The 97,356-nt window shown below is 71.8% G+C and carries 93 protein-coding genes and 1 pseudogene (1 of these 94 cut by a window edge); 62 read left to right on the top strand and 32 right to left on the bottom strand.

What is annotated here, in order from left to right:
- Positions 1 to 117: 117 nt before the first annotated feature.
- Together FB453_RS34100 and FB453_RS34095 are read right to left on the bottom strand one after the other, a co-directional pair.
- Entirely contained in the window at positions 118 to 651 is a 534-nt protein-coding gene (locus FB453_RS34100) for an NUDIX hydrolase (RefSeq protein WP_186718127.1), read from the bottom strand.
- A 41-nt stretch (positions 652 to 692) separates the two neighbouring features.
- Positions 693 to 2,051: an NsdA family TPR-like regulatory protein gene (locus FB453_RS34095; RefSeq protein WP_186718124.1), complete on the bottom strand. Its 1,359-nt coding sequence runs from the start codon at positions 2,049 to 2,051 to the stop codon at positions 693 to 695.
- A 434-nt stretch (positions 2,052 to 2,485) separates the two neighbouring features.
- Here FB453_RS34095 and FB453_RS08585 point away from each other — a divergent pair, with 434 nt between their 5' ends.
- The gene (locus FB453_RS08585; RefSeq protein ID WP_486480215.1) at positions 2,486 to 3,652 is read left to right on the top strand and encodes a helix-turn-helix domain-containing protein; all 1,167 of its coding nucleotides are present in this window, start codon (positions 2,486 to 2,488) and stop codon (positions 3,650 to 3,652) included.
- 70 nt (positions 3,653 to 3,722) lie between these two features.
- Here the strand turns inward: FB453_RS08585 and FB453_RS08580 are convergent, their stop codons facing one another.
- On the bottom strand, positions 3,723 to 4,172 hold the full coding sequence (locus tag FB453_RS08580; protein ID WP_145788900.1) for a hypothetical protein: 450 nt from the start codon (positions 4,170 to 4,172) through the stop codon (positions 3,723 to 3,725).
- Positions 4,173 to 4,319: 147 nt separating this feature from the next.
- On the opposite strand from FB453_RS08580, the gene FB453_RS08575 reads away from it, so the two are divergent.
- Complete coding sequence (locus tag FB453_RS08575) at positions 4,320 to 5,516, top strand: epoxide hydrolase family protein (RefSeq protein ID WP_145788898.1); 1,197 nt, start codon at positions 4,320 to 4,322, stop codon at positions 5,514 to 5,516.
- Positions 5,517 to 5,520: 4 nt separating this feature from the next.
- Here the strand turns inward: FB453_RS08575 and FB453_RS08570 are convergent, their stop codons facing one another.
- The gene (locus FB453_RS08570; RefSeq protein ID WP_145788895.1) at positions 5,521 to 6,387 is read right to left on the bottom strand and encodes a metallophosphoesterase family protein; all 867 of its coding nucleotides are present in this window, start codon (positions 6,385 to 6,387) and stop codon (positions 5,521 to 5,523) included.
- Positions 6,388 to 6,526: 139 nt separating this feature from the next.
- On the opposite strand from FB453_RS08570, the gene FB453_RS08565 reads away from it, so the two are divergent.
- A complete protein-coding gene (locus FB453_RS08565) occupies positions 6,527 to 7,378 on the top strand; it encodes an alpha/beta fold hydrolase (protein ID WP_145788893.1) in 852 nt (283 codons plus the stop codon).
- Between the two features lie 89 nt (positions 7,379 to 7,467).
- Here FB453_RS08565 and FB453_RS08560 read toward each other — a convergent pair whose 3' ends face one another.
- From FB453_RS08560 to FB453_RS08545, 4 genes are all read right to left on the bottom strand, one after another.
- Positions 7,468 to 8,484, bottom strand: a complete 1,017-nt coding sequence (locus FB453_RS08560; protein WP_145788891.1) for a methyltransferase — start codon at positions 8,482 to 8,484, stop codon at positions 7,468 to 7,470.
- Positions 8,485 to 8,526: 42 nt separating this feature from the next.
- Complete coding sequence (locus FB453_RS08555; RefSeq protein ID WP_486480208.1) at positions 8,527 to 8,826, bottom strand: hypothetical protein; 300 nt, start codon at positions 8,824 to 8,826, stop codon at positions 8,527 to 8,529.
- 104 nt (positions 8,827 to 8,930) lie between these two features.
- Positions 8,931 to 9,476: a GNAT family N-acetyltransferase gene (locus FB453_RS08550; protein WP_486480207.1), complete on the bottom strand. Its 546-nt coding sequence runs from the start codon at positions 9,474 to 9,476 to the stop codon at positions 8,931 to 8,933.
- 38 nt (positions 9,477 to 9,514) lie between these two features.
- Positions 9,515 to 9,925, bottom strand: a complete 411-nt coding sequence (locus FB453_RS08545; protein ID WP_145788886.1) for a hypothetical protein — start codon at positions 9,923 to 9,925, stop codon at positions 9,515 to 9,517.
- A gap of 312 nt (positions 9,926 to 10,237) precedes the next feature.
- Here FB453_RS08545 and FB453_RS08540 point away from each other — a divergent pair, with 312 nt between their 5' ends.
- The 6 genes from FB453_RS08540 to FB453_RS08515 are packed head-to-tail and all read left to right on the top strand — an operon-like array spanning position 10,238 to position 14,848.
- Positions 10,238 to 10,540 carry an urease subunit gamma gene (locus FB453_RS08540; protein WP_145788996.1) on the top strand — a complete coding sequence of 101 codons (303 nt, stop codon included), beginning with the start codon at positions 10,238 to 10,240 and terminating at the stop codon, positions 10,538 to 10,540.
- Entirely contained in the window at positions 10,537 to 10,884 is a 348-nt protein-coding gene (locus tag FB453_RS08535) for an urease subunit beta (RefSeq protein ID WP_145788885.1), read from the top strand. Before FB453_RS08540 ends, FB453_RS08535 begins: the two co-directional genes overlap by 4 nt.
- On the top strand, positions 10,881 to 12,584 hold the full coding sequence (locus tag FB453_RS08530; protein WP_145788884.1) for an urease subunit alpha: 1,704 nt from the start codon (positions 10,881 to 10,883) through the stop codon (positions 12,582 to 12,584). Before FB453_RS08535 ends, FB453_RS08530 begins: the two co-directional genes overlap by 4 nt.
- The gene (locus tag FB453_RS08525) at positions 12,584 to 13,360 is read left to right on the top strand and encodes an urease accessory UreF family protein (protein ID WP_145788883.1); all 777 of its coding nucleotides are present in this window, start codon (positions 12,584 to 12,586) and stop codon (positions 13,358 to 13,360) included. The genes FB453_RS08530 and FB453_RS08525 overlap by 1 nt, the downstream gene beginning before the upstream one ends.
- Complete coding sequence (ureG, locus tag FB453_RS08520) at positions 13,350 to 14,132, top strand: urease accessory protein UreG (protein WP_249037860.1); 783 nt, start codon at positions 13,350 to 13,352, stop codon at positions 14,130 to 14,132. The genes FB453_RS08525 and ureG overlap by 11 nt, the downstream gene beginning before the upstream one ends.
- The gene (locus tag FB453_RS08515; protein WP_145788882.1) at positions 14,132 to 14,848 is read left to right on the top strand and encodes an urease accessory protein UreD; all 717 of its coding nucleotides are present in this window, start codon (positions 14,132 to 14,134) and stop codon (positions 14,846 to 14,848) included. The genes ureG and FB453_RS08515 overlap by 1 nt, the downstream gene beginning before the upstream one ends.
- A 400-nt stretch (positions 14,849 to 15,248) precedes the next feature.
- Here the strand turns inward: FB453_RS08515 and FB453_RS34815 are convergent, their stop codons facing one another.
- Positions 15,249 to 15,872 carry a MarR family winged helix-turn-helix transcriptional regulator gene (locus FB453_RS34815; RefSeq protein ID WP_486480206.1) on the bottom strand — a complete coding sequence of 208 codons (624 nt, stop codon included), beginning with the start codon at positions 15,870 to 15,872 and terminating at the stop codon, positions 15,249 to 15,251.
- 96 nt (positions 15,873 to 15,968) lie between these two features.
- On the opposite strand from FB453_RS34815, the gene FB453_RS08500 reads away from it, so the two are divergent.
- The 6 genes from FB453_RS08500 to urtE all read left to right on the top strand — a co-directional run bounded on the left by FB453_RS08500 (position 15,969) and on the right by urtE (position 22,329).
- Positions 15,969 to 17,051: a substrate-binding domain-containing protein gene (locus tag FB453_RS08500; RefSeq protein WP_145788881.1), complete on the top strand. Its 1,083-nt coding sequence runs from the start codon at positions 15,969 to 15,971 to the stop codon at positions 17,049 to 17,051.
- A gap of 421 nt (positions 17,052 to 17,472) precedes the next feature.
- Complete coding sequence (urtA, locus tag FB453_RS08495) at positions 17,473 to 18,717, top strand: urea ABC transporter substrate-binding protein (RefSeq protein ID WP_186718122.1); 1,245 nt, start codon at positions 17,473 to 17,475, stop codon at positions 18,715 to 18,717.
- Positions 18,718 to 18,792: 75 nt separating this feature from the next.
- Positions 18,793 to 19,680, top strand: coding sequence for an urea ABC transporter permease subunit UrtB (gene urtB / locus FB453_RS08490; protein WP_145788880.1), 888 nt, complete (start codon positions 18,793 to 18,795; stop codon positions 19,678 to 19,680).
- On the top strand, positions 19,677 to 20,864 hold the full coding sequence (gene urtC / locus FB453_RS08485) for an urea ABC transporter permease subunit UrtC (RefSeq protein ID WP_145788879.1): 1,188 nt from the start codon (positions 19,677 to 19,679) through the stop codon (positions 20,862 to 20,864). The genes urtB and urtC overlap by 4 nt, the downstream gene beginning before the upstream one ends.
- Positions 20,861 to 21,637 (top strand): urea ABC transporter ATP-binding protein UrtD, encoded by a 777-nt coding sequence (urtD, locus tag FB453_RS08480; protein ID WP_145788878.1) that lies wholly within the window; start codon positions 20,861 to 20,863, stop codon positions 21,635 to 21,637. The genes urtC and urtD overlap by 4 nt, the downstream gene beginning before the upstream one ends.
- Positions 21,634 to 22,329 carry an urea ABC transporter ATP-binding subunit UrtE gene (urtE, locus tag FB453_RS08475; RefSeq protein ID WP_225855394.1) on the top strand — a complete coding sequence of 232 codons (696 nt, stop codon included), beginning with the start codon at positions 21,634 to 21,636 and terminating at the stop codon, positions 22,327 to 22,329. Before urtD ends, urtE begins: the two co-directional genes overlap by 4 nt.
- Before the next feature lie 15 nt (positions 22,330 to 22,344).
- Here the strand turns inward: urtE and FB453_RS08470 are convergent, their stop codons facing one another.
- Entirely contained in the window at positions 22,345 to 23,220 is an 876-nt protein-coding gene (locus tag FB453_RS08470) for an alpha/beta fold hydrolase (protein ID WP_145788877.1), read from the bottom strand.
- Between the two features lie 90 nt (positions 23,221 to 23,310).
- The gene (locus tag FB453_RS08465; protein WP_145788876.1) at positions 23,311 to 24,345 is read right to left on the bottom strand and encodes a LacI family DNA-binding transcriptional regulator; all 1,035 of its coding nucleotides are present in this window, start codon (positions 24,343 to 24,345) and stop codon (positions 23,311 to 23,313) included.
- A gap of 133 nt (positions 24,346 to 24,478) precedes the next feature.
- On the opposite strand from FB453_RS08465, the gene FB453_RS08460 reads away from it, so the two are divergent.
- The 4 genes from FB453_RS08460 (at position 24,479) to FB453_RS08445 (ending at position 28,871) form a co-directional block, all read left to right on the top strand.
- Positions 24,479 to 25,426, top strand: coding sequence for a LamG-like jellyroll fold domain-containing protein (locus tag FB453_RS08460; protein WP_186718120.1), 948 nt, complete (start codon positions 24,479 to 24,481; stop codon positions 25,424 to 25,426).
- A 37-nt stretch (positions 25,427 to 25,463) separates the two neighbouring features.
- A complete protein-coding gene (locus FB453_RS08455; protein ID WP_145788874.1) occupies positions 25,464 to 27,566 on the top strand; it encodes a PQQ-dependent sugar dehydrogenase in 2,103 nt (700 codons plus the stop codon).
- A 101-nt stretch (positions 27,567 to 27,667) separates the two neighbouring features.
- Entirely contained in the window at positions 27,668 to 28,138 is a 471-nt protein-coding gene (locus FB453_RS08450; RefSeq protein ID WP_112589888.1) for a molybdenum cofactor biosysynthesis protein, read from the top strand.
- 205 nt (positions 28,139 to 28,343) lie between these two features.
- Positions 28,344 to 28,871 (top strand): SUKH-4 family immunity protein, encoded by a 528-nt coding sequence (locus FB453_RS08445; RefSeq protein WP_145788873.1) that lies wholly within the window; start codon positions 28,344 to 28,346, stop codon positions 28,869 to 28,871.
- 1 nt (position 28,872) lies between these two features.
- On the opposite strand, the gene FB453_RS08440 is transcribed toward FB453_RS08445, so the two are convergent.
- From FB453_RS08440 to FB453_RS08430, 3 genes are all read right to left on the bottom strand, one after another.
- On the bottom strand, positions 28,873 to 29,250 hold the full coding sequence (locus FB453_RS08440; RefSeq protein ID WP_145788871.1) for a nuclear transport factor 2 family protein: 378 nt from the start codon (positions 29,248 to 29,250) through the stop codon (positions 28,873 to 28,875).
- Between the two features lie 105 nt (positions 29,251 to 29,355).
- Positions 29,356 to 29,922 (bottom strand): ATP-binding protein, encoded by a 567-nt coding sequence (locus FB453_RS08435; protein ID WP_486480205.1) that lies wholly within the window; start codon positions 29,920 to 29,922, stop codon positions 29,356 to 29,358.
- 81 nt (positions 29,923 to 30,003) lie between these two features.
- A complete protein-coding gene (locus tag FB453_RS08430; RefSeq protein ID WP_112725061.1) occupies positions 30,004 to 30,336 on the bottom strand; it encodes a nuclear transport factor 2 family protein in 333 nt (110 codons plus the stop codon).
- 180 nt (positions 30,337 to 30,516) lie between these two features.
- Between FB453_RS08430 and FB453_RS08425 the strand changes: the two genes are divergently transcribed.
- Together FB453_RS08425 and FB453_RS08420 are read left to right on the top strand one after the other, a co-directional pair.
- The gene (locus tag FB453_RS08425) at positions 30,517 to 30,903 is read left to right on the top strand and encodes a DUF2267 domain-containing protein (protein ID WP_145788869.1); all 387 of its coding nucleotides are present in this window, start codon (positions 30,517 to 30,519) and stop codon (positions 30,901 to 30,903) included.
- A 172-nt stretch (positions 30,904 to 31,075) separates the two neighbouring features.
- The gene (locus FB453_RS08420; protein WP_486480214.1) at positions 31,076 to 32,035 is read left to right on the top strand and encodes a hypothetical protein; all 960 of its coding nucleotides are present in this window, start codon (positions 31,076 to 31,078) and stop codon (positions 32,033 to 32,035) included.
- A gap of 74 nt (positions 32,036 to 32,109) precedes the next feature.
- Here FB453_RS08420 and FB453_RS08415 read toward each other — a convergent pair whose 3' ends face one another.
- Together FB453_RS08415 and FB453_RS08410 are read right to left on the bottom strand one after the other, a co-directional pair.
- Complete coding sequence (locus FB453_RS08415) at positions 32,110 to 34,515, bottom strand: ricin-type beta-trefoil lectin domain protein (protein WP_145788866.1); 2,406 nt, start codon at positions 34,513 to 34,515, stop codon at positions 32,110 to 32,112.
- A 248-nt stretch (positions 34,516 to 34,763) separates the two neighbouring features.
- Positions 34,764 to 35,627 carry a copper resistance protein CopC gene (locus FB453_RS08410; RefSeq protein WP_145788864.1) on the bottom strand — a complete coding sequence of 288 codons (864 nt, stop codon included), beginning with the start codon at positions 35,625 to 35,627 and terminating at the stop codon, positions 34,764 to 34,766.
- 103 nt (positions 35,628 to 35,730) lie between these two features.
- Between FB453_RS08410 and FB453_RS08405 the strand changes: the two genes are divergently transcribed.
- Genes FB453_RS08405 through FB453_RS08395 form a run of 3 tightly spaced genes read left to right on the top strand, consistent with a single transcriptional unit; the run spans position 35,731 to position 38,358 of the window.
- Positions 35,731 to 36,207 (top strand): cupredoxin domain-containing protein, encoded by a 477-nt coding sequence (locus FB453_RS08405; RefSeq protein WP_145788862.1) that lies wholly within the window; start codon positions 35,731 to 35,733, stop codon positions 36,205 to 36,207.
- A 5-nt stretch (positions 36,208 to 36,212) separates the two neighbouring features.
- Positions 36,213 to 37,553: a hypothetical protein gene (locus tag FB453_RS08400; RefSeq protein WP_145788860.1), complete on the top strand. Its 1,341-nt coding sequence runs from the start codon at positions 36,213 to 36,215 to the stop codon at positions 37,551 to 37,553.
- A gap of 37 nt (positions 37,554 to 37,590) precedes the next feature.
- Complete coding sequence (locus FB453_RS08395) at positions 37,591 to 38,358, top strand: nucleotidyltransferase domain-containing protein (RefSeq protein ID WP_145788859.1); 768 nt, start codon at positions 37,591 to 37,593, stop codon at positions 38,356 to 38,358.
- A gap of 26 nt (positions 38,359 to 38,384) precedes the next feature.
- Here the strand turns inward: FB453_RS08395 and FB453_RS08390 are convergent, their stop codons facing one another.
- On the bottom strand, positions 38,385 to 39,779 hold the full coding sequence (locus FB453_RS08390; RefSeq protein WP_145788857.1) for an FAD-dependent oxidoreductase: 1,395 nt from the start codon (positions 39,777 to 39,779) through the stop codon (positions 38,385 to 38,387).
- 184 nt (positions 39,780 to 39,963) lie between these two features.
- Here FB453_RS08390 and FB453_RS08385 point away from each other — a divergent pair, with 184 nt between their 5' ends.
- Positions 39,964 to 40,437: a hypothetical protein gene (locus tag FB453_RS08385; protein WP_145788855.1), complete on the top strand. Its 474-nt coding sequence runs from the start codon at positions 39,964 to 39,966 to the stop codon at positions 40,435 to 40,437.
- An 86-nt stretch (positions 40,438 to 40,523) separates the two neighbouring features.
- Here FB453_RS08385 and FB453_RS08380 read toward each other — a convergent pair whose 3' ends face one another.
- Positions 40,524 to 42,236, bottom strand: a complete 1,713-nt coding sequence (locus tag FB453_RS08380) for a hypothetical protein (protein ID WP_145788853.1) — start codon at positions 42,234 to 42,236, stop codon at positions 40,524 to 40,526.
- Between the two features lie 269 nt (positions 42,237 to 42,505).
- Positions 42,506 to 44,080: a bifunctional NAD(P)/FAD-dependent oxidoreductase/class I SAM-dependent methyltransferase gene (locus FB453_RS08375; protein ID WP_145788851.1), complete on the bottom strand. Its 1,575-nt coding sequence runs from the start codon at positions 44,078 to 44,080 to the stop codon at positions 42,506 to 42,508.
- A 78-nt stretch (positions 44,081 to 44,158) separates the two neighbouring features.
- Here FB453_RS08375 and FB453_RS08370 point away from each other — a divergent pair, with 78 nt between their 5' ends.
- The 15 genes and pseudogenes from FB453_RS08370 to FB453_RS08300 all read left to right on the top strand — a co-directional run bounded on the left by FB453_RS08370 (position 44,159) and on the right by FB453_RS08300 (position 58,532).
- Positions 44,159 to 44,755, top strand: a complete 597-nt coding sequence (locus tag FB453_RS08370; RefSeq protein WP_112623276.1) for a helix-turn-helix domain-containing protein — start codon at positions 44,159 to 44,161, stop codon at positions 44,753 to 44,755.
- 54 nt (positions 44,756 to 44,809) lie between these two features.
- The gene (locus FB453_RS08365; RefSeq protein ID WP_145788850.1) at positions 44,810 to 45,673 is read left to right on the top strand and encodes an alpha/beta hydrolase; all 864 of its coding nucleotides are present in this window, start codon (positions 44,810 to 44,812) and stop codon (positions 45,671 to 45,673) included.
- Between the two features lie 9 nt (positions 45,674 to 45,682).
- Positions 45,683 to 46,348: pseudogene (locus FB453_RS08360) on the top strand (hypothetical protein); the annotation flags it as partial.
- A 1,064-nt stretch (positions 46,349 to 47,412) separates the two neighbouring features.
- Positions 47,413 to 48,396, top strand: coding sequence for a zinc-dependent alcohol dehydrogenase (locus tag FB453_RS08355; protein WP_112589925.1), 984 nt, complete (start codon positions 47,413 to 47,415; stop codon positions 48,394 to 48,396).
- 2 nt (positions 48,397 to 48,398) lie between these two features.
- Complete coding sequence (locus FB453_RS08350; RefSeq protein ID WP_112590267.1) at positions 48,399 to 48,797, top strand: 6-pyruvoyl trahydropterin synthase family protein; 399 nt, start codon at positions 48,399 to 48,401, stop codon at positions 48,795 to 48,797.
- On the top strand, positions 48,794 to 49,840 hold the full coding sequence (locus tag FB453_RS08345) for a glycosyltransferase family 4 protein (RefSeq protein ID WP_145788848.1): 1,047 nt from the start codon (positions 48,794 to 48,796) through the stop codon (positions 49,838 to 49,840). The genes FB453_RS08350 and FB453_RS08345 overlap by 4 nt, the downstream gene beginning before the upstream one ends.
- The gene (locus FB453_RS08340) at positions 49,837 to 50,655 is read left to right on the top strand and encodes a class I SAM-dependent methyltransferase (RefSeq protein ID WP_145788846.1); all 819 of its coding nucleotides are present in this window, start codon (positions 49,837 to 49,839) and stop codon (positions 50,653 to 50,655) included. The genes FB453_RS08345 and FB453_RS08340 overlap by 4 nt, the downstream gene beginning before the upstream one ends.
- A 66-nt stretch (positions 50,656 to 50,721) precedes the next feature.
- On the top strand, positions 50,722 to 51,660 hold the full coding sequence (locus FB453_RS08335; protein WP_112725072.1) for a lysylphosphatidylglycerol synthase transmembrane domain-containing protein: 939 nt from the start codon (positions 50,722 to 50,724) through the stop codon (positions 51,658 to 51,660).
- Between the two features lie 59 nt (positions 51,661 to 51,719).
- Positions 51,720 to 52,412, top strand: coding sequence for a GTP cyclohydrolase II (locus tag FB453_RS08330; RefSeq protein ID WP_145788845.1), 693 nt, complete (start codon positions 51,720 to 51,722; stop codon positions 52,410 to 52,412).
- Positions 52,409 to 53,128 (top strand): RibD family protein, encoded by a 720-nt coding sequence (locus tag FB453_RS08325; RefSeq protein WP_112589937.1) that lies wholly within the window; start codon positions 52,409 to 52,411, stop codon positions 53,126 to 53,128. Before FB453_RS08330 ends, FB453_RS08325 begins: the two co-directional genes overlap by 4 nt.
- A gap of 125 nt (positions 53,129 to 53,253) precedes the next feature.
- Positions 53,254 to 53,805, top strand: coding sequence for a DinB family protein (locus tag FB453_RS08320; RefSeq protein ID WP_145788843.1), 552 nt, complete (start codon positions 53,254 to 53,256; stop codon positions 53,803 to 53,805).
- 42 nt (positions 53,806 to 53,847) lie between these two features.
- Positions 53,848 to 54,660 (top strand): TetR/AcrR family transcriptional regulator C-terminal domain-containing protein, encoded by an 813-nt coding sequence (locus tag FB453_RS08315; RefSeq protein ID WP_145788841.1) that lies wholly within the window; start codon positions 53,848 to 53,850, stop codon positions 54,658 to 54,660.
- A 10-nt stretch (positions 54,661 to 54,670) separates the two neighbouring features.
- The gene (locus FB453_RS08310; RefSeq protein WP_222431331.1) at positions 54,671 to 55,129 is read left to right on the top strand and encodes a GNAT family N-acetyltransferase; all 459 of its coding nucleotides are present in this window, start codon (positions 54,671 to 54,673) and stop codon (positions 55,127 to 55,129) included.
- 102 nt (positions 55,130 to 55,231) lie between these two features.
- Complete coding sequence (locus FB453_RS08305) at positions 55,232 to 57,922, top strand: Hsp70 family protein (protein ID WP_145788837.1); 2,691 nt, start codon at positions 55,232 to 55,234, stop codon at positions 57,920 to 57,922.
- Positions 57,923 to 57,959: 37 nt separating this feature from the next.
- On the top strand, positions 57,960 to 58,532 hold the full coding sequence (locus FB453_RS08300; RefSeq protein WP_145788835.1) for a nucleosidase: 573 nt from the start codon (positions 57,960 to 57,962) through the stop codon (positions 58,530 to 58,532).
- 10 nt (positions 58,533 to 58,542) lie between these two features.
- On the opposite strand, the gene FB453_RS08295 is transcribed toward FB453_RS08300, so the two are convergent.
- Complete coding sequence (locus FB453_RS08295; protein ID WP_145788833.1) at positions 58,543 to 59,727, bottom strand: low temperature requirement protein A; 1,185 nt, start codon at positions 59,725 to 59,727, stop codon at positions 58,543 to 58,545.
- 121 nt (positions 59,728 to 59,848) lie between these two features.
- On the bottom strand, positions 59,849 to 61,030 hold the full coding sequence (locus FB453_RS08290) for a low temperature requirement protein A (protein WP_145788831.1): 1,182 nt from the start codon (positions 61,028 to 61,030) through the stop codon (positions 59,849 to 59,851).
- A gap of 172 nt (positions 61,031 to 61,202) precedes the next feature.
- Here FB453_RS08290 and FB453_RS08285 point away from each other — a divergent pair, with 172 nt between their 5' ends.
- From FB453_RS08285 to FB453_RS08270, 4 genes are all read left to right on the top strand, one after another.
- Complete coding sequence (locus tag FB453_RS08285; RefSeq protein WP_145788829.1) at positions 61,203 to 62,066, top strand: trypsin-like serine protease; 864 nt, start codon at positions 61,203 to 61,205, stop codon at positions 62,064 to 62,066.
- A gap of 94 nt (positions 62,067 to 62,160) precedes the next feature.
- Complete coding sequence (locus tag FB453_RS08280; protein WP_145788828.1) at positions 62,161 to 63,186, top strand: sugar kinase; 1,026 nt, start codon at positions 62,161 to 62,163, stop codon at positions 63,184 to 63,186.
- A 67-nt stretch (positions 63,187 to 63,253) separates the two neighbouring features.
- Positions 63,254 to 63,862, top strand: coding sequence for a bifunctional 4-hydroxy-2-oxoglutarate aldolase/2-dehydro-3-deoxy-phosphogluconate aldolase (locus tag FB453_RS08275; RefSeq protein ID WP_145788826.1), 609 nt, complete (start codon positions 63,254 to 63,256; stop codon positions 63,860 to 63,862).
- Between the two features lie 273 nt (positions 63,863 to 64,135).
- A complete protein-coding gene (locus FB453_RS08270) occupies positions 64,136 to 67,846 on the top strand; it encodes a S8 family serine peptidase (RefSeq protein ID WP_145788824.1) in 3,711 nt (1,236 codons plus the stop codon).
- 60 nt (positions 67,847 to 67,906) lie between these two features.
- Here FB453_RS08270 and FB453_RS08265 read toward each other — a convergent pair whose 3' ends face one another.
- The 4 genes from FB453_RS08265 to FB453_RS08250 are packed head-to-tail and all read right to left on the bottom strand — an operon-like array spanning position 67,907 to position 72,958.
- The gene (locus tag FB453_RS08265) at positions 67,907 to 69,970 is read right to left on the bottom strand and encodes a penicillin acylase family protein (protein WP_145788822.1); all 2,064 of its coding nucleotides are present in this window, start codon (positions 69,968 to 69,970) and stop codon (positions 67,907 to 67,909) included.
- On the bottom strand, positions 69,967 to 70,791 hold the full coding sequence (locus FB453_RS08260; protein ID WP_145788821.1) for an ABC transporter ATP-binding protein: 825 nt from the start codon (positions 70,789 to 70,791) through the stop codon (positions 69,967 to 69,969). The genes FB453_RS08265 and FB453_RS08260 overlap by 4 nt, the downstream gene beginning before the upstream one ends.
- Before the next feature lie 29 nt (positions 70,792 to 70,820).
- A complete protein-coding gene (locus FB453_RS08255; protein WP_145788819.1) occupies positions 70,821 to 71,849 on the bottom strand; it encodes an iron chelate uptake ABC transporter family permease subunit in 1,029 nt (342 codons plus the stop codon).
- The gene (locus FB453_RS08250; RefSeq protein ID WP_486480204.1) at positions 71,846 to 72,958 is read right to left on the bottom strand and encodes a FecCD family ABC transporter permease; all 1,113 of its coding nucleotides are present in this window, start codon (positions 72,956 to 72,958) and stop codon (positions 71,846 to 71,848) included. The genes FB453_RS08255 and FB453_RS08250 overlap by 4 nt, the downstream gene beginning before the upstream one ends.
- 73 nt (positions 72,959 to 73,031) lie before the next feature.
- Between FB453_RS08250 and FB453_RS08245 the strand changes: the two genes are divergently transcribed.
- The 7 genes from FB453_RS08245 (at position 73,032) to FB453_RS08215 (ending at position 80,918) form a co-directional block, all read left to right on the top strand.
- Entirely contained in the window at positions 73,032 to 74,063 is a 1,032-nt protein-coding gene (locus FB453_RS08245; RefSeq protein ID WP_145788817.1) for an ABC transporter substrate-binding protein, read from the top strand.
- Positions 74,064 to 74,067: 4 nt separating this feature from the next.
- Positions 74,068 to 74,928, top strand: a complete 861-nt coding sequence (locus FB453_RS08240) for a siderophore-interacting protein (RefSeq protein ID WP_145788814.1) — start codon at positions 74,068 to 74,070, stop codon at positions 74,926 to 74,928.
- 98 nt (positions 74,929 to 75,026) lie between these two features.
- Positions 75,027 to 76,565, top strand: coding sequence for a pyridoxal phosphate-dependent decarboxylase family protein (locus FB453_RS08235; RefSeq protein ID WP_145788812.1), 1,539 nt, complete (start codon positions 75,027 to 75,029; stop codon positions 76,563 to 76,565).
- 62 nt (positions 76,566 to 76,627) lie between these two features.
- Positions 76,628 to 77,905 carry a lysine N(6)-hydroxylase/L-ornithine N(5)-oxygenase family protein gene (locus FB453_RS08230; RefSeq protein ID WP_145788990.1) on the top strand — a complete coding sequence of 426 codons (1,278 nt, stop codon included), beginning with the start codon at positions 76,628 to 76,630 and terminating at the stop codon, positions 77,903 to 77,905.
- Entirely contained in the window at positions 77,902 to 78,525 is a 624-nt protein-coding gene (locus tag FB453_RS08225) for a GNAT family N-acetyltransferase (RefSeq protein WP_145788810.1), read from the top strand. The genes FB453_RS08230 and FB453_RS08225 overlap by 4 nt, the downstream gene beginning before the upstream one ends.
- A complete protein-coding gene (locus tag FB453_RS08220) occupies positions 78,522 to 80,369 on the top strand; it encodes an IucA/IucC family protein (protein ID WP_186718118.1) in 1,848 nt (615 codons plus the stop codon). Before FB453_RS08225 ends, FB453_RS08220 begins: the two co-directional genes overlap by 4 nt.
- Positions 80,370 to 80,417: 48 nt before the next feature.
- Positions 80,418 to 80,918, top strand: a complete 501-nt coding sequence (locus FB453_RS08215; protein ID WP_145788796.1) for an anthrone oxygenase family protein — start codon at positions 80,418 to 80,420, stop codon at positions 80,916 to 80,918.
- Positions 80,919 to 80,952: 34 nt separating this feature from the next.
- Here the strand turns inward: FB453_RS08215 and FB453_RS08210 are convergent, their stop codons facing one another.
- Complete coding sequence (locus FB453_RS08210; protein ID WP_145788794.1) at positions 80,953 to 81,426, bottom strand: MarR family winged helix-turn-helix transcriptional regulator; 474 nt, start codon at positions 81,424 to 81,426, stop codon at positions 80,953 to 80,955.
- 137 nt (positions 81,427 to 81,563) lie between these two features.
- On the opposite strand from FB453_RS08210, the gene FB453_RS08205 reads away from it, so the two are divergent.
- On the top strand, positions 81,564 to 82,124 hold the full coding sequence (locus FB453_RS08205; protein ID WP_145788792.1) for an NAD(P)H-dependent oxidoreductase: 561 nt from the start codon (positions 81,564 to 81,566) through the stop codon (positions 82,122 to 82,124).
- Between the two features lie 74 nt (positions 82,125 to 82,198).
- Here the strand turns inward: FB453_RS08205 and FB453_RS08200 are convergent, their stop codons facing one another.
- Positions 82,199 to 83,137 (bottom strand): SDR family NAD(P)-dependent oxidoreductase, encoded by a 939-nt coding sequence (locus tag FB453_RS08200; protein ID WP_145788790.1) that lies wholly within the window; start codon positions 83,135 to 83,137, stop codon positions 82,199 to 82,201.
- A gap of 152 nt (positions 83,138 to 83,289) precedes the next feature.
- On the opposite strand from FB453_RS08200, the gene FB453_RS08195 reads away from it, so the two are divergent.
- A complete protein-coding gene (locus FB453_RS08195; RefSeq protein ID WP_145788789.1) occupies positions 83,290 to 84,195 on the top strand; it encodes a LysR family transcriptional regulator in 906 nt (301 codons plus the stop codon).
- Positions 84,196 to 84,211: 16 nt separating this feature from the next.
- Here FB453_RS08195 and FB453_RS08190 read toward each other — a convergent pair whose 3' ends face one another.
- On the bottom strand, positions 84,212 to 85,120 hold the full coding sequence (locus tag FB453_RS08190; protein ID WP_145788986.1) for an RNA polymerase sigma-70 factor: 909 nt from the start codon (positions 85,118 to 85,120) through the stop codon (positions 84,212 to 84,214).
- Between the two features lie 5 nt (positions 85,121 to 85,125).
- Entirely contained in the window at positions 85,126 to 86,328 is a 1,203-nt protein-coding gene (locus tag FB453_RS08185; RefSeq protein WP_145788786.1) for an FAD-dependent oxidoreductase, read from the bottom strand.
- 125 nt (positions 86,329 to 86,453) lie between these two features.
- On the opposite strand from FB453_RS08185, the gene FB453_RS08180 reads away from it, so the two are divergent.
- The gene (locus FB453_RS08180; RefSeq protein ID WP_145788785.1) at positions 86,454 to 87,764 is read left to right on the top strand and encodes an MFS transporter; all 1,311 of its coding nucleotides are present in this window, start codon (positions 86,454 to 86,456) and stop codon (positions 87,762 to 87,764) included.
- A gap of 19 nt (positions 87,765 to 87,783) precedes the next feature.
- Here FB453_RS08180 and FB453_RS08175 read toward each other — a convergent pair whose 3' ends face one another.
- Positions 87,784 to 88,269: a GNAT family N-acetyltransferase gene (locus FB453_RS08175; RefSeq protein WP_145788783.1), complete on the bottom strand. Its 486-nt coding sequence runs from the start codon at positions 88,267 to 88,269 to the stop codon at positions 87,784 to 87,786.
- A 134-nt stretch (positions 88,270 to 88,403) separates the two neighbouring features.
- Here FB453_RS08175 and FB453_RS08170 point away from each other — a divergent pair, with 134 nt between their 5' ends.
- A complete protein-coding gene (locus FB453_RS08170) occupies positions 88,404 to 89,066 on the top strand; it encodes a fasciclin domain-containing protein (RefSeq protein ID WP_145788782.1) in 663 nt (220 codons plus the stop codon).
- A gap of 52 nt (positions 89,067 to 89,118) precedes the next feature.
- On the opposite strand, the gene FB453_RS08165 is transcribed toward FB453_RS08170, so the two are convergent.
- On the bottom strand, positions 89,119 to 90,138 hold the full coding sequence (locus tag FB453_RS08165; protein WP_186718116.1) for an aminoglycoside phosphotransferase family protein: 1,020 nt from the start codon (positions 90,136 to 90,138) through the stop codon (positions 89,119 to 89,121).
- The gene (locus FB453_RS08160; protein ID WP_145788779.1) at positions 90,135 to 91,208 is read right to left on the bottom strand and encodes a LacI family DNA-binding transcriptional regulator; all 1,074 of its coding nucleotides are present in this window, start codon (positions 91,206 to 91,208) and stop codon (positions 90,135 to 90,137) included. The genes FB453_RS08165 and FB453_RS08160 overlap by 4 nt, the downstream gene beginning before the upstream one ends.
- A 93-nt stretch (positions 91,209 to 91,301) precedes the next feature.
- On the opposite strand from FB453_RS08160, the gene FB453_RS08155 reads away from it, so the two are divergent.
- The 7 genes from FB453_RS08155 to FB453_RS08125 all read left to right on the top strand — a co-directional run.
- Positions 91,302 to 91,646: a cupin domain-containing protein gene (locus FB453_RS08155; protein WP_091398731.1), complete on the top strand. Its 345-nt coding sequence runs from the start codon at positions 91,302 to 91,304 to the stop codon at positions 91,644 to 91,646.
- Positions 91,639 to 92,355, top strand: coding sequence for a cupin domain-containing protein (locus FB453_RS08150; protein WP_145788777.1), 717 nt, complete (start codon positions 91,639 to 91,641; stop codon positions 92,353 to 92,355). The genes FB453_RS08155 and FB453_RS08150 overlap by 8 nt, the downstream gene beginning before the upstream one ends.
- 167 nt (positions 92,356 to 92,522) lie before the next feature.
- Entirely contained in the window at positions 92,523 to 93,494 is a 972-nt protein-coding gene (locus FB453_RS08145; RefSeq protein WP_222431330.1) for an ABC transporter permease, read from the top strand.
- 23 nt (positions 93,495 to 93,517) lie between these two features.
- Positions 93,518 to 94,522, top strand: coding sequence for an ABC transporter substrate-binding protein (locus FB453_RS08140; RefSeq protein ID WP_145788775.1), 1,005 nt, complete (start codon positions 93,518 to 93,520; stop codon positions 94,520 to 94,522).
- Positions 94,523 to 94,565: 43 nt separating this feature from the next.
- Positions 94,566 to 95,321 (top strand): ABC transporter ATP-binding protein, encoded by a 756-nt coding sequence (locus tag FB453_RS08135; protein WP_425271069.1) that lies wholly within the window; start codon positions 94,566 to 94,568, stop codon positions 95,319 to 95,321.
- 38 nt (positions 95,322 to 95,359) lie between these two features.
- Positions 95,360 to 96,511: a Gfo/Idh/MocA family protein gene (locus FB453_RS08130; protein ID WP_112602452.1), complete on the top strand. Its 1,152-nt coding sequence runs from the start codon at positions 95,360 to 95,362 to the stop codon at positions 96,509 to 96,511.
- On the top strand, positions 96,508 to 97,356 hold the 5' portion of the coding sequence (locus tag FB453_RS08125; protein WP_145788774.1) for a dihydrodipicolinate synthase family protein. Its footprint extends 303 nt past the window's final position; only the first 849 of its 1,152 coding nucleotides appear in the window; it begins with the start codon at positions 96,508 to 96,510; the stop codon falls past the right edge of the window. The genes FB453_RS08130 and FB453_RS08125 overlap by 4 nt, the downstream gene beginning before the upstream one ends.

Below are 97,356 nucleotides of genomic sequence, written 5' to 3'. Positions count from 1 at the left end.
GATCACCGCCCACGCCTCGTCAGTCAGTTCACCACGACGTACCACCGACACATCGTCAACGATCAACCACACAAGATCGACAGGACATGCCCTAGTCGACCGGGACGACGGATGCGTTCAAGCAGTCTGCGGCCGAGGCCCTGCTTCCTGTTTTGCCTGATCAACGGAAGGTGGGACGACCGAGCCGCCAGCAAAGTACAGCGGAAAGTGCAGGTCACGGGCGTTCGTCGCCGCCTGAACTCGTGTGGCGACGTTGTCGGGAAGACGCTGCTCGGCCTCTCGGGGCGAGAAGAAGGCTACCTCCTCCAACTCTTGCCCGGCTAGGACGAGACCATCGAGGTTGGCGATGGACCCGCAGTCGAACGTGAAGCTGACAATCGCACGCGGCCGCTGCCCGGCGGGCGGTGCCCAGTCCACTACGAGAAGGTCACTTACCACCACAGAGATCCCCAACTCCTCTCGGATCTCCCGGGCGCAGGCGTCATGTGGGTACTCGCCCTCGTCGATGTAGCCGCCGGGGAAGGCCCAGTGGTCGCGGTACGTGGGTTTGACGAGCAGCACGTTGCCGGCCGGGTCGGTGATGAAGGCTGCGGCGGCGGCGTAGAAGGAAGCCAGGTTGGCGTACCACGTGGCGGGCTCCGTCCAGGTCACCTCGGTGACGCTAGCGGACAGGTCCAGGTGGGGCTCTCGCGCTATGCGGCTGTTGGCAGGGGCGCGAGGCTTTGCAGGACTTCTTTGACCTGCGGCGACGTCTGCTGAGGGCTGAGCGTTGCAGTCAGTTCGCAGACGCGCTGTTGAACGCGCGCCGAATGGATGCCCGAAGCGTGCTGCGCCAATTTCCGACCCCAGTTGCAGGCGGCGTCGGTGTTCCCAGCGCGGGCGTGAGTCACGGCGATGAGAGCGGTGTGCAGGGCACGCGTCCGGGTGTTCTCGCTGGCTAGGGTGAGAGCGTCGGAAGCGTGGTCGAGGGCCTGCGAATAAAGATGTAGGTCGCCGAGGCACCTTAGTGCGGCGCCGGCGAGGTGGGCCGGGCTGAAGTAGGTGACCCAGCGTGGGCCGGGGGCTGCGTCTGTGCGGTCGAGAGCACGCTCGGCTCTGGCGAGCGCGAGTTGGCAGCCACGTCGCTCGCCTGACTGCCCGTACACGGTGGCGGCAGTGGCGTGCAGCCGAACGAGGACGGCGGCGGGCGCACGCCCCGCCCCGTCGATGGCCGCTTCGGCGAGCCGGGCCGCATCCCGGGAGTGGCCCAGGTGCACGGCCTGGGTAGCGAGGTTGGCCAGCAGGTGAGCGCCGTACAGGCGGTCATCGGCGGCCTTGGCGAGCCGCAAGGCGACGGTGACGTGTTGTTGGGCAATGGCATGGTCGCCCGCGTCGTACGACATGAAGGCGAGTTGCCCGCAAAGTGTCGCTGCTGCGCGCATGAGGTCGCGTCCTACGGCTTCGGTGTAGGTGCCGTGCAGCATGGGTGCGACCTGGCGTACGAGGAAGTCGGCCATGAGCGCCCGGCTGCGCGTAGAGCCGCTGCCATGACGTCGGTCGAGGCCGGTGAAGTGGTCCGCCAGCGCGTACAGCGACTGGACGTCGGTGAAGGTGATTTGCTGTCGGCCGCTCCTGCTGACGGTCACGTCGCTCCGGTCATACCGCCAACTGAGTGCCGCCTGTAGGGCTTTACCGCTGTCGAACGGCCCGCTGACCTGTGAGTTGAGGTGCTTGGCGAGCCTCGTCCAGATCTGCTCGGCGGTATCGATCGCGCCGTCGACGGACGCGGGGTAGACGCACGTTCCGACGCTGTCGGCCGCACCGAAGCCCAGCTCCGTGACGGCGACGGAGCGACCGAGCTTGCGGGTTAGGGTCTCGGCCATGGTCGCCTGGACGTGCTCGCCTGGCCGGCGACCCCGCAACCACCAGTAGACGCTGGCAGCGTCGTAGCGCCAAGCGCCCTCGTTGCGCCCGGCGTGGTTGAGCTGCCGAGCGAAGGCGGCGTGGGCGTTGCCGTAGCCGGCGGCAAGCAGCAGCCCTTCGAATGCTGCGTTCGTCACCGGTCGCGCCATGGTTCCACCTCCAGGTATTAGCCAACTACAACTAGTGACGAGCCTATGGGTTGATGCGGTCCTATAGGGACCTGCGCAACCCCGCGCAACCCACTTCCTGACCAGCGCAATCGCACGCATTGCTTGCCATCTGGTCCGTCGATCGGCAACCGGCTTCGGTGATTGCAGGAGTCCTGGGTGCCGGCGATGTCCAAGCGTCGCGCGCCGACTAACGGAGGTGGTGGGAATGCACGGCGACGAGCCGACGAGCAGAGGCGAGCAGTGTGAGGCGGCCGAGCGGGAGGCTGCCAAACAGCGCCTCCTGGCCCAGGCCGAGGCGGAGCGCGTACCCGTAGACGACACGACCCGCGCGGTCCCGGACCGGCGGTGGCGGCGTGACCAACGATGACCTGCCGATCGGCCGCCGCGTGGCGAGCTGGCGGGTGCGACGGTCGATGACGCAGCAAATGCTGGCCGACCGGTTGCGGAGGTCGAAGAGCTGGGTGGACAAGGTGGAGCGGGGAGTGCGCGCCCTGGACCGGTACTCGGTGATCCAGGAACTGGCTCACGTCCTGCGGGTCGACCCGGAGGTGCTGCTCGGCCAGCAGCGCAGCACCCCGGCGGGCACGCCGGACGGGGTGGACGACATTCGGGCCGCTCTCGCCCGCTACGACCCGCAAGGCCCACAGCAAACGACGGAAGAAGTGAGAAGGCAGGTCGGGTACGCCTGGCTGAGCTACCAGCACGCGCACTACGGGCAGTTGGTGCGGGTGTTTCCGGGCCTACTCGGCACTGCCCAGTCGACGCGATCACCGGAGTTGCTGGTGCAGACGTACCGGATCACCTCGTCGCTGCTGGTGAAGCTCGGCGAGGCCGACCTCGGTTGGTTGGCCGCCGATCGGGCGATGTCCGCCGCCGGCGACGACCCGATCCTGGCGGCAACGGCAGCCATCTCGGTAGGCCAAGCGCTCCGCGCGCAAGACCGAGCCCGGCTGGCCCTGGCCGCGCTGCTCCCCGCCGCCAACCGCGTCCTTCCACCCTCATCCCATTCCGGTGATCAAGAGGTCAGCGGGACCTTTGGAGATCAAACCGCCCCCAAACCTCTTGATCACCGGGTTCAGGGCGACCGCCGGGAGTGGGCGGTGGGTGGGACGCTGCTGCTTCAGGCCGCCCTCGCCGCCGCTGGATGCGGCGAGAGTCGCCGCGCTGACGAGCTGATCGACCGGGCTGCGGGCGTCGCCACCAGCCTGAGGGGGTACGACGACACGCACCGCACCAACTTCGGGGCGGTCGCCGTGGAGTTGGCGCGGGTGCTGGTGGCGGCGCAACGGGGTGAGGCCGTCGAGGCGCTACGAAGGCATTCGACCGTCGTGCGGCGGGAGGGGTGGCGGCGGCTGCCGGCCGAGTATCGGGGCGCGTACCTGGTTGACGTCGCTCAGGCGTACCTCCAGGTGGGTGACCTGCGTGGTGCTGCTCGCGCCCTGGTCGACGCGGACAGCGTCGCGCCGGCTGAGGTTCGGTGCCGGCCGTCGGCGCGTACCCTGATCGCCGATGTTGCCCGCGCGCAGCCGGCGCCGGCCGGCGTCGCGCGACTGGCCATGTTGGTCGGCCTCACCCGCTGACGGACGAGCGCCGGCGCAGGTCGTCCGTGCACGACGGTGGCCGCTCCGAAGCCAACTGATCCCGGCAGCGTCAGTGCTCCCAGAGGTCCTCGGTGCGGAAGTACCTGGCGGTGAACGTCTCTTCCAAGGAGCCGGTGTCGGTCTCATCTGTCCACCAACCTGGCCAGACGTCGACACCGGAAGGTTCGCTGATGGTCGTCAGGACGGTGGAGCACCGGTGGCAGCGCCGAGGTGCCGAGTCCCGGAACCTCCCGCCGCAGTCGCATCGCCGTAACCGCGCCTCAAGTGCCGCCATCAGCGTGGGGTAGGTCCTGTCCTCGGAAGGGAGCGCGTCGGCGATGGTCCTGAACGTCTTGTCGTAGTAACCGACATCTACCCGCATCGGGCAGCTGTCGCAGTAGAGGAAATGGCAGTCAAGAAACGGCGAGTGGTCGAGGCGGTAAAGGCCTTCGTGGCACTCCGGACAGGCCACTTCCTCGCCATTCAGCCAGTTGTCGTCGACTTCGTCCGGTTGGCTCACCGGTTGATCATCCCATGGGTGTGACGCGCAGTCGCGTCGGCGATTCGCGTTTTGGTCCGGGTGGCGCCGGTCCGCTGTGAGACTGGGCGAGTGCCGGCACCGTCGGTGCATCGGCAGTGGCCGACTCGACTTGGCGAGGTGGGGAAGATGTCCAACGACACCGAAATTCGTCCCTTCCGGCTCGACACACCGGAGGACGTGATCGCCGACCTGCGTCGCCGGATTGCGGCTACCCGCTGGCCCACTCGCGAGTTGGTCACCGATCGCTCGCAGGGTGTCCAGCTGGCGACGATCCAGGAGTTGGCCCGCTATTGGATGACCGACTACGACTGGCGTGCGTGCGAGACGAAGCTGAATTCGCTGCCGCAGTACACGACGAACATCGACGGCGTCGAGATTCACTTCATCCACGTGCGATCGCAGCATGAGAGCGCCCTGCCGCTGATCATGACGCACGGCTGGCCGGGCTCGGTCGTCGAGTTGCTCGGGGCCGTCGGCCCGCTGACCGACCCGACGGCGCACGGCGGCACCCCCGAGGACGCGTTCCACCTGGTGCTGCCGTCGTTGCCGGGCTACGGCTTCTCCGGCGAGCCGACCGAGCTTGGCTGGGATTCCGCGCGGATGGCACAGGCGTGGGCGAAACTCATGGACCGCCTCGGTTACCCGCGCTACGTCGCACAGGGTGGCGACGTCGGCGCCGCCGTCACGGACGCCATGGGGCGCCAAGCACCCGAAGGGCTGCTCGGCATCCACGTGAACCTGCTCGCCGGGGCGATCGGCATGAAGGACCAGCTGCCGACAAATTCCGAGCAGGAACGCGCCGCGCTCGACGCGCTCAACCTGTTCGCCATGGACGGCTTCGGCTACTTCCTGGAGCAGTCCACTCGCCCGCAGACGATCGGCTATTCGCTGCTTGACTCACCTGTCGGGTTGGCGGCCTGGATGCTCGACCACGACACGGACAGCTACTACAAGATCTCCCGCGCGTTCCTCGACGGTGAGCCGGCCGGCGGTCTCACCCGGGACAGCATCCTCGACAACATCACGCTGTACTGGTTGACGGGTACCGGCGCCTCGTCCGCCCGGTGGTACTGGGAGTTCGGCCGGTTTCAAGCCGCGGCTCAGGCGGCCGGTCAGGCTCCGCCGCCGGTCACGGTGCCGGTCGGCTTCACCACGTTCCCCGGCGAGATCTGGGCCGCTCCGCGTAGCTGGGCCGAGGCGGTCTACCCCGGCATCGCGTACTTCAACGAGGCTGACCGCGGCGGGCACTTCGCGGCGTGGGAGGAACCGGAACTCTTCTCCGCCGAGGTGCGGGCCGCGTTCCGGGCACTGCGGAAATCCTGAGACCTCAACCGCTGACGGACGAGCGTCGGCGCCTGTCGTCCGCCGGGTGGATCGTGCGCACCGGGTCGGGCACCGGCCCCCGGGGCTGCCACTCGCGGGGGTAGCCGAGGGAGACCTCCTCGAAACGCACCCCGTCGTGGAACGTGGTGCGGGGGATGTGCAGGTGCCCGTACACCACTGTGGCGGCGTCGAAGCGTAGGTGCCAGTCGCTGGTGCGGACGGTGCCGCACCACTGGGCGAAGAGCGGGTACCGCAGGACGTCGGTGGGTTCCCGCACCAGCGGGTAGTGGTTGACCAGCACCGTCGGCAGGGTCGGGTCGCGTTCGGCCAGCCGGCGTTCGGTCTCGATGATCCGCGCGTCGCACCACGCCTCGCGGCTCGGGTACGGGTCGGGGTGCAGCAGCGCCTCGTCGGTGCACACCACCCCGGCCGCGTACGCCAGGGCCAGCGACTCCTCCTGGGTGCGCGCCTCGGGCACCCGGAACGTGTAGTCGTAGAGCACGAAGAGCGGGGCGATGGTGGCCGGGCCGCCGTCGCCGTCCCATACCGGGTACGGATCCTCCGGGGTGAGCACCCCCAGTCGCTGGCACATCCGCACCAGCTCGCGGTAGCGCTCCTCGCCGCGCAACGTGACCGGGTCGCGCGGTGGTGTCCACAGCTCGTGGTTGCCCGGTGCCCAGACGACCCGGGCGAAGCGGCTGCTCAGTAGCCCGAGCGCCCACTCGATGTCGGCGAACCGGTCGGCGACGTCGCCGGCGACGAGCAGCCAGTCGCCGTCGTTGTCCGGGTGCAGTTCCTGCACGAAGGCGCGGTTCTGCGGATGCCCGACGTGCAGGTCGCTGACGGCCCGCAATCGGGGCGGAAGGCTCACGCTCCGAGGCTAGGCCGTCGCGGCCCGATCGGAACACCCCGTCCGTGCCTTCTGGGCGAATCCGCCGGCCCGCATATCCGGCGACCCGACGGGAAAGCGCGGGGGGTCCGACAGCCCGAGACCGGAGCAGGAGACAAACATGCCTTTTATTACCGTGGGGACGGAAAATTCCGCGCCCATCGACCTGTACTACGAGGATCACGGTTCCGGTAAGCCGGTGGTGCTGATCCACGGCTTCCCGTTCAACGGCGCGACCTGGGAGAAGGAGACACGGGCGCTGCAGAACGCCGGATACCGGACGATCACCTACGATCGCCGCGGTAACGGTAACTCCGCCCAGCCGGCCTTCGGGTACGACTACAACACGTTCGCGGCGGACCTGGACGTGTTGATGACCGAGCTGGACCTGAACGAGGTGACCCTGATCGGTCACTCGATGGGCACCGGCGAGGTGGTCCGTTACCTGGGCAACTACGGCTCCCAGCGGGTAAGCCGGGCCGTGCTGCTCAGCCCGCTGCAACCGATGCTGGCCAAGGCGGACGACAACCCGGAGGGCGTCGACCGGAGCCTGTTCAAGGGCTTCCAGGACGCCATCATCAAGGACCGGTTCGCCTACCTGACGTCCTTCTGCGACGCGTTCTTCAACCCGGACCAGAACATGGGCAAGCGGGTCAGCGAAGAGGCGTACCGCGCGCACTGGCAGATCGGCGCGATGGCCTCCGGCAAGGCCACCCACGACAGTGTGGACGCCTGGCAGGAAGACTTCCGTCCGGACCTGCCGAAGATCAACATTCCGGTGTTGATCGTGCAGGGTGACCAGGACCGGGTGCTGCCGTATCCGGTGACCGGTCAGCGGCTCGGGCCGATGATGCCGACCGGCACGCTCATCACGCTCAAGGGCGCGCCGCACGGTATCCCGTGGACCCATGCCGACGAGATCAACAAGGCGATCATGGACTTCATGAAGCAGCCGGCCAAGGCTCGCGCCTGATCCGTTCCGGTAGCCGATCGGACGCCCGCGCCGCGAGGCGCCGCGACACCCGGCCCACGGTTCGCACCGGGGCCGGGTGTCGTCGTCGGTCAGGCCCGCCGGGCCACCACCGCGCCGTTGGCGCCCGGCGCGTCGAACGGCACGGTACGCACGTCCACGAAGCCGGCGTCGGTGAGCCAGGCCGCGTACTCGGCACCCGAGTAGTTCCGGCCGCCCTCGGTCTCGACCAGCATGTTCATCCCCATCAGGGCTGCCTCCGGCGGTCCGGTGCGTTCGTCGTTGAGCAGCAGTTCGCAGACGACGATCGCCCCGCCGGGCGGCAACGCCGCGTGGCACCGGGCCAGCAATGCCCGGTTCGTCGGCTCGTCCCAGTCATGCAGGATCATGCTGAGCAGGATGACGTCGTGCCCGTCCGGCAGCGCCGGGTCGGCGAGGAAGTCACCGCCCACCGCGTCGATCCGCCCGGTCAGGCCGGCCTCCGCGATACGCTCCCGGGCCCGGACGCAGACGTGCGGCAGGTCCAGGACCGTAGCCCGCAGCTCGGGCAGGCGTCGGCAGAACTCGATCGGGAACGCGCCCGCTCCGCCGCCGACGTCGAGCAGCCGCCGGTGCGCGGAGAAGTCGTACGCGTCGGCCAACGCGCTGGCGGTGAAGCTGGACGTGGAGAACATCGCGTCCCAGAACTGCGCCAGCATGGCCGGGTCGGCGGTGTCGAACATCGACTGTTGGGCCTCCGGGTCCCAGGTCAACGGCCGATCCGTGCGCAGGGCCTCGCCGATGCGGTGCCAGGGCAGGTAGGTGCGCAGGTCTGAGTAGCGGACCTGCGCACCGAAGTAGTACGGGCGACCCTCGACCAGGAACTGCTCGGCCAACTCGGAGTTGCGGTAACCGTCGCCGGTCTTCTCCAACAGGCCGAGCGACGCACTGGCGGCCAGCAACAGGTCCGCGGGCCGGTCGGGCAGCCCGAACTCGGCGGCGGCCTGCTCGACGGTCATCGTCCGCCCGCCGGCGAGCCGGGTGAACAGACCAAGTTCGACGCCGGCCGCGAGGGTCTTGAACCCCCACACACCGGCCACCAGACGCATGAGGGGAGTCGGGGTGATCACCACGACATGAGATCACACATCCGATGTTTCCACGATGGACGGTCACGCCCGGATCAGCGTCACCAACCCCGCGGCCACCAGCACCCCGGCCCAGAGTCGATCGACGTTGAACCAGGCCCGGCGCAGTACACCCACGCCGAACACCTGGTAGACCAGCAGCGCCACGGCCAGGGCGACGCCGAGCATGGCCACTGTGTGCACGCCGGCCGCCGCGAGGCCGGACAGCGCACCCAATGGCGCGGCTACCGCAGCTTCGCCGACCTCAAGGGCAGGACGGTGGCCCTCAACAAGGGGTCCAACGTGCACCTGGCTGCTGGTGCGGAACATGACGTTGAAGGACATCCAGACCGCCGATCACGTCGACATCCCCTTCAGCCGGGCGTCGGAGCCTCAACCCGTCGTGGCCCGCTGACCGGCCGACCCGCGGCAACCGGCGCCACGGCCGCTTACAGGTCCATCGCGTAGACCCGGACCTGGCGGCCGGTGTCCGGCTGCACGGTCTCGCGCTCCAGCGACATGCCCAGCTTGACCATCACCCGCGCGGACGCCTCGTTGCCGACGACGTGGATGCTGACCAGCCGCCGCAGGTCGAGCTCGGCACGAGTGTGGGCGACAACGGCCCGGGCCGCCTCGGTGGCCAGGCCCCGACCCCAGTACGCGCGGCCGAGCCGCCAGCCGATCTCCACGGCCGGCATGATCTCGGGCAGGAAGGTCGGCACCGCCAGTCCGGTGAAGCCGGCCAGTTCGCCGGTCTCTCTGATCTCCACCGCGTACAGGCCGAAGCCGTGCTCGTCCCAGTGCCGCTGATAGGTGGCCAGACGCTCGGCGGTCGCGGCCCGATCCAGGGTGCGGCCGTCATGGATGTAGCGCATCACCTCGGTCTGCGCGTTGACCGCGGCGAACCCGTTCAGATCATCGCTTCGCCAGCGGCGCAACAGCAGCCGCGGAGTCGTGAGGGACGTGGCATCAGGGGAGCTTGTCAGGTCAGGCACGTCCCCTTCTAGCATGTCGGCGCCCACGGCGCGATGGGTTATCTCGAGGCGGCTCGGCCGGCGAACCGCTGGCCGATCCGCCGCCCCGCGAGGCTCACCACCGTGCTGCCGGCCGCCATTCCGACCAGCACCAGAATCGCCCCGACTGCCCACAATCCGCTGTCGTCGGTCCCGGCGGCCCGCCACGACCAGACCGCCGTGAACGCCACAGTCATCACCGGCGCCACCAGCCACGGACTGAGCCGCGTCCCGGCGAGCGCGGCCAGCAGCACGAGCGTCAGCACGCAGCCGATCACCTGCCACGGCTCGTAGGGCCCGCTGCTCGCGCCGGTCTGCGCGTCGACCGTGTACCGGGTGTCCCAACCCAGCCAGAGGATCCACGCCCCGACCGTGGCCGCCGCCAGGAACAGAACACCGAGCAGTGCGCGGGTACCCCTCGTCGCCGTCATCCGGTGATCATGCCCTGCCTGCTGCTCCACGGGAACACGTCCCGGTAGCCGACAAGATCCCTGATGGACTGTTGCCTCGGTCGGTGGCGATCCTCTACGGTCTGCTCAGCGGTGGGCGGTGCGGTCCGCATCCGACCCGACACCGCCGGTTGCCCGTCGTGTGGGCCGGGATGGTGGAGTCCCGGATCGCCCTGTCGGCGGTGACCCGGCGGTCGTGTGACTCCCAGCTCGTCCCCTCGGGTCCTGTAGCCCGGGTGGCTCCGCGTGGAGCCGATCGCGAGCCGGGGCACGCCGACCCACCGGGAGAGCCCCGTGTTCCTCAGCCCGCACGAGCAGGACCGCCTGCTCGTCCACGTCGCGGCCGATGTCGCCCGCGCCCGCCGCGAACGCGGCCTGCGCCTCAACTACCCCGAAGCCGTCGCGGTGATCACCGCGTTCCTCCTCGAAGGGGCCCGCGACGGGCGGTCGGTGGTCGACCTGATGTCGGCCGGCCGGACTGTGCTCGGCCGCGACGACGTCCAGGACGGCATCCCCGAGCTGCTGAGGGAGGTGCAGGTGGAGGCGACGTTCCCGGACGGCAGCAAGCTCGTGACGGTGCACCACCCGATCCCGTGATCCCCGGGGAGATCCTGCCGGCGGCGGACCCGGTCGAGATCAACGTGGGTCGCCCGGTGACCACACTGCTCGTGGTCAACACCGCCGACCGCCCGGTGCAGGTCGGCTCGCACTACCACTTCGCCGAAGCCAACCCGGCGCTGTCGTTCGACCGGGGCGCGGCCTGGGGTCAACGGCTCGCCGTTCCGGCCGGCACCTCCGTCCGGTTCGAGCCGGGCATCAACCGCAGCGTCGACCTCGTGCCACTCGGCGGCGCACGCGTCGTGCCGGGCCTGCGCGCAGAGTGCGCGGGGCCGTTGGACCCGCCGCCGCACGCGGTCACGGCCGACGGGTCGCCGCGGTGAGCGCCGTGCGGCGGGACCGCTACATCGACCTGTACGGGCCGACGACCGGTGACCGGATCCGACTGGCCGACACCAACCTGCTGATCGAGGTGGAGACCGACCACTGCGTGGGCGGCGACGAGGCGGTCTTCGGCGGCGGGAAGGTGATCCGCGAGTCGATGGGGCAGTCCCGTGCCACCCGCGCCGAGGGCGCGCTGGACACCGTCATCACCGGCGCGGTGGTGCTCGACCACTGGGGCGTGGTCAAGGCCGACGTGGGGCTGCGCGACGGACGCATCGTGGCGCTCGGCCGGGCCGGCAACCCGGACACCATGCCCGGTGTCCACCCCGATCTGGTGATCGGCCCGTCGACCGAGGTGATCGCGGGCAACGGGCGGATCCTCACCGCCGGGGCTGTCGACACCCACGTGCACTTCATCTGCCCGCAGATCGTCACCGAGGCGCTGGCCAGCGGCATCACCACGATGGTCGGCGGCGGCACCGGGCCGGCCGAGGGGACCCGCGCGACAACTGTCACCCCGAACGCCTGGCACCTGGCCCGGATGCACGAGGCGCTGGACACGATGCCGGTCAACGTGCTGCTGCTCGGCAAGGGCAACACCGTGTCCAGCGAGGCGCTGTGGGAACAGCTCCGGGCCGGTGCGGGCGGTTTCAAGCTGCACGAGGACTGGGGCACCACACCGGCGGCGATCGACGCCTGCCTGCGGGTGGCGGACGCGTCCGGTGTCCAGGTGTCGATCCACACCGACACCCTCAACGAGGCCGGGTTCGTCGCCGACACCCTGCGGGCGATCGGTGGACGGGCGATCCACTCGTACCACACCGAGGGAGCCGGTGGCGGACACGCACCGGACATCATCACCGTTGCCAGCGAACCGAACGTGCTGCCGTCGTCGACCAACCCGACCCGGCCGTACACCGCCAACACCCTGGCCGAGCACCTGGACATGTTGATGGTCTGCCACCACCTCAACCCGTCCGTGCCGGAGGACCTGGCCTTCGCCGAGAGCCGGATCCGACCGTCCACGATGGCCGCCGAGGACCTGCTGCACGACCTCGGCGCGATCTCGATCATCGGCTCCGACGCGCAGGCGATGGGCCGGGTCGGCGAGGTGATCATGCGGACCTGGCAGAGCGCCCACGTGATGAAGGACCGGGTCGGCGCGCTGCCGGGCGACGGGCCCGCCGACAACCACCGGGCCCGACGGTACGTGGCGAAATACACCATCTGCGCCGCGATGGCCAACGGGCTGGAACAGGAGATCGGCTCGGTCGAGCCGGGCAAGCTCGCCGACCTGGTGCTCTGGGACCCGGCATTCTTCGGCGTACGACCGCACCTGGTGCTCAAGGGCGGCATGATCGCGTACGCCCAGATGGGCGACGCCAATGCCTCGATCCCGACACCGCAGCCGATGCTGCCGAGGCCGATGTTCGGGGCGTACGGCGCGGCGGCGGCCGCCACCAGCCTGGCCTTCGTGGCCCCGGCGGCCCTCGACGCCGGGCTCCGACTGGACGTGCGTCGCCGGGTGGTGCCGGTGAGCGACGTACGGTCACGGGGCAAGGCCGACCTGCCGGAGAACAACGCGATGCCGCGCATCGAGGTGGACCCGGACACCTTCACGGTGCGGATCGACGGGCAGGTGGTGGAGCCGGACCCGGTGACCCGGCTGCCGATGGCCCAGCGGTACTTCCTGTTCTGATGGCGACGCCGAGCCTGCTGTTGTTGTTGGCCGACGGACGCTTCCCGGCCGGGGCCCACGCGCACTCCGGTGGTCTGGAGGCTGCCGTCGCCGCCGGCCGGGTCACCGACCTGGCGTCGTTGGAGGCGTTCCTGGCCGGACGACTGGCCACCGCCGGTTTGGTCGGCGCGGCGTTCGCGGCGGCCGCACACCGGGCGGCGATGCCCGAGACGGTCGGCTCGGCGCACCCGGCCCGGTCCGCCCGGCCATCGGAGGCGCCGGCCGGGTCTGCCGCTCGGCCGGACGCGCCGGCCGGGTCTGCCGCCCGGTCGGAGGCGCTGGCTCGGCTCGACGCGGAGCTGGACGCGCGTACCGCCGCGCCGGCGTTGCGGGCGGTCTCGCGCCGGCAGGGCCGGGCGCTGCTACGTGCCGGCCGGACCATCTGGCCGGACGCCCCGTTCGCCGACCTGCCCGCGACGCCCGCTGGCGCACACCAACCGCTGGTGCTCGGGCTGCTCTGCGCCGCGGCCGGGCTGTCCCGCGTCGAGACCGCAACGATCGCCGCGTACGGGACGCTGACCGGGGCGGCCAGCGCCGGCGTACGTCTCCTCGGCCTCGACCCGTACCAGGTCCAGGCCCTGCTGGTCGGCCTGGCCGACGCCTGCGACGGCACGGCCGCCGACGCGGCGCGGGCCGCCGATGACCCACCGGAGCGGCTGCCGGCCGCCGCCGCTCCACTCGCCGACATCCATGCCGAAATCCATGCCACCTGGGAGGTGCGTCTCTTTGCGTCCTGACACCGTTGTGCCGAGCGCTGTGCCCGCCGTCGAACTGATCACGCCGCCGGCCACCCCACCCCACGACGAGACCGTTCCGCACACCCATCCGGAGCCGGGGGTGGACCCCCATCCGCCGTTGGCGCGTGCCGGCCGTGCCCTGCGGGTCGGCATCGGCGGCCCGGTCGGTTCGGGCAAGACGGCCCTGGTGGCCGCGCTCTGCCGTGCCTTCGCCGACGAGTTGCGGCTCGGCGTGGTGACCAACGACATCTACACGACCGAGGACGCCGACTTCCTCCGGCGGGCCGGCGTGCTGGACCCGGCCCGGATCCGCGCGGTGGAGACCGGTTGTTGCCCACACACAGCGATCCGCGACGACATCGGCGCCAATCTGGACGCCATCGACGAACTGGCCGAGGCGGTCGGCCCGTTGGACCTGGTCCTCGTGGAGAGCGGTGGGGACAACCTGACCGCGACCTTCAGTCGAGGGCTGGTCGACCGGCAGATCTTCGTGGTCGACGTGGCGGGCGGGGACAAGGTGCCCCGCAAGGGCGGGCCGGGGGTCACCGCCGCCGACCTTCTCGTGATCAACAAGACCGACCTGGCGCCGATGGTGGGCGCCGACCTCGCCGTCATGGATCGTGACGCGCGGGCGCGGCGCGGCGACCTCCCGACCCTCTTCCTGTCCATCGTGGGAGACCCCACGGCAACGTCGGTCGCGGACTGGATCCGGCACGAGCTGGCCCACCACGCCGCCCTGCACCCACTGGCCGTGCCGGTCGGCCCGGCCTGATGCGAGCGCTCGCTCGGCTGGTCGCCCGGAGCGACGGCCGGGGCGGCACGGCCCTGGTCGAGTTGCACGGCGAAACACCGTTGCTGCTGCGCCAGACCCCGACCGACGGGGGTGTCGCCACTGTGCACCTCGTCGGCGGGGCGGCCGGGCCGCTCGCCGGCGACGATCTGCGCCTGCAGATCGAGGTCGGACCGGGCGCGGCGGTCCGGGTGCACAGCGTCGCCGCGTCGATCGCCCTACCCGGTCGCGCGGGTGCCGTCTCCCGAATGGCGGTGCGGGCGGTCGTGCACACCGGCGCCACGCTGCACTGGCTTCCGGAACAGTTGGTCGCGGCGGCCGGCTGCGCGCACCTCGCCGAGTCCCGGATCGAGCTGGCCGCCGGTGCGAGCCTGCGGTGGCGCGACGAGCTGATCTGCGGCCGGTACGGCGAGGCGCCCGGCGGCGCCGTCGTGCACACCCAGGTCGACTACGCGGGTCGACCACTGCTGCGCCAGTCCCTCGCGGTGGGGCCGCACGCGCCGGGCTGGGCCGGCCCGGCGGTGCTCGGCGGCGCTCCGGCCACCGGATCACTGCTGGTGGTCGACCCGTCGCAACCCGCCCAACCTCCGACGGCCGAGGGCAGCGTCGCCCGGTTACCGCTGGTCGGCGGCCCAGCGACACTGTGGACCGCTACCGCTCCCGATGCGCACACCCTGCGCGCCCACTTGACGCCCTAGCAAGACCGACGCAGGTCGTCGTGCGGGCCAGCAACTCTGTGGGGCCGGTGGTCGTGTGGCGCCGGTCGTCGTGCGGGGCTGGCGGTCGTGAGGGCTGGCCATCGTGGGTGGTGTCCGCTGTGGTGGGGGTCCGCCCGGCGGCACTTCCGCTCACGAAGGTTATACCTGTGAGTCATATTTGTGCCTCAGAGGTATATCGCTCTCCGGGGCGGTATACCTCTGATGCAACCCGGGCGACGGTCGGGACTTCGGCCCGGCGTGCCGGCCCGGCGTGCCGGTCCGGCGCGACGACTGCCGCTGTCCTGCAGGCGGTCGGGCGCGACCTGAGTGAACAGTTGCCGTCCGACGTTGCCCGGCCGGCCTACCGGTCGGCCCAGCAACGCCTTGCCCGCAGCGGCCGCTAGTGGTGGGGGCCACCGGCGGCGCGAGCATCGACGCGATCGTCGCGGAGGGCGGGGTCCTGGCGGAGGGCGGGATCGTCGCGGCGGGCGGGGTCGAGGCGGCCGATCAGGTCGTCGAGCTGACTCACCAAATCGGCGGCCGGTGGCACATCCGGGTTGCTGCTCTCCGCGGCGCCGAGCCCTGCGCTGCCGAGCCCTGCGTTGCCCAGCCCCGCAGTGCCCAGTCCCGCGCTGCCGAGTCCCGCGCTGCCGAGTCCCGCGCTGCCCAGTTCGGCGATGCTGGCTCGGACTCGTTCGTCCAGGCGGGCGTGCTCGCGGCGGCCCCGAGCGGTCAGGTACGCCCGGATGCGTCGGCGGTCGATCGGATCGATCCGGCGGAAGACAAGGTTGCGGTCGACGAGCTGGTCGACCAGCTTGGTGAGGGTGCCCGGCGGCAGTGACGCCTCGACGGACACCTCGCTCATCGGGTGACCCTGGCCGTCGGCGAGCAGGCAGAGCACCCGCCACGCCCCGATGCTGATCGCGTCGGCGGCCAGAACGGCGCCCAGCCGGCGGGAGAGCAGCCGTTCGGCGCGGGTGAGCGAGCGCAGCAGGTCGGCTGGCGCCCCGGGCACGTCTGACATGAAACTCCCTGGTCCGGTGGCCCTGTCATGGTAGCGAGTCGTCCCGGTCAGTGGTGAGTGCTGGTCTTCCGTCGTGGGCCGGACAATCATGTGCTCATGTCCGCGCCGGCACCGCCGTGGCTGACCGTCGACCGTGCCGTGGTCAGCATCGCGTTGGTCTACCCGATGCGCGGGCCGGCCGGCATGTTCGGCCCCACCTGTGAGCTCTGTGCGCAGCTCGCGGTCGAGGAGATCAATCGGTGCGGTGGCGTGCTGGGCCGGGAGGTTCGGCTGGTGCCGGTCGACGGTGGCGCACCGCCGGCCGAGGTGGCGGCCGAGGTCGAGGCGTTGGTGTCGGTGGGGGCCGTGCAGGGGGTGACGGGGTGGCACATCTCCTCGGTGCGCCAGGCGTTGGCGCCCCGCGTCGCGCACCGGGTGCCGTACGTCTACACCGCACTCTACGAGGGCGGCGAACGTACCGAAGGGGTCTTCCTGACCAGCGAGACACCCGATGCCCAACTGTGGCCCGCGATGCGGCTGCTCGCCGGGGAGCAGGGCGTGCGCCGCTGGTTCGTGGTGGGCAACGACTACGTGTGGCCGCGCCGTACGTCGCGGGCGGCCCAGCGGTACGCGCTGCGCGGCGGTGGGCAGGTGGTGGGCCGGCACTTCCTGCCGTTGGACGCGCACGACTTCACCGAGGTCCTGCGCCGCATCGAGCACAGTGATGCGGACGCGGTGTTGATGCTGCTGGTCGGTTCCGATGCGGTGCGGTTCAACCGCGCGTTCGCCCGATCCGGCCTGGATCAGCGCTGCCTGCGGCTGAGCACCCTGATGGACGAGAACATGCTGCTGGCCAGCGGTGCCGGCGCGACCCGGAGGCTGTACAGCACGGCGGGTTTCTTCGCCGGGCTGGTCACCCAGGAGAATCTCGACTTCCACGGCGAGTTCGCGCGGCGCTTCGGGGTGGAGGCGCCGCCGCTGGGCAGCCTGGGGGAGTCCTGCTACGAGGGCGTCATGCTGCTCGCCGCGCTGATCGGCCAGGCCCGCACCCTCGACGTGCGGGCCATCGAGACGGCCGCCGACACGGTCGCGTACCAGGGGCCGCGTGGGCGGTTGCGGCTGCGCCAGCGGCACGTCCGGCAGCGCATCTACCTGGCCGAGGCCGACGGGCTCGACTTCACAGTGCTCGCCCAGCTCTGAACCGGGCACTGCCAGTCGGCCCGTCCGACCCTTGACAGCGCCACCCGACACCGCCCTAAGATGCTTCCTGGGTGAAGTATCCGGCCACGGGGCCAGATCTCACCATTGCGTGCCCACCGTCGGCGGATTCGTCCGTCGGCCATTGTGGTGGCACCTATTCTGCGTCTTTCCCAACGGCCGACACCGTTTCCTCCCCAACGGTGTCGGCCGTTTTTCGTGCGCGCCCCGACGGTCCCTCGGAAACAGTCAATTAAGGACCGGGAAACACCCACGCAATCATGTCGGTCGACGCTTTCGGTGCCCATATCCGATCCGGTGCCCTGCGCGGCGTCCACCCGTCGACCTTGGTATCGCCCACGTCAGCTCAATCGGACCGCACCGACCGTCCTAACGCCACTTGAGTGCACCGCAGGGAGAGTAGATGTCATTATTCCGGGGCCGCCGCATCCTGGCGGGTGCCATGACCCTGGTCGCCGCGGCCGCGATGACCGCGTGCGGCAGCAAGACCACCGACGAGGGTGGCGCGACCGGCGTGACCGCCGACGTCTCCGGCGACACCGTCAAGGTGGGCCTGCTCAACTCGCTCTCCGGGACCATGGCGATCAGCGAGGTCACCGTCCGCGACTCCATCATGCTCGCCGTCGAAGAGATCAACGCTGCCGGCGGCGTCCTCGGCAAGAAGATCCAGCCGGTCGGCGAGGACGGCGCCTCGGACTGGCCCACCTTCGCGGAGAAGGCCGAGAAGCTCATCTCCGAGGACCGGGTGGCAGTTGTCTTCGGCTGTTGGACGTCGGCCAGCCGCAAGGCGGTCAAGCCGGTGTTCGAGAAGAACAAGGCGTTGCTGTTCTACCCGGTGCAGTACGAGGGACTTGAGCAGTCGCCCTACATCTTCTACACCGGAGCGACGACCAACCAGCAGATCGTTCCCGGGCTCGACTACCTCAAGTCGCAGGGCGCGAAGTCGGTCTATCTGGTCGGTAGCGACTACGTCTTTCCCCGTACCGCCAACAAAATCATCAAGGCGTACGCGGCCGCGAACGGGATGACCGTGCTGGGTGAGGATTACGCGCCGCTGGGCTCCACCGAGTTCGGCACCATCGTCAACAAGGTCAAATCGTCCGGCGCGGACGCGGTTTTCAACACGCTCAACGGCGACAGCAACGTGGCCTTCTTCAAGGAGTACAAGTCCGCGGGCCTGAGCGCCGCCGCGATGCCGGTGGTGTCGGTGTCCATCGCCGAGGAAGAGGTCAAGGGCATCGGCACCCAGTACCTGGAGGGCCAGTTGACGGCCTGGAACTACTACCAGACCACCCCGGGCGCGGCGAACTCGAAGTTCGTGGCCGCGTACAAGGCGAAGTACGGCGCGGACAAGCCGACCAGCGATCCGATGGAGGCCGCGTACGTCGGCGTGCACCTGTGGAAGGCGATGGTCGAGAAGGCCGGCGCCTTCGACGTGGAGAAGGTCCGCTCCGCCTCGGACGGGATCACCTTCGACGCGCCGGAGGGTCTGGTCACCGTCGACGGCAAGACCCAGCACATCGCCAAGACCGCCCGGATCGGCAAGATCGGCGCGGACGGCCTGATCACCGAGGTGTGGAACTCCGGCAAGCCGGTTGCCCCGGACCCGTACCTCAAGACCTACCCGTGGGCGAGCGGCCTGAGCTGACGACGCCGGCCCGGGCGGAACGCGTTGCCGCGCGCTCCGCCCGGGCCACCCGACCAGCAGTTCGGAGTACCCACCGTGACAGTCCTCTTCGGTCAACTCTTCACCGGCATCAGCATCGGCGCGGTGCTGCTGCTCATCGCGCTCGGCCTCGCGCTGACCTTCGGCCAGATGAACGTGATCAACATGGCGCACGGTGAGTTCATCATGGCCGGCGCGTACACCACCTACGTTCTGCAACAGAGCATCACCGGCGCCGGCCTGTCGCTGGTGGTCGCGCTGCCGGTGGCGTTCGTGGTCGCCGGCACCATGGGTGTCCTGCTGGAGGTGCTGCTCATCCGCCGGCTCTACGCCCGGCCACTGGACACCCTGCTGGTCACCTGGGGTGTGTCACTGATCCTGCAACAACTGGCCCGGGACATCTTCGGCAGCCCGAACGTGCAGACCCGCGCGCCCGAGCTGCTCACCGGCAACGTGGCGCTGCCCGGCGGGCTGACCATCGCCAACAACCGGCTGTTCATCCTGGCCCTGGCGCTGGCCGCCGTCGCGGCGCTCACCCTGGCGCTACGCCTCACCCCGCTCGGGCGGCGTATCCGCGCTGTGGTGCAGAACCGCGACCTCGCCGCCGTGTCCGGCATCGCCACCTCCCGGGTCGACCGGACGACCTTCTTCCTCGGCTCCGGCCTGGCCGGGCTCGCCGGGGTGGCCCTCACCCTGCTCGGCCCGATCGGCCCGACCATGGGCACCAACCTGATCATCGACGCCTTCCTGGTCGTCGTGGTCGGCGGGATCGGCCAGTTCAAGGGCAGCGTGATCGTCGCCTTCGCCCTCGGCGTGCTCCAGGCCACCGGGGAGTACCTCACCACCCTCAGCGTCGCCAAGGTGATCGTGTTCGTGGCGATCGTCGCGTTCCTCCAGTGGCGGCCACAGGGCCTGTTCACCCTGCGGACCAGGAGCCTCGCATGACCGCCGTCACCCCCGCGCCACCGAGCACCGCCGTCCGCCAGGCGCCTGCCGGCCCCGTACCACCGGGTCGGCCCGCCGGCCGCTCGCGGCTACGGACCCTGGCCGGCTTCGCATTCGGCGCGGCGCTGCTGTTCGCCGTCGCCCCGCTGGTGTTGTCGGACTTCCGGTTGGCGTTGCTCGCCAAGTACCTCTGCGTCGCCATGGTCGCTGTCGGCATCGGGATCGCCTGGGGCCGGGGTGGGATGCTCACCCTGGGTCAGGGCGTCTTCTTCGGCCTCGGCGGCTACGCGATGGCCATGCACCTCAAGCTCGCCGACGCGGGCCCGGGTGGGATGCCCGACTTCATGCAGCTGTACGGGCAACTCGACGAGCTGCCGCTGTGGTGGCGGCCGTTCGCCAGCCCGTGGTTCGCGCTGCCCGCGACGGTGCTGCTGCCGATGGCGGTCGCCTTCGGGCTCGGCTCGCTGGTCTTCCATCGCCGGGTGCGCGGCGCGTACTTCGCCATCCTCAGTCAGGCGCTCGCCGCGGCGATGGTGATCCTGCTGATCGGCCAGCAGGGCACCACGGGTGGCACCAACGGGCTCACCGACATCAAGGGCTTCTTCGGCTACGACCTGGACGACCCGGTCAACCAGCGGATGGTGTACTTCATCATCGCCGGGACGCTGCTGGCGTTGCTCGCGCTGGCCCGTCAGCTCATCCACAGCCGTTACGGCGAGCTGCTGGTGGCGGTCCGCGACGGTGAGGAACGGGTCCGCTTCCTGGGCTACGACCCGGCGTCGGTCAAGCTGGTGGCGTACGTGGTGGCGGCGGGCATGGCCGGGCTGGCCGGGGCGCTGTTCGTGCCGGCGGTGGGCATCATCTCGCCCGCGCTGATCGGCATCGTCCCGTCGATCGAGTTCGTCATCGGCGTCGCGGTGGGCGGCCGGGCGACACTGCTCGGGCCGGTGCTCGGCGCGGTGGCGGTGGCCTGGGCGCGTACCGCCCTCTCCGAGCGTTTTCCGGGCACCTGGACGTACCTTCAGGGTTTGCTCTTCGTGGTCGTGGTGGCGTTCCTTCCCGGCGGCCTGGCGTCGCTGTGGGCCTTGGCCCGCCGCCGCGACGTCGCCGCGCAGCCGCTGCGCCGCTGGCGGTTGTCGCTGGGCCGACGACGCGCCGAGCGGACGGAGGTGCCGGCGGCATGAGCGGCGAGCGGTTGGACGGGTTGTCCGTCCGAGACGTGCGGGTCAGCTTCGACGGTTTCACCGCAGTGGACGGCGTCTCGTTGGAGGTGCCCGCGGGTGACATCCGGTTCCTGATCGGGCCGAACGGCGCCGGCAAGACCACACTGGTCGACGCGATCACCGGTCTGGTCCGGGCCACCGGCTCGGTCCGGTTCGGTAACGAGGAACTGCTCGGCCGGCCGGTGCACCGGATCAGCCGGCTCGGCATCGGGCGGACCTTCCAGACCTCGACGGTCTTCGAGGAGCTGTCGGTGTTGCAGAACCTCGACATCGCGGCGGGCGCCCGGCGCAGCTGGGCGACACTGGCCCGCCGCCGCCGAGGTGTGCCCGACGAGATCGCCGCAGCGCTGGAGACCATCGGTCTGGCCGAGCGGGCCGCGGACCTCGCCGGGACGCTCGCGCACGGTCAGAAGCAGTGGCTGGAGATCGGCATGCTGCTCGTGCAGGACGCGCGGCTGCTGCTGCTGGACGAGCCGGTCGCCGGGATGAGCCACGAGGAACGCGACGCCACCGGCGCCCTGTTGGAGATGGTGAGCCGGGATCGCACTGTCGTCGTGATCGAGCACGACATGGACTTCCTGCGTCGGTTCGCGCGCAGCGTCACGGTGCTGCACGCCGGCCGGGTGCTCAGTGAGGGCACGGTGGCGCAGGTCCAGGCGGACCCGCGCGTGCAGGAGGTCTATCTTGGCCACCCGGTCGACGCCGGGTCGGCCCGCACCGGCCTGGAGGCATGATGCTGACGCTGCGCGGGGTGCACGCCGGGTACGGGCGTTCCCGGGTGCTGCACGGGGTTGATCTGGCGGTCCCGCCCGACGGGGTGGCTGCCGTGCTCGGGCACAACGGTGCCGGCAAGAGCACCCTGCTGCGGGTCGCGGCGGGGCTGCTGCGCCCGAGTGCCGGCACCGTCGAGCTGGACGGCGAGGACGTCACCCGCGCCGGGCCGCACGAACGGGTGGCGCGGGGGATGGCGTACGTCCCGCAGGGTCAGCAGTGCTTCCCGCACCTGACCGCGGCGGAGAACCTGCGGCTGGTCGCCGACGGTCGGCGCGACGGGGCGGTGGCAACGGCGGAGGTGCTCGATCTGTTTCCGGCGTTGCGCCCGTTGCTGCGGCGTCGGGCCGGGCTGCTCTCCGGCGGTCAGCGCCAGCAGTTGGCCATCGCCCGCGCCCTGATCACCCGGCCGCGGCTGCTGATGCTCGACGAGCCGACCGAGGGCATCCAGCCGTCGGTGGTCGCGGAGATCCAGGAGCGGATCGTCGAGTTGACCCGGCAGTCCGGGTTCAGCGTGCTCCTCGTCGAGCAGCACCTGGGCTTCGCGCTGCGGGTGGCGGACCGCTACCACGTGCTGGAGTCCGGCCGGGTCACGTCGCACGGCGACGGGGGTGTCACGGCGGAACGGGAGGTCCGGGCGGCCCTGGCGGTCTGATCGGCGCGCCTGTGGTCAGGGCTGGACGCGGTCGAGGAAGTCACGGAGCAGCCGGACGACCTCGTCGAGGTTCGTTTCGAGCAGCCAGTGCCCGCCGTCGAGCAGGTGCAGCTCGGCGTCGGGCAGGTCCCGCAGGTACGCGCGGGCTGCGCCCTCCGGCATGTAGCCGTCGTGCGGTCCCCACACGATCAGGGTGGGCGGCCGGTGGGTACGCAGGTACTCCTGCTGGCGGGGGAACCAGGCGACGGTGCTGCCCTGGTCGGCGACAAGGCGTAGCCAGGCGTCACGCCGCCGGGGTTCCGTGACCAGCGCACCCGAGAGCCGCCACAGATCGGGGCTGACCCGGTCGGTCAACCGGTCCGGCAGCTCGCCCAGAAACTCACGCCGGAAGCCCTCCTCGCTGATCGCGGCAGCCAACTGCTCCCGCCCCTCGTCGGTCGGGTCACGCCAGAACCGTTTCAGCGGCTCGTACTTGGGCCCGTGCTGCTCGGGGTAGATGTCGCCGTTCTGGATGACGAGGCCGGCGACCCGCTGCGGCGCGGCCATCGCCAGTCGCAACCCGAGCTGGCTGCCGTAATCCTGGAGGTAGACCACGTATCGGGTGAGCCCCAGTGTGTCGACGAAGCGTTGGAGCAGGTCGGCGTGGGCATCGAAGGTGTACGCGAACCGGCTCGGGTCGGGCAGGCCGCTGTAGCCGAAGCCGGGGTAGTCGGGTGCGATGGCGCGCCAGCGGTGGGCCAGCGCGGGCAGCAGATGACGAAACTGGAACGACGACGACGGGTACCCGTGTGGTAGCAGCACGACCGGCGCATCGAGGGGACCGGCTTCGCGGTAGAAGATCGTGATGCCGTCGACCTCGACCGTTCGGTGCCGTACAGCGATGTCGGCCATGACCTCTCCTGATGCGTCACACCGGTGTGGGTGGGCTCCCTCGACCGTGCCAGAAGTCGAGCCGTCGTGCTGCGGCATCGCCGTTGCCGGTCAGGTCGTCGGCGCGGGCCCGGTCGAGTCGCGGACGACCAGCAGGTGCCCGGTGGGGCGGCGGCGAGGGCGTGTCGTGCGTGGCTTGAGCGCGAGGGTGAGTGCCGTGCGGCCCATCTCGGTCATCGGCAGGCGGATGGTGGTGAGGCTGGGTGCGAGGTCGGCCGCCACGGAGACGTCGTCGAACCCGACCACTGACATCCGCGCGGGCACCGGTACGCGGCGGGACCGCAGCGTCGACAGCACGCCCATGGCCATCGCGTCGTTGAGCGCGATGATCGCCGTCGTGTCGGGATGGTCGTTGAGGATCTGCTCGGCGGCGGCGCGTCCACCGCCGCGGGTGAAGTCACTGTGCACGACGGCGAGGTCGGCGGGAGACCGCCCGCGCTCCCGCAGAGCCGACGACACTCCGGCGAGCCGGTCGGCGACAGTGGTGAGGCCGGCGCTGCCCGCGGCGACAGCGATCCGCCGGTGGCCGAGATCCATCAGGTGCTGGGCGAGGGCGTGGCCGCCGGCCTCGTTGTCCGGCAGGACCGCGTCGACGCCGAGCGCGTGCCGTCCGATGGCGGCGGCCCGTCCGCCGTGGTCCTGGAACGCGGCCAGCTCGGCGCGCGCCGCGCTCTCCATCCGTGGGTCGTCATAGCCGGAGCCGCTGATCAGAACGATGCCGACCCGCTGGGCGATCAGGTGGCGCAGCTGTTGCAGCTCGTAGTCGGGGTCGCGGCCGGACTGGCAGATCTGCACCAGCAGCCCCTGCTCGGAGGCGAGCTGGATGACCCCGGCGGCGATCTCGGAGAAGTACGGGTCGTCGACCTGGTGGACGATCAACCCCACCGTCGAGGTGGCCCCGCTGGCCAGGGTGCGGGCGTACGGGTTGGCCACGTAGCCCAGCTCACGGGCGACCTGCCGGATCCGGTCGGCCACCTCGGTGCTGACCCCCTCACGGCCGGCGAGGGCGCGGGAGGCGGTCGCCAGCGAGACGGCGGCGTGTTCGGCGACGTCCACGAGGCGCGGCCGGTGGCTGGCCCTGGACATCGACAACCCCCCGGAAACATTCATGTCACCCGATCTGTTGCGAGTGGCATCGATCGAAGCCTAGGGTACGTAAGCGCTTACGTAAGCGCTTACGTGACCGGCATCCGGCATGCCGCGAAACGAGGTGACAGCCATGTCCAGGGCCCGACGAGCGGCCGTCTCCCTCCTGGCGATCGGCGCGCTGACCGGCGCCAGCGCGCCACCGGCGCAGGCGGATCGGAGCATCTCGTCCGACGTCCATCCGGCGCTGCGCGCGCACCTGGTCGCCGCGTACGACTTCGACCACCCGGTGCCCGGCGACCCCGCACTGGAACGCGACCAGGGGCGTTCCGGCACCGAGATCGAGCTGATCAACGGCGGCACCGCCATGCGGGTGCCGGACCGCGCCTACCGGGGCAGCCGCAACGCGGTGCAGACCCGGCAGGTCGCTCCCGCCGTCGCCGGCAACGACGACTGGAAGGCCGGCACCTGGTCGGCCAGCGGCGTGCGGACGCTGCGTGCCTTCAGCGCCACCGCCGGCACCACGGTCATGGGCTGGTTCAAGCTGAACATGGACAGCCCGCTACCCAACTCCACCACCGCCGACCCGGACGACAGGTACAACGCGATCGGGCTGGCCGGAGTGCTGACCGGCGACTCCGACGGCCACGGCGTCCGCGCCCTGCTGGAGCTGATCGACGTCGACGGGGAGTTGCGTCTCGTCGCGCTCGGCCGGCGGCTCGACGGCGGCAACTCGCAGACCTTCGCCGCCACCCGGGACTGGCGCGAGCTGCTGCCGGTGGGGGAGTGGGTGCATCTGGCCGCCACCTTCGACTTCAACACCGGCGCGCTCGCCCTCTACCGCAACGGCGAACCGGTGGACGGCTTCTACACCCGCGCCGACGACCCGTGGCTGGTGTCTGGGCCGGGCCCGCACGTGACCACCGCGTCGGACCCCCGGGGCATCAAGATCGGCGGCAGCTTCCCCCAGGACACCCTGGAACGCAACCCGTGCGACTGCCGGATGGACGGCCTGATGTTCCTCGACAGTGTGGTCTCCGCGAAAGACGTGCGGAGGCAGTACCGCCACCTTGCCCGCTGACCACCCTCGGCACCGTCCCACCGAGAAGGAGACACGCGTGCGCACCCTGCACCGCCGCGCCGGCACCGTCCGCCGGCCCACAGTGAGGGCTGGCCTCACCGCCCTCGTGCTGATCCTGTCCACACTGGTCGCCACGCCCGCGCGCGCCGCCGACGCGGTCTACGACCCGATCCCCGAGATGCCGGTCCAGTCCCGACTGGGGCTGGTCCTCAGCGAGTACGCCAGCTTCCCGCAGTCGTACCCCACGCCGGCGCCGACCGACGCGCGGCTCATGCGTACCGCGCGGATTAACACCATCATGGAGGTGCCCGACGGCTCCGGCCGGCGGGCGGTGCCCGATCTCAACGGCAGCCTCTACCTGGTCGAGGGCGGCGTGCCGCACGTCTACCTGGACGTGGCCGCGACGTTCGCGCCGCGGTTCTTCTCCGGTCGTGGGCTCGGCCAGGGCTTCGGGTACGTGGCGTTCCACCCGGAGTTCGGGGTGAACGGCCGGTTCTACACCATCCACACCGAGTTGGCGTCGACGACGACCGCCACACCGGACTACGCCCAGCCCAACACGCTCTTCCACGGGGTCATCACCGAGTGGACGGCGACGGATCCGGCCGCCGCCACCTTCGCCGGTACGCACCGGGAGGTCCTGCGCATCGGTTTCGGCGGCCAGGTACACGGCATCCAGGAGATCAATTTCAACCCCACTGCCAAGCGCCACGACCGCGACTACGGCCTGCTCTACCTCGCCGTCGGCGACGGTGGCCAGGGCGCCCGCAACACCGACCCGCAGAACCTGGCCCTGCCGCACGGCAAGCTGCTGCGGATCGACCCCCGGGGCACCAACTCCGCCAACGGGCGCTACGGCATCCCGGCCGGGAACCCGTTCGTCGGCCGGGCCGGCGCGCTCGGGGAGCTCTACGCAGTGGGTTTCCGGGACCCGCACCGGTTCAGCTGGGACCGCGCGACCGGCCGGATGTACCTCGGGCACATCGGTGAACACGCCGTCGAGGCCATCTACGAGGTCCGCGCCGGGGACAACTTCGGCTGGAGCGAGCGCGAGGGCTCCTTCGTCTTCGACAAGACCGCCACCAGCCCGTGCGACCGGCTGCTCCCGCTGCCCGCCGACGACGACAGGTACGGCTACACCTACCCGGTCGCCGCGTACGACCACGACCCTGCCGCCGGTTGGAACTGCACCGACGACGTCGGTGTCGCGGTGGCCGGCGGCTTCGTCTACCGGGGGCGGGCGCTGCCCGCGCTGCGCGGCAAGTACGTCTTCGGCGACCTGGTCGACGGCCGGGTGCTCTACACCGAGGCCAACGAGATGCGCCGGGGCCGGGACCTGGCCACGATCCACCAGCTCGCGCTCTTCGACGCGGCGGGCACCCCGGTCCGGATGCGCGACCTGTCCGCACCGGGCGCGCCCGGCGACCCCAACCGGGTGGACCTGCGCTTCGGCACCGACGCCGCCGGTGAGCTCTACGTCGTCGCGAAGGCCAACGGAAAGGTCTGGAAGGTGACCGGTACCCGGGAGTTCGCCAGCGGTGACGTCGGGGACGTCACAGTCCGCCGCACCGCCGGCGCCGCGAACTGGTCGCCGGTGACGCCGGCGAAGTGGCAGTTCAGCGGCGACCAGGTCATCCTGGCCGAGGCCGGGGAGAGCCGGCCAGGCCCGCGCCGGCCCTTCGAGTACGCCGTGCTGACAAACGGCCCGGCGTGGTCGTCGGTGCAGGTCGACGCCCAGGTACGACTCGACACACCAGTGGAGGTCACCAACCGGGACGTGATCATCGTCTTCGGCTGGCGCTCGGACACCGAGTTCTACTACGCCCACCTCTCCACCGACAACACGATCTATCCGCACAACGGCATCTTCAAGGTGGACAACGCCGACCGGGAGCGCATCGACCACCAGTGGAACGGCCGCTCACGGGGCGCCAACCCGGCGATCACCGATGCCAGGTGGCACCGCGTCCGGGTGGTGCACCTGCCGGCCACCGGCGAGATCGCCGTCTACGTCGACGGGCATCGGGACCCGCTGCTGACCGCGAAGGACACCACGTTCGGCTCAGGACGGGTCGGCTTCGGCTCGTTCGACAACGTGGGCCGACTGCGCAACCTGACCGTCACCGGCACACCGGCCTGAACCGGGGCGCGGTGGGGACGACGGCGCTCATACCGGCGTCCCCACCGCGTCATCCGTCGACCTGCCCCGGCGGGGCCGGTCCGGTTCGTAGACTTCCTGCCATGCCGGAGATCGTCGAGTTGCTGGCCTCGCCCGTGCACCGCTTCCTGGGTCGGCCCGCCGACGGCCCGGCCCCGGCCCCGCCCGGTGAGCTGGTCGACGCCGTCCGGATCCGGGCCGGCCTCGGCATCGTCGGCGACCGGTACTTCGGCCAGCAGGCACACCGCGACGCCAGCGTCACCGTCATCGCCCAGGAGTCGCTGCCGGTCGGCATCGGCCTGGCCGAGGTGCGGCGCAACATCCTCACCACCGGGATCGCCGTGGACGAGCTGATCGGCAGAGTGCTGGTGCTGGACTCCGGCGACGGCCCGGTCAGCCTGCGGGTCAACCGGGCGGCCCGACCGTGTGCCTGGATGGACGTCACCGTCGGCCCGGGGACGTGGAAGGCGCTGCGCACCACCGGCGGCATCCGCTGCACGCCCCTCAACGACGGCACCCTGCGCGTCGGCGCGATCGACGCCGTCGTGAGCTGAGGAAAGGGCTCGACGTCAGCACTCCCGGACCGGCATGGTGTACGTCGACCTGACCGGCGCCGTCGCTTGGCCCGGCTGGCGGATTCGGCGAGGTGACGCTCCGGCGAGCTGGTGCGTGGTAGAACCAAACCGCGCATCGGCTCGCAGGTCTCCGGGCAGCCGGGGGCAATGCCGGACGGGACCTCATCCGAACGGAGGTGGTGCGTTGAACCTCGAGCTGCGGCAGCTCATCGAGGAGCTGCGGGCTGAGCTGGCCGATGTGCCGGACAGCCTGGCCTACGCCGAGTTCGGCGAGGGGGCCGCCATCGACGCCGTACCGGCGGGGCTCCCTGCCGACCTGCGGGACCTCCTGCTGGTGGCCGACGGGCTGCGGGCGGGTCGGGTCGAGCTGGCGTCCTCGTCGACCCTCGCGGGGGTGCAGTACCACCTGGACTACGCGCCGGACTTCTCGTCCATTCCGCAGGACCGGGCGGGCTGGCTGGTGGTCGGCGTCCGCAGCGACGAGCCGATCTTCATGGATCGTGGCACGGGAGCGATCTGGTACTTCCCGCCCACCGGCACCGAGTGGTTCATGTCCGACGCGTTCGAGGAGCTCGCCCCCGACGTGGAATCCTTCGTGGACTACTACCTGCTCGGGCCGGGCTACGCCGACCTGACCCCCGCCGACGACAGGTGGTTCGCGTTCCTCGACGAGCAGGGCCTGCTCGACGAGGACGACGAGGAGGGCAGCTGAGTCAGACCGGGCTGATGTGTGCGGCCAGGACCCGCCAGCCGTGCGGGTCGTCGTGGACCCACGTCCTGGTGTAGCGCAGCCGCGCCGCGAACGGCGCCCCCTCGGAAAAGCCGGACACCCGGCCCAGGAAGAACGTCACCCCCGTCTTGCCGACGACGAGCAGGTCCAGTTCCTCCTCCACCAACTCCTCGACGATTGTGCGGCGGTCCCGGTGGGCGGCCAGGTCATCCTGCTTGCTGTGGGTACGCCCGTCCGGGCCGATGGCGATCAGCTGGTCGACCAGCAGCTGATCGAGGGCGGCGACGTCGCCGGCCCGTTGGGCGGCCTGCAGGGTGCGCTCGGCGTCGAGCAACTCGGCCTCGCGTGCGCTGTCCGGCATCGTGGCGTCCTCCCGTTCTGGTCCGACCCGGCGCCACCGTCGGCCCGGGCTGTCCGCATTGTGGCAGCCAACCTGGCCCGGGCGGGTGGGGATCGCCGCCGACGTTCACAGACTAAGGCGAATCCGTACGACGGTCTCCCCGGGGCTGGTGAGCACCGCGACCTCGTCACAGATCTGCTCCACGATTGCCAGCCCGCGACCCCGTACCGAGTCGGCGGCCGGCATGCTCCGGCCGAACGCCCGCGTCGGACCCTGGTCGACCACGTCGCAGAACAGCTGACCCGGCTCGGCCCAGAGCCGTACCCAGCCGCCGCCGGTGGTGTGCTGCAACGTGTTGGTGGCCAGCTCGCTGACCGCCAGCGTCAACAGCTCCACCCGCTCGGCCGACAAACCACGGGCCAGTGCCCCGGCGCTGACGAACGCGCGCAGCGCTCGTATGTCGGTCGCGACCTGATAGGCCATGGTGTCCGCGGCGTGGGTGGCGACACTCTGCTCGGCCACGGTCTCCCGTCGCTCGCCGGGCATCAGCCCGCCCGGTGCGGCTGCCCGGCCAGCGGCACCGCGTTCCGCGCGGGTGTCGTGGGCGTGCGAACCTCGAAGTGCGCCATCGGGCAGCCGGAACCCTTCTCGTAGCGACAGCTGTTGCCGCCACATCATGTCACCCACTGCCATCTTGATTGTCTCGTCCGTTCGGCGGTTGATCACCTGCGGGCGGGCCCGACCAGCCTCGCAGCCCGGCAGCGGAACTCGGCGTCAGGGGCGGATGTCCAGGGCACCGATGAGCCCGTCGCGCAGCGTGAACCGGTACCGCAGCTCGATCGGGCTGCCGGGGAAGTCGCCGGACACCCGGGTGATGGCCAGGTACGAGTCGCCCGCCTGCGACGTGACCCGGACCGGCTCGGCGGTGTACGAGTAGGCGTCCATCGTCTTCTGTCGCCAGGCGCGGATCGAGGCGCGCCCGTCGTACAGCTTGTCCTCGTCGGCGACGCTCGCGGTGTCCGCGAAGCAGGCGACGAAGGCGTCCAGGTCCCGGTCGTTGACGGCCCGGAAGTACCGGTCGATCACGTCGGGCAGGTCGAGGGCCATCTGCTCCTCCTGCGGCACGGGCCGCCGTCGGGCAGCCGTCGGGTTCCCGGTCCGACCTCACGGTACGAGAAGCGGACGGCACCGCGCGGAGCAACCAGCAGAACCATCCCGCTGCCGCTGCCGGGTTTGCTGCCGGTGGGCCCGGGTAGCCACGCGTTTCCGAAGGTGAAGGGCGGGGGGATGGCCGAGCTGGCGTTCGTCGAGAAGGTTGCGGCACGGGCGGGTCTCCCGCCGGAGCAGGCACGTTCGCTCACCGAGGCGGTCCTGCGGACTCTCACCGAGCGGCTCAGCGGTGGGGAGGCGGGCGCTCTGGCCCCCCACCTGGCCGACGAGCTGAGCCCGCTGCTGGTCAAGGCAGCGGAGCCGCCGGAAACGTTCGGTTACGACGAGTTCCTGGGCCGGGTGGCCGACCGCGCCGGGATCGACCGTCCGGCTGCCGAGCGGGGCACCCGCGCGGTGCTCCAGACGATGCACCGGGTGGTCGGGCACCGGGAGTTCGAGGACGCCCTGGCCCAACTCCCGGCGGACCTGCGGGCACTGGCGCAGCCGCTGCCGCACGGCCCCTGACCGACGCCCCCACCGCTGGACGCCCCGGGCGTCGGTGACCGTTCGGTCCCTGGTGCGCCGCCACGACACCGGATCTACTGTGCGTTACCGATCGAACGCGCAGTGGTGGTGCCCCGCGCCCGTCCGCCGGGTCGTCGCCGCTCCGATCCGAGGAGCGTCCCCCTTGGCGTCCATGGTGTCCCCGCGTCCCCTGCTGACCGCTGCGACGACAGTCGTCGCGCTGATCACCCTCGCTCCCGCTCCCGTCGCCGCGTCCCCGCACAGCTATCGGGTCGTCGACCTCGGCACCCTGTCCGGAGGCGACGGCGCTGCGACGGCGATGAACGACCGCGGCGACATCGTCGGCTGGAGCACCGTCGCCAGCGGCGCCCGGCACGCCGTGCTCTGGCGCCACGGTGTCATCACCGACCTGGGTGTGCTGCCAGGCGACACGGATTCCGCCGCCGTTGACGTCAACGAGTTCGGTGACGTGGCGATCACCTCCTTCGGCTCGGACTACCTGACCCGCGCGGTGCTCTGGCGCGACGGTCGGCTCCACGACCTGGGCACCCTGGGCGGGGAGAACAGCGTGGCGATCGGGGTCAACGACCGGCGACAGGTGCTCGGCACCAGTGAACCGGCCGGCGACATGCCGCACCGCTTCCTGTGGCGCAACGGGGTCTTCACGGACCTGGGCCGGGAGTACTTCTACGAGTTCACCACCGACGTCAACAACGCGGGCGACGTGGTGGGTGGGTTCAACGTGCCGCCGCAGGACTACCCGTGCACCTGCGTCGGTGGTCTCCTGCGCAACGGCGTCTTCACCCAGATCGGCAGTGAGGCCATCGGGGTCAACAACCGGGGCCAGGTGGTGGGCGCGGCGAACGGGCGGGCGTTCCGCTGGCAGAACGGCACACTGACCGACCTCGGCACGCTCGGTGGCGACTGGAGCCGCGCCACCGCGATCAACGACCGGGGTGAGGTGGTGGGCCAGAGCACCACCACCGCCGCGTGGCACCCGTTCCTCTGGCGCAACGGGGTGATGACCGACCTGACCACCCGGGGAGTATGGGAGACCGACTCGATCGAGGACATCAACATCCGGGGCCAGTTCGTCGGCGCCCGGGGGAACCGGCCGGTGCTGTTCCGCTGAGCGGCGGTCTTCATACGACGGACGGTTGGGGCGTGGTCTGACCCGCCGGTCAGACCACGCCCCTTCGTCAAAGGTCAGCCGGTTACCCCGCTGCTGACCACCCACTTCTGGTGTGCGCCGCCCGCGTACGTGCCGAGCTGGATCTGGGTGCCGTCGCCGGTGTTACCGCCGGCGGCCTCCATGATCTTGCCGGACTGCGGGTTGCGGATCGACCCGTCGGCCTGCGGCTGCCAGACCTGCGCGCCGGTGCCGTTGCAGGTCCAGAGCTGGATCTTCGTACCGTTCGCGGTGCCGCCGTTGTCGATGTCCAGGCACTTGCCGAGCACCCGGTACGTGTCGCCGACCCGCGTCCACGACTGCGCGGTGGTGCCGTTGCAGGTCCAGAGCTGGATCTTCGTGCCGTCGGCGGTGCCCGCGTTGTCGACGTCCAGGCACTTGCCACCGACGCCGGTGATGGTGCCGCCGATGGGCGGCGGGGGACTGCCCGGGATCGAGTTGAGCGTGTACCACGCCTCGGTGCTCCACAGGGACTGGCCGCTGGTGGAGGTGAAGGGGCGCGGTGAGCGCAGGTGCACCACCCTGCCGGCCTTGCGACCGGGCACCGTGAGGCTGACCCTCTTGCCGTCCGCCGAGAGGGTGGCCGAGGTGACGGTCAGGGTCTCCTCGTCGATCTTCGGACCGCCGTAGTTCGACGTCGCCACGTACCGCCACTGCTTGAGCTTGTAGCGCGCGGCCAGGTCGGTGGCGGTCGCCGTCGACACCGGCTGGGTGTACTCCACCTCGAAGCCGGTCGTGGTGGCGCGCATTGCGAGCATCTCGAACGTGGTGGAGGTGTTCGGGGTGAGCTTCTGCAGGCCGTACGACAGCTTGCCGGTCTGGCCCCAGTTGCCGCCCGCGCCGAGCCCGCCGACGTAGATCGCGCCGTCCGGGCCGACGTTGACCTCGGAGACGCCCGCCTCCAGGCCCTGGGTGAGTCGGAACAGCGCGCCCTGGTACTCGCCGTTGACCTTCTCCACATTCGCCCGTTGCAGGCCGCCGTAGGTCACGTCACCGATGACGAACTGGCCGGCGTAGCGACCGCTGGTCAGGTAGAGCGGCGTGCTGGGCGAGTTGGCGATCTCGTTCTGCGGCATCCAGAGCACCGGCTGCGTGACCGGAGCGGTGTCGAACGGACCCGCGGGGTTCGTGAAGTGGTTGAAGAACCGGCCCTGCTTGACGTGCACCAGCTTCGACGAGGGCAGCCAGCCGCCCTGGTTGTCGGTGACGAAGATGCCGCCCTCCGGGCCCCAGCCGATGCCGTGTGGCGTACGCAGACCGCCGGCGACGTAGCTGACCGCGCCGGTGTCCTTGTTGACCTTGAGGGTGGTGCCCCGGTTGGTGGCGGGCTGCGGGTTGGTGGTGGCGCCGCCGGAGTTGATCGACACCGACAGGTTCAGATAGAAGAAACCGTCCTGGTAGAGCAGGCCGAAGGCGAACTCGTGGAAGTTGCCGCCGTACGGCCAGGTGGCGACGGTCTCCAGACGCTCGGCCACCTCGTCACCGCCGGTGTTCACCAGCCGGGTCAACCGCTGCTTCTCGGTCACGTAGACCACCCCGTCGACGACCTTGAGCCCCATCGGTTCCTTGAGGCCGCCGGCGATCTTCTTGGTGGTCACGTTGCCCGGGGTTGTCGACCCGCCGGTGTTGCCGAGGATCCAGACCTCGCCGTCCTGGGAGGTGCCGGACTGGTCGCTGCCGCCCCAGGTGCTGATGACCAGCCGGCCGTCGGCCAGCCAGTCCATGCCGGTGACCTTCGGCTGGAAGCCGCTGGGCCGAAGGTTGGTCAGTGTGTAGCCGGGGTGCACGCCGGTCAGCGGCAGGCCGTCACCGGGGGTGTCGGAGACACCCTCGCACTCCTTGCGTCCGGGTGCGGTCACCCGGACCACGCCGGCGTCGGTGCTCAGCGCCGAGTTCGGTACGACCACGAAGGTCGACGATCCGGGAGTCTTCCACTCCAGGGTGATCTGCTGCCCGCCCCCACGCTCGAAGTGGTCGATGCGCAGCGGGTGCAGGCCGGCGGTGAGGGTGACGGTGCCCTCTTTCGGCGGGGTCGCGCCGTGCAGGCCGTCATGGTTGATCACCACGGCGTTGTCGATCGACAGCTTGGAGCCGTCGTCGCTGCTGAGCCGGAAGGTGTAGCTGCCGGCCTGGGTGGTGGTGATGTTGCCCAGCACCTGCGAGACGAAGTTGTCCTCGAAGCCGAAGTCGGCCGCCGAGGTCCAGTTGATGGTGGACATCAGCTTGTCCACGTTCGGGGTCTGGGCGGGCTTGAGCGTGCACAGTTCGGACAGCGGCACCTGCACGTCGAAGACGCGCAGCGTGACGCCCGGTTCCTGCGCGGGGGCGGCGTTGGCGGGGACGGCCCAGAGACCGGCGGCGAGGACGAGTGCCAGCGCACCCAGGACGGGATGGTGGAGTCGGCGTAGCAGGCGTGTGCCCATCGTTCCTCCAGGAGGCAGTGGAGTGTCCGACGGCCGGCGTGGAGCAGCGGTGAGGATGACCGTCGGCCCGGCTCCGTAACGTCCTCGACGCCGACGAGTGACGTTGCGGAAACACCGGGTGGATGGCTCGGAACATTAAGGTGTTTCGATTGGACTGTCCATGGCTTCGCCTCGATACATCAGAAGTTTCCAATGTCCGTGCGAAAGTTCGCGAGGGTACGCGAAGAATGCCCGGCTATTGCGACGGTCTACCGCCGTCCACGCCGCGCCGGACCACCGGCCCGATTGCCGCTCTTCCGGGTCGGGTTGGCGGGCTTGCGGGTTGCGGCTCCGCCCCGGCCCGCGCCGCCGACGGACCGGCGATCCCCAGTGGAGGCTCCGCTCGCCGCGGGTCGACGGCGGGCCGCCACCAGCACGATCGCCGAGACCACGACGACGATCAGGGCCGGGATCAGCCAGGCCGGGAACCCGCCGTCGCGTTGCTCCTGAGTGGCGCCGGCCGGGTCGTCCGCCGCAGTGCCGGTGGGGGCGACCGGGCTGCCGGTGGCCCCGGGGCTCGATCCCTCACCCTCGGCCTGGGCGAGCAGCGCCGGATCCGGCCCCGCCGTGGGTGCCGACCAGCCGGCTGGGGCCGGCGTGCCCGGGCCCTGGTAGTCGAAGGTCACCTCGCCCCGCACCGCCTCACCGTCGGAGGCGACCGAGAGGTAGCTGGCGGTGTAGCGGCCCTTCGCCGGCCAGTGCGCGACGGTAACCATGGCCGGGAAGCCGGTGTGGTACAGCCGTGGCTCGAACACGCCGTTGACCATGAAGTACTCGGTGACCGGCTTGTCGAGTCGCTTCGGCTCACCGTAGGACCAACCGTTGTCCACCCGCGACCCATCCGGGCCGCTGATGGCGAAGTGCGCGTTGGAAGCCGGCTTTTCGGTGAAGTACAACGCCAACTGGGTCAGCGGCTCGCGTACGACAGTGCCCTTGAGTGGGGTGGAGGTCGCCAGCTGGCCGTGCGCGGACGCCGGGGCGACCGGCAGCAGCAACGACACCACCAGGGTCGCCGCCAGCGCCGCCACTACACGGCTCAGGACCTTACACACAGTGACCAGCTTCGATCGCATTCGTTCATCATGGTCATTTCCCCGGCACCGAACAAGACGTAGAGTTCTCCTCCCCGACGATCAACCCGACACCCGTCCCCCTCGCGTCGTTCGGAGTCCGCCCGTGCTCGTCCGTACCTCCGCCGCCCGGACCGCCGCCACCCTCGCCGCCGCCGCCCTCGCCGCCCTGCTCCTCGCCGGTTGCGGGCAGGACGACGACCCCTCCGTGGCCACCCCCTCGACGGTGCCGACGTCCGCGGCCCCGTCGAACGCCACCCCCACCGCGCCGACCCCGACGGCCACCAGCACGCCCAGCGCCTCCGCCAGCACCACCGCGGTGGACCAACAGATCACCGTCACGATCGCGAAGAAGCGGGTCGATCCGCCGACCGGACGGGTCACCGTCAGGAAGGGCCAGCTGGTCCGGATCACCGTCACCTCCGACGTGGCCGACGAACTGCACGTGCACGGCTACGACCTGGGCGCCCGGCTGCCGGTCGGCACGCCCGGCTCGGTGGAGTTCCGCGCCGACAAGACCGGGCTGTTCGAGGTGGAGACGCACGAGTCCGAGCTGGTGCTCTTCCAGCTCGTCGTCCGCTGAACGACATGACGGCCGCTCCCACGCTGCTGGCACACGGCGTCGGCGGCCGCCAGGACCTGCCGATCACACTGCCGCAGCTCGTCGTCGCCGCCGCGCTGACCCTCGTCGTCACGTTCGTGGCGCTGGGTCTGCTCTGGCGCGAACCCCGGCTCGACCGGGACGCCACCGGCGGTCGCCCGGTGCCGCGGTGGCTCGCCCGACTCGTCGACGCGCCCGCGTTCCGGTGGGCGCTGCGCGGGCTCGGCCTGCTCGCCACCGCCTGGTTCTGCCTCGGTCTGCTGGGCGGGCCGGACACCGCGGACAACCCGACCGCCGGCGCGCTCTACGTGCTGCTCTGGGTCGGGCTGGCCCCGCTGTCGCTGCTGCTCGGCCCGATCTGGCGGGCGGTCAACCCGCTGCGTACGGTGCACCTGCTCGCGGCGCTGGCGGCGCGGCGCGACCCGAACCGTGGGCTCCGTGAGCTGCCCGACAGCGTCGGTTGGTGGCCGGCCGCCGCCACCCTGTTCGGGTTCGTCTGGCTGGAACTGGTCGCCCCCGACCGGGCCACCCTGCCGGTCATCACCGCCTGGCTGGCCGGGTACGCGGTGGTCCTGCTGGCCGGCGCGGTGCTGTTCGGCGCCGGCTGGTTCGACCACGCCGACCCGTTCGAGGCGTACAGCACAGTGATCGGTCAGCTCGCCCCGCTCGGCCGGGCCGCCGACGGCGTCCTGGTCTGGCGCAACCCGCTCGACGGGATCGCCGGCCTGCGACCCCGCCCCGGGCTGGTCGCCGTGGTGATCGTGCTGCTCGGCTCGACAATGTACGACAGCCTCTCCAACGCGCCGGGCTGGTTGCGCTTCAGCCAGGAGAACGGCCTGCACCCGGCGGTCACCGGCAGCGCCGGCCTGAGCCTCGTCATCGCCGCCGTCGCGGTGGCCTACCTTGCCGCCACCGGTGCCGCGGCGCGCATCGGTCGCACCGACGCGGCCGACGCCCGGGGGGTGCCGGGCGAGATCGCCCACTCCATCGTGCCGATCGCGGTGGGGTACGTGGTCGCGCACTACTACTCGCTGCTGATCCTGGAGGGCCAGCGCACCGTCGCGTTGCTCTCCGACCCCCGGGGCACCGGCGCCAACTGGCTCGGCACCGTCGACTGGGAACCGCAGACCGCGCTGATTACGCCCTCCGGGGTGGCGACCCTCCAGATCACCGTCATCATCCTCGGGCACCTGCTCGGCACGCTGCTGGCCCACGACCGCGCCCTGTACCTGTTCCCCCGCGCCCGGGCGGTGGCCGGCCAACTACCCCTGCTGGCACTGATGGTCGCCTACACCGTCGCCGGCCTGCTGCTGCTCTACGCGGGGTAGCCCCGCCCGGGTGCCGACCCGTGCGTCATGATGGCCCGTGCACTCCGATCTTCAGCGCTACCTCGATGACCTCGTCAGCACCGCCCGCGACGTGCTCGGCGCCGAACTGGTCGGCGCGTACGCTGCCGGCTCGGTGGGGCTCGGGGCGTACCAGCCCGGCCGCAGCGACGTGGACGTGGCGCTGCTCAGCGCCGGGCCGCTCACCGAGGCCGCCAAACGGACGTTGGTCGCCCGGCTGCGGCACGAGGCGCTGCCCTGCCCCGCGCGCGGACTGGAGTTGGTCGTCTACGACCGGGCGGTGGCCGCCTCCGGCACCCCGGAGCCCGGCTTCGAGGTCGAACTGAACACCGGGGCCGGCATGCCGTTCCGGCGCACCCTCGACCCCGCCGACCGCCCGGCCGCCGACGGCCGATTCTGGTACGGCCTCGATCGCAGCATCCTGCACCAGAGTGGACTCCCACTGCTCGGCCCGCCGGCGGGGGAGGCCTTCGCCGACCTCACCCCGGCCGACCTGCGCCGGCTGCTCATCGAGGCGCTGTCCTGGTGGCTCGCCCTGCCCACACCGCCGGCCGACCAGCCCGCGCCCGGCACCGAGGACGCCGTGCTCGGCGCCTGCCGGTCGTTGGTGCGCCACCGCGACGGCGTCTGGTTGGCGAAGGTGGCCGCCGGTCAGCGGCTGATCGATGCCGGCGACCGGGCCGAGGTGATCCATCAGGCGGTCGCCGCACGCCACGGTGGGCCGCCGCCCACCGGGGCACAGGCCCGCGCCTTCCAACAACGGGTACGCGACGAAATCGCCGGATAGCGGTCGCCTGGGCGGGCCCTGCGCGCTCAGCGGACCGGGCGGGACTCCAGCGAGGCGAAGAGCAGGTTGAGACCCTCGGTCATGGTCGGGTGGGTGATGACCGCGTCCCGCAGAGCGGTCCACGGCATCCCGGCGAGCATGGCCAGCTGCACCGAGGTGATCACCTCACCGGCCTCGGCGCCGAGCAACGACGCACCGAGGATCCGGTCAGTGCTGGTGTCGATGACCGCCTTCCACATGCCCTGGGTCTGGCGCAGGGTGCGTGCGCGGGGGATGGCGGCGACCGGCAGGTGGGCGACCTGGATGTCGTACCCGGCGCGGCGCGCCTCGGTCTCGGTCAGCCCGATCCGCGCCAGTTCCGGGGTGGTGAAAACGGTGTACGGGATGAGCCGGTCGGCGGTGCTGCGCTGGCCTCCCGCGAAGTTCGCCCGAATGATCCGGTAGTCGTCCAGCGAGACGTGGGTGAACTGCGGGCTGCCGGCGACGTCTCCGGCCGCCCAGGTGCGCTCGGCGCTGGTGCGCAGGTGTTCGTCGACCTCCACGAAGCCCCGCTCGCTGAGCCGTACGCCGGCCACGTCCAGGCCGAGTCCGTCGGTGACCGGTTCCCGGCCGGCCGCCACCAGCACGTCGTCCCCGACCACCGCGCTGCCGTCGTCCAGCGTCACCCGCAGCGAGCCGTCGGCCTCCCGGTCGACCCGCGCGACCGCGACACCCACCCGTACGTCGATGCCATCATCGAGGAAGACGCGCATCACCGCGTCGCTGATGTCGGGGTCCTCGCGGGTGAGCAGCCGTGGACCACCCTCGACCACTGTCACCGCGCTGCCGAACAGCGCGAACATCTGCGCGAACTCCACCCCGACGGTGCCGCCGCCGAGCACCACCAGCCGGGCCGGCAGCCGATCCAGGTGCAGCAACTCGTCGCTGGTGAGCACCCCGGCCTCGGCCATCCCGGGCACCGACGGCAGATGGGGGCGAGTGCCCGTGTTGATCACCACGTCGCTGCCGCGCAGCAGTCGCTCGCCGCCGTCGGCGAGTGCCACCCGTACGGTTCGTGGGCCGACGAACTGGGCCTCGCCGATCACCAGGTGCAGACCGGAGTCGAGGAACTGCTGCCGGTTGGCGGCGACCATCCCCTCGACCACGTCCTGCTTGTGCGCGCGCAACAGGTCGATGTCGACCCGGCCGCCCTCCACCGTCAGGCCGAGCGCCGACGCGTCCCGCAGCTGGCGGGCGGCCCGCGCGCTGGTCACCAGCGCCTTCGTCGGGATGCACGCGACGTTGATGCAGCTGCCGCCGATCATGCCGCGCTCGACCATGGCGACCCGCTGACCGGATCGGGCGACGTCCATGCTCAACGTCTTGCCGGCCTTGCCGCCACCGACGACGAGCAGGTCGAACTCCTCCGGTTGGTCGGTCACCGGGCGCTCCTCTCGGTCACCGGCCGGGCCGGCGGTCACCGCTGGTGCGCGGCGGCCAGCCCAGCCTGCCAGCTCAACCGGGTACGGCGACCCGGTTCCACGCAGAATCGCCCGCACCTTGATCGGTTCATGAGAAGTAGATCGCCGTGCCGCCGTGGCGAGCCCGGTGAGGGATCATTGCTGGATGCCTGCACTCCCGCTGCGGTTCCGCGCACGGGTCCGCCATGAGCCTGATCGCTCGTACGCAGTGCTGGTCGAAGGACCCGAGGGGGAGGTGCTGGTCGCCGTCACCGGCAGCCTGAGGGAGGTGGGCACTGTGGCACGCGAGGGTGCCGCCCGCCTGTTCGGTGTGCCGACGGAACGAATCGCCGAGGATCACCTGGACGTGGTGATCCCTCAACCGCCGTATGGGCGCGACGGGCAGTGGGTGCGAATCGTGTCGGCAGGTGAGTCCGCCGCGCCGGACGACGCCGTCGACGTCGGTATGGCCGGACAGGCGCACTGGTTCGGCCACGAGGGCGCCTGGTTCGTAACGGTGGCCGGCTCCGGCACAGCCGTCCATCCCAGCGAGCACCTGGACTTCGCGCCCGTCCTCACCGAGGAGGAGATCGCCGAGCTGCGGAGGTACCTCGATCGGTCAGCCCAGTCGCCCTCTTGAGTGGCCTGGTCATCGACCGACGACCGGCCGCCCCGGCCCGGGCCCGTGCGGATCCGCTCCGGGCCCGGGTGCAACCGCGGCTGAGGTCAGTGCCGGGCGGCGCCGTTCTCGCTGACCGGCTGCCCGAAGGCCAGGAACGGTACGGGCGTCGGTGCGTCCGTGCCGATGTGCCGAGGGAAGGTCCGCTCGGCGTCGTCGACGCTGACCTCCCGGGCCGCCGTACGTTCGGACGTCGTCGACTCGTCCGCCACCGCTGGTGCGTCCGCATGCTCGTCGTTCGCCTGCTCCACCGGGGCCCGGTCGCCATTGGCCTGTTCCACAGGGGTCAGGTCGGCATAGCCGTTCTCGTCCGGGCTCCGGTCGGCAGGTGCGGCGTTGAGCGGGGCGCGGTCGGTGGTGGCACGATCGGCGTCCGCGTCGTCCACTGTGGGTCGCTCCGCGGGGTGCCGGTCGCCCCCGACGCGGTCGACGTTGAGCCGCTCGACGCCCATCCGCTCCGGGGCGGGCCGATCGGCGTTGGAGCGGGAACCCACCATCGGGTACTCAGCGGTCTCCGTGCCGCCGGCTGCCGCGGCCATGACCGCGGCGGCGGCGAGGTCGGCCACCCGCTTCGCCTCCCGCTGTACGCGGGCGCGGACCTCCTTGGCGTGCCGCTCGGCGGAGTCCCCGGCCCGCCGGGCCTCGTCCAACCGGGCACTCTCGGCGGTCAGGTCCCGACGGACCTCACTGAGTCGCTGCTGCATCCTGGACAGCTCGTTCTCCAGCGTCTCGCCCTCCTGGCGGATCTCGGCGAGCTGCTGGCGGCCGGTGTTCAGCTCGGCGTTCAGCTCGGCGGCCTCCTGCCGGCGTTCCTCAAGCTCCTTCTGCAGGGCGGCGAGCTGCTGCTGGTGGCTGGCGGCCTGCTCGTCGGCGCGGTTGCGCAGCTCGGTCACGTGCTGCTGCGCCTCGGCCAGCAGCGCGGCGATCTGCTGCTCGGTCGCGCTGCGCTCCTCGGCCAGCTCCTGCTCGGCGGCGGCCTGCTGTTCGGCGATGTCCTGCTCGGCGGCGGTACGCCGTTCGTTGACCTCTCGCTCCACGTTGGCCTGCCACTGGGCCATCTCCTGCTGGTGCTTGGAGCGGGCGGACTGGAGTTCCTGCTGGATCTGGGTACGGGCCGACTTCATCAGCGCGTCGGCGGCGACCCGGGTCTGGTTGAGCTGCTGCGCGCTCTGCTCGGTGATCCGCTTGGCCTCGTGCTGGGCGCGCTCGTGCGCGGCCTCACCGTCGGCCCGCAACTGCTCGGCGTGCTCGCGGATCGCTGTCAATTCGGCCTCGGCCAGGGTGCGCCGTTCCTCGTGCGCCTGCTCCTGCTCGGCCCGCCGGGCGGCCAGCTCCTCGGCCAGATCCTGACGTGCCTGCGCGGCCCGCTCACGGGTGTCGGCGAGGATCCGCTCGGACTCGCTGCGCAGCTCGTTGGCCCGGTCTGTGGCCGACTCGGTGATGATGCCGGCCTGCTTCTCGGCGAGCGCCATGATCTCGCCGACCATCGGGCCCAGGTCATGGAACGAAGCGCGGTCCACCTGCACGGGTTGCTCCTGAAGCTCGGCCAGTTCGGCGCGCAGCCGCTGCACCTCGGCGGTCAGTTCACGGACGCGGACGGCGGAGCGCCCGTGCTCCCCGCTCAGCATCGCGATCTGGCCGTCGAGCTGCTCCAGGTGCCGGTCCACCTGGCGTTTGTCGTATCCGCGCAGGGCGAGCTCGAAGCTCGGCCGGGAGGCCGCATCGTCGCGTGCTGCGTGCGGCTCAGCGCCGATGGACATGCACCATCCTCCGTACGATCGGGGCGTCAGGGTCGGCGGTCGCCTGCCCCGCGGGCCGTCAGTGTGGCGCAACGCTACCGCCGAGCGGACCTCATGCGAAGTCCTGCCCCACCACCTCTCACGTTGCCGTCCCGCGTTGCCCCGATCCCGCGCCGATCATGGACTCGTGGTGCCGGAAAGGTGATGCTCCACCACCTTTGTCATCCAGCACCACTCCATGATCGACGCAGGTCAACATGGGATGAGTAGCGCGACGTAGTCGCGCGAGGTCAGCGTCGGCGGGCCACCAGGACCGCGTCGTGGAGGGTGATGTCCTCGCCGTTCTGGTTGGTGGCGAGGCGGGAACGTTCCTCCGCCGCCAGCACCTCCCAGTGGGCCGGCTCCAGATCGGCGGCCACGTCCTGCGCGGTGTACATCGCGTCCGGCATGTGCATCCGGTGCGCCAACCCCCACAGATCGGACGGGTGGTGCCCGACGATCAGCAGGACGCCACCAGGTGCCACCGCCGCGGCCAGCCGGCCGAACAACTCCCGCCGCTCCACCGGCGGCAGGTGCATGAACTGCGCGGACACCAGGTCGTACGCCTCCTCGGTGGGCGGCTTGTCCCGTAGGTCGACGTGGGTGAACTCGATCCGGTCGCCCACTCCGGCGGCCTCGGCGTGCGCGGTGGCCCGGCTCAACGCCGTGGTGGAGATGTCCACCGCCGTCACCTGCCAGCCGCGCTCGGCCAACCACACCGCGTCGGCGCCCTCGCCGCTGCCCACGTCCAGGGCGCGCCCCGGGGCCAGGTCGGTGACCTCGGCGACCAGCTGCGGGTTCGGCCGGCCACTCCAGACCGAGGGGCGGGACTGGTAGCGCTCCTCCCACGCCGGCTCCTCGAACGTCGTGGCCACCAACTGCCGGTACGCGGACACCGCGTCGCGGGTCTCCTCGGCGATGAGATCGGCGTTGATCGCCGCCGCCGCGTTCAGGCCGGCCGCGGCGGACGTGATCACCTGACTGCGGATGTCGGCCACGTTGCCCGCCACCCAGACACCACTGACGGTCGTCGCGCCGGTGGCGTCGGTCGGGATCTGGGCACCGATGACGTGCTCACCCATCGTCACCTGCTCCGGGGCCAGACCCAACCCCACCAGCACGTCGGCGCGGGGAGTCAGCCGCGTCGCCACCACGATCGCGTCGAGCGCCACCACCCGGCCGTCGGCGAGCCGTACGCCGGTCAGCGCGTCGTCGGTCACCTCCACCGCGGCGACCGGGCCGGGCACCACAGCGATGCTCCGGGCGGCGAGCCGCTCGGCGGTCTCCGCGTCCGGCGCCGGGGAGTCGTGCAGCAGGAGCAGCACGCTCGGGCTCCACTGTCGCCACATCTCGGCCTGGTGCACGCTCAGCGGGCTGGTCGCCAGGACGCCGATCCGCCGGTCGCGAACCTCCCACCCGTGGCAGTAAGGGCAGTGCAGCACGTCGCGACCCCACCGCTGGGCCAGGCCGGGCACGTCGGGCAGCTCGTCGGTCAGACCGGTCGTCACCAGCAGCCGGCGGGCCCGCACCGATTCCCCGCCGTCGAGGCTCAGCCGGAACCCGTCGTGGTCCCGGGTCGCGGCCTCCACCCGCCCGGTGCGGAACTGCCCGCCGTACCCGGCGACCTCCGCCCGGCCGATCGCGAGCAACTCGCCCGGCGGCGTCCCCTCCCGGCCGAGGTAGTTGTGTATCCGGTCGGCCGGCGCGTTGCGGGGCTCACCGGAGTCGATCACCAGCACCGACCGTCGGGCCCGGCTCAGCGCCAGGGCCCCGCTGAGCCCTGCGGCACCGCCACCCACCACCACCACGTCATATGTCTCGTCCACCGGTATATCTCCCTCTTGCTCTGTCGGCTGCGCCCACCATCCGTCGCCGTCGGCAAGGTGGCAACTATCCTTGCCGTTATGGCAAACGAGGACAGCGCCGCGCTGGCGGCCGTCGGCCCCCGGCTGCGTGCCCTGCGTCACCAACGCGGGACCACGCTGACCCAGCTCGCCGACCTGACCGGCATCTCGGTGAGCACCCTGTCCCGGCTGGAGTCCGGTAGCCGTCGCCCCACCCTGGAGTTACTGCTCCCGCTGGCGAGGGCCTACCAGGTGGCGCTGGACGAACTGGTCGACGCCCCCGCCACCGGCGACCCCCGGGTACGCCCCAAACCGATCGTCATCCACGGCGTGACGTACCTGCCGCTGACCCGCCGACCGGGCGGTGTCCAGGCGTTCAAGCAGATCTTCCCGCCGGACCCGTCCGCCGGGGGCCGAATCCCGCAGGCCCACGAGGGGTACGAGTGGCTCTACGTGCTCTCCGGACGGCTACGCCTGCTGCTCGGTGACCGTGATCTGACGCTGACCCCGGGGGAGGTGGCCGAGTTCGACACCCGCATTCCGCACCTCTTCTTCAACCCCGGCCCCGGCACCGCCGAAGCCATCAGCCTCTTCGGGCCGCAGGGGGAGCGGCTGCACGTCCGCGCCCGCCCCGCCACGCCCGACAAGCAGCAGTGATCAACTCGGCTTCCATGGCGGGTACGGCGGGGTCGTCGGTGCGAAGATGGCCTGATGATCGATGCGGCATCCCGAGGTTGGACCGACCGGGTCGAGCACCGCGACATCGTCGTCAACGAGGTCCCGGGCTTCCGCCCGCTGACGTTGGACCTTGCCGTGCCGGTCGGGGCCGCCACACCAGCCCCGGTCCTGGTGTGGATCCACGGTGGGGCATGGTTGTTCGGCTCGCCCAAGCACCCGGCGGACTGGCTCATGGAAGTCGATCCCTTCGCCGCCGCCATCCGCGCCGGATTCGCTGTCGCCTCCGCGCAGTACCGGCTCAGCGGCGAGGCGCACTTCCCGGCTCAACTCGACGACGTCAAGGCGGCGGTGCGCTGGCTGCGCCGACACGGCGACACGGTGGGCGTGGACCGCGAGCGGATCGGGGTGTGGGGTGAGTCGGCCGGTGGGCACCTGGCCTCGATGCTCGCGCTGACCGGGGACGACCAGGACGACAGCGGCGTCCGGGCGGCGGTCTGCTGGTACGCGCCGTCGAACCTGTTGACCATGCAGTCGCAGGCACACCCGTCCGGAACGATCGACCACGACGCGGCGGACTCGCCCGAGTCACTGCTGATCGGCGCCCCGTTGGCCGAGAACCCGGGGCTGGGCCGGGCGGCCAGTCCGATCACCTACGTGACCGACCAGGCCCCACCCATGCTGCTGATCCACGGCGACCAGGACCTGGTTGTACCGGTGGGGCAGAGCGAAGAACTCGCCGCAGCGTTGACCGCGGCGGGTGCCGAGGTCGAGCTGTCGGTGGTGCAGGGGGCCGACCACTGTTTCGCCGGAGTGCCGCTGGAGCCGCTGATCCGCGACACCCTGACGTTCTTCACCCGGGTCCTCGCCCCCGACACCGGGGTGCTGCCGCCTCACTAGGGTGACCCGGTGACCGCCTACGACGTCGCCGTCAAACTTCCTGACATCGACCGGCTGCGGCAGCGCTGCAAGGCGTTGGCCGTGCTCGAGCGCATCATCGACGGCGGGGATCCCTACTACGCCTACACCTCGAACTGGGGCCCGGACGAGGCGGCGTCGATGAGCAACGGCAGCGGGGACGAGTGGGCCATCGTGTTCACCGCCGACGGCGCCTTCATCCGACTCTTCGATCATGAGTCGGCGATGTCGCCGTACTGTCATCCGGACCACGAGCTGTGGCCGGGCCTGGTCGACGGTGTACCGGAAACCCTGCGTCCACAGGTGACGGAACCCGCCTTCTGCGACGAGGACGGGCAACTCGTCGCGACGACGGTGCTGTGGCGGCTGGCGGGGGACGATCGCTGGCACGCCGGTGACGGCATCGCCTTCCCACCGCCGAGCGGGCCGTACGACGACAACGGCCCGGACGGGTCCGGGCTGCTCGACATCCTGTTCGACGACATCGTCGACCGCTTCGTCGAGTTCGCCGTCGACTACTACGAGATGACGGTGGACCGGGCGGCAGTCGAGCACATCGTCGCCCATCGACCGCTCACCGACACCGTGACAAGGGCTCTGAACCCGCAGCTCACCGTCGCCGACCTGCGGGTGGACCTCACCGAGATCGGCTACCCGATCGCCGGGGACGGTGCCGCGACGGTAGAGGTCGGACCCCATGGCGCGTTCTCCGCGAACAGCGTGGGGCTGGACCGCGCGCCCTTCCCGTTGAGCTTCAGCGTTCGCGAGACAGGCGGCTCCTGGTTGGTGACCGCGACCGCGGCGCAGGCCGCCGAGCTGGCCGACGTGCTCATGCTCGCCGGTAACGACACCATCATGGTTGTCGGCCTGGAGACCAACAGCTTCCTGGATGAGGAGTATCAGCAGTGGCGGCCGTCGCGGATCGCGGCGGAGCAGGGCGTCAGCTTCGAGGTGCACCAGGTCGGTGCGCTGGCGGCCGGGGTCGTCGGCCTCAGCGAAGAGGCCCTGGTGATCCGCCGAGAGCAGCTGCCCCGGTTCCTGGCCGGCTGGTACCCCTACGAGCTGACACTTGTCGACGTGCCGGGTACGCCTTCCGCCGCACGGGTCGACGAGATGATCGTGGTCATCGGAACGGCCACGTACGACGAGCCGGTCCTCCCCGCGCTGGCAGGCTCACGCCTGCTGTTCTCCGGGCACGACGACTGCTACGTGGCTGTCGAAACGACGGACGGCGCGGTACCCGCGGCGGTCCTCGGCCGGCTCCTGGCCTTGCTGGTCGGCTCGGCGCTTGTCGACACCACGATGGTGGAGGTGACGGCGCCGGACGTCGAGACCGTGCGGAGGCTGATTGAGGAGAGCCGGCATTGGATCGGCGAGTTGGGCGCCGCGACGCCGGGCTCGGTGACTGTCAATCTGCACGCCACGTCCGAATCGTGGCGGCTCGGCCAGTCGGTCCCGAAGCAGGTCGACCGCGGGATGGTCTACGACGTCGCGAGCAGGGCCTGGCGCTGACCGATGTGGTTGCGCCACTGCCGAATCAGTGACGTCGACCGTCGTGGTCGTCGGGTGACGTGCCGCGAGCGCCGGACCCGAATGGCGGTCCCTGCCGGCGGGCTTCGAACTGTGCGCGCCGACCTTCCGTGTTTATGATCGACAACCCCCGACCGGGGATCCGACATGGCCGATCGGTTCGGCCCGGAGCAGAGCTGAGGTGCGCGACGGTGATCCGCGAGGCGTACGCCTGCTGGGTGCGCGAACCCGGCGTGGCCGAGATCCAGCCGGTGTCGCTGAGCGCCCCGGGCCCCGACGAGGTGCTGGTCCGGGCCCGCTACTCCGGGGTCAGCCGGGGCACCGAGACGCTGGTGTTCGCCGGCCGGGTGCCCGCCGACCAGTACGCCTCGATGCGCGCGCCGTTTCAGGAGGGCGAGTTCCCCGGCCCGGTGAAGTACGGCTACCTCAGCGTCGGCGTGGTCGAGCAGGGCCCGCCGGAGCTGCTCGGGCGGACGGTGTTCTGCCTGCACCCGCACCAGAGCGCGTACGTCGTGCCGGTGAGTGCGGTGGTGCCGGTGCCGGAGGGGGTGCCGGCCGCTCGAGCGGTGCTCGCCGGAACGGTGGAGACCGCCGTCAACGCGCTGTGGGACGCGGCGCCGCTGGTCGGTGACCGGGTCACCGTGATCGGCGCGGGCATGGTGGGCTGCTGCGTCGCGGCGCTGCTGGCCCGGTTCCCCGGCGTGCACGTCGAGTTGGTCGACACCGACGCGCGCAGGGCTGGCGTGGCCGGGGCGCTCGGCGTCGACTTCGCCAACCCGGCCGACGCCCGCGGTGACCGGGACCTGGTCGTGCACGCCAGCGCCACCGCCGCCGGCCTGCAACAGTCGTTGGACCTGCTCGCCCCGGAGGGCACCGTCATCGAGCTGAGCTGGTACGGCGACCGCCCGGTGCAGGTGTCACTGGGCGGCGCGTTCCACTCCGGTCGACTCAGCGTGCGCAGCAGCCAGGTCGGCATGGTGGCACCCGCTCGACGGGGACGGCGCAGTTACGCCGACCGGCTGGCGCTCGCCCTGGACCTGCTCGACGACCCGGCCTTCGACGCGTTGATCACCGGCGCGTCGCGCTTCGCGGAGCTGCCCGACGTGCTCGCCAGACTGACCTCGGGCGACCTGCCCGCGCTCTGCCACCTCATCACCTACGAAGACGGAGAGTGACCGTGTTCAGCGTGACCGTTCGGGACCACATGATGATCGCCCACAGTTTCCGAGGCGAGGTGTTCGGGCCCGCCCAACGGCTGCACGGCGCGACGTTCGTGGTGGACGCGACGTTCCGCCGGCCCGACCTGGACGCCGACGGGATCGTGGTGGACATCGGCCTGGCCACCGAGCAGCTGCGGGCCGTGCTGAGCGAGCTGACCTACCGCAACCTCGACGACGAGGCGGCCTTCGCCGGGGTGAACACCACCACGGAGGTGCTGGCCCGTACGGTCGCGGACCGGCTGGTCGAGCGGGTGCACGCCGGCGAGCTGGGCGCGGGGGCGCGCGACCTGACCGGCATCACTGTCACTCTGCACGAGTCGCACATCGCCTGGGCGAGCTACGAGCGGTCGTTGTGACCGATGCGGGCCGGGCGGTGCACGTCGTCCTGCCCGGTGACATCGACGATCCGGCCACGCCCAGCGGCGGCAACTTCTACGACCGGCGGATCTGCGCGGGGCTGGGCGAGCGCGGCTGGTCGGTGCACGAGCATCCGGTGCCCGGCGCGTGGCCGCACCCCGACCCGGCCGAGCGGGCGGCGCTGGGCGGGGTGCTCGCCGCCGCGCCCGATGACGCCGTGGTGCTGCTCGATGGCCTGATCGCCTCGGCAGTGCCGGACCTGCTCGCCCCGCACGCCCGTCGGCTGCGCCTGGTGCTCCTGGTGCACCTGCCGCTGGACGACGAGCCGGAGGCCCGCGCCCTGGCCACCGCCCGGGCCGTCGTCACTACCAGCGAATGGACCCGCCGTGCCCTGCTGGCCCGCCACCCGGCCCTCGCCGGCCGGGTCCGGGCCGCGCCGCCCGGGGTGCGGCCCGCGCCGCCCGCGCCCGGCTCGGTGTCCGGCGACCGGTTGCTCTGCGTCGCGGCGGTCACCCACCACAAGGGGTACGACGTGCTGGTCGACGCGTTGGCCACGCTGGTCGGCCGGTCCTGGACGATGGTCTGTGCGGGCACCCTGGCCCGGGAACCGGATCTCGTGCACCGGCTGCGCGACCGGTTGACCGGAGCGGGCCTCACCGAGCGGGTGCGGCTGGTCGGCCCGCTGACCGGCGCGGCGTTGGACGGCGCGTACGCCGCCGCCGACCTGCTGGTGCTGCCGTCGAGAGGCGAGACGTACGGCATGGTCGTCACCGAGGCGCTGGCCCGCGGCCTGCCGGTGTTGACCACCGAGGTGGGCGGGCTGCCGGAGGCGCTCGGTCACGCGCCCGGCGGTGAGCGCCCGGGACTGCTGGTCCCACCCGGTGACCCGGCGGCGCTGGCCGCCGCGCTGATCCGCTGGCTGGACGACGACGCGCTGCGCGCCCGGCTGCGGCGTGCCGCTCTCGCCCGGCGCGACACCCTGACCGACTGGCCGGTGACCACCGCGTTGCTGGCCGGCGTGCTGAAGGAGGTGGCGGAATGACCGCCGAGGAGACCCTGCCGTTCGCCGACTGGCTGCGGTTGCGTGAGCCGGCCGACGCGGCGGCGCGCGCCGAGGACCTGCTGGATGCCGTCCGGGCCCGGCTGACCGGGGACGCCCCGACGATGATCCACGACCTGGGTAGCGGCACCGGGTCGATGAGTCGGTGGCTGGCCGCCCGGCTGCCCGGGCCACAGCACTGGGTGCTGCACGACCGGGACGCCGACCTGCTGGCCCGGGCCGCCGAGGGCATGAGGGGGGTGACCGCCGCCGACGGCGCCCCGGTCACCGTCCACACCCGCTGCGGCGACCTCACCCGGCTGACCGCCGCCGACCTCGCCGACGGTTCCCTGGTCACCGCGTCCGCGCTGCTGGACATGCTCACTGCGGAGGAGGTCGAACGGGTGGCGGCCGCCTGCGTCGGCCGACCAGCCCTGTTCGCCATCTCGGTGACCGGGCGGGTCCGGTTCACCCCGGCCGACCCGCTCGACGAGGCGGTCGAGGCCGCGTTCAACGACCACCAGCGGCGTACCGTCGAGGGCCGGCGGCTGCTCGGCCCGGATGCCGTCGCCGCCACCGCCGCCGCGTTCGCCCGGCGTGGCGTCGACGTGCGGGAACGGCCCAGCCCGTGGCGTCTGGGCCCGGAGCAGGCCGACCTGACCGCCGAATGGTTCCGAGGGTGGCTCGGGGCCGCCTGCGAGCAGCGCCCGGACCTGGCCGGGTCCGCCCAGGCGTACGCCCGCCGCCGGTTGGCCGACGCGGCGGCCGGCCGACTCACCGTGCTGGTCGAACACACTGACCTCCTCGCCGGTGGATGAACCGTTCACGCCCTGGGTACGTGCACTAGGGCAAGTGGACGATCTTCAAAGGGGAGGCCGGCGCCGATGTTCTGGGCCTGGGCACGAGTGGTCGGCGGGGTGGGTCTGCTCGCCGTCCTGCTGTGGCAGGTGGGCAGCGGCCCGTTCCTCGCCGGAGTACGACTGATCGACGCGTCAGCGTTGGCTGCGGCGCTGGTGATCGGGGTGCTCACCACGGTCTGCGCGGCGTGGCGCTGGAGCCTGGTCGCCGGCGGCCTCGGCGTACGCCTGCCGCTGGCGACCGCTGTGGCGCACTGCTACCGGGCCGTGTTCCTCAACGCCACCCTGCCCGGCGGGGTGCTCGGCGACGTGCACCGGGCGGTACGCCACGGCCGCGACGCCGGTGACGTGAGCCGGGGCATCCGCGCGGTGGTCTGGGAGCGTGCCGCCGGGCAGGTGGTCCTGGTCGGGGTCGCGCTGGTGGTGCTCGCCGCCTTCCCGTCCCCGGTACGGCCGTACCTGCCGGTGGCCGCCGCGCTGCTCGTCGCCGGCGGGCTGGTCGTCGTGCTGTTGGCGCGGGTCCTTCCGAACGGTGGCGGGTCGCGCTGGGCGACGGCACTGCGTACCGCCGTGGCGGACGTACGGTCGGGGCTGCTGGCGCGGCGCACCTGGTTCGGCGTGCTGGTCGCCTCGGCCGTGATGGTCGCCGGCCACCTGGCCACCTTCCTGGTGGCGGCGCGCACCGCCGGATCGGACGCCCCGCTGTCCCGACTGCTGCCGTTGACGCTGCTCGCCCTGCTCGCCATGGGCCTACCGTTGAACGTGGCCGGCTTCGGGCCGCGTGAGGGGGTGGCGGCGTGGGTGTTCGGCGCGGCCGGTCTCAGCGCTGCCGAGGGTGTCGCCACCGCCACCGTCTACGGTGCACTGGTGTTGGTGGCCAGCCTGCCCGGCGCCGCCGTGCTGCTGGTCCGTCGGCGTCGAATTCCGGTCGCCGCCCGGGAAGCGAGCTCCGGCGGCGGCTGTTGAAGTCGGTTGTGAGACGGTACGCGTCGCCGGACGGCGGTGGCGCCGGACGAAGGAGTCCCATGCCCGAAGCATTGCCGGTTGCCACGATCCGCACGCAGGTCACGGTGCCGCTGGCGTTCCCAGACGGCTACACCACGACCGCCCGGGTGTTCACTTTCAAGGGCCTGGTGGACGGTCGGGAGCACCTGGCCCTCGGCCTCGGCGACTGGGCCGGCGCCCTGGACCGGCTCGCCGTCGGGGGAGAGGCCCCGCTGGTCCGTCCGCACAGCGAGTGCCTGACCGGCGACGTGTTCGGCAGCCAACGCTGCGACTGCGGCCCGCAACTGCGCGAGGCGGTGCAGCGGATCGCCGAGACCGGCGGTTTCCTGCTCTACCTGCGACAGGAGGGCCGTGGCATCGGCCTGTACGCCAAACTCGACGCGTACGCGTTGCAGGACGCCGGGTTGGACACCTACCAGGCCAACGTCGCGTTGGGCCGGGGCGAGGACGAGCGGGACTACACCGCCGCCGCGCAGATGCTGACCACGTTGGGTGTGCCGCGGGTCCGACTGCTGAGCAGCAACCCGGACAAGGCCGAGCAGTTGACCCGGCTGGGCGTGGACGTGGCCGAACGGGTGCTCACCAGCGTCTTCCTCTCGCCGGCCAACGCCGACTACCTGGCGGCGAAGGCGGCCAAGGCGGCGGAGGTCGAGGCGGCCGAGGCGGCGGATGCGCTCGCGGGCCGTGCTCCTGAGCGGCCCGTCTCCCGATGAGCTGGCGGCCGGGGCCGACGCGGCCGTACGTGCTGCTGAGTTGTGCCGCCTCCATCGACGGGTACATCGACGACGCCTCCGAGCAGCGGTTACTGCTGTCCAACGAGGAGGACCTGGACCGCGTCGACGCGGTCCGGGCCAGCTGCGATGCCATCCTGGTCGGCGCTGGCACCGTCCGACGGGACGACCCTCGGCTGCTGGTGCGCTCCCCGAGCCGCCGGGCCGAGCGGGTGGCGGCCGGTCGGCCGGCGTCGCCCACCAAGGTCACCCTGACCGCCCAGGGCGACCTCGACCCGACCGCCCGCTTCTTCACCGCCGGCGATTCGGCCCGGCTCGTCTACTGCGCCACCGGCGCCCTGGAGAAGACCGAGGAGCGGGTCGGCCGACTGGCCACCGTGGTCGACGCGGGTGAGCCTGTCGACCCGGGGTGGCTGCTGACCGACCTGGCCGCCCGGGGCGTACAGCGGCTGATGGTGGAGGGCGGCGGGACGGTGCACGCCCAGTTCCTCGCCGCCGGTCTCGCCGACGAACTGCACCTGGTGGTCGCCCCGTTCTTCGTCGGTGACGGCCGGGCGCCCCGGTTCGTCGGCGAGGGTCGCTTCCCCTGGCACCCGGGTCGCCGCGCCCGCCTGGCCGAGGCCCGCCAGATCGGCGACGTGGTCCTGCTGCGCTATGCCCTCTCCGACCTCTGCCCCACCGACCCCGCCCGCAACTAACGGTTGATCATGAGGTTGGCGGGTGATTCGATCTCCGCAGAACCCGCCAACCCCATGATCAACCCGACCGGGTGGGGTGGGGTTATTTTGTGGACGGTGGGGGTGGGTTCGGACAGGATCTCCGGATGTCCGTACCGAGCCTGGCTTTGCTGCGCTGGCAGTTCGACCTGACCTGGTCGCTGTTCGAGTACCACCTTGAGCGACTCGAACCCGCGGACTTCCTCTGGGAGCCGGCCGACCACTGCTGGTCGGTGCGGCAGGGCACCGACGGCACCTGGACCCCGGACTGGGCCGACACCGAACCAGACCCGGTCCCGGTGCCGACGATCGGCTGGCTCACCTGGCACGTCGGCTGGTGGTGGACAGTGGCGATGGACCATCTCCGGGGTGGATCAGCGCGGCAGCGCGCGGCCGTTGTCTTCCCCGGTGCGGGCGAGCCCAGCGTCGCCTGGCTGCGTGACCTGCGCACCGAATGGCTCGGCCTGCTCGACCAGCTCGGCGACAGCGACCTCGACCGCATCGCGACGTTCCCCTGGCCGGAGGGAACCGACCACACCGTCACCCACACGATCGGTTGGGTCAACTCAGAGCTGATGAAGAACGTCGCGGAGATCGGTCAGCTCCGGCTGCTCCGCGCCGCACGGACCGATCGGTACGGCCCGGCCGCTCGACAGTAGTACTTTCGTCACACGGAGTGCCGTGACGAAACCGGAGGCGGCGTGCTCAGTGCGGGGTGTGTCGAGTGCGAGGCGGACCTGCCCGTCGGCGCCGGCCGGGGACGCCCGCGCCGCTACTGCTCGCGGCGCTGCCAGGCCCGCGCGTACCGCAGGCGTCGCGAGCACGGCCCGACCAGCACCCCGCGTCGGATTCGGGACCTGTCCGCGCCGACCGGCGGCGACCCGCGCCACCGGTTGGTCGCCCTCGCGGTCGAGCTGGCGGACGCCGGGGGCCTGGACGCCGTCTCTCTGCGGGTCCTCGCCCAACGCGCCGGCCTGCCCGCCCACGCCGTGTACCGGCACGTCCGGAACCGGGCCGACCTCCTCGCCGCGATGGCCGAGCAGATCACCGCCACCCGCCCGCCCGGCACCACACCACTACCGCGTGATCCGCGCCAACGGCTCGAACTGTTGGCCGGGGACGAGTGGGCGATGTACCGCCGCCATCCCTGGCTGCTGGCCGTCCTCGCCACCGACCGGCCGCCGACCGGGCCGGCGGTACTCGCCATGGTCGACCGGGTGGTCGCGGCATTCACCAGCGCCGGGTACGACCCGGCCGAGGCGTTCCGCGCCTACCTGGCGCTCAGCGGCTACACCCAGGGGATGGCCCTGCTCATCCGGCGTGACCCCGGGGACACCACCTACCACGCCTGGTGGTCGGCGACCCTCACCCGGCTGGAGCGGACCGGCCGTACCCGGGACCGGCCCTGGCTGGCCGCGGCCGGGCAGACCAGACCCGACACCGACCTGGACACCTGGTTTCTGTTCGGCCTGCGCGGGCTGCTCGACGGCCTGTTGCACAGCCCCGCTCGGTAGGGTGGCCGGCGTGCCGCGACTGGTGAAAGTCACTAAAGACAATGTGGAGGCCGCGTGCCGGGTGAGCGTGCGGCCCGACCAGGAGAAGTTCTCGTCTCCGGTCGCCTGGTCCCTCGCCGAGGCGTACGCGCAGCCCGAGATCGCGTGGCCGCGTCTGATCGTCGAGGATGACGAGATCGTCGGCTTCCTGATGGGCTTCTTCGACATCGTGTGGGATCCGGCCCAACCGGACGACCTGCGCTCGGGGCTGTGGCGGCTGAACATCGCCGCCCAGCACCAGGGCCGGGGGTACGGCCGCTTCGCGGTACAGGCCGTCCGCGAGGAGGCCCGCCGACGGGGGCATGACCGCGTCTACACGACGTGGGAGCCGGGGCCGGACGGCCCGGAGCAGTTCTACCTGAAACTCGGGTTTCAGCTGACCGGGGAGACCAGCGAGGGCGAGGTGGTGGGCGTCCACTCCACCCACTGACCGGACGCCACCGACCACCCCGGACCGAGTGATCAGCGGTGCGGCGGGGCCTGCGTACGATGCGGGGTCGAGTTTCCCTCGTCGCGGCGGAGGTATCGGGCAATGGCAGGCCAGCACGAGGGTTTCGCTCTCGGCATCGACCTCGGCACGTCCAACACCGTCGCGGTGCTGCGCTGGCCGGACGGGCGGACCCGTCCGCTGCTGATGGACGGTCAACCGCTCAGTCCGTCCGCCGTCTACGCCGACCCGGACGGCACCCTGCACACCGGCTGGGACGCCCGCCGGTTGGCGCAGGCCGACCCGGCCCGGTTCGAGGCGAACCCGAAGCGTCGGGTGGACGAGCCGACAGTGCAGCTCGGTGACCGCGCGTACCCGCCGGCCGACCTGCTCGCCGCGGTGCTGGCGGCGGTGGGCCGGGCGGCGGTGGGCGCTGTGGGTTTCCTGCCGCCGGCCGTGGTCACCTGCCCGGCCGCCTGGGACGCGACGCGGCGGCAGGTCCTCGCCGACGCGCTGCTGCGGGCGGGCTGGCCGCAGGCAGCCGAGCACACCCTCGCCGGGCCGACGCCGCCCGGCACCCGGCTGCTGCGGGAGCCGGTGGCCGCTGCCCGCTACTACACGCAGGTGCTGCACCGTCCGGTGCCGGTCGGCGGGGCGATCGCGGTCTTCGACTTCGGTGGCGGGACACTCGACGTCGCGGTGCTGCGCAACGAGGGTGCGGACCCCTGGGGTGACTCCGGCTTCAGCGTGGTCGCCGACGGTGGCCTGCCCGACCTGGGCGGCCTGGACCTCGACGCCGCGCTGGTGCGGCGGGTCGGCGAGCTGGTCGGTGAGCGGCACGCCGCGCAGTGGGCCCGGCTCACCCGGCCGACGGATCCGGCGCAGCGCCGCGACCAGGTCCGGCTCTGGGACGAGGTACGCGGTGCGAAGGAGACCCTGTCCCGGTCTGCGGTCGCCCCGGTCGCCGTGCCGGGGGTGGCCGAGACGATCCAGCTGACCAGGGCGGACGTCGAGCGGGTGGCCACGCCGCTGCTGCGCCGGGCGGTGCAGCGGGCCCGGGAGGTCATCGCCGCCGCCGGGCTGCGCCCCGATCAGCTCGACGGGCTCTTCCTCGTGGGCGGGTCGTCACGGATCCCGCTGGTGGCCCGCATGCTGCACGCCGAGCTGGGGATCGCGCCGACGGTGCTGGACCAGCCGGAGTTACCGGTGGCCGAGGGCGCCCTGACCGACCTGCCGCTGCGCAAGCCGCTACCCGCCCCGGCGTACGCGGGAGCGCCGCTCGCACCACCCGCGCCGGCTCCGGTGAGCCCGCCCGCCCCGGCCGGAGCGCCCGCGCCGGTCGTACCGTCGCAGCCCTGGCCGGGGTCGACGCCGCCGGCGGGTCCGCCCCCCGGGCCGGGCCTGGCCGGCGGCACCCCGACCCCGCCGGGCGGCGCGACCCGCTGGCGGCGGGCGCGCTGGGTGGTGCTCGGCGCGGTGCTGGCCCTGGTCGGGGTGGCCACCGCGGCGACGCTCTACCTGACCCGGGACCGCTATCCGGATCTGAAGTTCGACTCGCTGCGCCAGCTGTCCCGGCCGTCGGCCGGCGCCGAACGGCCGGTCGACATGTGGACGGCGGTGCTCGACGACCGGGCCTACCTCGCGTTCCCGCTGCCGGACGACCGGGTCGAGGTGGTGGCAGTCAACGCCAGCACCGGCGACACGCTGTGGCGCAAGCCGACAGACGTGCGGGCCGACGACTGGAAGGCGATCATCGCCATCCCCGGTGGGGTCGCGGTCCTCGCCGACGCACCGGGCGACAGCACCCCCCGACCGCTGGCCGTCCTCGACGGCCGTAACGGCGAGCAGCGCTGGCAGCGCGTTCTGCGTGGTGACGACGACGTCTACTTCGCCGACGACACGGCGGTGCTGGTGGACAGGGCCGCTGACGAACTGGTCGGCCTGCGCCTGACCGACGGATCGGCGAAGTGGAGGCAGCCCAACCCCCGCGGCCAGTACGCCGGTGGCCGTACCGTGGTCCGGCCGGTCGGCACCGACGCGGCGGCGGGCGGGCCGGCCTTCCTCGACGGCACGCCCCGCAACCCGTGGGCGAGCAAGGGGCGGCGACTGGTCCAGGTGGGTGCGGACCGGTCGGTGCGGCTGCTCGACATGGCATCCGGCGCGGTGCTGCGCCGGTGGGGCAGCGTCGCCGATCTCGACGACCTGGTCGTCGCCCACGAGGACCGCCTGTACGTGGCCGCCAACGAGGGTGGTTACCAGCTGCTCGCGTACGACCTGGGTTCCGACGCCGAGCCGGTGGTGCTGCACCGTTCCGGCAACGACGAGTACCGCCCGAAGGAGCTGGTGGCCTGCGGTGAGCGGCGGGCCTGCCTGTTGCAGGTGCCGAACAGTGACGTCGCGCGCACCGAGGTGGTGGCGGCCACCGAGGGTGAGCAAATGATCAAATGGTCGGCGCCGGGCGTGACCGGTCTGGTTCCGTTGGGTGAGCAGGTGCTCGCCCAGCGGGAGTTGCCGGAGCCGACCGTCACCGTCTTCGACGCCGCCGGGAAGCCGCTGCTGAGGGACCGGGGCGGAGTGGCGGTCCGCCTGGACGCGGGCAACCTGCTGGTCTTCGCCAAGGCACCCAGCATGGTCGCGGACAACCGGGTGCTGGCCGGGGTGTGGTCCGAGTCCGGGGAGGTCGACGAGTTGGGTGAGCTGAAGGACGTGCGCAGCTCGTCCTGCTCGTGGAACACCCACGTGATCGCCTGTGGCGCGGACAAGGACTTCGTGCTGTACCGCTTCACCGACGACTGACGTCAACGGCCCACCGGTCGGCTCGTACGATGCTCCGGTGAATCTTCGAGGTACGGTCCGCGCCGATCGTCCGTTGGTGGTTCTTGCCGTGGGGGAGGAAGCCCGCTACCTGCCGCCTGAGCTGCCGGTCCTGCTCACCGGTATGGGTAAGGTGAACGCCGCCAGCGCGGTGGCGGCGGTGCTGGCCGCCGGGCCGCGCCCCGCCTTGCTGCTCAACCTGGGTACGGCGGGCGCGTTGCGTCCCGGGTGGGCCGGGATCCACGAGGTCGCCACCGTGCTCCAGCACGACCTGGACACCGAGCTGCTGCGCACGCTCACCGGGGAGACCTACGGGGCGCCGCTGTCGCTGGCCGCCGAGGGCGCGGTGCTGGCCACCGGTGACACCTTCGTGGCCGACGACGCGGAGCGGGACCGGTTAGCGCAGCGCGCCGACCTGGTCGACATGGAGGGGTACGCGGTGGCCTGGGCCGCGGCGCAGGCCGGCGTGCCGTGCCGGCTGGTCAAGCAGGTCAGCGACGAGGCGGGGGAGGGTGCGGCCCGGACCTGGCAGGAGTCGGTGGACGCGTGCGCCCGGGACCTCGCCGAGTGGGCCGTTCGACACTTCGCCTGAGCGTGGCGGGTCAGTCGTCGGGTTGCCGCAGTCGCAGGCCCGGTGTGGTCTCCCGGGCCGCTCCGGGAATCAGGATGTGCGCCGCCAGCGTGAGCGCCACGACTGTGGTGACCAGCAGCGGCGGCCAGCGGCCGGCCCACGGCAGCGTGAGCAGCGGCAGGGGGAGGCAGAGCATTCGCCGCCACGGCAAGAGCATGGACACCAGCAGGGTGAACAGGGCGCGGCCGATCACGAACAGCATGGGGCCGCCCAGGATCAGTAACAGCCACCCCACCGGCGTGGTGCCGGTCGGCCGGGTGACGACCCTGTCGAACGAGGCCGCCGTGGCGACCACCCCGGCCAGCATCACGAGGTGGGTGTACGGAGCCACCCGCGCCGGCCGGCCCGACTTCGGCCCGGCCCCAGCCTCCAGCAGCTCGCCGGCCCGAAAGACGTAGACCTGCCAGAGCAGCAGCATGATGGCGAAGGCGCAGAACAGCGCGGCCACCCGGAGCCCGGCCAGCGGGCCCCGGCTGACCTGCAGCGTGGGCACCAGGATGATGTCGCCGAGGGCCAGGATGACGAACTGCTGGTACCGCTCGCCCAGATGCGCGGTGGTCCGCTCGTACTGGTCGAAGGGCACCCGGCCCAGCCAGGGGGTGGGGTAGCGGGCCGCGGCGGAAAGCAGGTCGATCGTGATGGCGATGGTCCAGAGGGTCCAGTTCACCGTGCCGGACACCGCGCCGGTGATCCAGAAGACGCCGGACACCACGAACCAGAAGAAGAACCGGGTGGCCCGGACCATGGCCGCCCGATGTCGCTTCCGGTACAACGTCGTGACCAGGATGATGCCGCGGATCACGTGCGTGCCGACGTAGGAGATCGCGAAAACCATCGCGTGCCCGTTGGAGACCATCGGCAACGCCGCCGCCATCCCCACCGAACCGACCATGGCGACCATCAGGATGGTCTGGATGGGGCGCTGCTGCGGGTCGTAGAACTCGGTGGTGGTGGAGGTGACCGACCAGGTCCACCAGATCGCCGTCAGCATCAGCAGGACCATCGCGGCGCCGGACCAGTTGTGGACTTCCGCGAGCAGGGTCGAGGTCAGCGCGAGCGAGGCCACGAAGACCACGTCGAAGAGCAACTCCAGCAGTGTGGCCCGCGTCGAACCGTCCGGCCGGCGTACCAGTGCCGCGGTGCCTCCGGTGGTCATGCGCGGCCTCCCGCCGTGTCTCCGAGGATTATCGGCGGTGCCGGCGCGGCCCGTCCCCGGATCGGCGATTCCCGCCGGTCGGGGAAGCACGGCGGCCGGAGGTTGCCACGGCGAGCGCGGGTCAGTCGTCGGGTTGCCGCAGCCGCAGGCCCGGCGTGGTCTCCCGGGCCGCTCCGGGAAACAGGATGTGACCGGCCAACCCGAGCGCCACGATCGTGGCTACCAGCACCGGCGGCCAACCGCCGGCCCACGGCAGCACCAGCAGCGGCAAGAGCTGCCAGGCAACTCGCCGCCACGGCACGACCCACGACACCGCCATGGTGAAGAGGACGCGGCCGAGCACGAACAGCGTCGGGCCGGTGATGATCAGTACGAGCCACGGCACCGGCGTCGTTCCGGTCGGCCTGGTGACGATCAGGTCGAAGGCGGCGGCGGTGCTGGCCACGCCGGCCAGCATGACCAGATGGGTGAACGGGGCCAGCCGCGTTGCCCGGCTCCCCTTGGACCCGGCCGCCACCAACAACTCGCCGGCGCGGAAGACGTAGATCTGCCAGAGCAGCAGCATGGTGGCAAAGGCGCAGAGCAGGGAGGCGAGCCGGAGGTGGTCGAGGTGGCCCCGGCTGACCTGCAGGGTCGGCAACAGGATGATGTCGCCGAGGGCCAGGATGATGAACTGTTGGTACCGCTCGCCCAGGTGCTCGGTGGTCCGTCCGTACTGCGGGAGCGGCACCCGGCCCAGCCGGGGTGTGGGGTAGCGGACCGCCCCGGCGACCAGGTCGATCGTTATGGCGATCGTCCAGAGCCCCCAGTTCGGAGTCTCTGACAGCGCGCCGAGGACCCAGAAGACGCCGGACACCGTGAACCAGAAGAGAAACCGGGTGGCCCGCTCCCTGGCCGTCCGGTGCCCCTGCCGGTGCAGGGCGGTGACCAGGATGATGCAGCGAATCACGTGCGTGCCGACGTACGAGATCACGAAGAGCATCAGATGCGCGATGCTGACCATCGGCAGCGATGCCGCCATCCCCACCGAACCGACCATGGTGATCATCAGGATGGCCTGGATCGGTCGTTGCTGCGGATCGTAGAACTCGGTCGTTGTCGTGGTGACCGACCACGTCCACCAGACGGCGGTCAGCATCAGCAGCAGCTTGGCACCGCCGGACCAGGAGAGCTCTTCGGACAGCAGTTTCGATGTCAGTGCGAGGGCGGCCACGAAGACCACGTCGAAGAGCAACTCCAGCAGTGTCGCCCGGGTCGACTGGTCCAGCCGGCGTACCAGCGCCGCATTCCCTTTGGTGGTCATGCCTGGCCTCCCGCCGCGTCTCCCGAGGAATTATCGGCGGACCCGACACGGGCCGTCCCCGGATCGGCGATTCCCGCCGGTCGGGGAAGGGGGCGGCCGGAGGTTGCCACGGCTCGGGACGCCGGGTGATGCTTTGTTGCATCCATTAATCTCGATCTCTTCGGAGGTTCGGATGCGCCGCTCCCCGCTGGCCGCCCTCGTCCTGACCACCCTGCTGCTCGTCGCTCCCGGTGCGGCGCAGGCCGCCGTCCCCGACCGGGCCGCCGTCCCCGCCGCCGACGCGGCGGCCACGCTGACCGGGGTACGTACCGCGGGCACCGCCTGGGGTCTGGACCCCACCACCGGCCGGATGACCCTCACCGTCGACGACACAGTGGTCCCCAGCGAACTGGCCGCACTGCGGGCGGTGACCGACCGGGCCGGCGCGCTGCCGCGCCGCGAACCCGGAACGCCGCGCCCCCTGATCGCCGGCGGGCAGGGCATCTACGGCGGCGGTGGCGCGCGCTGCTCGCTCGGCGCGAACGCGCGCAGCGGCAGCACCTACTACGTGATCACCGCCGGGCACTGCACCACCGCCGCTGCCACCTGGTACGCCGACAGCGCCCGGACCACAGTGCTCGGCACCCGCACCGCCACCAGCTACCCCACCAACGACTACGGGCTGATCCGCTACACCGGTCGGATCGCCCACCCGAGCGCGGTCTACACCCACCCCGGTCTGCTGACCATCAACGGCCCCGGCAACGCGTACATCGGCCAGTCGGTGTGCCGCAGCGGCAGCACCACCGGCGTGCGCTGCGGCACCGTCACCGGTCTCAACCAGACCGTCAACTACGCCACCGGCGTGATCTACGGCCTGATCCGCACCAACATCTGCGCCGAGCCGGGGGACAGCGGCGGACCGCTCTACGTGGCCGCCACCGGCACCATCCTCGGCATCCTCTCCGGCGGCACCGGCAACTGCACCGCCGGCGGCACCACCTACTACCAGCCGATCGCGGAGGTGCTGGCCGCGTACGGGTTGACGTTGCCCTGAGCGTCGAGGTGTGACGCGCGACAGGTTGCCCGTCCCGCGCGGGACACCTAGGCTCGGCGACGCCAAGCACCCCCGCCGCGAGGACGTGTGCCAGATGCCGACCGCCCCCCGACCCGACCAGGCGAGTGTCCCGGCCGGCCTTCCGTCGATCGAGGTGGCCGCGGTGGGGGAGACGATGGTGGTGCTCTGCCCCGCCCCGGGTGAGCCGCTGGAGCGCGCCGAGCGGGTCGCCGTGTCGGTCGGTGGAGCCGAGTCCAATGTGGCCGGTTACCTGGCCCGCCTGGGACACCTGACGACCTGGGTGAGCCGGGTCGGCGACGACCCCTTCGGCCGGGCCGTCGTCCGGCACGTCGCCGCCGCCGGCGTCCGCGTCGACCAGGTGTGCGTGGACCCGGCCGCCCCCACCGGCCTGTACGTCAAGGACCCGGGCCCGGAGGGGACCGCCGTGCACTACTACCGGGCCGGGTCGGCGGCCGCCCGGATGGACCCTGCCACGCTGGCCGACCCTGCGCTGGCCGGTGCCCGGGTGTTGCACCTGTCCGGGATCACCCCGGCGCTGTCCGCGTCCTGCCGGGCGCTGGTCGAGCACGCGGTGACCGACCGGCCGCTGGCGCAGGCGTTGGTCAGTTTCGACGTCAACCACCGGGCCCGGCTGTGGTCCGCCGAGCAGGCTGCGCCGGTGCTGCGCGACCTCGCCAACCGCTGCGACCTTGTCTTCGTCGGGCAGGACGAGGCGGAAACCCTCTGGGGCACCACCGACCCGACGGCCGTACGCGAGCTGTTGCCCGATCCGGAGACGGTGGTGGTCAAGGACGGCTCGGTGGGCGCCACCGCACTGGTCCGCGACGCCGAACCGGTCTTCGTGCCCGCGCCCCGGGTGACGGTGGTGGAGCCGGTCGGCGCCGGAGACGCCTTCGCCGCCGGCTACCTGGCCGGGTTGCTACGCGGCTTCGACCCGGTGCGGCGGTTGCGCCTCGGTCACCTCGTCGCGGCGCAGGCGTTGACCAGCAGCGGCGACAACGCCCCGGTCCCGCCGTGGGCCTGGTTCGAGAAACTCATCGACGCCCCCGACGACGCCTGGTCGCCGCTCGACCTGACCGACCCGGGGGCGACGACCTGAGTCGGGCCGGCGGGTTGCGGCCCGACCAGCAGCAACAGTCCCACCGCGACCTCGGATGGAGTGCACCATGACCACACCGGACTTCGACCACATCTTCGGCGGCGCCCGGGTGATGGCGATCCTGCGCGGCCTGCCGGTCGCCGAGACCGTTCGGCTCGCCGAGCGGGCCTGGGATCTCGGCATCGACGTGGTGGAGGTTCCGGTGGCCACCGCCGACGCGGTCCCGGCGCTGCGGGCCGCCGTCCAGGCGGGCGCCGAGCGCGACCGGATCGTCGGCGCCGGCACCGTGCTCGACGTCGAACAGGTCGCGGCGGCGGCCGACGCGGGCGCCCGGTTCACCGTCGCGCCCGGCCTGGACCTCGCGGTCGCCGACGCCGCCGCCGCGCGTGGCCTGCCGCACCTGCCCGGTGTGGCCACCCCGACCGAGGCCCAGCAGGCACTGCGGCACGGCCTCACCTGGCTCAAGGCGTTCCCCGCTGTCTCCCTCGGCCCGGCCTGGTTCAAGGCCGTCGCCGGCCCGCTGCCCCAGTTGCGCTTCGTCGCCACCGGCGGCCTCGACGCCAGCAACGCCGGCGCGTTCCTGCAAGCAGGCGTACGCGTGGTGGCCGTCGGCTCCGCCCTCTCCGACCCCACCCAACTGGACGCCCTCGCCACCCTGACCCGCCCCACCCCCTAACCCTCCCGCCCTCCCCGCCCGCCCCTCTCGCCGATCTTGCACTTGTGGTTGTCGATGCGCCCCGATTCGCGCCTTTGGTCGCGACAGCAAGTGCAAGATCGACGGGGATCGGGGCGGGACGCGCAGTCGGGGTGAGTGCGGGGTCGGGGTGAGTGCGGGGGAGGGTGGCGGGGTTGCGCCATGGCGTAAGTGCGTCGGGGTGCGGTGCGCGGTTGGGGTGGGCTCTGCGTCGATGCTGTGGTGCGTACCACTTCTCGACACAAAGAGGTCATCGTGGCTCTGTCTCACCGGCGCCGCCGATCCGGGCTGATCGCCCTCGGCGCCGCCCTCACCCTGGCGGCCGGGTTCACCCCACCCGGCGCGGGAGCGGCCGCCGCCCCGCCGAACAACCCCGACCGCCCCGCGGGTCAACCCCCGGCCGCCGCCGGACGCGCGTCCACCGTCACCCTGATCACCGGTGACATGGTCACCGTCACCACCGCGGCGGACGGCAGCACGGTGTCGACAGTGCGCCGGCCGGACGGCAGCACCCCGAGCTTCCACCGCACCGTGCGCGACGGCGACACCTACGTCTATCCGGACGCCGCTCTGTCCTATGTGACCAGTGGTGTGCTGGACCGGCAACTGTTCAACGTCACCGACCTCATCGCCGACGGCTACGACGACGCGCACACCGACGCGCTTCCACTGATCGTCACGATGACCGACGCGGCGGCCCGCAACCGCACCCGCCCCACCGTCGACGGCGCGGAACTGGTCCGACCGTTGGACAGCGTGCAGGGCGCGGCGCTGACCCGCCAGCGCGCCACCGCCGACCGGTTCTGGACCGCGCTGACCGCCGGTTCGACCCGGCGTACGGGTGACGCCCCGACACTGGCCAACGGCATCGCCAAGGTCTGGTTGGACGGTCGGGTGCACGCGGACCTGGCCGAGTCCACCGCGCAGATCGGCGCGCCGAAGCTGTGGGCCGAGGGCAACACCGCCGCCGGTGTCGACGTCGCGGTGCTCGACTCGGGTGCGGACGCCGAACACCCGGATCTCGTCGGCCAGATCGCCGAGTCCAGCAGCTTCGTACCCGAGGAGCCCGACATCCTCGACTACAAGGGCCACGGCACGCACGTCGCCTCGACGATCGCCGGGACCGGCGCCGCGTCCGGTGGCGCCGAGCGGGGCGTCGCCCCGGGTGCCCGCCTGCACATCGGCAAGGTGCTCAACAGCGAGGGCAGCGGACAGAACTCGTGGATCATCGCCGGCATGGAGTGGGCGGCCCGTGAGCAGAAGGCCCGGGTGGTCAGCATGAGCCTGGGCGGTGAGGCCACCGACGGCAGCGACCCGATGAGCCAGGCGGTCGAGCGACTCAGCGCCGAGACCGGCGCCCTCTTCGTGATCGCCGCCGGCAACAGTGGCCCGGCCAGCATCGGCAGCCCGGGTGCCGCCAACTCCGCGCTCACCGTCGGCGCCGTCGACAACACCGACCACCTCGCCGACTTCTCCAGCCAGGGGCCACGCGCCGGCGACGGCGGACTCAAGCCTGAGATCACCGCCCCCGGCGTGGACATCCTGGCGGCCCGCTCGCACCTCGTGCGGGGCTCCGGCGACTACACGCTGATGAGCGGCACGTCGATGGCCACCCCGCACGTGGCCGGCACGGCCGCGCTGGTCGCCGCCGCGCACCCGGACTGGACCGGTCAGCGGATCAAGGAAGCACTGGTCAGCACGGTCAAGGCCACCCCCGAGTACACCCCGTACCAGGCGGGTGCCGGCCGGGTCGACGCGGTCGCCGCCGCGCACGCCACCGTCTTCGCCACCCCGAGCGCCTACTCCGGCTTCCAGGCGTGGCCGCAGCAGCCGGGCACGACAGTTGACCGTACGGTCACCTACACCAACCTCGGCAGCGCGCCGCTCGACCTGAAGCTGGCCCTCGACACGGCCACCGCGCCGGCCGGACTGTTCGCGCTCTCCGCCGACCGGGTCACAGTGCCCGCAGGCGGCACCGCCACCGTGACGGTGATCGCCGCGTACGACAAGCTGCCGGTGGAGAAGCAGGTCAGCGGCATGATCGTCGCCACCGACGACACCGGTGCGGTGCGCGGGCGCACGCTGATCGGCGCCGGCAAGGAGGGCCAGCGGCAGAACCTGACGCTGGTCGCCAAGGACCGCGACGGCAAGCCGCTCGTCGGCAAGGTCATCCTCACCGCCGACACCCTCTTCACCGCCGTGGACCTGCCCGAGAGCGGCACCGCCACGCTGCGGCTGCCGGTGGCAAGCTGGAACGGTTGGATCTCCGCGGACGTGCGCGGCGCGCACGGGCCGCACTCCAAGGGCATGGCGATGCTCAGCTTCACCGACGTGAACCTGGACCGCGACCGCACCGTCACCCTGGACGCGCGCGCCGCCCGACAGGTGCAGGCCCGGGTGCCGCAGGAGGCCACCGCCAGCGCGCTGCGGATGGACATCCACCGGTCCACGAAGAACGGCCTCACCGAGAGTCAGGTGCTGCCCGACGACTCGTACGACAGCATGTGGGCGTTGCCAACGAGCCGTCCGGTGACCGACGGCGAGTTCGAGTTCGGTGCCCGGTGGCGGCTGGAGCAGCCGGCCCTGACCGTTTCGGCGGGCGGTCGCTCGTACGACGACCTGTTGGTGAAGCGGGCGACCCCGGCGCTGCCGGCCGGTCGTCGCCAGTTGGACGCGGTCTACGTCGCCGACGCGTCGGCGGCTGGGCTGGCCAAGCGTCCGGTCCGGGACCGGGCCGTCGTGGTGCGCCGCAGTGACAGTGTGGACATCGCCACCCAGGCGCAGGCCGCCGCGGCGGCCGGAGCGAAGCTGCTGCTCGTGGTGAACGACGGCGTCGGCCGGCTCCAGCCGTGGGACGAGGCGGCGTGGAGCCCGGAGAGCCCGGCCCCGGTGACCGTGGCGACCCTCGGCGCCGACGAGGGCGGGCAGCTCATCGCCGCGCTGGAGCGCGGCGCGGTGCGGCTCACCGTCGAGTCGCACCCGGAGACCACCTACCTGTACGACGTGGCGCACCACTGGACCGGCACGGTGCCGGCCGACCCCACCTACCGGCCCACGAAGCGGCAGTTGGCCCGGGTCGACGTGGAGTTCCGCAACTACCGGCAGGGCAAGGCGCTGGAGTTCCGCACCGACGTCTGGCGCGGCTGGGCGTCGAGCAACCAGGAGCCGGCCCCGGCGCAGGGCCGACGGACCGACTGGGTGAGCGCCGACCAGCGGTGGATCGACGACGCGTTCATCGCCGGCGAGACTGGTCAGCACCTGATGGCGGTGACCACGTACCCGGCCGGCAAGCCGAGCGCCGTCACCTGGTTCGGGCCGATCCAGCGACCCCGGATGGGCGGCAGCTACGTGCCGGTCCGGTACCTGGACACCGTCTACCTGCCCGCGCCCGGGTGGGGCGACGGGGGCGGCCACATCGGTGAGGCGTACGCGAACTACGACATGGTCAACCGGACCACCCTCTACCAGGGTGACAAGGAGCTGAACTGGGGTAACGCCGAGTACCTCCAGGTCTCCGGGCTGGCGTCTCAGCGACTGCCGTACCGGCTGGTGGTGGAGAACGACCGGGCTGCCTGGACCAACCCGTACTCCCGGCAGACCCGCACTGAGTGGGGCTTCCACTCGGCGGTCACCGGGGAGGAGTCGGCCGAGGTCCTGCCGATGATCCAGCTCGACTACCAGGTGGCCATCGACTCCGCCGGCACGGCGTCGCGGCGGGCACCGCTGACCGTTGTCGCCTCCCACCTGCCCGATGTCACCGGCACGATCGGGGCGGTGACCGTCGAGGTGTCCTACGACGACGGGGCGACCTGGCAGAAGCAGCGGCTGACCCGGCACGGCGACGGCTGGCGTACCTCGCTGGCCGCACCGGCGAAGGCCGGCTTCGTGAGCCTGCGCACCACGGCACGCGACACCGCCGGCAACACAGTGAGCCAGAGCATCAGCCGGGCGTTCGGCCTGCGCTGACAGCACTGCGGCCGGCCGCCGCTCGGGGTACGCGACACACCCGAGCGGCGGCCGGTGCCGTCAGTGCAGTTCCTCGGCGAGCTGGTCCCAGTCCGTGACGACCGGCAGCAGGTTCCCGGCCAGCCAGGCGGCGCTCTGGTCGTCGTGGTGCGGGTCGTCGGGCACCCCGCAGGCGCCCAGGGGGACCACCCAGCGGCTGTCCGAGCGGCGGGCCAGGTCCCAGACGAAGCGCGCCGCTGGCCCCCGGAAGCACCAGTGGGTGACGCCGGGGACGCTGGAGGTGGCCAACACACAGTCGTGGTCACCGTCGAGCCGGGGGCCGGGCCCGGTGTCCGGGCCGGGCAAAGCCCGCCACGGCGCCAGCCGGTGCAGGTCCCCCCAGGGCACCTGCCCGGCTGCCGCGTCGGCGACCTCCTCGGCCGCCGCGCGTACCAACGCGCTGATGTCCACACCGGGCAGCGGGGTCGTGCAGAGGAGGTGCTCCAGCGCGTGACCGACGCGCGGCGTCAGCGCCAGCCAGGGCGCGAACACCTCGGGGTACGCGGGCAGTTCGGCCAGCTCGGCCAACGCCGGGTGGGCGGCGATCCGGCGTACGACAGCCGCCCGCAGGAGGGCGTACGCCGCCGCGTCAGTGCTGTCGGCGGCCATCCGGCGATCCCAGCGCAGCAGCCGTTCACGCAGCGCGGCGGCGGCCGGACCGAGTTGCGTCGACTCGGCGAGGACCGCCAGCAGCGGCCCGGCGGCGCCCAGGTACGTGTCGGTGTGCACCGAAGCCATCTCGTCGGCCGTCCAGGCCGAACGGGCGTCGAGCAGCTCGGCGATGCGATGCGCCCGGTGCCCTGCGGCGAACTCCACCCCGAGTGGCGCCGCCAGCCCGCGCTCGTTGGCCATCACCGACCGACCGACCACCTCGGCGCGGGGCATCGGCGCGTGCCAGCCCTGCCAGGCATACGCGGCGTCCCATCCGGGGACCACCCGCCGGCCGTTTCCCGGGTGCCGCACCGGCACCGCCCCGGCGACCCGGTGCAACAGCCCTCCGGCGGTGTCCGCCGCCTGCACCACGTTGACCGGCTCCACCCAGTGCCGCAGCGCGTGGTCCACGTCGGCAACGGTGCGGGCGCGCAGCAGCTCCGGCAGCGTCGCGAAACCGAGGTCGCCCCGGACCCGGGGCGGGTAGCGCAGGCTGACGGCACTCTCGTCGTCCGGCCCACCGGCGATCACCGGACCACGATCGGTCTCCACCACCTCGACCTCGACCGGCTCGGCCCCGGCCACCTCGATCGTCTCGACGTGGCGGTGCGCCGGTCGCCAGCCGTCCGGGCCGAGCGCCTGCACCCGGGGGCCGTCGCGGCGCAGCCGCTCCGCGTACACGTCCTGGTAGTCGGCCATCGCGTTGGTGATCGCCCAGGCCACCGGACCGGCGTGCCCGAAGTGCGCGATGCCCGGCACACCCGGCACCGCCAACCCGACCACGTCGTACTCCGGGCAGGCCAGCCGGATCTGCTGGTAGACGCCGGGATCCTCGATGAACCGGTGCGGATCGCCGGCGAGCAGCGCGGCCCCGGTGCCGGTGCGCTCGGCGGCGAGCAGCCACCCGTTGCTGCCGGCGACTGCCGGACCGTCGGTGGCGAATAGGTCGACCGCGTCCGGCCCGAGCCGCTGCGCCACGTGCTCGCGCCAGAGCTTGCCGGGAAACCCGGCGAACAGAATGTGGTGGCCCAGCCAGACCGCGAGCGGCGTCCACGGCTCCCACCGACCCGGGCGCAGCCCGGTGGCGGCGAACTCCGGTGACCGGGCCGCCCCGGCGGCGAGAGCGGCGTTGACGCCATGCACGTAGGCGCCCACCCACTCGGCGGTCGCCGGGTCCAGTGCCGCGTGGCAGCGGCGTGCGGTGTCGTCGAGCCGGACCTGCCGGACGAACCGGTCCCAGCCGAGCGCGTCGGGGCCGAGGAACGCCGCGCTGGTGCCTTGGGCGCGGTGCCGTTCCACCTCAATCTGCCAGGCCCGGTCGTACGCGGTCACCCGGCCCTGCGCGGCCGCCAGCGCGAGCGGGTCGTCGGCCCGCAGGTGCGGCACCCCCCACGGGTCGCGGAAACGCCGCTCGTTGCTGGTTCGCTCGCTCACGCCGGCTCCGGGGCCACTGTGGTGGCACGGCGTCGGGCCGCGGGGACGACCAGCGGGGTGCCCGTCTCCGGGTCGTCGATCACCCGGCAGGGCAGCCCGAACACCTCCGCCACCAGGTCGGCGGTGACCACCGACGCCGGCTCCCCGGCGGCCACCACGCGCCCGTCGCGCATGGCGATCAGGTGGGTGGCGTAGCGGGCCGCGTGGTTCAGGTCGTGCAGAACGGCGACAAGGGTGCGGCCCTGCTCCTCGTGCAACCGCGCGCAGAGGTCCAGGATCTCGATCTGGTGGGCGATGTCGAGGTACGTGGTCGGCTCGTCGAGCAGCAGCAGGGGCGTCTGCTGGGCCAGCGCCATGGCGATCCAGACCCGCTGCCGCTGCCCGCCGGACAACTCGTCCACCGCCCGGTCGGCGAGGTCGTCGACCCCGGTCGCGGCCATCGACTCCTCGACCACCCGTTCGTCCTCGCGGGACCACTGCCGCAGCAGCCCCTGGTGGGGGTAGCGGCCCCGGGCGACCAGCTCGGCGACGCTGATGCCGTCCGGTGCGATCGACGACTGCGGCAGCAGGCCGAGCGTACGGGCCACAGTGCGGGCCGGCAGATCGTGAATGTCCCGTCCGTCCAGCAGCACCGCACCGGCGCTGGGGCGCAGCATCCGGGACAGGGCGCGCAGCAGCGTCGACTTGCCGCACGCGTTCGGGCCGATGATCACCGTGAAGGACCTGTCGGGCACCGCCACCGTCAGGTTCTCGGCGATGGTGCGCTGGTCGTAGGCGAGGGTCAGCGCGGTGCCGCCAAGTCGGGAATCGCCGGGTCGCATGGGTGCTCCTTCGAGGGCGTCACTGGTGTTCACAGCCGGCCCGCCCGACGTTCCATCGCCAGCAGCAAGACCAGGTAGCCGCCGCCGATCACGCCGGTCACCACGCCGACCGGGAGTTGGTGCCCGGCGAACGCGCGCTGCGCCACCAGGTCGGCCCCGACCAGCAGCGCCGCGCCGACGGCCATCGACGGCAGCAGGTTCGGACCCGGGGCCCGGGTCAGACGTTTCGCCACGTGCGGGGCGACGAGCGCCACGAAGGACACCGGCCCGGCTGCGGCCGCCGCGAACGAGACCAGCAGCACGGCGGCAGCGAGCAGCACCAGGCGCAGCCGGCGCACCGGCACGCCCAGGGCGCTGGCCGCGTCGTCGCCCAGCTCCATCATCCGCAGCGCCGGGGCGCAGCCGACGAGCACCAGCGGCGCCAACACGACCAGGACGGCGAGCAGCGGCCCGGCGTTGGCCCAGCCTCGCCCGTCCAGGCTGCCGGTGAGCCAGAGCACCGCTCGGGCGGCTTCCATCAGGGGCGCCCGGGTCAGCAGGTAGCCGTTGACGCCGGTCAGGATCGCGGCCACCCCGATGCCGACCAGGATGAGCCGGTAGCCGTGCACTCCGCGCCGCCAGGCGAGCGCGTAGATCACCAGGCCGGTGCCGAGGCCACCGACTACCGCCGCGCCGGCCAACGCCAGGCTGCTGCCACCGAGGACGACCACCACCAGCGCCCCGGTCGACGCGCCCTGGGTGAAGCCCAGGATGTCCGGGCTGCCCAACGGGTTGCGGACCAGCGACTGGAACACCGTGCCGGCGAGAGCCAACGCCGCACCGACCAACAGGGCGGTGACCAGCCGGGGCAGGCGCAGCTCGAGCACGATGAACTGCTCCGCCACGGTGCCACCGCCGGTCAGCGTGCGTAGGACGTCCGCCGGCCCCATCGGGTAGTCACCACTGCCCAGGGCCACCAGACCGAACCCGGCGGCGAGCACCGCCGCGCCGGCCCCGACGCCCAACGCGCGGGGCCGGAACCGCAGCGACAACCCCCATGAAGTACGCAGAACTGTCACGGTTGCGCCACCGGTCGGCGGGTGACCAGCCACAGGAAGAGCGGGCCGCCCAGCACGGCGGTCACCATGCCGACCTGGAGTTCTCCGGGGCGGCCCAGCACCCGGCCGAGCACGTCGGCGCCGAGCAGCAACGCTGGTGCGAGCACCGCGCAGTACGGCAGCAGCCAGCGCAGGTCCGGGCCGGTCAGGGCGCGGACCAGGTGCGGCACCAGCAGCCCGACGAAGACGATCGGCCCGCACGCGGCGGTCGCCGCGCCGCAGAGCAGGGTGACGGCGACGATCACGGCGGCCCGGATCAGCGCGGGTCGCGCGCCGAGGGCTCGCGCCGCGTCATCGCCGAGCGCCAGCGCGTTCAGCGGACGGGCGGCGCCGAGCGCGACCAGCAGCCCGATGAGGATGAACGGCAGCACCCGGGTGACGGTCGTGGAGTCCGCGCTGGCCAGTGAGCCGACCGTCCAGAAACGCAGCCGCTCCAGCGACGCGGTGTCCAGCAGCATCACCGCGCTCACGTAGGAGTAGAGGGTGGCGTTGAGCGCAGCCCCGGCCAGCGCGAGTCGGGCCGGGGTGGCGCCGCGTCCGCCGCCGACGGCGTAGACGAGCGCGGTCACCGCCGCCGCGCCGAGCAGCGCGAACCAGACGTACCCGCCGACGGCGGTGACGCCCAGGAACGCGGCGGCGGTGGCGACGGCCGCGGACGCGCCGGCGTTGATGCCGAGCAGCCCGGGGTCGGCGAGTGGGTTGCGGGTGAGGGCCTGCATGACCGCGCCCGCCACACCGAGGGCGGTGCCGGCGAGCAGCCCGAGCAGGGTGCGGGGCAGGCGCATCCGGTGCACCACGGCGTACTCGGTGGCGTCGCGGTGCAGCAACCCGGACCAGACGTCGGCGAGCGGCATGGCCTTAGCGCCGACCGCGATGCTGAGCACCACGATCGCCGCGAGCAGTGCCACGGCGGTGACCAGGCCGGCGGCGCGGGCCGCCCGACGGCCACGCCGGCGCGGGGGTGCGGCCGTTTCCCTGGCCGGCACGGGCGATGCCGGTCGGGTGACGGTGGGTGTGGCGTCCAGTGTGGGCTCCGGGGTGGTGGCGACACGGCGAACCGCTGTTGACAATAACCGAGGTTAGGCTAACCTAACCCCGCTGCCCTGGTCGACACCGGCCAACCCTTGATCGAAAGACAACACCATGCCCGATGCCCTGTCCGCCCGCCGCCTCTCCCGCCGTGGCCTGCTGGCCGCCGGTGGCGCTGCCACGCTGGCCACCCTGCTCGCTGCCTGTGGCAAGGACGACGCCGCGAAACCCGCCGCTGGCAACGGAAGTGGCCCCTGGTCGTTCACCGACGACCGCGGCACGAAGGTTGAGGCCCCGGCCCGTCCGACCCGCGTGGTGGCCTTCACCGGCGTGGCGGCGGCCCTGATCGATTTCGGTCTCGACAAGCAGCTCGTGGGCGTGTTCGGTGAGACCAGGCGCGCCGACGGCACTGCCGAGCCGCAGGCCGGCGACCTGAACGTCGAGGGCGTCGAGATCCTCGGCAACGTGTGGGGCGAGTTCAGCCTGGAAAAGTACGCGGCGCTGCGCCCCGAACTGCTGGTCACCCACATGTACGACCCGGACGCGCTCTGGTACGTGCCGGACGAGAGCAAGGCCAAGATCCTCCCGCTGGCGCCCAGTGTGGCGATCACCACCGCCCGGGTGCCGATGACCAAGCCCATCGAGCGGTACGCGGCGCTGGCCGAGTCGCTCGGCGCGGACCTGTCCGCGAAGAAGGTCACCGACGGAAAGGCCCGCTTCGACGCCGCCTCCGAGGCGGTCCGGCAGGCGGTCAAGGCCAACCCCGGGATCAAGGTGATGGCCTGCTCCGGCAGTCCCGACCTCTTCTACGTCTCCAACCCGAAGGTCAGCACCGACCTGATGTACTTCGCCGAGTTGGGCGTCGACATCGTGGTCCCCACCAAGCTCGAAGCTGGCGACTACTTCGAGGCGCTGAGCTGGGAGAGCGCCGGCAAGTTCCCGGCCGACCTGATCCTGCTGGACAACCGCAGCACCGCCTTGCAGGCCAAGGACCTCACCGCCAAGCCGACCTGGCAGCAACTGCCGGCGGTCAAGGCCAACCAGGTGAGCCCGTGGGACGCGGTACCCCGCTTCTCGTACGCCGGCTCAGCGCCGCTGCTGGAGAACCTCGCCACCGCCATCCGGAACGCGAAGAAGGTCAGCTGACGCCATGAGTACGAGCGCCACCGCACCGATCGCCCCGCAGTACCGCTTCTACGCCGCGCACGTCGTCCGGGCCCGTCGGGTCGGCGCCTCGCTGATCCGGGTCACCTTCGGTGGCGGGGAACTGGCCGACTTCGCCGGCGGTGGCCGGGACCAGAGCGTCTCGCTGTTCCTGCCGCACCCCGGGCAGCACGCCCCGGTGGTCCCGGTCGAGCAGGGCGAGGACTGGTTCGGCGGCTGGCGGGCACTGCCGGCGGACGTCCGCGCGGTGCTGCGCTCGTACACCATCCGGGAGCACCGCCCGGCCGACACCGCTGTCGACATCGACTTCGTCAGCCACGGCGACACCGGCCCCGCCTCCCGCTGGGCCGCCCTGGCCGGTCCCGGCGACCGGGTGCTGCTGCTCGGCCCGGCGGTGCCCGACAACCGCAGCGTCTGCTTCCGCCCGCCGGACGGCACGGACCTCGTACTGCTCGCCGCCGACGAGACCGCGCTGCCGGCCGTCGAGGGCATCCTGGCCTGGCTGCCCGCCGGCGCCCGGGTGCGCGCCTGGATCGAGGTGCCCGACGCCGCGGACATCACCGACCTGCCCACCGCTGCCGACGCCGAGACCAGGTGGATCGTGCGGGGCAGCACACCGCCCGGTAGTGACCTGCTGGTCAGCTCCGTTCGGGGCGCCCGGCTCCCCACCGGCGGCACCCCGTACGCCTGGATCGCCGGTGAGTCCGGCGTGGTCCGGGCGCTGCGCCGGCACCTCGTCGACGAGCGCGGCTTCGACCGCCGGAGGGTGACCTTCGCCGGCTACTGGCGACGCGGACTGTCCGAAGAGGACCTGCGTGCCGAGGCGCTGGCCGGCGCCACCGCCTGACTGACGACCCCAACCGATCGGCAGCACTGCCCCGAGGCGCACCGCCGCGCCGGGGAGGGTTCCGGCTGCCCCTCGTCGAGAACGTGGAAGGACATTCCGTGACCGTGCCGACGTACCCCGTCGAGACCACCACACCGCCACCGGCGTCAACCGCCGCGCGGGCCCAGCTGCTGCACGGTGGCTCGGTCGAGCAGTACCGCCGGACGATCGCCGACGGCGTCGACCGGGTAGCCCGCCGAGTGGCCACGGTGGACCGTCCCGGCACCGGAATCACGCCGGCCGAGCTGGCCCCCCTGGTCGACCGGGTGGACCTGGACCGTCCGCTGGGCGATGCCGGCGCCGCCCTCGACGAGCTGGAGAACGTCTACCTGCGCGACGCCGTCTGGTTCCACCACCCCCGCTACCTGGCCCACCTCAACTGCCCGGTGGCCATCCCGGCGCTGCTCGGTGAGGCGGTGCTCACCGCCGTGAACTCCTCGCTGGACACCTGGGACCAGAGCGCCGGAGCCACCCTCATCGAGCGCCGGCTGGTCGACTGGACGGCCGAGCGGATCGGCCTCGGTCACCGCGCCGACGGCATCTTCACCAGCGGCGGCAGCCAGTCCAATCTCCAGGCGCTGCTGCTGGCCCGGGAGGAGGCGTGCGCCGACGCCATCGGCCCGGCGGCGCGCGCCGAACTGCTGCCCCGGCTGCGCGTGCTCACCTCCGCCGCCGGTCACTTCAGCGTGCAGAAGTCGGCCAAACTGCTCGGCCTCGCCCCGGACGCGGTGATCGCGGTACCCACTGACGTCCGGCGACGGATCCGGCCGGCCGCCGTCCGCGAGGAGATCGCCCGGTGCCGGCAGGCCGGGCTGGTGGTGATGGCCGTCGTCGGCACCGCCGGTACCACCGACTTCGGCTCGATCGACCCGCTCACGGACCTGGCCGGGATCTGCGCGGCAGCCGGCGTGTGGCTGCACGTGGACGCCGCGTACGGCTGCGGTCTGCTCGTCTCGCCGACGCGCCGGCACCTGCTCGACGGCATCGACCGGGCCGACTCGGTCACTGTGGACTTCCACAAGTCGTTCTTCCAGCCGGTCAGCTCCAGCGCGCTGCTGGTCCGCGACCGGCGGACACTGCGGCACGTCACCTACCACGCCGACTACCTCAACCCGGCCCGGATGGTGGAGCAGCGCATCCCCAACCAGGTCGACAAGAGCTTGCAGACCACCCGCCGTTTCGACGCGCTGAAGCTCTGGCTCACCCTGCGGGTGATGGGCCCGGACGCGCTCGGCGGGCTCTTCGACGAGGTCGTCGACCGCGCCGCCGACGCCTGGCAACTGGTCAGCGAGGACCCGCGCTTCGAGGTGGTGACGCGCTCGGAGCTGAGCACCGTGGTGTTCCGCTACCTGCCCACCGGCCCCGGCCGGGAGTTGGCCGACGCCGCCAACCTGCACGCCCGGGAGGCCCTCGCGGCGTCCGGTCTCGCAGTGGTCGCCGGGACCCGGGTGGACGGCCGGCACTTCCTGAAGTTCACACTGCTCAACCCGGAAACCACAGTCGACGACGTCGGGTACGTACTCGACCTGATCGCCACCCACGCCGGCCAGTACGTGCACGACCACGTCGACGCCGACCTGACCTGCCACGTCGGCTGACGCCGATGAACCTGCCCCGTCGGCTGACGCCGGTGACCACGAACCCGCGCCTGGAGACCCCGATGTCCACCCACGACTTCATCGCCATCGGGTTGGGCCCGTACAACCTGGGCCTGGCCTGCCTGACCGCGCCGATCGACGAGCTCGACGGGGTGTTCCTGGAGGCCCGGCCGAGCCTCGCCTGGCACCCCGGCATGCTGCTGGAGTCGGCCCGGTTGCAGACCCCGTTCATCGCCGACCTGGTCAGCCTCGCCGACCCGACGTCGCCGTACTCCTTCCTCAACTACCTCAAGGAGATCGGCCGGCTCTACCCGTTCTACATCCGGGAGAGCTTCTACCCGCTGCGCAGTGAGTACGACGCGTACTGCCGGTGGGCGGCGGCGAAACTGCCAAACCTGCGCTTCGGCCAGAATGTGACCACTGTGGAGTACGACAGCGCCGACGAGCGGTACGTGGTGCGGGCCAGCACCGGCACGGGAGAGACCGTGCAGTACCGGGCCCGGCACCTGGTGCTCGGCACCGGCACCCCGCCGCACCTGCCCCCGGCCGTGGCCGGGTTGCCGGGCGACGCCGTGCACAACTCCCACTACCTGGAGCACCGCACGGCGCTGCGTACCAAGCGCAGCATCACGGTGGTGGGCAGCGGGCAGAGCGCCGCCGAGATCTACCACGACCTGCTCGGCGACATCGACCGGTACGGCTACCAGCTCAACTGGGTGACCCGGTCGCCGCGGTTCTTCCCGCTCGAATACACAAAGCTGACGCTGGAGATGACCTCACCGGACTACGTGGACTACTTCCACGCGCTACCCGAGGCGACCCGCTACCGGCTGGAGTCCGAGCAGAAGGGCCTGTTCAAGGGGATCAACGCCGACCTGATCAACGACATCTTCGACCTGCTCTACGCGCACAGCGTGGACGGGCCGGTGAACACCCGCCTGCTCACCAACACCGAGCTGGTCAGCGCCGAGCACCAGGACGGGCAGTACACGCTGGGGTTGCGTCAGGTGGAGCAGGAGCGCGACTTCGTGCTGCGTACCGAGGGGCTGGTGCTGGCCACCGGCTACCACTACCAGGTGCCGGAGTTCCTCACGCCGGTGCGGGACCGGATTCGCTGGGACGCGCACGGCCGCTTCGACGTGGCCCGCAATTACAGCATCGACCACAGTGGGCGGGGCATCTTCCTGCAGAACGCGGGCACCCACACGCACAGCATCACCTCACCGGACCTGGGCATGGGCGCCTACCGCAACTCCTGGATCATCCGTGAGCTGCTCGGCCGGGAGCACTACCCGATCGAGAAGAGCATTACCTTCCAGGAGTTTGGGGTGTCGTCGTGACGAGCGTCTTCACCCGGGTCGACGAGGGGCTCGGTGAGTTCGCGCTGCGGCCGCTCGATCTGGACGCCGACGCGGCGCCGCTGCACGCCTGGGTGACCCACCCAAAGGCGGCGTTCTGGATGATGCAGGACGCCGACCTGGCCCAGGTCGCCGAGGAGTATCGGCGCATCGCCGAGCACCCGCACCACGACGCGTACCTCGGCCTGTGGCGGGGGAGTCCCGCCTTCCTGGCGGAGCGCTACGACCCGGCCCACGTCGAGCTGGTCGGCCTGTACGACCACCAGCCCGGTGACGTGGGCATGCACTTCCTCTGCGCGCCGGTCGACGCGCCAGTGCACGGCTTCACCCGGGCGGTGATCGGCACCGTCATGGCGTGGCTCTTCGACGACCCGACGACCCGACGGGTGGTGGTCGAACCGGACGTGCGCAACACCGCCGTGCACGCGCTGAACGCCGCCGTCGGCTTCACTGTCGTCGGCCCGATCGCCAAGCCCGAGAAGGACGCGCTGCTCAGCGTCTGCACCCGAGCCCAGTTCCAGGCCGCCGCCGACCGCGCCGCCGCCGACCGCGCCGCCGCCGACCGCGCCGCTGTCACCCGAACCGAAGGAGCCCCGGCGTGACCACCACCGCCGTACCCACCCACCCGCCCGTCGCCACGGCGCACAACGCCCCCGGCGACCCGGTCGGGCACCTCACCCCGCAGCGCTGGGCCCGGGCCAACCGGCTGCTGGTCCGCAAGGCCCTCGCCGAGTTCACCCACGAGCGGCTGCTCACCCCGGAGGCCGTGGCCGGCCCCGACGACCGGCAGTGGTACGAGGTCCGCAGCGACGACGGCACTGTCACCTACCGGTTCGCGGCGCGGGTGCTCGCCCTGGCGCACTGGCAGATCGACGCGGACAGCATCACCCGACACCGCGACGGCAGCGCCCTGGCCCCGGACGCGGTGGACCTCATCGTCGAACTGCGCGACACCCTCGGGCTCTCCGCGCGGGTGCTCCCGGTCTATCTGGAGGAGATCACCTCGACGCTGGCCGGTACGGCGTACAAACTGGCCCAGGCCGCGCCGAGCGCCGCCGAGCTGGCCGAGGCGGACTTCCAGACCATCGAGACCTCGATGACCGAGGGCCACCCCTGCTTCGTGGCGAACAACGGCCGGCTCGGGTTCGGCGTCGACGAGTACCACCGGTACGCCCCGGAGGCCGCAGCGCCGGTGCGGCTGGAGTGGCTGGCCGCACACCGGGACCACTCGACGTTCAGCAGCGCCGCCGACCTCGACTACGACACGCTCATCGAGAGCGAGTTGGACGCCGAGACCCGGGCCCGGTTCGCGGCCACGATGGCCGATCTCGGGCTGGACCTCGCCGACTACCACCTGATCCCGGCGCACCCGTGGCAGTGGTGGAACAAGCTGGCGGTCACCTTCGCCGGGGAGCTGGCCGAGCGGCGGCTGGTGCACCTCGGCCCCGGGCCGGACGTGTACCTCGCCCAGCAGTCCATCCGCACCTTCTTCAACGTCAGCGAGCCGGGTCGGCACTACGTCAAGACCGCGCTGTCGGTGCTGAACATGGGCTTCATGCGGGGGCTGTCGGCCGCCTACATGGAGGCCACCCCGGCGATCAACGACTGGCTGGCCGACCTGATCGCCGCCGACGAGGTGCTGACCGGCACCGGCCTGACCGTCATCCGGGAGCGGGCCGCCGTGGGTTACCGGCACCGGCAGTACGAGGCGGCGACCGAGCGCACCTCCCCGTACCGCAAGATGTTGGCCGCCCTGTGGCGGGAGAGCCCGGTGCCCGAGCTGGCGCCGGGGGAGCGACTGTCCACCATGGCCGCGCTGCTGCACGTCGACGACGAGGGCGGCTCACTGGCGGCGGCGTTGATCGCCCGGTCCGGCCTGGTACCCGAGGTGTGGCTGCGTCGCTACCTGGACGCCTACCTGACCCCGCTGCTGCACAGCTTCTACGCCCACGACCTGGCCTTCATGCCGCACGGCGAGAACGTCATCCTGGTCCTCGACGAGCAGGACACCGTCCAGCGGGTGATCTTCAAGGACATCGCCGAGGAGATCGCGGTGATGAGCGACAAGGTCGAGCTGCCGGCGGCGGTGGAGCGGATCCGCGTCGAGGTGCCCGACGACACCAAGCTGCTGACCATTTTCACCGACGTGGTGGACTGCTTCCTGCGGCACCTCAACGCGGTCCTGGTCGAGGCCGGCGTGCTCGCCGAGGACGACTTCTGGCGCACTGTCGCGGCCTGCGCCGCCGACTACTTTGACCGGGTGCCGCACCTGGCCGAGCGGGTCCGCCACTACGACCTGTTCGCCCCGGAGTTCACGCTGTCCTGCCTCAACCGGCTGCAACTGCGCAACAACCAGCAGATGATCGACCTGGCCGACCCGTCGGCGGCGCTCCAGTTCGTCGGCACCCTCACCAACCCGCTGGCCGCCCACGCTCGGGCCCGGTGACCGCTGTCGCGTTTGGTCAGCGGGCACGCCAACGGGTGCAATAGGCGGATGGGAGTTCTGAGTACCGCGAGCCTGTTCGCCGCCACAGTGACCACCGGCCTGACCGCCGGGCTGTTCGCCGCCTTCGCGTACGCGGTCATGCCGGGTCTGGCCCGCAGCGACGACCGGACTTTGGTGCTCGCCATGCGGCGGATCAACGAGTCGATCCTCAACGGCTGGTTCGCTGTGTGCTTCGGCGGCGCGCTGCTGTTCACGCTGCTGGCGGCGGCGCTGCACCTGGGGGCCGAGCGTCGGGCGGTGCTGCCGTGGATCGTCGCCGGGCTGCTGCTGTACGTGGTGGTGCTCGGCGTCACCGCAGTGGTCAACGTGCCGCTCAACAACGTGCTGGCCCGCGCCGGCGACGCCGGCGACGCCGCCGGCCTCGCGGCGCTGCGGGCGCGCTTCGAGGTGACCTGGGTACGCGCCAACGTCGTCCGCGCCGTCGCGTCGACCGGCGCCTTCGGGTTGCTGGCGTGGGCGCTGGTGGCCGAGGGTCGGCTGCTCGGCTGAGGCCGGACGGGCGACCGACCGGGCCGGCGTCGGCTCAGTCGGTCGGCTCTGCCGTGCCGGCTTGCTGGAACGCGCGGGCCAGCTGGGCGAGGTCGAAGCCCTCGAAGTGCTGGAGGAACCGGCGGCGTACGGCGGCCAGGTGACTGGGCCAGGCTTCCTGCAGGCGGGCGTAGCCCGCGTCGGTGAGGACGGCGTTCCAGCCGCGCGCGTCCTCCTCGCACCGTTCCCGCCGGACCAGGCCCTGCGTCTCCAGCCGGATGATCGTGCGGGTCATGCCGCTCAGCGAGAGGTAGCAGAGCGCGGCGAGTTCGTTCATGCGCATCCGCCGGTCTGGCGTCTCGGAGAGGTTCATCAGCGCGGTGTACTCGGTGAGCGGTAGCTGACGGTCACCGACCATGTCCGCGTCGATCGCGCGGGGCAGGACGTGCATCACCTGGCCCAGGGCGCGGACCAGGGATTCCTCGTCTGGGGCGAGGGGTTGCGGAGGCGCTGCGGAGGGGTTGGACATCCTCCTATCGTACTTGTTTGACTGAGCAAGTGCTCACCCTCCGTGTGACAACGCCCATAGGTCACATATTTGCTTGACCAATCAAGCAGCGGTTAGCGTTCCCGTCGTCAGGCAAGGACCTCTGAAAGGCGCCACACATGACCAGGATCGGGATCATCCTCGGAAGCACCCGCCCGGGGCGTAACGGCGAGGCCGTCGCCCGCTGGGTGCTCGACATCGCCAAGCAGCGCTCCGACGCGGAGTACGAGCTGATCGACCTGCTCGACTACCAGCTGCCGCACCTCGACGAGGCGTACCCGCCCTCGATGGGCCAGTACACCCAGCCGCACACCAAGCGGTGGGCCGAGACGATCGCGTCGTTCGACGGCTTCATCATGGTTACCCCCGAGTACAACCACTCGACCTCGGGCGCCCTGAAGAACGCGATCGACTTCCTCTACGCCGAGTGGAACAACAAGGCCGTCGGCTTTGTCAGCTACGGCTCGGTCGGCGGCACGCGTGCCGTGGAGCACCTGCGTCTGATCTCCGGTGAGCTCCAGATGGCCGACGTGCGCTCGCAGGTCGCGCTGTCGCTCTTCACCGACTTCGAGAACTTCAGCGTCTTCAAGCCCAACCAGTTCCACCAGGACTCGCTGACCGCCACGCTCGACCAGGTGGTCGCCTGGAGCACGGCGCTCGCTCCGCTGCGCAAGGCCTGAGCGTTTCGCGTCGTCCGGAAACGGCCGTGGGGGACCCCACGGCCGTTTCCGTGCGTTCAGGCACGCTGTGCTCGTCAGGCGCGCCGAGCGTCGCCGAGCAGGTCCAGCGAGAGCTGCCACAGCCGCGCGGCCGCCTCCGGGTCGATCGCGTGGTCGGCGACGCCGCGCAGCGGGTCCGCCGGGTCGTGGCGCATCGCCTGCTCACAGTCCTCGAAATACCGGCCGCCGATGCCCTCGACCTGCGGCCCCGCGGCGAGCAGCACGGAGGTCGCGGCCCCCTGCTGCGGGGTCTTGAAGTCGTACGCCGGAAGGTTCGCGTAGTCCTCCTCGGTGAGATGCCGTCCCAGGTTGGTGGTGACCGCACCCGGGTTGGCCGCGTTGACGGTGATGCCGTCGCCGGCCCAGCGCCGGTTCGCCTCGACAGCGAACAGCGCGGTGGCGGTCTTCGACTCGCCGTAGGCGACGAAACGGTCATAGGGGCGTTGCCGGAAGTTGACGTCCTCGAAGACCATCGGGGCCCGAACGTGGGCGATGGAACTCAGCGACACCACGCGGGCCCGACTGGCCTCGGCGAGCGCCCGGTGCAGCCCGTTGGCGAGTGCGAAGTGGCCGAGGTGGTTGGTGGCCAACTGCAACTCCCAACCCTCCGCCGTGCGCATCTCGGGGGTCGCCGACACCCCGGCGTTGTTGACCAGGATGTGCAGAGGCCCGTCCCAGGCGGCCACGAACGCGGCGACCGACCGCTGGTCGGAAAGGTCCAACGGCGCGACCCGGAGCAGCCGGTTCCCGGTCCCGGCGCCGATCTCCCGCGCGGTCCGTTCTCCGGCCCGCACGTCCCGTACCGCAAGCGTCACCTCGGCGCCCGCCATGGCGAGCGCCCGGGCGGTCTCCACCCCGATGCCGGACGAGGCGCCGGTGACGATGGCGCGTTGCCCGGTCAGGTCGACACCGGCCACGACGTCGGCGGCGGTGGATTGGGCGTTGAACGGCGTGCTGACGCGTGTTTCCGACATGAACGTCTTCCTTCGGTGGGTGTCCTCACGTGGCCGTGCCGGCTTGCCGTACCGGCGTACGGTGTGCCGGCGCCGCCCTTCGCACCGATCGTGCGCGGAGGTCTGTGCGGACGGCCAACACGCTCTTCCTGGCGTGGCTACAGTCTGTTCCTGTGGCCACGCCTGAGCTGCGACAACTGCGGTACTTCCTGGTCCTCGCGGAGGAGCTGAGCTTCACCCGCGCCGCCGCCCGCCTGATGATCGCCCAGCAGTCGCTGTCGCAGCAGATCACCGCCCTGGAACGCGCGCTCGGGGCGAAACTGTTCGACCGTGACAGCCGTGGCACCACCCTCACCGACATCGGCGCCCTGTTCGTGCCCGAGGCGCGCGCCGTCACCGACCGCGCCGAGCAGGCCGTCGCCGTCGTGGAACGGGCCCTGCGGGGTGAGGTCGGCACCCTCCGGCTCGCCTTCCTGACCACCGTCGCCAACCATCTGCTGCCCCCGGTGGTCCGGGCAGTCCGCCACCACCTCCCCGACCTGCACCTGGCCACCGAGTCCACCAGCATCGCGACAGTGGTGCAGGGCGTCCTCGACGGGCGGTTCGACGTCGCCTTCACCCGGACCCCGCTCGTGCCCGGCCTGGAGTCCAGGAGGCTGACGACCGAACCGGTCTGCGCGGTGCTGCCCGAGGGCCACCCGCTCGCCGGGCGCGACGAGTTGACCCTCGCCGACCTGGCGGACGAACCGTGGGTCATGACCCCGCGCAGCTCCTGGGAACCCTGGCACCGCGCCTACGAGGACCAGTTCCGGGAAGCGGGCTTCGTACCGACCGTCGTTCAGGAGGAGGCCGGCGTGCAGAGCCTCCTCGGCCTGGTCGCCGCCGGGCTCGGCGTCACCCGGCTCGCCTGCTCGGCGGCGAGTCTTCGCCGCACCGGCGTGGTGTTCGTTCCGCTGGCCGGCGCCTACGCGTACACCGAGATGGTGTGGTTGGCGGGCAACACCGCGCCCGCGCTGCACCGCTTCCTGGACGTGGTCACGGAACTCGCGGCGACCACCGACCTCACCAGCACCGGCTGACGGTGAGCCGGCTGGCTCACCGCGTCGCGAGGTGGTGGGCGGTGCCGTCGGCGACGGCGCGAAGTTTGTCGGGGTTGGCGACGTTGTGGATGGCGGTGATGCGACCGCCGGCGTCGATGTCGAAGGAGACGGTGGCGACCACCCGACCCGCACCGCTGAACACCAGACCCGGGCCCCCGTTGATCTCGACCAGAGCGGCGCGCATGTCGTGCGGCGCGACGCCCTGGTAGGTGACGGTGGCGATGGCCGCGAACCACGCGGCGACCGTTCCCGCGCCCCTGATGGGACGCAGGGCCTGGCGGACCTTACCGCCACCGTCGGTCCACAACGTCACGTCCGGAGACAGCAGCTCCAGCAGGGTGTTGATGTCGCCACCGGTCGCGGCGGCGAGGAATCGCTCGGTGACCCCGCGCTGCTGCGACCGGTCCGCCGTGAAACGTTGCCGCTGGCCCCGAACGTGCTCACGAGCCCGGTGGGCGATCTGGCGGACCGCCGCCTCGGAGCGCTCCACCGCCGCTGCGATCTCCGCGTGGCTGAAGTCGAAGACCTCCCGCAGGACGAACACGGCGCGTTCGAGCGGGCTGAGCGTCTCCAGCACCACCAGCATCGCCATCGACACCGACTCGGCGTCGGTGACGGCGTCGGCGGCGTCCCCTTCGGTCAGGACGGGTTCGGGCAACCACGGCCCCGGATAGGTTTCGCGGTGGTGCCGGGCCGAGCGCAGACGCTGCAACGCGAGGTTCGACACGATGCGGGCGAGGTACGCCTTCGGGTCGGCGACCTGGGAGCGGTCTGCCGAGGACCAGCTGATCCAGGCGTCCTGCACCGCGTCCTCGGCGTCGGCCGCGCTGCCGAGGATCCGGTAGGCCACCGAGAACAGCAGGTTGCGATGACTGTGGAACACCTGCTCGTCAGGGCCCGGCATGTGCGTCACCGGGCGTCCCGCAGGCGGGTGAAGCGGCCGCCGCGCGGCCAGAACGCGCCGGAGGAGGGCAACCGAGACATGCGACGGTAGGTCGGCCAGGGCGAAGCGCTCACGGTCTCCTTGTACCAGACCGCCATCCGCCCGGTCAGACACCCGCGGCGAGGGCTGTCGTCGGGGCGGGTGAACTGCACGACCGCGTCGTTTCGACCCAGGCTCACGGGCGTGTGGTAGTAACCGAACCGGAATGGCCTGGGTTGCCTGCCCCGCAGCGCGCGGGCGATCGACACCGCCGCGTGCACGCCAGTCGGCATCCCGCTCTGGCAGGTGCCGTGCAGCACTCCGTAACCCTGCCGGATCGCTGCCGCATCGCCGATCGCGTACACCTCGGGGTGCGACACCGACCGCAACGCGGAATCGGTGACGACGCGACCGCGTTCGTCGACGGTCAACCCGGCGGCGGCGGCCAGCGGCGCCACCCGGGTACCACCCGTCCAGAGGACGACATCGGCCGCCACGGTCTCCGCACCGGCCAGTTCGACAGCGTCGGGCCGGACCCTGGTGACCGCCGCTCCACTGATCACCTGGACGCCGAGGCGGGTCAGCGCGCCCCGCAGGTACGCCCGGGCCTTCGGGTTCATGCTCGCTCCCGGATCCTGCTGGCCCACCAGCGTTACACCGACCTCCGGGTGCCGTTCGGCGATCTCCGCGGCCGCCTCGACCCCGGTCAACCCGCTGCCGACCACGACGACAGTGCCGGCGCCGAGCCGTGCCAGCCGGTCCGCCAGTGTGGTCGCGCCGCTCGGACCGTCCAGGGCGTACGCGTGCTCCTCGACGCCGGGGACCGCCGCCGTGTCCGTCACGCTGCCCAACGCGTAGACCAGGGTGTCGTAGCGCAGCACCCGACTGTCGTCGACGCGGACGGTCTTCGCGTGCGCGTCCACCGCTGTCACCCAGCCGCGCACGAACTGCGCACCCGTTCCCGCCAGCAGTTCAGGGATGTCCAGGTCGGCGAGCCGCTGACCGGTCGCCGTCATGTGCAGCCGGAGACGCTCGGTGAACCGCTCCTGCGCGTTGATCACTGTCACCTGCACGTCGGCCCGCCTGGTCCGGGCCGCCAGTTGGGTCGCCGCGGCCATGCCCGCGTAGCCCGCGCCGAGGATCAGTACGTGGTGTGTGCCCGCCGGGACCTGTCGATGCGCTGTGCTCATTGTTCCGCCTCTCTGATCGGACTGACGACCACGAGATGCGTGCCGCTCGTCGGTTCGTGACATCGCAGCGATGTGACGCCTGCCACGGCCAGCGTCGGAGGAGCGCGTTCACTACCCTTGGCGCGATGAGCCGATCCGCCGCCGCTGGTCGGGCTCCGCTCTGGCGGGACCGGACCTTCGGCACGTACTGGGTCGCCCAGTCGCTCTCGGCGGCCGGCGACTCGTTCGCCTACCTGGCGGTGCCGCTGCTGGTGCTCCAGGCGACCGGGTCGGTGGCGCAGATGGGCCTGCTCACCGCCGTCGCGGGCGCGGCGTCCGTCGTCGCCGGGATCTTCGGTGGGGTGCTGGTCGACCGGTACGACCGCCGCACCCTGATGATCGTGGCGGACCTGACCCGGCTGGTGCTCTACGCAGTGGTGCCACTGGCGTGGCTCGCCGGCCCGCAGGTCTGGCTGCTCTTCGTCGTGCTGCCCATCTGCGAGGCGGCCGGCATGCTGTTCCAGGTCGCCGCGGTGACCGCGGTCCGCAACCTCGTCGACTCCGACCGGATCACCGAGGCCAACGGCCGGTTGCAGGCGACGTACGCGGCGGCGGCCGTCCTCGGGCCGCTGCTCGCCGGTGTGGTGGCGGCCCGCTTCGGCCCGGCCACCGCCATCGCCGTCAACGCGGCGAGCTTCGCGCTCTCCGCGGCCGGCCTGTGGCTGATCCGACTGCGCCCCGTCCAGGTGGACGAGGGGGTGGCCCGGCAACGCCCGCTGGCCGAGTTCCTGGCCGGGGCGCGGTTCCTGTGGCGACAGCCCGTGCTGCGCGCGCTGACCGTCCTGTTGTCGGTCTTCATCTTCCTCACCTACGGCTTCGTCGACGTGCTGATCTACCACGTCACGCACGACCTCGGCGGCTCGGAGGGCACCGTCGGCACGGTGCTCGGCCTGGCGGCGCTGGGCACGGTCGCCGGCGCGCTGCTGGTGGCGCCGCTGCGCCGCCGCCGCGGCTTCGGCCCCACCTGGATCGGCGCGCACGCGATCTGCGGTTTCGCCGTGGCGGGGGTCGGCATCGCCACCACAGTGCCCGCGGTCACCACGCTGACAGCGGTGTACCTGTGCTGTCTCAGCGTCGGCGGGATCTGTTCGATGTCCCTGCGCCAGGAGATCACCCCCGATCACCTGCTGGGCCGGGTCACGTCGGCGTTCTGGAGCACGCACTACGCCCTGGGTCCGGCCGGCGCTGTGGTGCTGACCTGGGCCGCCGGCCGTTACGGTGCGCCGGCGGTCACCCTCGCGGCCGGCGCCGGGTGCCTGCTGGTCGCGGTCGGCGCCCTCTTCACCCCGATCCGCCGTGCCGGCGCGGAGCCGGCCGCCGGGCAGCCCGGCCTGCGCCCGGCCCCGGCCGGCGGCACCGTCGGTGGAGACGCGCCGACCACCACAGTGGCCTCCTGAGCGAGCGGAGCGGGAGCGGTCAAAACTCCTGGTACATCACGTGCAGGCCGACCCGGCCGAGGGTGGGGTGACGGAACGCGCCCGGCACGGTGCCGACCACCTCGAAGCCCTCCCGCCCATACAGCCGCACCGCCGAACTGTTGCTCTCCGCCACGGCGTTGAACTGCATGCCGGCGTACCCCTGCCGGCGGGCCCAGGTCAGGGCATCGCGGCACAGCGCGGTGCCCACGCCCCGGCCCCGCGCGTCGGCGGCGACCATGAAGCTGGCGGTGGACACGTGCGCGCCCGGCCCGGGCCGGTTGGTGCCCATCTTGGCGGTGCCGAGCACCCGCTCGCCGTCGACCGCCACGACGGTCCGCCCCGGCGCCGCCTCGACCCACATGCCGTACGACTGCTCGACGGTCATCGCCGGGTCGTAGGGGAACGTCTCCTGTGCCCGGATCACCTCCTCGATGATCGGCCACACCTGCGACCAGTCCCGGTCGACGAACTCCCGAATCAGCACTCGGGGAGGTTAGGCCGGGGCAGGAGCCTCGGACAATCCGTTATCCGCTGGTGCATCTGCGCGGCCTACCCGGTGCGAAGCATGGATCGTGACGAGACGTCACGGATCCGGTCGCTTCGACGAAAGGCCCGCTGATGAAGATCGCACGAATCGCCGCCCGGATGGCGGTGGGTGCCATGGCCACCGCGCTGGCCACCACCGCGGTCGCCGTACCGGCCGCTCAGGCCACCAGCAAGCCCAAGCCGCTCGGCACGACGTCACTCGCCCAGGTGCTCACCCGGGACAGCAGCGGCTTCGATCGCAACTCGCGTGACTTCGACGTGCTGACGGCGGCCGTGCTGGCCGTGCTGGAGGCCAAGCCGAACTCTCCGGTCAAGGTGCTCACCGACGGCACCGTGGCGCTGACCGCGTTCATCCCCACCGACGCCGCCTTCCAGCAGTTGGTCCGCGAGATCACGCAGGCCCGGAAGCTGCCGAGTGAGAGCGCCGCCTTCACCGCAGTGGCCGGGCTGGGCATCGACACCGTCGAGTCGGTGCTGCTCTACCACGTGGTTCCGGGGGCCACCATCGACCGCAAGACGGCGGTCCGGGCCGACGGCACGGACCTGACCACCGCGCTCGGCTCGACCGTCGAGGTCGACGTGCGCACCTACCTGTACTTCTTCCGCCAGGTGCGGCTGGTCGACGCCGACACCGACGACCGTGACGCGCGGGTCGTCTTTTACGACGTCAACAAGGGCAACCGGCAGATTGCGCACGCCGTGGACCGGGTGCTGCGCCCGATCGACCTGCCCTGACCGCGGGCGGGTGGCGTCCGACCACGCGCCGGACGCCATCCGCGCCGGGCGGTCAGCCCGAGGCGAGCGCGGCCAGTTCCTCGTCGAGCAGGGCCGCCAGCCGGGCGTGCCGCCCGGGATGGCTGCGCGCGGTCATCCCGCGGCTGGGCATCTCCACAGTCATCAGCAGGTACAGGTGCAACCGGTAGAGACCGAGCCGGCGGCGTGCCGAAGCGTCCAGCACCAACGGTTCGACTGCGCTGGCCTGGTAGCCGCGCAGCAGAGGGTGCTCCGGCTCGTCCTCGACGCGTCGGAAGAGCAGCGGTGAAACCAGGTCCAGCAGTGGGTCGCCGTAGAGGAACCGCTCGCCGTCCACCAGGCCGCGCAGCCGCAACCGGCCGTCCCCGTCGGGCGCCGCCAGCACGTTGCCGTCCCAGCAGTCGAAGTGCAGCAGCGCCGGCCGGCGCACCTCGTCGAGCACGTCGCCGTGCCGCCCCACCAGTGCGTGCAGGCGGTCCGGGGTCACCGGCAGCCGGACGTCCCAGTCGACCGCGTCGGCCAGGAGCGCGTCGAGCATCGCCGTGAACGCCGCCCGCCAGGTCGGCCCGCCGGCCCGTTCGTCGTCGTACCCGAACCGCTCACCGGTCACCCGGTGCAACGCGGCGAGAGCCACCCCGAGGTCGTAGCGCGCCGGGCCGTCGTCGACCACGACACCGGCCTCGGCCAGGTCGGCCAGCGACCGGCCGGGCAGCAGCGCAGTGACCAACCACTCGCCGTACGCCGGGTCGGCGCCGCGCCGGAGCACCGGGGGGACGGGCACCTGCGGCGCCCGCTGCGCGACGAGCCGAAAGTACCGCTCCTCGGCGGCGCAGAGCCCGCGCTCGTAGCGCAGCAGCGGCGTTCCGGCCGGCGGCGCCAGCTTCAGCACCACCCGACGGTCGTCGTCGAGCAGCACCCACCAGACCGTCGCGTACCCTCCACCGGCCAGTGGACCGGCGTCCCGGACCCGGTTGTGTGGCCCGAACGACGCACCGACCAGGTACGCCACATCGGCGCGCGTGAGGGGCCGCTGGGTCGGGCTGGCACCGGTCACGACGTGCTGTCACCTCGCCGTGCACGTGGCGCGGAACCCGCGGCGGCGCGGGTGGACAGTGGGACGGGACCGGCGGTGTCGCGGCGGACCAGCTCGGCGGGGAGCACCTCGACCCGGGGCGTCGGGGCCCCGACGCCGAGCACCAGGGACATCGCCCGCACACCCATGTCGACCAGGGGCAGCCGCACGGTGGTCAACGCCGGGGTCACGTCCCGGGCGATCGGCATGTCGTCGAAACCCAGCACCGAGATCTGCTGCGGCACGGCCAACCCACGCGCGCGCAGGGTGGCGAGCGCGCCGATGGCCATCGAGTCGTTGAGCGCCACGATCGCGGTCAGCTCCGGGTCGGCGTCGAGCAGTCGGGCGGTGGCCTCGGCGCCACCGTCGCGGTCGAACTCCGCGTACCGGATGCGCCGTTCGGGCAGCTCGCGGCCCTGCTCGGTGAGGGCCTGCCGGAGCCCGGCGAGCCGGTCGGTGGTGGTGGTCAGGATGCGCGGGCCGGCGACCACGCCGATCGCCCGGTGCCCCAGACCGCACAGCTCCCGCCCGGCGAGGTAGCCGCCGGTCCGGTTGTCCGGCATCACCGCGTCGCCGGAGTGCTCGTGCCGGCCGATCACCGCCACCCGCCCGCCGGTGGCCTCGTACGCGGCGAGCTTCTCGTTGAGTTGCCGGGTGAACGCCTCGTCGTGGTAGCCCGAGCCGGCCAGGATCAGCGCGGCCACCTGGTGGCCGCGCAGCAGCTCCACGTACTCCAACTCGCGGTCCGGGTCCCGATAGCTGTTGCAGATCATCAGCAGTCGGCCCTGGTCGGTGGCGACCCGTTGCAGCCCCCGGGTGATCTCGGCGAAGTACGGGTCGGAGACGTCATGCACGATCACGCCGACCGCGCTGCGGTGCGAGCGGGCCAGCAGTTGGGCGTGCGCGTTCGGCACGTACTGCAACTCGGCGACGGCGGCGAGCACCCGTTCGCGCAGCTCGTCGGTGACCGGCTTGCTGCTGCCGTTGATGACGCGGGAGGCGGTGGCGGGCGAGACGCCCGCTCGGCGGGCCACATCGGACAGGGTCGCCATGGCCCGCCCCCTCGATCTGTTGACGGCGTTTCGTCGTGCCGGCTAGCGTCACCGTACCGCAGAGAAAGCCCTTTCCCGCAGGGAGGCCCGGCCGTGTCCGATCGCTTCGCGGTACTTCAACTTGACGACCTTCCCGCCCGGCGCTGCTCCTGTGGGACCACCCGCCGGGGTTTCATCGCCGAGAGCGAGGGCCAGGCCAGCGTGCATCTGCTCCAGGTGCAGGACGCGGTGACCCACCACCACCGGATCGCCACCGAGTACTACGTCGTGCTCGCCGGTGAGGGCGAGATCGAGCTGGACGGTGTCCGTCACCCGGCCCGGCCGATGTCCGCGTTCCTGATCAAGCCGGGCTGCCGGCACCGGGCCATCGGCGATCTCACCGTGCTGCTGGTGTCTTTGCCGGCCGCCGACGACACCGACGAGTACTTCGATGCGTGATCGGCCGGCACCGCTGCCCGGTGGGGTCGGGGTGTCCCGGCTGCGCGTCTACGACACAGTGGCCCCGGACGGCCTGGTCGGCGGCACCCCGCACGTGCACCTGTGCTGCACCGAGGGGTACGTGGTGACCGACGGCGAGGGCGCGGTGCAGACCCTCACCACGGCTGGCTACCGGGAGACGCCATTGCGTCCGGGGGTGGTGGTCTGGTTCGAGCCGGGCACCGTGCACCGCCTGGTCAACACCGGCGGGCTCAGCATCGTGGTGCTCATGCAGAACAGCGGCCTGCCCGAGGCCGGCGACGCGGTGCTGACCTTCCCACCCGAGGTGCTGGCCGACCCGGCCGCGTACGACTCGGCGGCGGCGTTACCCGACGGGGGAGCGCCGGGCGCGGACGTGCATGCTGCGTACCGCCGTCGGGATCTGGCGGTGACCGGCTTCCAGGCGCTGCGGTCCGGCGGTCCGGCGGCGCTGGCCGCGTTCCACGCCGCCGCGGTCGCCCTGCGCCAGCCGCTGCTGACGCGGTGGCGACATCGGTGGGAGGCCGGCGCGGGCCGCGCCGCCGCCGACACCGCCGCGCAACTCGACGCCCTGGAGCGGGGGGATCCCGGCCACCTGGGCGACGCCGGGGTGTACGCGGTGAACGAGCCGGTCGAGCGGGGCCGGTTGGGTATGTGCGGCCTCCTCGACACCTACCCGGCGGCCGGCTGACGGTCCCTTCGGGACAGCTGCCGGGCTGCTGCGAGGCATCGGCGGAAACAGATCGAGGAAAGGCCTTGCCCGGCGTGAGGGTGCCGCCTACGCTCCAGGAAAGCGTTTGCCTGATCCGCCGACGGCCCGGTCCATGGGTGCCGTACCGGGCCCCGAGGAGGTTCCGCGTGACCGAGAACTCTTTGGACACGGCGGGCCGGCAGGCCGCCGCCGACCAGCCCAGCGGTGCGAGAGCAGCCGCTGCCGGGCCTGGCAGTGTCGATGCGGCGGACGGCCCCGACGGCACAGTTTCGTCCACTATGGCAGAACCGCCACCCGGTGGCGGCCGTCCACCACGTCCCACGCTCGGTCGCCGGTCGCTGACCTTCGCCGACTCGCTCTGGCGCCCGGCGCTGGTGCTCGCGGTCTTCTTCGCCGCCTGGTGGTTCGTCGCGGCCCGGGAGTACGTCCCGAACTACCTGGTGCCCACCCCCGGCCAGGTCTGGGAGACGATGACCACGCAGTGGTCCGAGCTGGCCCGGCACACACTGGTCACCCTCTACGAGACGGTGCTCGGCTTCGTGCTGGCCGCCGTGTTGGGTCTGGTCACCGCGGTCGCCATCGCCTACTCCCGCACCCTGGACAAGGCCCTCTACCCGATCGTCCTGTTCGCACAGGTCATCCCGAAGATCGCCATCGCGCCGCTGCTGGTGGTCTGGTTCGGCCTCGGCCTCACCCCGAAGATCATCCTGGCGGTGCTCATCGCGTTCTTCCCGGTGGTCATCTCCGGCGTGGCCGGGCTGCGCTCCACCGACCCGGAGTTGCTCGACCTCGCCGCAACCATGGGCGCCGGGCCGTGGCGCACCTTCCGCAAGATCCGCTTCCCGAACGCGTTGCCGCACCTGATGGCCGGCCTGAAGGTGGCCGTCACCCTCGCCGTGGTCGGTGCCGTGGTCGGTGAGTTCGTCGGCGCCAGCGAAGGGCTCGGCTACGTCCTGTTGCTGGCCAACGGCAACCTCGACTCCGCGCTGCTCTTCGCTGACCTGATCCTGATGTCCGCCATCGGCATCGTCCTGTTCGTCCTGGTCGAGATCGCCGAGGCACTGCTCATTCCGTGGCACGCCAGCCGCCGGGCCGGCGTGTCCCTCACCACCTCCTGACCGACCCCATCACGGAGGCACCGATGAAACGCACCGCCACCACCATCCTGGCCACCGCCGCCCTGCTCCTCGCCGCCACCGGCTGCGGTGGGGACGATCCCGCCGGCAGCACCAACGCCGACGGCAGCAAGCAGGTCACCCTCACCCTCAACTGGGTGCCCTACGGCGAGCACGCGCCCTTCTACTACGGCCTGCAGAAGGGTTACTACTCCGCCGAGGGCATCGACCTGAAGATCCTGCCCGGCAACGGTTCGGGCAACACCGTCAAGCAGGTCGCCCAGAAGCAAACCGACTTCGGTTGGGCGGACAGCCCGGTGCTGCTGAAGTCGGTGGCCAGCGGGATGCCGGTGCGCAGCCTCGGCGCGTACCTGGAGAAGGGCCCCTCCTCGGTGGAGTTCTTCACCGAGGAGAACATCAAGACCCCGGCCGACCTCAAGGGCAAGACCGTCGGCGGCACCCCCGGCGACGCCCTCTACGCGACCTTCCCGGCCTGGCTGGAGAAGAACGGCCTCAAGAAGGACGACGTCAAGGTGGTCAACGTCGACGCCGCCGGCAAGATCGCCGCCCTTTCCGAGGGCAAGGTCGACGCCATCATGGGCTTCTTCCACGACCAGGCGCCCACCATCGAGAGCAAGACCGGCAAGAAGGTCGACGTGCTGCTCTTCGCCGACTACGGGATGAACCTGCTCGGCACCGGCCTGATCGCCAACACCCAGACCCTGCAGAAGGACCCGGAGCTGGTCCGCAAGTTCGTTCGGGCCACCCAGAAGTCCTGGGCCGACGCCGCCCGGGACCCGGCCGGCGCGGTGAGCGCGATGACGGCTCTGGCAGAGAACGAGCCGGCGCCCGAGGTGCTCACCAAGCAGCTCACGCTCAACATGCCGCTGATCGGCGCGGACGGCCCGCCCGGGGTGAACACCGAGGCCCAGTGGACCGAGACCATCGACCTGATGTCCCGCTACGCCGAGCTGAAGGACCCGGGAGCGCCCAGCGCGTACTGGGACTCCTCGTACGCGGCACAGGGGTGACCCGGTGACCGCCGCGCCGGCAGCCACCGGCACCGCCATCGGGATGTCCGGGCTGACCGTCCGGTTCACCACCCGACGGTCGCAGACCACCGCGTTGGACGACGTGTCGCTGGACATCGAGCCGGGCGAGTTCGTCACGATCGTCGGCCCGTCCGGCTGCGGCAAGTCCACCCTTCTGAAGATCGTCGCGGGGTTGGTCAAGCCAACCAGCGGTGACGTGTCGCTGTTGCAGCGCCCGGTGCGCGGCCCGCAGAAGGAGATCGGCTTCGTCTTCCAGAAGGCCGCGTTGCTGGAGTGGCGCGGTGCCCGAGCCAACATCCTGCTCCAGGCCGAGATGCGCGGCATGGACCGGGCGCAGGCGGCCCGCCGCGCCGACGAGCTGATCGAGATGACCGGCCTGACCGGCTTCGAGAAGGCGTTGCCACACGAGCTGTCCGGCGGCATGCAGCAGCGGGTGGCGCTCTGCCGCGCGCTGCTGCACTCCCCGCCGGTGCTGCTGATGGACGAACCGTTCGGCGCCCTGGACGCGCTGACCCGGGAGCAGATGAACGCTGAACTGCACCGGATCTGGCGGGAGACCGGGACCACTGTGGTGCTGGTCACCCACTCCATCGCCGAGGCGGTCTTCCTCGGCACCCGGGTCGTGGTGATGAGTCCCCGGCCCGGCCGGATCATCCGCACCTTTTCGGTCGAGCTGCCGGCGCACCGCGACTACGCGCAGGTGATGTCGGATCCCCGCTTCGACCGGCTCGCCACCGACCTGCGTGGGTTGCTCGGCAGCGCGGCCGCCAACCACTGAGCGCGGATCGGCACGACCAGCACGACGGAAGGAACACCATGACCCGCAGGTCGATCGGCATCATCGTCAACGGCGTGACCGGACGGATGGGCTACCGGCAGCACCTCGTCCGGTCGCTGCTGGCCATCCGCGAATCCGGTGGTGTGGCGTTGGCCGACGGCACCACCATCTGGCCGGAACCGGTCCTGGTCGGGCGCAACGAGACGAAGCTCCGGGAGCTCGCCGAGCGGCACGGGCTGACCGACTGGACCACCGACCTGACCTCGGCCCTGGCCCGCGACGACGTCGAGATCTACTTCGACGCGCAGGTCACCCAGCAACGGGAGAAGGCGATCCGGCAGGCCATCGAGGCCGGCAAGCACATCTACACGGAGAAGCCGCTGGCCGAGGACACCGCGGCGGCCCTCGACCTGGCCCGGGCGGCGGACGCGGCCGGCGTCCGCACCGGTGTCGTGCAGGACAAGCTCTTCCTGCCGGGTCTGCGCAAGCTCAAGCGCCTCATCGACGGCGGCTTCTTCGGCCGGATCCTCTCGGTGCGCGGCGAGTTCGGGTACTGGGTCTTCGAGGGCGACTGGCAGCCCGCTCAGCGGCCGTCGTGGAACTACCGGACCGAGGACGGCGGCGGCATCGTGGTCGACATGTTCCCGCACTGGCACTACGTGCTGGAGGAGCTGTTCGGCCGGGTCACGGCCGTCTCCTGTGTGACCGCCACCCACGTGCCCGAACGGGTCGACGAGGCCGGTCACCCGTATGCCGCCACCGCCGACGACGCCGCGTACGCCACCTTCGAACTCGACGGCGGGGTGATCGCGCAGATCAACTCCTCCTGGGCCGTGCGGGTGTACCGCGACGAGCTGGTGGAGTTCCAGGTCGACGGCACGGAGGGCAGCGCGATCGCCGGTCTGCGCAACTGCCGGGTGCAGCACCGGGCGGTCACCCCGAAGCCGGTGTGGAACCCGGACCTGCCGGCCACCGAGGACTTCCGCGCCCAGTGGGCCGAGGTGCCCGACAACGAGGAGTTCGACAACGGCTTCAAGGTGCAGTGGGAGGCGTACCTGCGGCACGTGGTAGCCGGCGAGCCGTTCCGGTGGGACTTCCTGGCCGGCGCGCGCGGCGTGCAGCTCGCCGAGCTGGGGCTGCGCTCGGCCCGCGAGGGCGGTCGCATCGAGGTGCCGGAGCTGCGATCATGACCGCCGAGGTGGTGCTGCCGGGCGGGCGACGGCATCGGCTCGCCGGGGGTGGCGGCTTCGCCCGACCGGACGCGCCGGCGACCAGCCGGATCGCGTACGCCGCCGCGCACGTGGTCGCCGACCCGGGCGCGGAGAACGTGCCGGGTGCCCCGGCCGCGGTGGACTGGGACACCACCCTCGCCTTCCGGCGGCACCTCTGGTCGTACGGGCTGGGGGTCGCCGAGGCGATGGACACCGCCCAGCGGGGGATGGGGCTCGACTATCCGGCCACCCGTGAGCTGATCCGGCGCAGCGCCGCCGAGGCCCGCGCGGTCGACGGGCGGATCGTCGCCGGGGTCGGCACCGACCAGCTGCCGGTCGGCCCGGCCACCCTGGCGGCTGTCACCGCCGCGTACGCCGAGCAGCTCGACGACGTCCGCGCCGCCGGTGCCCGGCCGGTGCTGATGTGCAGCCGGCACCTGGCCGCCGCCGCGCGCGGCCCCGAGGATTACCTGCGGGTGTACGACGAGCTGCTGAGCGCCGCCGACGAACCGGTGGTGCTGCACTGGTTGGGTCCGATGTTCGACCCGGCGTTGACCGGCTACTGGGGTGCTGTGGACCTTGACCTGGCCGCCGACACGGTGATCGAGCTGATCAAGGCACACCAGTCCAAAGTGGATGGCATCAAGGTGTCGCTGTTGGACGCCGACCGGGAGATCGCGTTGCGTCGCCGCCTCCCGGCCGGGGTACGCCTCTACACCGGTGACGACTTCCACTACCCGGACCTGATCCGCGGTGACGAGGTGGGTCACTCCGACGCGCTGCTCGGGGTGTTCGCGGCCATCGCGCCGGCCGCCGCCGCCGCG

The sequence above is a fragment of the Micromonospora sp. CNZ322 genome (genome assembly GCF_007827755.1).
Note: the sequence above shows the minus strand (reverse complement) of the source record. Positions and strands in the feature narration are given on the sequence as shown.

Excerpts from the sequence above, each read along its gene's own strand:
- FB453_RS34095 (WP_186718124.1), bottom strand. The coding sequence starts at position 2,051 with ATGGCGCGACCGGTGACGAACGCAGCATTCGAAGGGCTGCTGCTTGCC.
- FB453_RS08585 (WP_486480215.1), top strand. The coding sequence starts at position 2,486 with ATGACGCAGCAAATGCTGGCCGACCGGTTGCGGAGGTCGAAGAGCTGG.
- FB453_RS08575 (WP_145788898.1), top strand. The coding sequence starts at position 4,320 with ATGTCCAACGACACCGAAATTCGTCCCTTCCGGCTCGACACACCGGAG.
- FB453_RS08565 (WP_145788893.1), top strand. The coding sequence starts at position 6,527 with ATGCCTTTTATTACCGTGGGGACGGAAAATTCCGCGCCCATCGACCTG.
- FB453_RS08555 (WP_486480208.1), bottom strand. The coding sequence starts at position 8,826 with ATGTCCTTCAACGTCATGTTCCGCACCAGCAGCCAGGTGCACGTTGGA.
- FB453_RS08545 (WP_145788886.1), bottom strand. The coding sequence starts at position 9,925 with ATGACGGCGACGAGGGGTACCCGCGCACTGCTCGGTGTTCTGTTCCTG.
- FB453_RS08525 (WP_145788883.1), top strand. The coding sequence starts at position 12,584 with ATGGCGACGCCGAGCCTGCTGTTGTTGTTGGCCGACGGACGCTTCCCG.
- FB453_RS08515 (WP_145788882.1), top strand. The coding sequence starts at position 14,132 with ATGCGAGCGCTCGCTCGGCTGGTCGCCCGGAGCGACGGCCGGGGCGGC.
- FB453_RS34815 (WP_486480206.1), bottom strand. The coding sequence starts at position 15,872 with ATGTCAGACGTGCCCGGGGCGCCAGCCGACCTGCTGCGCTCGCTCACC.
- FB453_RS08500 (WP_145788881.1), top strand. The coding sequence starts at position 15,969 with ATGTCCGCGCCGGCACCGCCGTGGCTGACCGTCGACCGTGCCGTGGTC.
- urtA (WP_186718122.1), top strand. The coding sequence starts at position 17,473 with ATGTCATTATTCCGGGGCCGCCGCATCCTGGCGGGTGCCATGACCCTG.
- urtC (WP_145788879.1), top strand. The coding sequence starts at position 19,677 with ATGACCGCCGTCACCCCCGCGCCACCGAGCACCGCCGTCCGCCAGGCG.
- urtD (WP_145788878.1), top strand. The coding sequence starts at position 20,861 with ATGAGCGGCGAGCGGTTGGACGGGTTGTCCGTCCGAGACGTGCGGGTC.
- urtE (WP_225855394.1), top strand. The coding sequence starts at position 21,634 with ATGATGCTGACGCTGCGCGGGGTGCACGCCGGGTACGGGCGTTCCCGG.
- FB453_RS08470 (WP_145788877.1), bottom strand. The coding sequence starts at position 23,220 with ATGGCCGACATCGCTGTACGGCACCGAACGGTCGAGGTCGACGGCATC.
- FB453_RS08465 (WP_145788876.1), bottom strand. The coding sequence starts at position 24,345 with ATGTCCAGGGCCAGCCACCGGCCGCGCCTCGTGGACGTCGCCGAACAC.
- FB453_RS08460 (WP_186718120.1), top strand. The coding sequence starts at position 24,479 with ATGTCCAGGGCCCGACGAGCGGCCGTCTCCCTCCTGGCGATCGGCGCG.
- FB453_RS08450 (WP_112589888.1), top strand. The coding sequence starts at position 27,668 with ATGCCGGAGATCGTCGAGTTGCTGGCCTCGCCCGTGCACCGCTTCCTG.
- FB453_RS08440 (WP_145788871.1), bottom strand. The coding sequence starts at position 29,250 with ATGCCGGACAGCGCACGCGAGGCCGAGTTGCTCGACGCCGAGCGCACC.
- FB453_RS08435 (WP_486480205.1), bottom strand. The coding sequence starts at position 29,922 with ATGGCAGTGGGTGACATGATGTGGCGGCAACAGCTGTCGCTACGAGAA.
- FB453_RS08430 (WP_112725061.1), bottom strand. The coding sequence starts at position 30,336 with ATGGCCCTCGACCTGCCCGACGTGATCGACCGGTACTTCCGGGCCGTC.
- FB453_RS08425 (WP_145788869.1), top strand. The coding sequence starts at position 30,517 with ATGGCCGAGCTGGCGTTCGTCGAGAAGGTTGCGGCACGGGCGGGTCTC.
- FB453_RS08420 (WP_486480214.1), top strand. The coding sequence starts at position 31,076 with ATGGTGTCCCCGCGTCCCCTGCTGACCGCTGCGACGACAGTCGTCGCG.
- FB453_RS08415 (WP_145788866.1), bottom strand. The coding sequence starts at position 34,515 with ATGGGCACACGCCTGCTACGCCGACTCCACCATCCCGTCCTGGGTGCG.
- FB453_RS08410 (WP_145788864.1), bottom strand. The coding sequence starts at position 35,627 with ATGCGATCGAAGCTGGTCACTGTGTGTAAGGTCCTGAGCCGTGTAGTG.
- FB453_RS08400 (WP_145788860.1), top strand. The coding sequence starts at position 36,213 with ATGACGGCCGCTCCCACGCTGCTGGCACACGGCGTCGGCGGCCGCCAG.
- FB453_RS08385 (WP_145788855.1), top strand. The coding sequence starts at position 39,964 with ATGCCTGCACTCCCGCTGCGGTTCCGCGCACGGGTCCGCCATGAGCCT.
- FB453_RS08380 (WP_145788853.1), bottom strand. The coding sequence starts at position 42,236 with ATGTCCATCGGCGCTGAGCCGCACGCAGCACGCGACGATGCGGCCTCC.
- FB453_RS08370 (WP_112623276.1), top strand. The coding sequence starts at position 44,159 with ATGGCAAACGAGGACAGCGCCGCGCTGGCGGCCGTCGGCCCCCGGCTG.
- FB453_RS08365 (WP_145788850.1), top strand. The coding sequence starts at position 44,810 with ATGATCGATGCGGCATCCCGAGGTTGGACCGACCGGGTCGAGCACCGC.
- FB453_RS08340 (WP_145788846.1), top strand. The coding sequence starts at position 49,837 with ATGACCGCCGAGGAGACCCTGCCGTTCGCCGACTGGCTGCGGTTGCGT.
- FB453_RS08335 (WP_112725072.1), top strand. The coding sequence starts at position 50,722 with ATGTTCTGGGCCTGGGCACGAGTGGTCGGCGGGGTGGGTCTGCTCGCC.
- FB453_RS08330 (WP_145788845.1), top strand. The coding sequence starts at position 51,720 with ATGCCCGAAGCATTGCCGGTTGCCACGATCCGCACGCAGGTCACGGTG.
- FB453_RS08325 (WP_112589937.1), top strand. The coding sequence starts at position 52,409 with ATGAGCTGGCGGCCGGGGCCGACGCGGCCGTACGTGCTGCTGAGTTGT.
- FB453_RS08320 (WP_145788843.1), top strand. The coding sequence starts at position 53,254 with ATGTCCGTACCGAGCCTGGCTTTGCTGCGCTGGCAGTTCGACCTGACC.
- FB453_RS08305 (WP_145788837.1), top strand. The coding sequence starts at position 55,232 with ATGGCAGGCCAGCACGAGGGTTTCGCTCTCGGCATCGACCTCGGCACG.
- FB453_RS08295 (WP_145788833.1), bottom strand. The coding sequence starts at position 59,727 with ATGACCACCGGAGGCACCGCGGCACTGGTACGCCGGCCGGACGGTTCG.
- FB453_RS08290 (WP_145788831.1), bottom strand. The coding sequence starts at position 61,030 with ATGACCACCAAAGGGAATGCGGCGCTGGTACGCCGGCTGGACCAGTCG.
- FB453_RS08285 (WP_145788829.1), top strand. The coding sequence starts at position 61,203 with ATGCGCCGCTCCCCGCTGGCCGCCCTCGTCCTGACCACCCTGCTGCTC.
- FB453_RS08280 (WP_145788828.1), top strand. The coding sequence starts at position 62,161 with ATGCCGACCGCCCCCCGACCCGACCAGGCGAGTGTCCCGGCCGGCCTT.
- FB453_RS08275 (WP_145788826.1), top strand. The coding sequence starts at position 63,254 with ATGACCACACCGGACTTCGACCACATCTTCGGCGGCGCCCGGGTGATG.
- FB453_RS08260 (WP_145788821.1), bottom strand. The coding sequence starts at position 70,791 with ATGCGACCCGGCGATTCCCGACTTGGCGGCACCGCGCTGACCCTCGCC.
- FB453_RS08245 (WP_145788817.1), top strand. The coding sequence starts at position 73,032 with ATGCCCGATGCCCTGTCCGCCCGCCGCCTCTCCCGCCGTGGCCTGCTG.
- FB453_RS08240 (WP_145788814.1), top strand. The coding sequence starts at position 74,068 with ATGAGTACGAGCGCCACCGCACCGATCGCCCCGCAGTACCGCTTCTAC.
- FB453_RS08230 (WP_145788990.1), top strand. The coding sequence starts at position 76,628 with ATGTCCACCCACGACTTCATCGCCATCGGGTTGGGCCCGTACAACCTG.
- FB453_RS08215 (WP_145788796.1), top strand. The coding sequence starts at position 80,418 with ATGGGAGTTCTGAGTACCGCGAGCCTGTTCGCCGCCACAGTGACCACC.
- FB453_RS08210 (WP_145788794.1), bottom strand. The coding sequence starts at position 81,426 with ATGTCCAACCCCTCCGCAGCGCCTCCGCAACCCCTCGCCCCAGACGAG.
- FB453_RS08205 (WP_145788792.1), top strand. The coding sequence starts at position 81,564 with ATGACCAGGATCGGGATCATCCTCGGAAGCACCCGCCCGGGGCGTAAC.
- FB453_RS08200 (WP_145788790.1), bottom strand. The coding sequence starts at position 83,137 with ATGTCGGAAACACGCGTCAGCACGCCGTTCAACGCCCAATCCACCGCC.
- FB453_RS08190 (WP_145788986.1), bottom strand. The coding sequence starts at position 85,120 with ATGCCGGGCCCTGACGAGCAGGTGTTCCACAGTCATCGCAACCTGCTG.
- FB453_RS08185 (WP_145788786.1), bottom strand. The coding sequence starts at position 86,328 with ATGAGCACAGCGCATCGACAGGTCCCGGCGGGCACACACCACGTACTG.
- FB453_RS08180 (WP_145788785.1), top strand. The coding sequence starts at position 86,454 with ATGAGCCGATCCGCCGCCGCTGGTCGGGCTCCGCTCTGGCGGGACCGG.
- FB453_RS08170 (WP_145788782.1), top strand. The coding sequence starts at position 88,404 with ATGAAGATCGCACGAATCGCCGCCCGGATGGCGGTGGGTGCCATGGCC.
- FB453_RS08160 (WP_145788779.1), bottom strand. The coding sequence starts at position 91,208 with ATGGCGACCCTGTCCGATGTGGCCCGCCGAGCGGGCGTCTCGCCCGCC.
- FB453_RS08150 (WP_145788777.1), top strand. The coding sequence starts at position 91,639 with ATGCGTGATCGGCCGGCACCGCTGCCCGGTGGGGTCGGGGTGTCCCGG.
- FB453_RS08140 (WP_145788775.1), top strand. The coding sequence starts at position 93,518 with ATGAAACGCACCGCCACCACCATCCTGGCCACCGCCGCCCTGCTCCTC.
- FB453_RS08135 (WP_425271069.1), top strand. The coding sequence starts at position 94,566 with ATGTCCGGGCTGACCGTCCGGTTCACCACCCGACGGTCGCAGACCACC.
- FB453_RS08130 (WP_112602452.1), top strand. The coding sequence starts at position 95,360 with ATGACCCGCAGGTCGATCGGCATCATCGTCAACGGCGTGACCGGACGG.